The sequence below is a fragment of the Methylomonas sp. LWB genome, assembly GCF_001856095.1.
Taxonomy (GTDB): Bacteria; Pseudomonadota; Gammaproteobacteria; order Methylococcales; family Methylomonadaceae; genus Methylomonas; species Methylomonas koyamae_A.
Window position 1 is genome coordinate 1 of record NZ_MKMC01000045.1, and the last position, 115,343, is coordinate 115,343.

General features: G+C 53.8%; 103 protein-coding genes, 2 tRNA genes, 1 pseudogene and 1 riboswitch (1 of these 107 running past the window's edge). Of the genes and pseudogenes, 50 read left to right on the forward strand and 56 right to left on the reverse strand.

What is annotated here, in order from left to right:
* The 15 genes and pseudogenes from BJL95_RS16275 to rlmE all read right to left on the reverse strand — a co-directional run.
* Window positions 1-323 (reverse strand): hypothetical protein (locus BJL95_RS16275; protein ID WP_071160365.1); only part of this gene is annotated, 323 nt, incomplete at its 3' end.
* Window positions 323-601: a YceK/YidQ family lipoprotein gene (locus BJL95_RS24115; RefSeq protein WP_083385911.1), complete on the reverse strand. Its 279-nt coding sequence runs from the start codon at window positions 599-601 to the stop codon at window positions 323-325. The genes BJL95_RS24115 and BJL95_RS16275, both read right to left, overlap by 1 nt.
* A gap of 58 nt (window positions 602-659) precedes the next feature.
* Window positions 660-1,193, reverse strand: coding sequence for an excalibur calcium-binding domain-containing protein (locus BJL95_RS24120; RefSeq protein ID WP_254786840.1), 534 nt, complete (start codon window positions 1,191-1,193; stop codon window positions 660-662).
* Window positions 1,194-1,271: 78 nt separating this feature from the next.
* Window positions 1,272-4,562 (reverse strand): type I restriction endonuclease subunit R, encoded by a 3,291-nt coding sequence (locus BJL95_RS16285; RefSeq protein WP_071159422.1) that lies wholly within the window; start codon window positions 4,560-4,562, stop codon window positions 1,272-1,274.
* The gene (locus BJL95_RS16290) at window positions 4,555-5,088 is read right to left on the reverse strand and encodes a transposase (RefSeq protein WP_139306307.1); all 534 of its coding nucleotides are present in this window, start codon (window positions 5,086-5,088) and stop codon (window positions 4,555-4,557) included. Before BJL95_RS16290 ends, BJL95_RS16285 begins: the two co-directional genes overlap by 8 nt.
* A 61-nt stretch (window positions 5,089-5,149) precedes the next feature.
* Entirely contained in the window at window positions 5,150-5,395 is a 246-nt protein-coding gene (locus BJL95_RS16295; RefSeq protein WP_071159426.1) for a hypothetical protein, read from the reverse strand.
* A gap of 10 nt (window positions 5,396-5,405) precedes the next feature.
* Window positions 5,406-6,626, reverse strand: coding sequence for a restriction endonuclease subunit S (locus BJL95_RS16300; RefSeq protein ID WP_071159428.1), 1,221 nt, complete (start codon window positions 6,624-6,626; stop codon window positions 5,406-5,408).
* Window positions 6,623-7,804 (reverse strand): annotated as a pseudogene (locus BJL95_RS25500) (N-6 DNA methylase). Before BJL95_RS25500 ends, BJL95_RS16300 begins: the two are co-directional and overlap by 4 nt.
* A gap of 44 nt (window positions 7,805-7,848) precedes the next feature.
* Complete coding sequence (locus BJL95_RS25790; protein ID WP_083386107.1) at window positions 7,849-8,277, reverse strand: type I restriction-modification system subunit M N-terminal domain-containing protein; 429 nt, start codon at window positions 8,275-8,277, stop codon at window positions 7,849-7,851.
* Window positions 8,278-9,003: 726 nt separating this feature from the next.
* Window positions 9,004-9,088, reverse strand: a tRNA-Leu gene (locus tag BJL95_RS16315).
* A 23-nt stretch (window positions 9,089-9,111) separates the two neighbouring features.
* Entirely contained in the window at window positions 9,112-9,516 is a 405-nt protein-coding gene (secG, locus tag BJL95_RS16320; protein WP_071159431.1) for a preprotein translocase subunit SecG, read from the reverse strand.
* A gap of 21 nt (window positions 9,517-9,537) precedes the next feature.
* On the reverse strand, window positions 9,538-10,284 hold the full coding sequence (gene tpiA, locus BJL95_RS16325; RefSeq protein WP_071159433.1) for a triose-phosphate isomerase: 747 nt from the start codon (window positions 10,282-10,284) through the stop codon (window positions 9,538-9,540).
* Window positions 10,285-10,338: 54 nt separating this feature from the next.
* On the reverse strand, window positions 10,339-11,679 hold the full coding sequence (gene glmM, locus BJL95_RS16330; protein WP_071159435.1) for a phosphoglucosamine mutase: 1,341 nt from the start codon (window positions 11,677-11,679) through the stop codon (window positions 10,339-10,341).
* A 73-nt stretch (window positions 11,680-11,752) separates the two neighbouring features.
* Window positions 11,753-13,669 (reverse strand): ATP-dependent zinc metalloprotease FtsH, encoded by a 1,917-nt coding sequence (gene ftsH / locus BJL95_RS16335; protein WP_175463748.1) that lies wholly within the window; start codon window positions 13,667-13,669, stop codon window positions 11,753-11,755.
* A 117-nt stretch (window positions 13,670-13,786) separates the two neighbouring features.
* Window positions 13,787-14,407 (reverse strand): 23S rRNA (uridine(2552)-2'-O)-methyltransferase RlmE, encoded by a 621-nt coding sequence (gene rlmE, locus BJL95_RS16340; protein WP_071159437.1) that lies wholly within the window; start codon window positions 14,405-14,407, stop codon window positions 13,787-13,789.
* A gap of 48 nt (window positions 14,408-14,455) precedes the next feature.
* Here rlmE and yhbY point away from each other — a divergent pair, with 48 nt between their 5' ends.
* The gene (yhbY, locus tag BJL95_RS16345) at window positions 14,456-14,722 is read left to right on the forward strand and encodes a ribosome assembly RNA-binding protein YhbY (protein ID WP_175463738.1); all 267 of its coding nucleotides are present in this window, start codon (window positions 14,456-14,458) and stop codon (window positions 14,720-14,722) included.
* A 54-nt stretch (window positions 14,723-14,776) separates the two neighbouring features.
* Here the strand turns inward: yhbY and greA are convergent, their stop codons facing one another.
* The 4 genes from greA to BJL95_RS16365 all read right to left on the reverse strand — a co-directional run bounded on the left by greA (window position 14,777) and on the right by BJL95_RS16365 (window position 20,372).
* Window positions 14,777-15,253, reverse strand: a complete 477-nt coding sequence (greA, locus tag BJL95_RS16350) for a transcription elongation factor GreA (RefSeq protein WP_064025414.1) — start codon at window positions 15,251-15,253, stop codon at window positions 14,777-14,779.
* 20 nt (window positions 15,254-15,273) lie between these two features.
* A complete protein-coding gene (gene carB / locus BJL95_RS16355) occupies window positions 15,274-18,495 on the reverse strand; it encodes a carbamoyl-phosphate synthase large subunit (RefSeq protein ID WP_064025417.1) in 3,222 nt (1,073 codons plus the stop codon).
* An 18-nt stretch (window positions 18,496-18,513) separates the two neighbouring features.
* Window positions 18,514-19,647 (reverse strand): glutamine-hydrolyzing carbamoyl-phosphate synthase small subunit, encoded by a 1,134-nt coding sequence (gene carA / locus BJL95_RS16360; RefSeq protein ID WP_071159439.1) that lies wholly within the window; start codon window positions 19,645-19,647, stop codon window positions 18,514-18,516.
* 221 nt (window positions 19,648-19,868) lie between these two features.
* A complete protein-coding gene (locus BJL95_RS16365) occupies window positions 19,869-20,372 on the reverse strand; it encodes a Spy/CpxP family protein refolding chaperone (RefSeq protein ID WP_083386110.1) in 504 nt (167 codons plus the stop codon).
* Window positions 20,373-20,558: 186 nt separating this feature from the next.
* On the opposite strand from BJL95_RS16365, the gene BJL95_RS16370 reads away from it, so the two are divergent.
* Together BJL95_RS16370 and BJL95_RS16375 are read left to right on the forward strand one after the other, a co-directional pair.
* The gene (locus BJL95_RS16370; protein WP_071159443.1) at window positions 20,559-21,242 is read left to right on the forward strand and encodes a response regulator transcription factor; all 684 of its coding nucleotides are present in this window, start codon (window positions 20,559-20,561) and stop codon (window positions 21,240-21,242) included.
* Between the two features lie 4 nt (window positions 21,243-21,246).
* Complete coding sequence (locus BJL95_RS16375; protein ID WP_071159445.1) at window positions 21,247-22,794, forward strand: cell wall metabolism sensor histidine kinase WalK; 1,548 nt, start codon at window positions 21,247-21,249, stop codon at window positions 22,792-22,794.
* Between the two features lie 136 nt (window positions 22,795-22,930).
* Here BJL95_RS16375 and BJL95_RS16380 read toward each other — a convergent pair whose 3' ends face one another.
* Window positions 22,931-23,644 carry an EF-hand domain-containing protein gene (locus tag BJL95_RS16380; RefSeq protein ID WP_217631699.1) on the reverse strand — a complete coding sequence of 238 codons (714 nt, stop codon included), beginning with the start codon at window positions 23,642-23,644 and terminating at the stop codon, window positions 22,931-22,933.
* A gap of 293 nt (window positions 23,645-23,937) precedes the next feature.
* Window positions 23,938-24,504 (reverse strand): cytochrome c, encoded by a 567-nt coding sequence (locus BJL95_RS16390; protein WP_064025431.1) that lies wholly within the window; start codon window positions 24,502-24,504, stop codon window positions 23,938-23,940.
* Between the two features lie 208 nt (window positions 24,505-24,712).
* Between BJL95_RS16390 and BJL95_RS16395 the strand changes: the two genes are divergently transcribed.
* Entirely contained in the window at window positions 24,713-26,371 is a 1,659-nt protein-coding gene (locus tag BJL95_RS16395; protein WP_071159449.1) for a putative transporter, read from the forward strand.
* On the forward strand, window positions 26,368-26,994 hold the full coding sequence (locus tag BJL95_RS16400) for an alpha-ketoglutarate-dependent dioxygenase AlkB (protein ID WP_071159451.1): 627 nt from the start codon (window positions 26,368-26,370) through the stop codon (window positions 26,992-26,994). Before BJL95_RS16395 ends, BJL95_RS16400 begins: the two co-directional genes overlap by 4 nt.
* On the opposite strand, the gene BJL95_RS16405 is transcribed toward BJL95_RS16400, so the two are convergent.
* The 3 genes from BJL95_RS16405 to BJL95_RS16415 form a co-directional block, all read right to left on the reverse strand.
* Entirely contained in the window at window positions 26,930-28,672 is a 1,743-nt protein-coding gene (locus tag BJL95_RS16405; protein WP_175463739.1) for an LTA synthase family protein, read from the reverse strand. The two genes, BJL95_RS16400 and BJL95_RS16405, sit on opposite strands and share 65 nt — an antisense overlap.
* Before the next feature lie 392 nt (window positions 28,673-29,064).
* Entirely contained in the window at window positions 29,065-29,466 is a 402-nt protein-coding gene (locus BJL95_RS16410; RefSeq protein WP_071159455.1) for a hypothetical protein, read from the reverse strand.
* Window positions 29,467-29,494: 28 nt separating this feature from the next.
* Window positions 29,495-29,953 carry a DUF302 domain-containing protein gene (locus BJL95_RS16415; RefSeq protein WP_071159457.1) on the reverse strand — a complete coding sequence of 153 codons (459 nt, stop codon included), beginning with the start codon at window positions 29,951-29,953 and terminating at the stop codon, window positions 29,495-29,497.
* 17 nt (window positions 29,954-29,970) lie between these two features.
* Here BJL95_RS16415 and mobA point away from each other — a divergent pair, with 17 nt between their 5' ends.
* The 9 genes from mobA to BJL95_RS16455 all read left to right on the forward strand — a co-directional run bounded on the left by mobA (window position 29,971) and on the right by BJL95_RS16455 (window position 37,185).
* Complete coding sequence (gene mobA, locus BJL95_RS16420) at window positions 29,971-30,558, forward strand: molybdenum cofactor guanylyltransferase MobA (protein WP_071159459.1); 588 nt, start codon at window positions 29,971-29,973, stop codon at window positions 30,556-30,558.
* A gap of 75 nt (window positions 30,559-30,633) precedes the next feature.
* Window positions 30,634-31,917, forward strand: a complete 1,284-nt coding sequence (locus BJL95_RS16425) for a DUF2130 domain-containing protein (protein ID WP_071159461.1) — start codon at window positions 30,634-30,636, stop codon at window positions 31,915-31,917.
* A gap of 159 nt (window positions 31,918-32,076) precedes the next feature.
* Window positions 32,077-32,322: a type II toxin-antitoxin system ParD family antitoxin gene (locus BJL95_RS16430; RefSeq protein WP_071159463.1), complete on the forward strand. Its 246-nt coding sequence runs from the start codon at window positions 32,077-32,079 to the stop codon at window positions 32,320-32,322.
* The gene (locus tag BJL95_RS16435; protein WP_071159466.1) at window positions 32,319-32,615 is read left to right on the forward strand and encodes a type II toxin-antitoxin system RelE/ParE family toxin; all 297 of its coding nucleotides are present in this window, start codon (window positions 32,319-32,321) and stop codon (window positions 32,613-32,615) included. The genes BJL95_RS16430 and BJL95_RS16435 overlap by 4 nt, the downstream gene beginning before the upstream one ends.
* Window positions 32,616-32,790: 175 nt before the next feature.
* Window positions 32,791-34,137, forward strand: a complete 1,347-nt coding sequence (locus BJL95_RS16440) for a hypothetical protein (RefSeq protein WP_175463740.1) — start codon at window positions 32,791-32,793, stop codon at window positions 34,135-34,137.
* Between the two features lie 72 nt (window positions 34,138-34,209).
* Window positions 34,210-34,377, forward strand: coding sequence for a hypothetical protein (locus tag BJL95_RS26090; protein ID WP_368086609.1), 168 nt, complete (start codon window positions 34,210-34,212; stop codon window positions 34,375-34,377).
* 122 nt (window positions 34,378-34,499) lie between these two features.
* On the forward strand, window positions 34,500-34,811 hold the full coding sequence (locus BJL95_RS26095) for a hypothetical protein (RefSeq protein WP_071159470.1): 312 nt from the start codon (window positions 34,500-34,502) through the stop codon (window positions 34,809-34,811).
* 894 nt (window positions 34,812-35,705) lie between these two features.
* The gene (locus BJL95_RS16450) at window positions 35,706-35,963 is read left to right on the forward strand and encodes a hypothetical protein (RefSeq protein WP_071159472.1); all 258 of its coding nucleotides are present in this window, start codon (window positions 35,706-35,708) and stop codon (window positions 35,961-35,963) included.
* Window positions 35,964-36,315: 352 nt separating this feature from the next.
* Entirely contained in the window at window positions 36,316-37,185 is an 870-nt protein-coding gene (locus tag BJL95_RS16455) for a GyrI-like domain-containing protein (protein ID WP_071159474.1), read from the forward strand.
* Window positions 37,186-37,329: 144 nt separating this feature from the next.
* Here BJL95_RS16455 and BJL95_RS16460 read toward each other — a convergent pair whose 3' ends face one another.
* Entirely contained in the window at window positions 37,330-38,349 is a 1,020-nt protein-coding gene (locus tag BJL95_RS16460) for an SPFH domain-containing protein (protein WP_071159476.1), read from the reverse strand.
* A gap of 59 nt (window positions 38,350-38,408) precedes the next feature.
* Between BJL95_RS16460 and BJL95_RS16465 the strand changes: the two genes are divergently transcribed.
* From BJL95_RS16465 to BJL95_RS16485, 5 genes are all read left to right on the forward strand, one after another.
* Window positions 38,409-39,032 (forward strand): TPM domain-containing protein, encoded by a 624-nt coding sequence (locus BJL95_RS16465; protein WP_071159478.1) that lies wholly within the window; start codon window positions 38,409-38,411, stop codon window positions 39,030-39,032.
* Window positions 39,029-40,537, forward strand: a complete 1,509-nt coding sequence (locus tag BJL95_RS16470) for a TIM44-like domain-containing protein (protein ID WP_071159480.1) — start codon at window positions 39,029-39,031, stop codon at window positions 40,535-40,537. The genes BJL95_RS16465 and BJL95_RS16470 overlap by 4 nt, the downstream gene beginning before the upstream one ends.
* A 325-nt stretch (window positions 40,538-40,862) precedes the next feature.
* Complete coding sequence (locus BJL95_RS16475) at window positions 40,863-42,275, forward strand: CHASE2 domain-containing protein (RefSeq protein WP_071159483.1); 1,413 nt, start codon at window positions 40,863-40,865, stop codon at window positions 42,273-42,275.
* Window positions 42,272-42,712: a hypothetical protein gene (locus tag BJL95_RS16480; protein WP_071159485.1), complete on the forward strand. Its 441-nt coding sequence runs from the start codon at window positions 42,272-42,274 to the stop codon at window positions 42,710-42,712. Before BJL95_RS16475 ends, BJL95_RS16480 begins: the two co-directional genes overlap by 4 nt.
* Window positions 42,696-44,240, forward strand: a complete 1,545-nt coding sequence (locus BJL95_RS16485) for a M48 family metallopeptidase (RefSeq protein ID WP_071159487.1) — start codon at window positions 42,696-42,698, stop codon at window positions 44,238-44,240. Before BJL95_RS16480 ends, BJL95_RS16485 begins: the two co-directional genes overlap by 17 nt.
* 273 nt (window positions 44,241-44,513) lie before the next feature.
* Here BJL95_RS16485 and BJL95_RS16490 read toward each other — a convergent pair whose 3' ends face one another.
* On the reverse strand, window positions 44,514-45,089 hold the full coding sequence (locus BJL95_RS16490; RefSeq protein ID WP_254786832.1) for a TVP38/TMEM64 family protein: 576 nt from the start codon (window positions 45,087-45,089) through the stop codon (window positions 44,514-44,516).
* 654 nt (window positions 45,090-45,743) lie between these two features.
* Between BJL95_RS16490 and queF the strand changes: the two genes are divergently transcribed.
* The 14 genes from queF to BJL95_RS16565 all read left to right on the forward strand — a co-directional run bounded on the left by queF (window position 45,744) and on the right by BJL95_RS16565 (window position 58,008).
* The gene (gene queF, locus BJL95_RS16500) at window positions 45,744-46,133 is read left to right on the forward strand and encodes a preQ(1) synthase (RefSeq protein WP_064025988.1); all 390 of its coding nucleotides are present in this window, start codon (window positions 45,744-45,746) and stop codon (window positions 46,131-46,133) included.
* A 16-nt stretch (window positions 46,134-46,149) separates the two neighbouring features.
* Window positions 46,150-46,428, forward strand: coding sequence for an EscU/YscU/HrcU family type III secretion system export apparatus switch protein (locus tag BJL95_RS16505; RefSeq protein ID WP_064026042.1), 279 nt, complete (start codon window positions 46,150-46,152; stop codon window positions 46,426-46,428).
* A gap of 3 nt (window positions 46,429-46,431) precedes the next feature.
* On the forward strand, window positions 46,432-47,292 hold the full coding sequence (gene asd / locus BJL95_RS16510; RefSeq protein WP_071159491.1) for an archaetidylserine decarboxylase: 861 nt from the start codon (window positions 46,432-46,434) through the stop codon (window positions 47,290-47,292).
* A gap of 96 nt (window positions 47,293-47,388) precedes the next feature.
* Entirely contained in the window at window positions 47,389-47,730 is a 342-nt protein-coding gene (gene yajC, locus BJL95_RS16515) for a preprotein translocase subunit YajC (RefSeq protein ID WP_064025993.1), read from the forward strand.
* 75 nt (window positions 47,731-47,805) lie between these two features.
* Window positions 47,806-49,653: a protein translocase subunit SecD gene (secD, locus tag BJL95_RS16520; RefSeq protein ID WP_071159494.1), complete on the forward strand. Its 1,848-nt coding sequence runs from the start codon at window positions 47,806-47,808 to the stop codon at window positions 49,651-49,653.
* 153 nt (window positions 49,654-49,806) lie between these two features.
* The gene (gene ndk, locus BJL95_RS16525) at window positions 49,807-50,238 is read left to right on the forward strand and encodes a nucleoside-diphosphate kinase (protein ID WP_064026003.1); all 432 of its coding nucleotides are present in this window, start codon (window positions 49,807-49,809) and stop codon (window positions 50,236-50,238) included.
* A complete protein-coding gene (rlmN, locus tag BJL95_RS16530) occupies window positions 50,213-51,334 on the forward strand; it encodes a 23S rRNA (adenine(2503)-C(2))-methyltransferase RlmN (RefSeq protein ID WP_071159496.1) in 1,122 nt (373 codons plus the stop codon). Before ndk ends, rlmN begins: the two co-directional genes overlap by 26 nt.
* Window positions 51,324-52,091: a type IV pilus biogenesis/stability protein PilW gene (gene pilW, locus BJL95_RS16535; RefSeq protein ID WP_064026007.1), complete on the forward strand. Its 768-nt coding sequence runs from the start codon at window positions 51,324-51,326 to the stop codon at window positions 52,089-52,091. Before rlmN ends, pilW begins: the two co-directional genes overlap by 11 nt.
* Before the next feature lie 7 nt (window positions 52,092-52,098).
* Entirely contained in the window at window positions 52,099-53,406 is a 1,308-nt protein-coding gene (gene hisS / locus BJL95_RS16540; protein ID WP_071159498.1) for a histidine--tRNA ligase, read from the forward strand.
* A 13-nt stretch (window positions 53,407-53,419) separates the two neighbouring features.
* Window positions 53,420-54,076, forward strand: coding sequence for a tetratricopeptide repeat protein (locus BJL95_RS16545; RefSeq protein WP_071159500.1), 657 nt, complete (start codon window positions 53,420-53,422; stop codon window positions 54,074-54,076).
* A 16-nt stretch (window positions 54,077-54,092) separates the two neighbouring features.
* Window positions 54,093-55,304: an outer membrane protein assembly factor BamB gene (gene bamB, locus BJL95_RS16550; RefSeq protein WP_064026013.1), complete on the forward strand. Its 1,212-nt coding sequence runs from the start codon at window positions 54,093-54,095 to the stop codon at window positions 55,302-55,304.
* Window positions 55,305-55,307: 3 nt separating this feature from the next.
* Window positions 55,308-56,699: a ribosome biogenesis GTPase Der gene (gene der / locus BJL95_RS16555; protein WP_064026015.1), complete on the forward strand. Its 1,392-nt coding sequence runs from the start codon at window positions 55,308-55,310 to the stop codon at window positions 56,697-56,699.
* A 66-nt stretch (window positions 56,700-56,765) separates the two neighbouring features.
* Window positions 56,766-57,269: a thiol peroxidase gene (tpx, locus tag BJL95_RS16560; protein WP_071159502.1), complete on the forward strand. Its 504-nt coding sequence runs from the start codon at window positions 56,766-56,768 to the stop codon at window positions 57,267-57,269.
* A 433-nt stretch (window positions 57,270-57,702) separates the two neighbouring features.
* On the forward strand, window positions 57,703-58,008 hold the full coding sequence (locus BJL95_RS16565; RefSeq protein ID WP_071159504.1) for a hypothetical protein: 306 nt from the start codon (window positions 57,703-57,705) through the stop codon (window positions 58,006-58,008).
* Here BJL95_RS16565 and BJL95_RS16570 read toward each other — a convergent pair.
* Complete coding sequence (locus tag BJL95_RS16570) at window positions 58,005-58,796, reverse strand: thermonuclease family protein (RefSeq protein ID WP_254786833.1); 792 nt, start codon at window positions 58,794-58,796, stop codon at window positions 58,005-58,007. The genes BJL95_RS16565 and BJL95_RS16570 overlap by 4 nt on opposite strands.
* A 48-nt stretch (window positions 58,797-58,844) precedes the next feature.
* Between BJL95_RS16570 and BJL95_RS16575 the strand changes: the two genes are divergently transcribed.
* On the forward strand, window positions 58,845-59,396 hold the full coding sequence (locus tag BJL95_RS16575; protein WP_064026023.1) for a DUF1415 domain-containing protein: 552 nt from the start codon (window positions 58,845-58,847) through the stop codon (window positions 59,394-59,396).
* Here BJL95_RS16575 and BJL95_RS16580 read toward each other — a convergent pair.
* Entirely contained in the window at window positions 59,381-60,088 is a 708-nt protein-coding gene (locus BJL95_RS16580) for a hypothetical protein (protein ID WP_064026025.1), read from the reverse strand. The genes BJL95_RS16575 and BJL95_RS16580 overlap by 16 nt on opposite strands.
* An 87-nt stretch (window positions 60,089-60,175) precedes the next feature.
* Here BJL95_RS16580 and BJL95_RS16585 point away from each other — a divergent pair, with 87 nt between their 5' ends.
* Window positions 60,176-60,475 carry a DUF2288 domain-containing protein gene (locus BJL95_RS16585; protein WP_064026028.1) on the forward strand — a complete coding sequence of 100 codons (300 nt, stop codon included), beginning with the start codon at window positions 60,176-60,178 and terminating at the stop codon, window positions 60,473-60,475.
* Between the two features lie 4 nt (window positions 60,476-60,479).
* Here BJL95_RS16585 and BJL95_RS16590 read toward each other — a convergent pair whose 3' ends face one another.
* On the reverse strand, window positions 60,480-61,124 hold the full coding sequence (locus BJL95_RS16590; protein WP_083386115.1) for a DoxX family protein: 645 nt from the start codon (window positions 61,122-61,124) through the stop codon (window positions 60,480-60,482).
* A gap of 30 nt (window positions 61,125-61,154) precedes the next feature.
* Here BJL95_RS16590 and BJL95_RS16595 point away from each other — a divergent pair, with 30 nt between their 5' ends.
* From BJL95_RS16595 to BJL95_RS16620, 6 genes are all read left to right on the forward strand, one after another.
* Window positions 61,155-61,496: a cupin domain-containing protein gene (locus BJL95_RS16595; protein WP_071159890.1), complete on the forward strand. Its 342-nt coding sequence runs from the start codon at window positions 61,155-61,157 to the stop codon at window positions 61,494-61,496.
* Window positions 61,497-61,899: 403 nt separating this feature from the next.
* Complete coding sequence (locus BJL95_RS16600) at window positions 61,900-63,354, forward strand: alginate export family protein (protein WP_254786841.1); 1,455 nt, start codon at window positions 61,900-61,902, stop codon at window positions 63,352-63,354.
* 313 nt (window positions 63,355-63,667) lie between these two features.
* On the forward strand, window positions 63,668-64,438 hold the full coding sequence (modA, locus tag BJL95_RS16605; protein ID WP_071159508.1) for a molybdate ABC transporter substrate-binding protein: 771 nt from the start codon (window positions 63,668-63,670) through the stop codon (window positions 64,436-64,438).
* Window positions 64,439-64,440: 2 nt separating this feature from the next.
* The gene (modB, locus tag BJL95_RS16610) at window positions 64,441-65,127 is read left to right on the forward strand and encodes a molybdate ABC transporter permease subunit (protein WP_071159510.1); all 687 of its coding nucleotides are present in this window, start codon (window positions 64,441-64,443) and stop codon (window positions 65,125-65,127) included.
* A complete protein-coding gene (gene modC / locus BJL95_RS16615) occupies window positions 65,124-66,197 on the forward strand; it encodes a molybdenum ABC transporter ATP-binding protein (protein ID WP_071159512.1) in 1,074 nt (357 codons plus the stop codon). Before modB ends, modC begins: the two co-directional genes overlap by 4 nt.
* A 131-nt stretch (window positions 66,198-66,328) precedes the next feature.
* Window positions 66,329-67,678, forward strand: a complete 1,350-nt coding sequence (locus BJL95_RS16620) for an autotransporter outer membrane beta-barrel domain-containing protein (RefSeq protein WP_071159514.1) — start codon at window positions 66,329-66,331, stop codon at window positions 67,676-67,678.
* Between the two features lie 470 nt (window positions 67,679-68,148).
* On the opposite strand, the gene BJL95_RS24790 is transcribed toward BJL95_RS16620, so the two are convergent.
* On the reverse strand, window positions 68,149-68,412 hold the full coding sequence (locus BJL95_RS24790; RefSeq protein WP_139306293.1) for a hypothetical protein: 264 nt from the start codon (window positions 68,410-68,412) through the stop codon (window positions 68,149-68,151).
* Window positions 68,413-68,975: 563 nt separating this feature from the next.
* Between BJL95_RS24790 and BJL95_RS16630 the strand changes: the two genes are divergently transcribed.
* From BJL95_RS16630 to BJL95_RS16640, 3 genes are read left to right on the forward strand one after another with little or no spacing between them, the layout of a single operon-like run.
* On the forward strand, window positions 68,976-69,671 hold the full coding sequence (locus tag BJL95_RS16630; RefSeq protein WP_139306294.1) for a hypothetical protein: 696 nt from the start codon (window positions 68,976-68,978) through the stop codon (window positions 69,669-69,671).
* Window positions 69,668-70,171, forward strand: coding sequence for a hypothetical protein (locus tag BJL95_RS16635; protein WP_071159521.1), 504 nt, complete (start codon window positions 69,668-69,670; stop codon window positions 70,169-70,171). The genes BJL95_RS16630 and BJL95_RS16635 overlap by 4 nt, the downstream gene beginning before the upstream one ends.
* Window positions 70,172-70,223: 52 nt before the next feature.
* The gene (locus BJL95_RS16640) at window positions 70,224-71,270 is read left to right on the forward strand and encodes an MBL fold metallo-hydrolase (protein ID WP_302848353.1); all 1,047 of its coding nucleotides are present in this window, start codon (window positions 70,224-70,226) and stop codon (window positions 71,268-71,270) included.
* Between the two features lie 503 nt (window positions 71,271-71,773).
* Here the strand turns inward: BJL95_RS16640 and pnp are convergent.
* The 8 genes from pnp to BJL95_RS16680 all read right to left on the reverse strand — a co-directional run bounded on the left by pnp (window position 71,774) and on the right by BJL95_RS16680 (window position 80,511).
* Entirely contained in the window at window positions 71,774-73,855 is a 2,082-nt protein-coding gene (gene pnp, locus BJL95_RS16645; RefSeq protein WP_254786843.1) for a polyribonucleotide nucleotidyltransferase, read from the reverse strand.
* An 81-nt stretch (window positions 73,856-73,936) separates the two neighbouring features.
* Entirely contained in the window at window positions 73,937-74,206 is a 270-nt protein-coding gene (rpsO, locus tag BJL95_RS16650) for a 30S ribosomal protein S15 (RefSeq protein WP_064031750.1), read from the reverse strand.
* 105 nt (window positions 74,207-74,311) lie between these two features.
* Complete coding sequence (truB, locus tag BJL95_RS16655; protein ID WP_071159527.1) at window positions 74,312-75,223, reverse strand: tRNA pseudouridine(55) synthase TruB; 912 nt, start codon at window positions 75,221-75,223, stop codon at window positions 74,312-74,314.
* Window positions 75,223-75,621 (reverse strand): 30S ribosome-binding factor RbfA, encoded by a 399-nt coding sequence (rbfA, locus tag BJL95_RS16660; protein WP_064031752.1) that lies wholly within the window; start codon window positions 75,619-75,621, stop codon window positions 75,223-75,225. Before rbfA ends, truB begins: the two co-directional genes overlap by 1 nt.
* A complete protein-coding gene (infB, locus tag BJL95_RS16665; protein ID WP_071159529.1) occupies window positions 75,622-78,291 on the reverse strand; it encodes a translation initiation factor IF-2 in 2,670 nt (889 codons plus the stop codon).
* A 14-nt stretch (window positions 78,292-78,305) separates the two neighbouring features.
* Window positions 78,306-79,817 carry a transcription termination factor NusA gene (gene nusA / locus BJL95_RS16670; RefSeq protein ID WP_064031754.1) on the reverse strand — a complete coding sequence of 504 codons (1,512 nt, stop codon included), beginning with the start codon at window positions 79,815-79,817 and terminating at the stop codon, window positions 78,306-78,308.
* Window positions 79,807-80,292, reverse strand: a complete 486-nt coding sequence (gene rimP / locus BJL95_RS16675; protein WP_064031755.1) for a ribosome maturation factor RimP — start codon at window positions 80,290-80,292, stop codon at window positions 79,807-79,809. Before rimP ends, nusA begins: the two co-directional genes overlap by 11 nt.
* A gap of 143 nt (window positions 80,293-80,435) precedes the next feature.
* Window positions 80,436-80,511 (reverse strand) — tRNA-Phe (locus tag BJL95_RS16680).
* A 585-nt stretch (window positions 80,512-81,096) separates the two neighbouring features.
* On the opposite strand from BJL95_RS16680, the gene BJL95_RS25960 reads away from it, so the two are divergent.
* Window positions 81,097-81,231 (forward strand): hypothetical protein, encoded by a 135-nt coding sequence (locus tag BJL95_RS25960; RefSeq protein WP_281023020.1) that lies wholly within the window; start codon window positions 81,097-81,099, stop codon window positions 81,229-81,231.
* Between the two features lie 121 nt (window positions 81,232-81,352).
* On the opposite strand, the gene BJL95_RS25250 is transcribed toward BJL95_RS25960, so the two are convergent.
* Complete coding sequence (locus tag BJL95_RS25250; RefSeq protein ID WP_157198016.1) at window positions 81,353-81,526, reverse strand: hypothetical protein; 174 nt, start codon at window positions 81,524-81,526, stop codon at window positions 81,353-81,355.
* Window positions 81,527-81,958: 432 nt separating this feature from the next.
* Here BJL95_RS25250 and BJL95_RS16690 point away from each other — a divergent pair, with 432 nt between their 5' ends.
* Window positions 81,959-83,266, forward strand: a complete 1,308-nt coding sequence (locus BJL95_RS16690; protein ID WP_071159533.1) for a DUF3422 family protein — start codon at window positions 81,959-81,961, stop codon at window positions 83,264-83,266.
* Between the two features lie 92 nt (window positions 83,267-83,358).
* Here the strand turns inward: BJL95_RS16690 and BJL95_RS16695 are convergent, their stop codons facing one another.
* Window positions 83,359-84,069, reverse strand: a complete 711-nt coding sequence (locus BJL95_RS16695; RefSeq protein WP_071159535.1) for a (5-formylfuran-3-yl)methyl phosphate synthase — start codon at window positions 84,067-84,069, stop codon at window positions 83,359-83,361.
* Window positions 84,066-84,629 carry a DUF447 domain-containing protein gene (locus tag BJL95_RS16700; protein WP_071159537.1) on the reverse strand — a complete coding sequence of 188 codons (564 nt, stop codon included), beginning with the start codon at window positions 84,627-84,629 and terminating at the stop codon, window positions 84,066-84,068. Before BJL95_RS16700 ends, BJL95_RS16695 begins: the two co-directional genes overlap by 4 nt.
* Before the next feature lie 140 nt (window positions 84,630-84,769).
* On the opposite strand from BJL95_RS16700, the gene BJL95_RS16705 reads away from it, so the two are divergent.
* A complete protein-coding gene (locus tag BJL95_RS16705; RefSeq protein WP_064031760.1) occupies window positions 84,770-85,579 on the forward strand; it encodes a response regulator in 810 nt (269 codons plus the stop codon).
* Window positions 85,580-85,657: 78 nt separating this feature from the next.
* Here the strand turns inward: BJL95_RS16705 and BJL95_RS16710 are convergent, their stop codons facing one another.
* From BJL95_RS16710 to BJL95_RS16740, 7 genes are all read right to left on the reverse strand, one after another.
* Window positions 85,658-88,261 carry an ATP-binding protein gene (locus tag BJL95_RS16710; protein WP_083386117.1) on the reverse strand — a complete coding sequence of 868 codons (2,604 nt, stop codon included), beginning with the start codon at window positions 88,259-88,261 and terminating at the stop codon, window positions 85,658-85,660.
* Between the two features lie 17 nt (window positions 88,262-88,278).
* On the reverse strand, window positions 88,279-89,187 hold the full coding sequence (locus BJL95_RS16715) for a phosphate/phosphite/phosphonate ABC transporter substrate-binding protein (RefSeq protein WP_064031762.1): 909 nt from the start codon (window positions 89,185-89,187) through the stop codon (window positions 88,279-88,281).
* 143 nt (window positions 89,188-89,330) lie between these two features.
* Window positions 89,331-92,435, reverse strand: coding sequence for an efflux RND transporter permease subunit (locus tag BJL95_RS16720; RefSeq protein ID WP_071159544.1), 3,105 nt, complete (start codon window positions 92,433-92,435; stop codon window positions 89,331-89,333).
* Between the two features lie 151 nt (window positions 92,436-92,586).
* Window positions 92,587-93,714, reverse strand: a complete 1,128-nt coding sequence (locus BJL95_RS16725; protein ID WP_071159546.1) for an efflux RND transporter periplasmic adaptor subunit — start codon at window positions 93,712-93,714, stop codon at window positions 92,587-92,589.
* The gene (locus tag BJL95_RS16730) at window positions 93,711-95,177 is read right to left on the reverse strand and encodes an efflux transporter outer membrane subunit (RefSeq protein ID WP_071159548.1); all 1,467 of its coding nucleotides are present in this window, start codon (window positions 95,175-95,177) and stop codon (window positions 93,711-93,713) included. Before BJL95_RS16730 ends, BJL95_RS16725 begins: the two co-directional genes overlap by 4 nt.
* Window positions 95,174-95,827, reverse strand: coding sequence for a TetR/AcrR family transcriptional regulator C-terminal domain-containing protein (locus tag BJL95_RS16735; protein ID WP_217631700.1), 654 nt, complete (start codon window positions 95,825-95,827; stop codon window positions 95,174-95,176). Before BJL95_RS16735 ends, BJL95_RS16730 begins: the two co-directional genes overlap by 4 nt.
* A 211-nt stretch (window positions 95,828-96,038) precedes the next feature.
* Window positions 96,039-96,800, reverse strand: a complete 762-nt coding sequence (locus BJL95_RS16740; protein ID WP_254786834.1) for a VacJ family lipoprotein — start codon at window positions 96,798-96,800, stop codon at window positions 96,039-96,041.
* A 162-nt stretch (window positions 96,801-96,962) separates the two neighbouring features.
* Between BJL95_RS16740 and BJL95_RS16745 the strand changes: the two genes are divergently transcribed.
* Window positions 96,963-97,637, forward strand: coding sequence for a TetR/AcrR family transcriptional regulator (locus BJL95_RS16745; RefSeq protein WP_071159550.1), 675 nt, complete (start codon window positions 96,963-96,965; stop codon window positions 97,635-97,637).
* A 551-nt stretch (window positions 97,638-98,188) separates the two neighbouring features.
* Here the strand turns inward: BJL95_RS16745 and BJL95_RS16750 are convergent.
* Window positions 98,189-98,968 (reverse strand): hypothetical protein, encoded by a 780-nt coding sequence (locus BJL95_RS16750; protein WP_175463741.1) that lies wholly within the window; start codon window positions 98,966-98,968, stop codon window positions 98,189-98,191.
* A gap of 119 nt (window positions 98,969-99,087) precedes the next feature.
* Window positions 99,088-99,165: riboswitch (cyclic di-GMP riboswitch) on the reverse strand.
* A 1,135-nt stretch (window positions 99,166-100,300) separates the two neighbouring features.
* Here BJL95_RS16750 and BJL95_RS16760 point away from each other — a divergent pair.
* Entirely contained in the window at window positions 100,301-103,984 is a 3,684-nt protein-coding gene (locus tag BJL95_RS16760) for a PAS domain-containing protein (protein ID WP_083386119.1), read from the forward strand.
* Between the two features lie 612 nt (window positions 103,985-104,596).
* On the opposite strand, the gene BJL95_RS16770 is transcribed toward BJL95_RS16760, so the two are convergent.
* The 5 genes from BJL95_RS16770 to BJL95_RS16795 form a co-directional block, all read right to left on the reverse strand.
* Window positions 104,597-105,058 carry a hypothetical protein gene (locus tag BJL95_RS16770; RefSeq protein ID WP_071159558.1) on the reverse strand — a complete coding sequence of 154 codons (462 nt, stop codon included), beginning with the start codon at window positions 105,056-105,058 and terminating at the stop codon, window positions 104,597-104,599.
* Window positions 105,059-106,365: 1,307 nt separating this feature from the next.
* Window positions 106,366-107,601: a restriction endonuclease gene (locus BJL95_RS16775; protein ID WP_139306295.1), complete on the reverse strand. Its 1,236-nt coding sequence runs from the start codon at window positions 107,599-107,601 to the stop codon at window positions 106,366-106,368.
* Between the two features lie 529 nt (window positions 107,602-108,130).
* Complete coding sequence (locus tag BJL95_RS16780) at window positions 108,131-108,751, reverse strand: hypothetical protein (protein ID WP_139306296.1); 621 nt, start codon at window positions 108,749-108,751, stop codon at window positions 108,131-108,133.
* Window positions 108,751-110,079 carry a hypothetical protein gene (locus BJL95_RS16785; RefSeq protein WP_139306297.1) on the reverse strand — a complete coding sequence of 443 codons (1,329 nt, stop codon included), beginning with the start codon at window positions 110,077-110,079 and terminating at the stop codon, window positions 108,751-108,753. The genes BJL95_RS16780 and BJL95_RS16785 overlap by 1 nt, the downstream gene beginning before the upstream one ends.
* A 1,110-nt stretch (window positions 110,080-111,189) precedes the next feature.
* Entirely contained in the window at window positions 111,190-111,939 is a 750-nt protein-coding gene (locus BJL95_RS16795) for an IS5 family transposase (RefSeq protein WP_071159566.1), read from the reverse strand.
* A gap of 513 nt (window positions 111,940-112,452) precedes the next feature.
* Between BJL95_RS16795 and BJL95_RS16800 the strand changes: the two genes are divergently transcribed.
* The gene (locus BJL95_RS16800; RefSeq protein ID WP_071159900.1) at window positions 112,453-114,534 is read left to right on the forward strand and encodes a carbon starvation CstA family protein; all 2,082 of its coding nucleotides are present in this window, start codon (window positions 112,453-112,455) and stop codon (window positions 114,532-114,534) included.
* Window positions 114,535-114,544: 10 nt separating this feature from the next.
* On the opposite strand, the gene BJL95_RS16805 is transcribed toward BJL95_RS16800, so the two are convergent.
* Both BJL95_RS16805 and BJL95_RS16810 read right to left on the reverse strand, forming a co-directional pair.
* The gene (locus BJL95_RS16805; RefSeq protein ID WP_064026596.1) at window positions 114,545-115,078 is read right to left on the reverse strand and encodes a hypothetical protein; all 534 of its coding nucleotides are present in this window, start codon (window positions 115,076-115,078) and stop codon (window positions 114,545-114,547) included.
* Window positions 115,079-115,196: 118 nt separating this feature from the next.
* On the reverse strand, window positions 115,197-115,343 hold the final stretch of the coding sequence (locus tag BJL95_RS16810) for a hypothetical protein (RefSeq protein WP_071159568.1). The gene runs 606 nt beyond the window's last position; the window shows 147 of its 753 coding nt (coding positions 607-753); its start codon lies off the right edge, out of view; the stop codon is at window positions 115,197-115,199.

Here is a 115,343-nt window from a genome sequence, read left to right on the forward strand (position 1 = left end):
GTAGCCGCTTTCGGTTTAGCGCCGCGATTAAAACGGACCGACATTGCTTGCCGCAGCGTTTCCAACGCGGCGCCCTTGCCGGCAATCTTTAACGAGGCATAGGCATCCAAACTAAAATTGTAAATATCGCTGCCCAGGGCCATGTCGGTATCCTCGCCGCGACTCAACAAATCCCGCAAGCGATGCAGGCGCGGGCGTAATTGATCCAGCGCGGTAAAATCGGCCACGGCTTCGTTGACATCCAGGCTGGGCGGCAGCGCTTGCGGATTTTGACCGGAGACGATTAGCGTCTGCCGACAAAACGCTTCAGTCTTATCGCCCATCAGTGAAAAATCTCCGCACTGATCGCTAACGGTAAAAACACTGAATCCATTGCAAAGCTAAAAGGCAGATCAACGAGCGGATAGCTTGGTGGTTCAGCCTTTAATTTTCGGATAGTCGCATTGTCGTTTTCTAACGCTGCCCAATTCAGCCGAGTGCCGCAGTAGATGAATACGCGCTCATACAACGGAACTTCGGCATTTAAGCTCTTGAACGTTGCGCAGCCGGACAGTCCCACACTGCAAAAAACACAGATGACGATATTCTCGAATGTTTTCAACTTATTCCTGTCATATGATTGCCTTCAACCTGCCATTCAGCTTATCACGTCAAATAAGCTAAAACTGTTGCTCACAAGGAATGCCGTCATTGTCACCGTCCATCTTCGTACCAGGGCAATTCCGGAGATAAAAAACAGCTTCCTCATACGACCCCATTTCCAAACAATACACCTTACCTTGACACTGAAAATGTTGAATGGGTTTTTCGGGTTCAGCAATTGGCAATACCGGCTGACCACTAGAGCCATTTTGATTCGCAAACTTGCTGAAGATTGCAACGGCTGCGAGTACAAATAGAACTGGAATAAATCTATATCCTGATTTCTTATAAGGTGGTCTATAGGTGTTGCGGCTTCCGTGAGGTCTTTGTTCTGGTAAAGTGGATTTCGGTGTTTTACGCTTTCTGTCAATTGGAGCGACTGTTAAAACCGGAGACACACCTTCTATTTTTGCGTTGATCGCGCGTAGCTTGCCTTTATCATCAAGATTTGTTTCGTAATAAATAACGTCTCCAACAACTGGAGAACGGCTCATACTTTTCAAAGCCGATATGTGGATAAAAATATCGACGCCGCCTGACTCCGGTTTTATGAAACCGAAGCCTCTTTCTTCTACCCAACCAGTTTGCCCTTTTCCGTTTCCATCGCTTAGTTATTTGTCATTTTAGGATTAAGCAGCCAACTCACTTGCAATTATCTCAGCCTGTTTCAACACTGTTTCTGTAGCCAACAATTGCATATCCGGCGGATAGCCGTAAAGCCGTAAAGTACGCCTGATGATGACCTTTAATTTAGCTTTAACACTTTCTTTAATCGTCCAGTCAATAGAAGCGTTTTCTCGCACTTTCTGAGTCAAAACGACTGCTAATTCCCGCAACTGCTCATGTTGCATCAGTTCTCTAGCGCTATCGTTATTCGCAACAGCGGTATAAAAGGCATATTCAAAATCCGTCAGGCCCATTTCTTTGGCATTGTCGTCGGAGGCGACAATTTCCTTACTGATCTTGATCAGCTCTTCAATGACTTCGGCAGCAGTAAGAATTTTGTTTTGATATTTCTTGATGGACGTTTCCAGCATTTCCATCAGTGACCGGCTTTGGATCAAGTTCTTTTTTGCACGGGCTTTAATTTCGTCGTTCAGCAGTTTTTTCAATACTTCCAGTGCGACGTTTTTATGCTGGTGATTTTTTAGCTCTTCCAAAAACTCATCAGACAAAATGGATATGTCCGGCTTCTTAATGCCTGCCGCATCAAAAATGTCTACAACGTGTTCGGAAACTAACGCTTGATCTATGACTTGGCGGATGGTGGTTTCAATTTCATCGTTACTGAGACCTTCACCTGTGCCATCAAACTTGGCTAGTCTGGCTTTAACGGCTTGAAAAAATGCCACTTCATCTTTAACGTCCATTGCTTGTTCATGCGGAATAGCAATAGCGAACGCTTGCGACAGCGCAGTCACTTCGTTGATATAGCGTTTACGGCCATCATCCAAACCCAGCACATGCTCTTCAGCAGCCAGTATCAGCGAGAGTTTTTGCGAGGTATCCGCATCAAAGTAATGCTCGTAAGCAAAACCATGATACATGCCGGACACCACTTCCAATTTCTCCAACATCAGATGAACAGCTTGCTCTTGCGCTAAGGTCGGATCACCTTTACCACCGGCATCAGAATAAAACGACAAGGCTTCTTTTAGATCAGCGGCGATACCCAAATAATCAACGATCAAGCCGCCTGGTTTATCTTTGTACACCCGATTGACCCGCGCAATCGCTTGCATCAAATTGTGGCCTTTCATCGGTTTGTCTATGTACAGCGTATGCAGACTAGGTGCGTCAAAGCCTGTCAGCCACATATCGCGGACGATGACGAGTTTTAATTCATCGTCATCATCTTTCATGCGTTCCGCTAATTGTTTACGCTGCTGTTTGGTGGTGTGATGTTTCGCTAATTCGGGGCCATCACTGGACGCAGCCGTCATGACGACTTTAATCACGCCCTTGTTCAAATCATCGCTATGCCATTCCGGTTTAAGCAGGATGATTTCTTGATAGAGTTCCGCTGCAATCCGCCGCGACATGGAAACGATCATACCTTTACCGGCAAACACTTCCTGCCGTGCTTCAAAATGACTGACAATATCCTTCGCTAAATTTTTGATACGTTGACTACTGCCAATCAAAGCCTCCATCTTGGTCCATTTCGCTTTGGCTTTTTCCATGTCCGGTAGGGGCGCATTGCATGCGCCCTCAGAATCAACCTCATCAGGGCGGATGCAATCCGCCCCTACGTTATCGAATTCCGCGATCAGTTTTTTGCCTTCCTCACTCAGTCCCACTTTTGCTAAACGGCTTTCGTAATAAATCCGCACCGTGGAACCATCTTCAACCGCCTGAGCAATATCGTAAATATCGACATAGTTGCCAAACACAGCCGGGGTATTGACATCGGTTTTTTCAATCGGTGTACCGGTAAAACCTAGATACGTGGCATTTGGTAACGCATCACGCAAATATTTGGCAAAGCCATACACCACCTTGCTGCCAATTTCGTTACCGTCTTTATCTTTCTCAGCGATGGTTTTGGCGCTAAAACCGTATTGTGTGCGATGCGCTTCATCCGCAATCACCACGATATTGCGTCTGTCCGATAACTGTTCGTAGACATTACCTTCATCCGGTTGGAATTTTTGGATAGTGGAAAACACCACGCCACCAGAACCGACGCGCAATAACTCTTTTAATTGCTGACGACTCTCCGCTTGTATCGGGTCTTGCCGTAATAACTGACTGGACGACGCAAAGGTATCAAACAACTGGTCGTCCAAATCGTTACGATCAGTAATGACCAGCACCGTTGGATTATCCATCGTCAACACGATTTTGCCGGTATAAAACACCATAGACAGCGATTTACCGGAACCTTGCGTATGCCAGACCACACCGGCTTTTTTATCGCCGCGCGGTTGTTGCGTGACACCGGGTAAACCATAGCTGGCGGGATTTTCCTGAACCAGTAACGCTTCTCCCATATCCGCAGCGCGTAAGGTAGAGGCGACAGCGGCATTCACCGCGTAATACTGATGATAGGCAGCCACTTTTTTGACGGTGTGAATACTGATGATGCCGGTATCGGGACACCCCAGGGTGCCTTCTCTGGCTGCGCCATTCACCTTGTCTTCCCGTATGCTCTTTTCAAAGACGATAAAGTGACGCACCAAATCCAGCAGCGTCGTTTTATTCAACATGCCTTTAATCAGCGTTTCCAACTGACTGACTAAATGCGACGCTTCCACTTTGCCATCCGCAGTTTTCCAGGCCATGAAGCGCGAATAGCCTGCTGACAAGGAACCGGCTTTAGCTTCCAGGCCATCAGTAATGACTAACAGCGCATTGGAGGTGAATAGACAGGGAATGGTGTGCTTATAGGTCTCCAGCTGCTTATACGCAGATTTGATCGTAGCGTTTTCGTCGGTCGCGTTTTTTAACTCAATGATGACCAGAGGAATACCGTTTACAAACAGTATCAAATCCGGGCGTTTGTTCTGATGGTTCTCAATAACCGTAAACTGATTGACGACGACAAAATCATTATTGGCTGGATTGGCATAATCTATCAACGACACCAAGCCGCCGCGCTCTGCGCCGTCATGCTGATAACTGACTTTGACGCCTTCGGTCAGCAAACGATGAAAGGGTTCATTATTCGCCAACAAATCGGGTGAGTGGACGCGTTGCACATCTTTTAACGCAGCTTGTAGTACGTCGTGCGAGACAGTCGGATTTATCCGCTTTAACGCCGCCTCCAAACGACCAACTAACAATACTTCATCGTAATGCTGCCGTTCTTGATGCTCACCATCAGGTGCAATATCAGGGCCATAATGATAGCTGTAGCCAAGCTGTTGAAACAGATCAAGGGCAAACGCTTCAATGGCGGATTCGGTGAGCTTAGACATAATAAGTATCTTCCAGCCATCGCTGCGGATTGGTTTGAATATATTCAGCGATTTTTAAATACGCGGTTTCATTACGAATAATATGTTCATAATAATTGCGCTGCCAAATTTTAAAATCGGGTAAGCCATTCAAGTTCCGCACCCTCTTGGTCACCGCCGATTTATACCCGCGCACTACATCCCCCAGCGTAGGGGCGCGTTGCACGCGCCCTTGTTTTGTTTGTTCAATATCTGGCGAATCAGGGCGCATGCAATGCGCCCCTACAGTTTCAACGATGGCGTGAAAATGATTGGGCATGATGACAAATTCATGTAAAACGATATGGGAGCGAATAGTTTTTGTTTTTTGCCATTCTTCCTGAGCGATTTTTCCAACCTCGCTAAAAATCATGGCTCTCTCAATAATTGAACCAAATAAAGGCAAACGGTCATGGGTGCAAAGCGTAATAAAATATAAACCTGCCTGGGAATAATCATATCCCAGTAAACGAATAGATTTTCGATGATGATTTTTTAGATTGTTCATCATTAACCCGTTGTAACCGGCGGATTGCCAAAGCCTGTCTGGCAATTATGTCATTGCCATGTTAATCGTCCCAGTTGTTGCGTTCTTGATCAACAAAGGCTTGAATCTCGTCACGGCTTAAACCCGCGGCGGGATTATCCGGCAAAGTGTTTAAAAACGAGGCCATTTGCATTTGATTGCCACCTGTCTCATTCACTTCGTAAATCACTGTCACTTTGGCGCGACCTGCCGGAATATTATCGGGTAAGCGGATACTTAGTTGATGGTTGAGCGGAATCTCAGTTTCAATTTCGTAATAAGTTTGCATAATTAAATTCCTATGTCGTGAGTTTGACGCGGACTTCGCCACTCATTAGTTTGGGTAATAGAGTGTCACGAAGTTTTTCTAGGGTGCGTGTTTGTGTAATATTCTCGTATTTTTTAGCTAACACATGCTTTGTCAACTTAGTAAATTCTTTTATTTTTTCTTGAGGCGGTAATAAAAACTCATAAGTGGGAATAGCATTTTTACTCAGGTGCAAAACTGTTGAACCATTTGAAAATCCCAAACAGTGCTGTTTAAACTCTCTTGTTCTCATCATTCGGTAAAGAAATTCGTTAGAAAGCCATTCATATTTTGACGTGACTTTGACCAGATCCATTGAAATTACTAAAGTTTCATATAATGGATCAGATATTACTAGCACCGGATTTCCAATTACTTCAGCATTTTGAGTTATATCTGTATGAGCGACTATTAAATCACCCTGAATTACCACATGCTGGTCTTTATATCTACCTGTAAACTCTTTAAATCCATCAAGCCTAAAACCGCCGCCTCGGTCAAAACTTTTCAAAGTTACCATTGCTGTCGTTGATGCGTTCAAATCATCACTTTTATAAGAAACTCCATTAACGCAATTTACATAATTACCAAGCTCAACGAATTGCCAATCCTCCTGCGCCTCTTCGATAAACCACTGCCGAAACAACGTTTCCGCCATGGCTTCAAGGGTTTTATTTTGCCGGTGCAATAGGTCAATTTTGTCATCAAGACTGCTGAGTACGGCGGCGATAGCTTTTTGTTCGTTTAGTGTAGGAAGCGTTAAAGGTAAACGACTTAATATAGTGGTGTTCAGGTTTGGCATGGTTGTACCAACGGCATTACCACTTACCCAGCCTTTAATTTCATCTGTTGACAGATAGTAAGCGTAAAACTGCGGCAACACGCTATCAGTGTTAAATCTGATTCTTAAGCAACCCGTACCACAAAGCCAACCAGATTCATATTTCGTTATGAAAGCACATTTTTCTACATCACCTCTTCGGCTGTAGACAATATCACCCTCTTTAACTAAATATTTGTTTAATCGTTGCGCATCATCATCAGAAATACAGGCGATATTGTTTCTGACAATTTCTAAGCGTGAGCCAATATTGGTTGGCATTATTGAAGGAATACCAATTTGCACATAATCAGCTGAATGTAACTGGCTACCAAATGGTCCAGTTTGTACATTTGCAATGTCGCCTAATTTGCATTGCTTCCATTCACTCATATTTGAATCCGTGCCAAATTCTCAGCAATTGCCTGATTGAGTTGAGATTCCTCCAGGCACTGCGCTTCAAACTCCGCTTTCAAAGCGGCAAAGCGTTCTGCAAACACAAATCCATCTTCTTCATCCGGCAAACCAACATAGCGACCGGGCGTTAAAACGTAATCCAGCTCCGCGACACGTTCCAACGGCACTGATTTACAAAATCCGGGTATATCTTCGTAGGGGCGCATTGCATGCGCCCTTGTTGCATCGGCGGTATCATCAGGGCGCGTGCAACGCGCCCCTACGGATTGAACCGACTGGCAAGAATCGTCGCCGGTTCGCCAGGCATGATAAGTATCCGCAATTTGCCGAATGTCCTCATGCGATAGCTCACGAGTACGACGGTTGATCAAATGGCCCAAGTTTCGCGCGTCTATAAACAGAATTTCGTTTTTGCGCGGATATTCACCCTCACCCTGCCCTCTCCCTGAGGGAGAGGGTTGTTGTCGAGCGCGGTTCATAAACCATAAGGCCGCTGGAATTTGCGTGTTCAAAAACAGCTTGGCCGGAAGATTAACAACGCAATCTATCAAGTTGCCTTCTGCAATCAGATTTTTACGAATCTCGCCTTCGCCGCTGGTTTTACTGGTCAATGCGCCTTTGGCTAACACCACTCCGGCTTTACCCACCGGTGACAAGTGATAGATAAAATGTTGTAGCCAAGCAAAGTTGGCATTGCCGGCTGGCGGTGTGCCGTATTGCTAGCGGCCATCAGTACGCAACAGTTCGCCGCTCCAATCGCTGACGTTAAACGGTGGATTGGCAATAATGAAATCGGCTTTTAGGTCTTTATGCGCGTCATTCAGAAACGAGCCTTCGTTGTTCCATTTGACTTGCGAACTGTCTATACCGCGAATTGCCAGATTCATTTTGGCCAGTCGCCAAGTGGTTTGGTTGCTCTCCTGCCCGTAGATGGAAATGTCGTTGATACGGCCTTGATGCTCTTCAACGAATTTTTCCGATTGCACGAACATACCGCCGGAACCGCAACAAGGATCAAACACGCGACCTTTATACGGTTCTAGCATCGCGACTAATAATTCCACGATACTGCGCGGTGTATAGAACTGGCCGCCTTGTTTGCCTTCCGCCAGTGCGAATTCACCGAGAAAATATTCAAACACATGGCCTAACACATCCGCACTACGGGCTTTCGCATCGCCCAGGGCAATGTTACCAACTAATCGATTAAGCCGCCCAAACTGGTCGGATCAAGATTTTGTCGCGCAAAGACTTTGGGTAATACGCCTTTTAACGAGGGATTTTCTTTTTCAATTGCATCCATCGCACCGTCAACAAAGGTGCCAATATCCGGTTGTTTGGCTTTGGCTAATAAAAACGACCAACGCGCTTCAGCAGGCACAAAGAAAATGTTTTCCGCTTGGTACTCGTCTTTATCTTCCGGATCAGCACCGGCGTATTCGCCTTCGCCTGCTTGCAGTTTGGCAAAATGTTCTTCAAACGCATCGGAAATGTATTTGAGAAAAATCAGCCCGAGAACGACGTGCTTGTATTCTGCGGCGTCTATGTTTTTACGGAGCTTATCGGCGGCTTTCCAGAGTTGGGTTTCCAGCGGTTCTTCTTTGACGACTTTTGGGGCTTTGGCCATGCGGGTTCCTTATTATTTCTAACGCTTGCTGCCTGCAAGTAATATTTAGTTTAGTCAATCGTATACCGATCTCCGCCAGTTACGCTAAACGATAATAATGCAACGTTGATCATCATGCTGCGTATTGTTGGCGTGGTCGCTAATCGGCGTGGTGGTCATGTCTGCGTAAGCGGCATTATCCGATAAATGGGCGATGCCATCTTGAGCGGTTTCTTGAGAGCAATGTCGAAGCATGGACGGCCACAACATGCTCACCGGTCGCAGTACGAACAAACCCAGCATCTTCAGCGCATGGATACCGACCAGCGAGACGGGTCGCCTGTTTCTCCATGGCCGTCGTCGGACTGGTAATATCCGAACGACTCCTGATCCGAAAGCGACTTAAGCATCAGTTTACGCGGCGCTCAGGAATGCAAGGATACAGTCGATGTACGAAGTTGGCTGAGCAGAGTCGAAATAAGGCGTTGGCTGCGCGGAGCCGAAGCCAGCGCTTTCGCTTCGACTCCGCTCTGCGAACGGCTTAGCCGAAATTGAGGTGTTCATTCCCCTGCTCTGTCGGGAGAAAGCGTTTTTACTTCGCGCTGAATATCTTGAGGTGGCTCTCAGCGTGGCGTATTTGCTCGGATTTAGGCGAACCCACCCGAATTGCTTCGGACAATAAAAAACCCGCTAAGCCTTATAACTTGCGGGTTTCTGTACTTCTTTGGGCTTCTTCAAACCCTAATTTGGTACCGACGGCCGGACTTGAACCGGCACGACTTGCGTCACCACCCCCTCAAGATGGCGTGTCTACCAATTTCACCACGTCGGCATAACTTTAAGTATCCAAGCCGCTTATTGAGCGGCCCCGGCCGGTTTCTCAACCTCTTTGATTGCCGGCGCTTCCGGCAATTTGCCATCGACGACAGGAGCACTATCGGAGCCAGGGGCGACTTGCGACAGAGGCACGTCCGATTTAACCGGCGCTGCGACAGGCGCTACGTCCATCACGTCGGTTTTTTTGCCTTGATAACCGCTTAACGCGGCCAAACCCAAACTGGTAATGAAAAACAAGGTCGCGAATATCGCGGTGGTCCTGGATAAAAACGATGCGGAGCCTTGAGCACCGAAGACAGAGCCCGATGCGCCGCTACCGAAGGCGGCACCGGCATCGGCACCTTTACCGTGCTGCATCAGCACCAAACCGACGATGCCTATTCCCAGAAATATATGAATAATTATTATAATTTGGTACAACATAAAAACCTTTAAAGGGTTGGACTAGACCGAATGGCAGATTTGCAGGAAGCCTTTGGCATCCAGCGATGCGCCGCCCACCAAACCGCCGTCGATGTCGGGCATTGCAAATAAGCCTTTCGCGTTGTCCGGCTTAACACTGCCGCCGTACAGAATTTGCACTTTCTCGGCAATGGCCGGGCTTCTATCGGCAATCCGTTTCCGAATATATTGGTGAACTTCCTGCGCTTGCTCGTCGCTAGCGACTTTACCGGTACCGATGGCCCAAACCGGCTCATATGCGATAACGGCTCGCTCGAATGCTTCGATGCCGGCGGCGGCGATGACGGCATCAAGCTGCTCGTCGACGACTTGGAAGGTTCTGTCTTGCTCGCGCTCTTCCAGCGTTTCGCCAACGCAGAGTACCGGTAGAACGTTTTGGCTCAGCGCCTGACAAAAACGCTTGGCAACCGACTCGTTGCTGTCGCCGTAATAACTACGCCGTTCGGAGTGGCCAACCAGCGCGTATTTAACGCCGCATTCGGCCAGCATCGCCGCCGATACTTCGCCGGTGTAGGCGCCGGAGGCTTGGTCGGCAACGTTTTGGGCACCCAGAGCGATGGGTGAACCTGCCAAAGTTGCGCGGATATCGGATAAGTAAACGAACGGGACGCAGACCGCGACTTCCTGCGCGACATCGCCCAAACCGTCGGCCAAGGCTTTCGCGAGTTTTTGGCCGTCTTCCCTAGTGCCGTTCATTTTCCAATTTCCCATAATCAAAGACCGACGCATTACTTCCTCCGAGCTAAATAAGACCGCATATCATATCGACTAACGTGTTTTTGTTCAAGCCGGGATGGCTTTCTTGACGTCGCTCGCCAATTGATTGGCATATTTATTGACGTCGTCTTCGTCCACGCCTTCGACCATCACGCGAATTAGCGGCTCCGTTCCCGAAGATCGCAGCAATACCCGGCCTTTTTCCCCGAGCTTCTTTTCCACGTTTTCGACGGCCTGTTTCAGGCTGGCAATTTCATCGATTTTGACTTTTTTATCGGTTTTGACATTGATCAAAACCTGCGGGTACTTTTTCATGCCGGATTTGAGTTCATGCAAGTTCTGGCCCGACTTCTGCATTTCCGCCAGTACTTGCAACGCCGAGACGATACCGTCGCCGGTCGTGGTCTTATCCAGACAAATGATGTGGCCGGAACCTTCTCCCCCCAGCATACCCTTATTTTCGGTCAGCATTTCCATCACGTAGCGGTCGCCGACTTTGGCGCGGAGCAGCGGCACGCCCACGGATTTTAGCGCGTGCTCCATGCCAAGATTGGACATCAGGGTACCTACCACTGGACCGACCAATTTACCTTCAGCCTGACGGGAACGGGCGATGATATAAATTAATTCGTCGCCATCGACGATTTCGCCCTTGTGGTCGACCATGATGATGCGATCGCCGTCGCCGTCCAAGGCAATTCCGACATCGGCGCGAAACTCCATGACTTTGGCGGCCAACAGTTCCGGCTTGGTGGCGCCGCATTCGTCGTTGATGTTCAAGCCGTCCGGCTCGGCGGCGATCGTTACGACTTCCGCACCCAACTCGCTGAAAACATGCGGCGCGATGTGATAGGTGGCGCCGTTCGCGCAGTCGATCACGATACGAATGCCCTTGAAGTCCAAATGCGCCGGCACCGAGGCCTTGCAAAACTCGATATACCGGCCGGCCGCGTCGTTGACCCGCTTGGCCTTACCTAATCTAGACGACTCCACGGTTGTCATCGGCATGTCGAGATATTGCTCAATCTGCTGCTCGACTTCGTCCGGCAACTTGGTACCGTCAACCGAGAAGAATTTAATACCGTTATCGTAGTAAGGATTGTGCGAGGCGCTAATAACGATGCCGGCGCTGGCACGAAAGGTTCGAGTCAGGTAAGCGATTCCCGGCGTAGGCATGGGTCCTAATAAGCGAGTATCGACGCCCGCCGCGGACAAACCGGCTTCCAGCGCCGATTCGAACATATAACCCGAGATCCGGGTATCTTTACCCACCAATACGAATCCATTGCTCTCCTTGGCAAACACCTTACCGGCGGCCCAACCTAACTTGAGTAAAAAATCCGCGGTAATCGGCGGCTCGCCCACCTTGCCCCTGATGCCATCGGTTCCGAAATATTTTTTTGCCATAGTGCTATGTTCTACCTTGATATGACCAAAAAAAAGAGAGGCCGAAGCCTCTCTTGGTTTTGCCGAAAATTACTTAGCCTTGTTCCGCAGCTCCGCCGATCGAAGAATCGGGTGTTTTTTGATCCCAAGGACCGGTTTGCGCGTCGGTGTTGGAGGACGGAGTATCATCCCAACCCTTTGGCTCCCGTACCGGCCGTCTTTCCATCAAGTCGTCGATTTGATATTTGTCGATCGTTTCGTATTTCATCAACGCGTCGGCCATCGCGTGCAGGATATCCATATTATCCTTCAAGATCTTCTCGGCACGCTCGTAATTGCGGTCGATGATGGAGCGAATTTCCTCGTCTATCGTATGGGAGGTTTCTTCCGCGACGGACTTATGTTGAGTCACCGAACGACCCAGAAAAATCTCGCCTTCTTCCTCGCTGTAGGCCAGCGGACCCAAACGCTGAGACAAGCCCCATTTGGTGACCATGTTACGGGCAAGTTCGGTTGCTCTCTCAATGTCGTTGGACGCGCCGGTCGACACCTGTTCCCAGCCAAAAATCAACTCTTCGGCAATCCGACCGCCATATAAGCTGGAGATCATGCTGTCCAACTTGCATTTGCTGGCACTGTATTGGTCGCGCTCCGGCAAGAACATCGTCACGCCCAATGCCCGTCCGCGCGGCATGATACTGACTTTGTAAACCGGGTCGTGCTCCGGAACCAAGCGGCCGACAATCGCATGACCGGCTTCGTGATAGGCAGTCATTTTCTTTTCTTTCTCGTCCATCACCATCGAGCGCCGCTCGGCGCCCATGATCAATTTGTCCTTGGCTTTTTCCAGGTCCATCATGCTGACCAGACGCTTGTTCAAACGCGCCGCGAACAAAGCCGCTTCGTTAACCAAGTTAGCCAAATCAGCCCCGGAGAATCCGGGAGTGCCTTGCGCGATGTATTTGATCTTGACATCTTCGGCGGCCGGCACCTTCTTCAAATGCACGTTCAGTATCTGTTCGCGACCTTTGACATCGGGCAAACCCACGACCACTTGACGGTCGAAACGACCGGGACGCAACAATGCTTTATCGAGGACGTCGGCACGGTTGGTGGCCGCGATGACAATAATACCCTCGTGCCCCTCGAAACCGTCCATTTCGACCAGCAACTGGTTCAAGGTTTGTTCGCGCTCGTCGTTACCGCCACCCAAACCGGCACCGCGGGAACGACCAACCGCATCGATCTCATCAATGAAAATGATGCAAGGCGCATGTTTCTTGGCTTGATCGAACATATCCCTGACCCGAGAAGCACCGACACCGACAAACATCTCAACGAAATCCGAACCGGAAATCGTGAAGAACGGTACTTTGGCTTCGCCGGCGATCGCACGAGCCAGCAAGGTCTTACCGGTACCCGGAGGTCCGACCATCAATGCGCCGCGCGGTACTTTACCGCCGAGACGTTGATATTTGGCGGGATCTTTCAAGAAGTCGACCATTTCCTGAACTTCTTCCTTGGCCTCGTCGCACCCGGCAACATCGGCGAAGGTCACTTTGTTCTGGTCTTGATCCAGCATGCGGGCCTTGCTCTTACCAAAGCCCATCGCACCGCCGCGGCCACCGACTCCGCCGCCTTGCATTTGGCGCATGAAGAATACCCAAACCGCAATCAACAGCAGGATCGGTCCAAACGACACGAACACCTGCATCAGCATCGAGGGTTCTTCGGGGGGCTGCACATTGATTTCGACGCCGTTGCCCAACAGATCATCGATCAAATGCGGATCGTTGGGCATATAAGTCTTGAACTTATCGCCGGTCTGCATCCGTCCCTTAACCGTGTTGTCGGCTATCACTACTTGCTGGACTTGTCCGGCTTTTACCGCATCAATCAGCTGCGAATACGACAAGTTCGAATCGCTACGCGCCGAGCGCGCGCCGAAATTGTTGAATACGGCCATCAATACAACGGCGATAACCACCCACAAAACCAAATTTTTAATCATATCGCTCAAAGTACGCGCTCCGGCCAGGAATGGCTCCAAACGTTTATAAACCGAGTAATTGTATCAGGTATACTCGTAGCTCGCCGCCCATCATAGCTCGATCAGCGGGGACTTTCCTTATTTTTTAAATCCTTTCGCCAGGATATAGACTTCGTTACTCCTGGGTCGCGACGCTTTCGGCTTACGGATTGCCACGCTGTTGAAGCGTAGCCGCACCTGATTATAGTACTCGTCGAAACCAGCGCCTTGAAACATTTTTATTAAAAAGGTCCCGCCTTGGATTAGAAACTGCTCGGCGGCATCCAATGCCAGCTCGCCTAAATAGATGGCCCGCGGTTGGTCGGTCTCCCGGCTACCACTCATATTGGGGGCCATGTCCGACAATAACAAGTGTACCGGTCGACCGTCCAGCACTTGGTAAAGCTGTTGCAACACGTCATCCTCGCGAAAATCGCCTTCGATAAAGTCAACGCCGGCAATCGGCTCGATGGCCAGTAAATCCAGCGCGACCACTTTGTCGCTTTTCGCCAGCATCTTGCGAGCGTACTCCGACCAACCGCCGGGAGCGGCGCCCAAATCGACGACATTCATTCCCGGCCGTAAAATCTTGTCCTTTTCTTGAATTTCAATCAGTTTGAAGACGGCACGGGAACGATATCCCAAAGCTTGGGCCTTCTTGACATACTCGTCTTGAAAATGTTCCTGCATCCATTGATGACTACTTTTGCTGCGTGCCATATGCCCGATTCATGTAAAATTTGCGGAAATACCACAGAAGGAAACAGAGTGAATCCGATCCAAAAAAAACAACTGAAAGCCCAGGCGCACGCCCTCAACCCGGTAGTGATGGTCGGACAAGCCGGCTTGACGCCCGCCGTAGTGAAAGAAGTCGATCAAGCGCTACTCGCCCACGAACTGATTAAAGTCAAAATCCGCGCCGAAAGAGACGATCGCGCCGCGATCAGCGAACAAATCTGTGGGGAAACCGGTGCCGAACTGGTGCAATCGATAGGCCAAATCGCGGTGTTGTTCAGGCCCAACCCTAAGAAGTAACACCGGCCTAGCAGCCGTTGAGAAAGCCAGCCCCCTCTCAACGGCGAACGCCGGCTAAATATATTTTACTGAAATAATTTCGTACTCGATATCGCCGCCCGGCGCCTTGACGACTACTACATCCTCGACTTCCTTGCCGATCAAAGCTCTGGCTATCGGCGAGCCGACCGAAATTCTCCCTTCCTTAATATTGGCTTCGTCCTCACCAACGATTTGATAGACAACCACCTTACCGGAACCGGTATCCTCGATTTCGACGGTAGCGCCGAACACCACCTTACCGTTGGCATCGGTTTTAGTCACATCGATAATATTGGCATTCGACAACTTGCCTTCGATCTCGGCGATTCGACCCTCGGCAAAACTTTGCTGTTCGCGCGCGGCATGATATTCGGCGTTCTCCTTCAAATCGCCGTGCTCGCGCGCTTCGGCGATCGCCTGAATAATGCGCGGTCGAACCACGGTTTTCAACTCTTCCAGTTCGGCGCGCAATTTATTGGCGCCGACCACGGTCAACGGAAATTTCTGCATTTCCTCTTCCCCTCTTCAATTCATCCGTTAAAGGTTTGATGTAAATCCCGCAGGCAATTGACATCGCCGGCTTCGAGTTCGCCCAAGGCGTAGCACGCGGCGCGAGCGCCGGCCATCGTCGTGTAATAGGTGACCCTGCGCTGCAAGGCCTCACGGCGCATCGTGAACGAATCCGCCACCGCCTTGACCCCTTCGGTGGTATTGACGACTAATTGGATTTCTCCGTTTTTAATCATATCCACGGTATGCGGCCGGCCTTCGTTCACCTTGAACACTTCCTGGCAGGCGATGCCCGCTTCCCTCAGAACCCGCGCGGTACCGCGCGTCGCGACGATCTCGTAGTTCTTGGCGATCAACATGCGCGCCAATTCCGGCAATTTTGCCTTGTCGGCGTCGCGGATACTGATCAGCACCTTACCACTATGGCTCAAATCCACGCCCGAAGCCCTTTGCGACTTGGCGAAGGCTTCTCCAAAGGTCTTGCCGACGCCCATTACCTCGCCGGTAGATTTCATCTCCGGCCCCAACAACGGGTCGACGCCGGGGAATTTAATGAAAGGAAACACGGCTTCCTTGACCGAGAAATATTCGGGAATACGCTCTTCGGTAACCCCTTGCTCTTTCAAGGATTTACCGGCCATGCAGCGCGCGGCGATTTTCGCCAATGGATAGCCGGTCGCCTTGGACACGAACGGCGCGGTCCGCGAAGCTCGCGGATTGACCTCCAGCACAAAGATTGTCTCGCCTTGAATCGCAAACTGGGTATTCATCAAGCCGCGAACGCCTAACGCTTCGGCCATTTTCGCAACCTGCGCCCGCAACTGATCCTGGATATGCAGCGGCAAATCGTAAGGCGGCAAAGAACAGGCCGAATCGCCGGAATGCACGCCCGCTTGCTCGATATGCTCCATCAAGCCGCCGATCAGAACGGTTTCGCCGTCGTAAATCGCGTCGACATCCATTTCCACGGCATCGTCCAAAAATCTATCCAGCAATACTGGCGAATCGTTGGAAACGCTAACCGCTTCCTTCATGTAACGGCGCAGGCCTTCCTCGTTGAACACGATTTCCATCGCCCGACCGCCCAATACGTAGGACGGCCTTACCACCAACGGGTAGCCGATTTCCTTCGCCGACGCGACGGCCTGTTCGACCGAACGGGCGGTGGCATTCGGTGGCTGCAGCAAATTCAAGCGTTCCAGCAATTTCTGAAAGCGTTCGCGATCTTCGGCCAAGTCAATTGAATCAGGCGAAGTACCGATAATCGGCGCGCCGGCCGCTTCCAACGCTCGCGCTAGTTTCAGCGGGGTTTGCCCGCCATATTGGACGATGACACCCTTGGGTTTTTCCAGATCGATGATTTCCAGCACGTCCTCCAGCGTTAGCGGCTCGAAATACAAGCGATCCGACGTATCGAAGTCGGTGGATACCGTCTCCGGATTGCAGTTGATCATGATGGTTTCGTAACCGTCTTCCCGCAGGGCCAGCGCCGCATGTACACAACAATAGTCGAATTCAATACCCTGCCCGATCCGGTTAGGACCGCCGCCCAAAATAACGATTTTTTCCCTGGAGGATGGATTCGCCTCGCACTCTTGTTCGTAAGTCGAATACAGGTAGGCGGTATCCGATGCAAATTCAGCCGCGCAGGAATCGATGCGCTTGTAGACCGGACGCACCCCTTTCTTGTGACGCACGTTGCGCACTTCCGATTCCTTGGTTTCCAGCAGCTTCGCCAATCGTTTGTCGGAAAACCCCTTGCGTTTGAGCCGTAGCAATTCGCCGGGCTCCAAAGTCGCCAGGGTTTTGGTGGCCAAGGTTTTTTCGGTATTGATCAAATCCTCGACTTGCGCCAGGAACCAAGGGTCGATTTTCGATGCTTGATGAATTTCTTGGAAGCTCAAACCGCTCCGAAAAGCGTCGGCCAAATACCATAAGCGTTGCGGGCCGGGATAGCGCAATTCCCGCAGGATGATGTCTTCGCTGTTAGCGTCGCCAAGATCGGCAATTTCGTCGAGACCGTCAACTCCGACTTCCAAGCCGCGCAAGGCTTTTTGCAGCGATTCCTGAAAGGTGCGGCCTATCGCCATCACCTCGCCGACCGATTTCATCTGAGTGGTCAACCGATCGTTGGCTTGCGGAAACTTTTCGAACGCAAAGCGAGGTACTTTCGTGACGACGTAGTCGATGGTCGGCTCGAACGACGCCGGCGTCTTACCGCCGGTGATCTCGTTTTTGAGTTCGTCCAACGTAAAACCGACCGCCAATTTGGCGGCAACCTTGGCAATCGGAAAGCCGGTGGCTTTGGAAGCCAATGCCGACGAGCGCGACACGCGCGGATTCATCTCGATGACAATCAAACGACCATTGTCGGGGTTGATCGCGAACTGCACGTTGGAACCGCCGGTATCGACCCCGATCTCCCGCAATACCGCCAGCGAAGCGTTACGCAGAATCTGATATTCCTTGTCGGTCAGGGTTTGCGCCGGCGCGACGGTAATCGAATCGCCGGTATGCACGCCCATCGGGTCGAAATTCTCGATAGAGCAAATGATGATGCAGTTATCCTTGGAATCGCGGACCACCTCCATCTCGAACTCTTTCCAGCCCAAAACCGATTCTTCGATCAATAGTTCGTTGGTCGGCGACAAATACAAGCCGCGCTCGCAAATCTCAATGAATTCCTCGCGATTGTAGGCAATACCGCCACCGCTACCGCCCATCGTAAACGACGGCCGGATGATGGTCGGATAGCCGACTTTTTCCTGAGCCGCGAAAGCTTCCTCCATGCTATGGGCGACTTGCGAGCGCGCTACTTCCAGGCCGATCTTACGCATGGCCTGGTTGAACAGATCGCGATCCTCGGCCTTGTTGATGGCTTCCTTGGTGGCGCCGATCATTTCGACGCCGTATTTGGCCAGAACGCCATGCTTGTCCAAGGCCAACGCGCAATTCAGCGCGGTTTGGCCGCCCATCGTCGGCAGCACCGCGTCGGGACGCTCTTTTTCGATGATTTTCTCGACGGTTTGCCAGTCGATAGGCTCGATGTAAATCGCGTCGGCCATGTCCGGATCGGTCATGATCGTCGCCGGATTGGAGTTGACCAGAATCACTCGGTAGCCTTCTTCGCGCAAGGCTTTGCAGGCCTGGGTACCCGAGTAGTCGAACTCGCAGGCCTGACCGATCACGATCGGTCCGGCGCCCAATAACAAAATCGATTTTATGTCGGTTCTTTTTGGCATATCACTCTAGGGAAATCTTTAAGCGGAACGAGGCTGGTTCATCATTTCCAGAAAAACGTCGAACAAGGACTCGACATCGTGCGGGCCGGGACTGGCTTCCGGATGACCTTGAAAACTAAAGGCCGGCACGTCGGTGCGGGCGATGCCTTGCAAACTGCCGTCGAACAACGACACATAGGTAGGCTTTAAGTTAGCCGGCAGGCTGTCGGCGCTGACCGCGAAACCGTGGTTTTGACTGCTGATCATGACCCGACCGCTCGCCAACTCCTGCACCGGATGGTTGGCGCCGTGATGACCAAATTTCATCTTCTCGGTTTTAGCGCCGCTGGCCAAAGCCAGCAATTGGTGTCCCAGGCAGATGCCGAACACCGGCAATTTTTTCTCGATGATGGCTCGGATCGCGGCGATTGCGTAATCGCACGGCTCCGGATCGCCAGGGCCGTTCGACAAGAACACGCCGTCGGGATTCATCGCCAACACCTGCTCGGCCGGCGTTTGGGCCGGAACGACGGTGACCCGGCATCCGCGACTGGCCAACAAGCGGAGAATGTTGCGTTTGACGCCGAAATCGTAAGCCACCACGTGCTTGGTTAAATTCGACGCTTGCGCGTGGCCTTCGCCCAATTTCCAGACCGTCTCGGTCCATTCGTAGGCTCGCGCGGTCGTGACTTCCTTAGCCAGATCCATACCCTGCAAGCCTGGAAAACCGTCGATGGCGGCCTTGGCAACCTCGACGTCGACGGCATCGCCGGCCATGATGCAGCCGCGTTGCGCGCCTTTATCTCGCAGTAGACGGGTCAATTGCCGGGTATCGATGTCGGCGATCGCGACAACGTTTTGTTCGCGCAAGTATTGCGGCAAGGTTTTTTCGATACGCCAGTTGCTGGCCAATTGCGGCAAATCGCGCACGACCAGACCGCTGGCGTAGACCTTGGCCGATTCGTCGTCTTCGGCGTTGGTGCCGACGTTACCGATATGCGGATAGGTCAAAGTGACGATCTGTTTGGCGTAGGACGGATCACTGAGTATTTCCTGATAACCGGTCAGTGCCGTGTTAAATACCACTTCCCCCACGGAACAACCGTCGGCGCCGATCGACGCCCCGTGAAACACCGTCCCGTCTTCCAATACCAGTAATGCAGGTTTATTCAAGATTGGCCACCTTAGATGTAGAAAACGGGATAAGTCTTGCGACTCATCCCGTTCCAGAGAGATAAAAACAGGCCAATTTTACGAAATTATGCCAGTTTGGTCATTAATAATTTTCTATTTTGGTGCATTGAGGAAAATCCCGATGCGGCGGACGGTCAATCGAATTCGATCGCCGTAGCGCCAATCCAGAGGGTTGGGCTATGAGCGATCAGCAGATCTGTTCAATGATCGCGCTTGGCCATGTCGGCCAACATCGCTTGCTGTTGTTCGCTGGTCAACAGCTTGAAAACACCGTTGTCCAACTTGGCTTTTTGCAGCATGGCGCGACGTTGTTCGGCCAATTGATTGTCGATTAACTTCGCGGCGGCGTCCTCGGAAAATTCGCTGGAAAACGACAGTTTATGCTGTTCGCGCACCGCGTCCCGAAATTCGTCGCGCTTGGCGCCGGGTTCGCCGAGCGTAGTCTTGATCAGCGCCTTAATCGCGGTTTTCTGCTGCTCGGACAGCTCCAACTTGGCCAAATAAGGCGGCAACTCACCACCGGGATGTTTACCCTGATGATGCGGCGGCCGCCCGCCGTGCGCGGGCCCCTCCAATTCAGGATCAACATCGTTATTGGCGTACATGACCGCCCAGTCGCGCGGCGCGGAGCCGAACGTCGGTTGAGCCTGGGCGGCGACCGGTAGCGCCAACATCAGTACTAAATAAGAAAATGGTTTATTCATAGAGTTTCCTCGAAGTCGATTAAGAATTCGACATCGCCTAGCGGGCGGCGTCGGAATCCAGTATGCCAATCGCTAAGTTAAGTGGCGTTAGAGCGATGTAAATTCAGGTAAATGCGGCGATCCGACGCTGGCGCGCGCCGACGCCGGCCGTTATCATGAACCGGTCTAGCTTAGAGATTCCCCGTTATGAACACTGTACTGATTATCGACGACGACACCGAACTGGCCGCGCTGTTCGGCGAATACCTGCAACAGGAAGGGTTTGGCGTGGACATTGCCAACGACGGCGCCACCGGCCTGGCAAAAGCCCTGTCCGGCGGGTATCAACTGGCGATCTTGGACATCATGCTCCCCGACATCAAAGGCACCGAAGTCCTCGCAAAAATTCGCGCCGAAAGCCGTTTGCCGATTCTGATGTTTACCGCCAAGGGCGACGACGTCGACCGAATCATCGGCCTGGAGTCCGGTGCCGACGACTACGTCCCCAAACCGTGTACGCCCCGCGAATTGGTGGCGCGGATACGTGCGATTTTGCGGCGGGTTCAGCGCGATACCGCGACCTCATCCGGCCCTATCGTTGCCGGACCGCTGAAGATCTGGAGCGAGAAACGCAAAGCGCTGTGGTTCGAGCGCGACTTGGAACTGACCAGCACCGAGTTCAATTTGCTGGAAACCCTAGCCAGCCACGTCGGCCATATCGTCAGCAAGAACGAGTTGTCGGAGAAAGCCCTGGGCCGGCCGCTGGCGCGCTTCGACCGCAGCATCGACGTACACATGAGCAGTATTCGCCAGAAACTCGGCACTCAACAGGACGGCCGCTCCTATATCCAGACCGTGCGCGGCCAGGGCTATCAAATGATTAAAGCCTGACCCAATGGACCGTTTGTTCTGGAAGTTTTTTTTCGCCTTCTGGCTCGCCTTGCTGACCGCCGGCTTCGGTGTCGGCAGCGTGGTCTGGTTGCGCCATAACGCCCAACACGCGGCCGAGAATCAAGCGCGCAACCAAACGATCGACGTCCGCCGCGCGGCGTTGATCGAAGTCGCCGCGCGGATTCTGACTCACGGCGGCTCCGACGCGTTACGCGAGTTTCTCGGCGCCTTGAGCCAAACCCGATTTCCGGCAATTTTCGCGGTGGATAACGACGGCCGCGACGTGTTGAATCGCGAGCTGTCACCGGAGGTCTTGAAGCAAGCGCGCGAATTGCACGACAAAGGCACTTATCCCGACGCGTTGCGAGAAATTTCCGCCGGGGATGGTCGGCAATATCTGCTGTTTATTCCGGCGCGTGAATTCGGTCTGACAGACGTCCTGAAACCGTTGCTACGCGCCGGCGAACCGCATTTTTTCGACGATCCGCCGCCGCGCCCTCCCGACTTCGATCGTCATGACGGTCGCGGACCAAAACCCGACTTCGCCGATTCAGGCCCGCCGCCGCGCGACGGTCTACTACATCGAGGCGGTCCGCCGCCGGAATTCGGCGACGGCGGACCGCCGTCTCGCGAGCCCCCACCCCCGGTGTTGCCTATCGCCGCCGGCACCCTGGCCGGCCTGCTGTTCAGCAGTCTGTTGGCTTGGTACTTCGCCAAACCGATCCGCACCTTGCGCACGGCGTTCGCCGCGCTGGCCCAAGGCAAGCTGGACACCCGCATCGCCGATCGCATGGGACATCGCCACGACGAATTATCCGATCTGGGCCGCGACTTCGATCACATGGCCGGACAAATCGGCGACTTGGTCCACGCTCAACAGCGCTTGTTGCACGACGTCTCCCATGAGCTGCGCTCGCCGCTGGCCCGCATCCAGGCCGCGATCGGTCTGGTACAGCAAATGCCCGCCAAATTGCCGGCCACATTGGAGCGCATCGAACGCGAATCGCAGCGCATGAGCGATTTGATCGGCGAGCTATTGATGCTATCGCGCTTGGAAAGCGGCGTGTCGGCGAAACCGACCGAAACCGTCGACCTCGACGAATTGCTGGGCGACATCGTCGCCGACGCCGAACTGGAAGCGGCCGGCCGCATCCGTCTAGTCTACCGGGCAGGCGGCGAAATCCTGTTGCGCGGCGACGCCGAGTTGCTGCACCGCGCCTTCGAGAACGTCATCCGCAACGCGGTTCAGCATTGTCGTACCGACGGCGCGGTCGCGATCGCGCTCAACTCGGACGGCAAGCTCGCCACCGTCTCGGTCGAAGACGACGGCCCCGGCGTGCCGGAAGCCGAACTGGAAATGATATTTCAGCCATTTTTCCGTAGCCGCAATCACAACAAGGCAGGCAGTACCGGCCTGGGTTTGACGATTGCATTACGGGCCGTGGCGGCCCACCGCGGCAGCATCCATGCGGTCAACCGGCCGCGCGGCGGCTTGAAAATCATCCTGGAATTTCCGCTCGGCGCCCCAAGCCCGGCAAGCCCCCACACTTGACCCACCGACCAAACCGGCCTCGGTCGGGAGCACGACCGAACAGTCTGCGTGCCCATCAACCATGCGATTGGCGGCACGCGGCGTAAAGACCGGCGCGTGCCGACCAAGCCGCTTACCGCCTGCACGGCGGATTGCCTCAAGCGGTCGTCGAAATCCCGGCGCCATTGCGGTCTCTATCGCCTCCACCGCCATAGGCATGAATCAGTTGCATCATTTGTTTCATGAATTGTTGGTCGAGGCTGGAAGTGCCGGCGGACGCTGTTGTCGTGGCCGAATCGGCCGAAGCGCTATCCGACCCAGACGTGTTTTTGGCGTCTTCGTAAGCCTTGGCCTCGCTGGCGCTGACCTTGCCGTCGCCGTTGCTGTCGGCGGCGTCAAAGTTGGCGGCGATATCGCTTAGCGTTTGCGAACCTTCGCTGTCGGTGGCACTCAATTTCTCCGACATACTGGATAATTGATCCTTGGTCAAACCTGAATCGTCCTCGCCGCCCGGCGGTGGCGGCGGCATGTCGCCCTGCCCTTGCATCCGCATCCTCGGAAACGGGCCGTCTAACTCCGATGCCAATTTTTCCAGGGTTGCCTGCATTTCCGATTGGGTTACCTTGCCGTCGCCATCGCCATCCAACTTAGCAAACAGGTCGTCGGCGCTGCTATTCGAGCTCGAATCCGAACCGGACACATTGCTCAACGCTGCTTGTAAATCGCTCTTTTCGATATAGCCCTGGCCCTTGGTGTCCAGCTTGGAAAACAAATCCTCGGCCATTTTGGCGGTATCGGGTTTTTGCAAGGCTTTCATGCCGCCGTACATCGCTCCCGCGCCGGAACCGTTAATGCTGCTGATGCTACTCATCGCTGTATCCTCATCTTTACTAGGTAGTGACCGGGCAACCTGCCAAGGTTGCCGCCGATTAACGCGGAAATCGGCCTGTCTGGCCGCGCCGCACTAGAGCTAGTGCAAACTATCGGCCTAAATCCGCCGTTCTGGACGACAGTTTTGGTAAAGATGAGTAAAAGCTGGTTAAGAAATGTCGAGGAAGAAGCCTCGAAATCGAATGAATTCGCCGATTTGCAACAAAAAACCGGCCGGTGGCAAGTCGGTTTGCCGCCGGCCGGCAAGTCTTTGCCACCCCGCGCGGACCTAGCTTACAAGGACGCCAAATAGGCCGCCAGCGCTTTGATGTCATCGTCTGAAAGCGACTGAGCCATCGCATTCATTTGCGGTGCTTTACGGGCGCCTTTCTTGAAATCGGTCAATTGTTTGGCTAAGTATTTGGGTAGCTGGCCGGCCAGTTTCGGCGCCATGCCGACGCCCTGAGCGTTATTGCCGTGGCAACCCAGGCACATGCCGGCCTTATCCTTGCCAAGTTTGGCCAATGCCGGATCGCCGCCGGCCGATTTGCCTTGCAAGCTGGAAAAATAGGCGGCCAAATTTTGCATATCGGCATCGCTAAGTTCCTCGGCAATCGGCCGCATGACCGGGTCATCGCGCATGCCGGAGCGAAATTTGACCAGCTGACCTTCAATATAACCGGCATTCAGACCGGCCAAGCTCGGCCACAACGGCCCGCTACTCACGCCAACCGGCCCGTGACACGCTTGGCAGGCGGCCGACTTCGCCTTGCCGGCCCCAACATCGGCGGCCTGCGCGGCCCCCGCGAACAAGGCGAATAACGCCAGCCATTGAATTTTGATATTGTAAGATCGCTTCATAGACTTCTCCCGGTTTGGATAATGGACTCGCGAATTAAATGATGGTGTCCCAATTGGTTTTTGACGTTGCCGCTACCCTGCGCGCGACCATCATAGTCAGCCTCGGCCGGCTAGGCAAACCCGCCCGCATGGCGCGGCCGCGCCGCTTAGGCAACAGGTATCGATTTGCCCGACAAACCGGCCGAATCCAGATTGGAGCAGAGCGCCGATGAACTGGCTGCTGACTCTGATCGAACAAGATTCGGTGCCGCATACGCTGCTGATCATCGCGCTGGTCGTCGCCAGCGGGTTGATACTCGGCCGGCTGTCGTTGGCGGGCATTCAGCTCGGTATCGCCGGCGTGCTGTTCTCCGGCTTGCTGTTCGGTCATTACCGATTAACGATCAATCCGGAAGTGATGCACTTTTTACGCGATTTCGGCCTGGTTTTGTTCGTGTATGCGATCGGCCTGCAAGTCGGGCCCGGCTTTGCCAACTCGTTCATGCGTTACGGCTTGCGGTTGAACGGTCTGGCCGCCGCCATCGTCGGCTTGGGCGCGCTGTTGGTGGTGGCGATCGCGCACTTCGGCGAGATTCCGATGCCGGTCGCGGTCGGCCTGTTTTCCGGCGCCACCACCAATACGCCGTCGCTGGCGGCGGCTCAGCAAGTGCTCGGCGGCACGCCGGGCATCAACCCGGAAACCTTGAAAATGCCCGGTCTGGGTTACGCGGTGGCCTACCCGTTCGGCATCATCGGCATCATCCTGACCATGCTGATCTATCGAAAACTCTGCCAGGTGGACATCGACGCCGAAACCCAACAGTACGCCGAAAGCCAACAAAAAAACGATGTGCCGATCTGGAAGGACTTGCGCGTCGAAAACCTGAATTTGCACGGCAAGACGCTGGAAGAGATTCCGTTTATTCACGAGCATAACGTGGTGACCACCCGGATTCTGCACGAAGGCCAAGTGCAGTTGGCCAAGCGCCAAAGCCAACTGGCGGTCGGCGACATCCTACGCCTGGTCGGTCCGCGCGAGCCGTTGGAACAGCTCAAAATGCTAATCGGACCGGAATCCGACGTCGACCTGAAACAAATCCCCAGCCATCTGGACAGCAAGCGCATGGTCGTGACCGACCGCTCGGCGATCGGCGTTACCATCGGCGAGCTTTGCCTGCTCTACGGCGTGACGATCTCCAGGGTACATCGCCCAGACGTGGAATTCTCGCCGGCCAGCAACGTGCAGGTGCAATACGGCGACGAGTTGCACGTGGTTGGCAGTAAACAGGCGCTGACGAACATCGCGGCGGCCTTGGGCAATTCGCTGGAGACGCTGGACCACCCGCAAATCATCCCGATCTTTATCGGCCTGACTCTGGGTATTTTGCTGGGCAGCATTCCATTGTACGTGCCCGGCGTGCCGTCGGCGATCAAACTCGGCATGGCCGGCGGGCCGCTGTTGGTCGCCATCGTGTTGAGCCGCATCGGCAATTGGGGCACGGTCACCTGGCACTTGCCGAAAAGCTCGAACATCATTTTGAAGGACATCGGCATCGTGCTGTTCCTGGCCTGCGTCGGCCTGAACTCCGGCGACCAATTCGTCGCCACGCTGGTGCACGGCGACGGCGTTTACTGGATGGCCTGCGCGGCGGCGATTACCTTGTTGCCGCTGTTAATCGTCGCCGGCATCGCGAGGCTGGTGTATCGGATGAACTTTCTGTCGCTATGCGGTTTGTTGGCCGGCAGCATGACCGATCCGCCGGCGCTGGCCTTCGCCAACAGCTTCAGCCCGTCGCCGGCGGTCTCGGTGGCCTACGCCAGCGTGTATCCGCTAGTCATGATCCTGCGCATCGTCGCGGCGCAAATGTTGGTCCTGCTGGTCCATTGAATCAGGCGATCGCCGACAATCTGGCGCCGTTTGACGGCGAACTGTATTGGCTACGCGGTTTTTATCCGACCGCATCGGCCGACGACCATTTCGAGCGCTTGTTAACCGAACTGGCCTGGCAATCCGAACAAATCCACCTGTTCGGCCGCTGGGTGACCGTGCCGCGCTTGATGGCCTGGTACGGCGACGCCGACGCCCATTACCGCTATTCCGGCGTCGATCACGCACCGCTGCCGTGGACCGCCCACTTGCAAGCCCTGCACGGCGAGCTGGAGACGGCTTGCGAGCATCCCTTCAATAGCGTGTTGGCCAATCTGTACCGCGACGGCCGCGACTCGATGGGCCTCCACGCCGACGACGAACCCGAATTGGGCCGCAATCCGCTGATCGCTTCGTTGAGTTTCGGCGACAGCCGGCTATTACGTTTTAGACACAAGCGCGGCCGCGAAACCCTGGATATCGATTTGGCGCACGGCGACTTGCTGATCATGGCCGGCAGCCTGCAACACCACTGGCGTCACGAATTGCCGAAAACCCGTCTAGCCAAGCAAGCGCGCATCAATTTGACCTTTCGGCGGATTGCCGCGCCGCCCAGTCCGCTCGGGCAATCCGCGCCGAATTGACCTTGTCCAGCCACTCGCGCGCCAAATTCGGATCGGCCGGCGCCTTGCCGGCCAAGCGGGTCGCATCGCCGTCCAGCTTGATCAGATAATCGGCGTCCTCGCTAAACAAACTGACCATATCGCGATTGTCGCCGCGCCGATGCAAAATGAAACGCGGCGGCGCGCCGGCCAGCAAATCGCCGATCCAATCGCCGTGGCATTGCCGGCCTTCGATCAGGCCGCGAAGGCTGTGATACACGTCGATCTGTTGAAACGGCCGAGCTTCCACACCGGGCGGGATGCCGCGGCCGGCCAGTACCAACGGCACTCTGGCCGAAGCCTTGAACGGCCCGAAGCGCTCGCCCTCGGCTTTTTTCAGCGGCGTCATCGAATGATGATCGCCGACAATGACCAACACCCCGTTGTCGAAAAATCCCGAGGCCCGCAATTGCCGGTAAAACCGGCCCAATTGTTGGTCGGTATAACGAATCGCCGCCGACTCGGATTTTTCCTTGGTCTCTGGGTTGATATAGGGATGGTGGCTGCTGACGGTCTTGGCGAACAGTAAATACGGTCCGCGTTGCGCCGCGACGCGATCCATAAGCCGCCGGTACAAGGCTTCGTCCGGCGCGGCCTGAAAGTGAAAACGCTCCCAGCGGTCGTATTCCGGATGATCGTGACCTTCGACACCATCGAAACCGGCGCGCCGCGCCCAATCGCCGGTATTGCCGAACTCCAGATCGGCGGTGGTCAGGAACTCGCTACGGTAACCGAGCGGTTTTAACACACGCGGCAAGGCCGGCAAATCGTAAAAACTATGGAATGACGTGCCGCCGTCGTCGCTGTAGCTGGACGGCGGATACAGCGGCAAAATCCCGGTCAATAACGCAATTTCGCCGTCCTCGGTAATAAAGCCGTTGGCGTAAAACTGGGTGTAGGCCCGTTGTTCGGCGGCAATCGCGTCCAAATTCGGCGTCCAGTCCTCGATACCGGAAAAGAATCGACTCTGGTAGGCCGACAGCGACTCGACCATCAGGACAATGACGTTGGGCGCGACCGGCACCGCCGTTTGACAACTCAAGGTTTCGCGATACCGCAGCGCATGCCGGAAAGCCGGACTGTAAGGCGAGGCTTCCGACAGGATCGTCAGGTTGTAGTCGATGACGTTTTTGTAAATCCAGGCGTGGGCGTAGCGCTCGTTTTCCGCGAAGGCGGTAGCCAGCGGCAGACTGCAAATCAGTGCCAGCGGCCACTTCCGGCGGGTCGCGACGGCCGGAAACCGCGCCAGAACCCAGTAAGCCGGCAATATCGCCAGCGCCGCGCCCAGCAAGGCCAGCCCGGCATCGCTCAACCCGTAAATTTGCCGAATGTATTTCAGCGAATAATCGGTGTATTTAATAGCATCGCCGAGCGCTAGATGGGTATTGAAATTAACGATGATCGCGTAATCGATCCAATACACCGCCCAGATCGCCAAGGCCGTCAGGCGTAACAGCGCTACCGCCGGACGCGGCAAGCGTGGCGACAGCGACACATATCCCAATAACAAGATCGCGAAAAACAGTACCGCGTCGTTGGCAATCACCTGCCCCAGACCCAGCCAGCGGGTGCCGGTGTAGTCGTAAATAAAGCGATCGACGTACAGCCCTTTCAATGCCAGCGGCGCGGCCAACAACAGCCAGCCCAGTAATTTAAGCATTTTGGCCTTCAACGGCGTTTGAGACGGAGAAATCGACACCATCCACGACAAAAAGCGATCCGCAATAGCGCGCCGTCAGCGGTGACCGGCGATCAAACACCGCATCATCGGAACAAGACGGAACTATTAACCCGGCCCTATTGATCACAGGTATTTCATTTGGGCTGAGCTCGTCGAAGCCTAGGCTGGTGGGTGCTTCGACGGTCGGGCGAACGATATTCAAGGGGCCAGGTCAATAAGTGATGAGGGCGGACTGTCCGGGTTTCCGGTATTCAATTCAGCGACGCCGGCAAACCGGCCGATAGCCCTTTTGCCGGCGTCGCGACCACCGAGCGGAACGCGGAACCGCCGCTGAACGCAAGCCCGTCCACGTATCGGTTGGCGACAACAGCTTATTTCACGAAGCAGGCTTTTTCGGCCTCGGCATCGGCTTCCTTCAATTTGGCGCGCAAGTCCTTGCTCTGTTTGGCATCGCGGAAGGCCGCGCCGGATTCGCCGGGAGCTTTCTGCATTTGCGTATAGGTGCGCGCCGCCTCGTATTCGGCAAAAGTCAGTTTCTCGGCGATCTTATCCACCTTGCAGCCGCAGGCGTATTGGGTGATGTAACTACCGCTGCCGCCGCGCTTGGCCATGCATTCCAACACGTACTCCACCCGGTCGCGGGTCGGAAAGTCGTTGACCCTGGTCAGTTGTGTTTCGGCGGCCGGCGCCTCGGCCTGGGTATTTTCCTGCTGAGCGGCGCAGCCGGTTAGCAACGCGAACATGACAACGGTCGAAAACAAGGTTTTTTTCATGGTGTATTTCGGATGGGGTTAAGTGAAATCAGGGTTGGGCGGCGAAATCGACGATTTGCCGCAATTGCGGATTCATTTCCTTGGCAAACGCGTTCAAGGCCGAATTATCGGTGTCCTCGGGCAGTAAATGGGTTTTGATCCGGGTCTTGCCTTCGAACTGGTAGGTCACAACGTTGCACGGCATGAAACCAATCGCGTGCGGCGTAATCTCCAACACCACCTTCGCCAGCGTCAGATTGCAAAACTGGACCGTGTCGTACTCGGGAAAGCCGATCGCGCCGCGATCGCGAATCACCTTGCCGACCCGGCTGTGACCTGTGATGCGGAAATTGTGTTCGGCTATCGCCACCTCCAGTTCGGCCAGCACCTCATCGTAGGGCTTGACGGTTTCGACTTGGTAATACGGCACCAACTCGGTATTCGGCGGCAGCCCCGCGCAGCTTGCAAACAGCGGCAGGCTTGCGACAATGACGGCTCTCTTCAACATCGGCAAAGTTTATCATCATGAACGGGCAAAACACAGTCGCCGGCTTGGTCCTGGCGGGCGGCCGCGCCAGACGCATGGACGGCCGCGACAAAGGCTTGCTGCCCTTCCGAGGCTTGCCGCTGGCCGCTTACGGTTTAGCCGCGTTGCAACCCTTGGTGGGCGCTACCTGGATCAGCGCCAACCGCAATCGCGACGCCTACCGTCAACTCGGCTATCCGGTAATTGCCGACGCCAACACCGACTTCGACGGCCCGCTGGCCGGTATTCTGGCCGGCATGCGAGCCTGCGATAGCGAGATTCTGCTGATCTTACCCTGCGATACGCCGTTGATCGAAACCGCCGATTTACAGCGACTGCTAACCGCGTTAAGCGACGAGCCAGCGATTGCCGCCGCCCACGACGGCGAACGCTGGCATCCGACCGTCGCCGCGTTGCGCACCCACCTTGCCGCCGATCTGCAAGCCTATCTGGACCGCGGCGAACGCAAATTGCAACTGTGGTTTGCCGAGCACAACCCAGTCCTAGTAGATTTCTCGGATCGGCCTGGCATCTTCGCCAACGTGAATACCGCACTGGACCTGGCCGAGCTGGACCGGCACACCTAAGTAGTGTTCCCGTTAGACGAAACCAATCCGTGCCGGTATCATGCCGCTCCCAAATCCGCCGACTTTCCAACCCACATGACCGAAGCCACCATCACCTGCCCCAATTGCAGCACGCAAGTACCGTTGACCGAATCGCTGGCCGCGCCGCTGCTCGCCGCCACCCGCAAACAGTTCGAGCAGCAGTTACAGCAAAAAGACCAAGCCATCGCCCTGCGCGAACAAGGCATCAAGGACCAGGAGAAACAACTGGCCGAAGCCAAGCGCGGCCTGGACGATCAAGTCGCGCAGCAAGTCGCCAAACAATTACAAGCCGAACGCCAGCGGGTGATCGAGGAAGAAACCCGCAAAGCCAAACAAGCTGCCGCCGCCGAACTGGAGCACAAAAGCCGGGAGCTGGCCGAACTGAACGAAGTCTTGAAAGTCCGCGACGCCAAACTCGCCGAAGCCCAGCAAACCCAAGCCGAGCTGATCAAAAAACAACGCGAACTGGACGATGCCAAGCGCGAGCTGGAACTGACCATCGAAAAACGCGTGCAAACCAATCTGGCCGAAGTGCGCAACCAGGCCAAACGCGAAGCCGAGGAAGGCCTGAAACTGCGGGTAATGGAAAAAGACCAGACCATCGCCTCCATGCAGCAAAAAATCGAAGAGCTGAAACAAAAAGCCGAACAAGGCTCACAGCAATTGCAAGGTGAAGTACAGGAACTGGAGCTGGAAACCCTGCTGCGCGCCAAGTTTCCGTTCGACAACATCGAACCGGTCGCCAAGGGCGAATTCGGCGGCGACCTGCTGCAACGCGTGGTCGGTGGATCCGGTCAGTCAGCAGGCAGCATCCTCTGGGAAGCCAAGCGTACCAAAAACTGGAGCGACGGCTGGTTGGTGAAACTGCGCGAAGACCAGCGCAACGCCAAGGCCGACATCGCCGTGCTGGTCAGCCACGCCCTGCCCAAAGGCGTGGACAGCTTCGAAGTGATCGACGGCATCTGGGTCACAGCCCCGCGCGCCGCTTTGCCGGTTGCCACCGTGCTGCGCCACACCCTACTGGAAGTCGGCATGGCCCGCCTCGCCGCCGAAGGCCAACACGGCAAAACCGAGATGGTCTACCAATACCTGACCGGTCCCCGCTTCCGTCACCGCGTAGAAGCCATCGTCGAAGCCTTCTCCACCATGCAGGAAGACCTGGACAAGGAACGCAAAGCCATTACCAAGCAATGGGCCAAACGCGAAGCGCAAATCGAACGGGTCATGAACGCCACGGTGGGTATGTACGGCGACTTGCAAGGCATCGCCGGCAAGTCTTTACAGGAGATTGATGGCCTGGAAATGCGGGCGTTGGGGATGGATGATCAGTTGGACTGAGCTATCGGCCAGACGGTCGATCTGGTTCCCAAGCTCCGGCTTGGGAACCCACGCCATGGAAGCTCCAGCTTCCAATTCGGATGTGGATAGGAAAAACAAGCGTTTGGCGCAAGCCCCGTTGTATATTAATATCTAATACACATTATCGGGAGCGAGATCATGGCTAGAAATACTTCCGTCACTTTAGGTGACCACTTTGATAACTTCGTGCAGGAAAAAATACAGCAAGGCCGTTTCTTGTCGGTTAGCGAGGCCGTTCGCGCCGGTTTGCGTAAACTGGAAGAAGAGGAACTTAAGCTGCAAAGCCTAAGAGCCAAGCTGCAAGCCGGCGAAGACAGCCCGCTACAGGAGGATTTCGACGAAGAACAATTTTTGGCCTCGATGCGAAAAAATCACAACCAATGAAGCCAAGCTATCGCATCAGGCAACTGGCGGCGGAGGATTTGGAGCAGATTTGGCTTTATACGTTTCAACAATGGGGTCCCGAGCAAGCCGACCAATACCTACGCGCACTGTTCGAGCGTTTCAACTGGCTTGCGGAACACCCCAAGCTAGGTAAGGCGCGCGACGATATAAAACCCGGTTATTTTTGCTTCCCCGAAGGCCGGCATTTAGTTTTTTACATCACTACCAATACCGGCATAGAAATAATCGGCATTCCCCACCAGAGCATGGATGTAGTTAATCATATTGGATGAGTTGAATAATGGCATCCGAGGCGTTTTGATCTGGTCGGTCTGGTTCCCAAGCTCCGGCTTGGGAACCCCGGTCTTGGAAGCTCCAGCTTCCAGACTGGTTGTGGATGGGAAGCTAGAGCTTCCGAGATTGCATTCCCAAGCTGGAGCTTGGGAACTAGTGAAGAGTAAATATCGTATGGAAATATCAAATAATCCAGAAGTGCAACGTGTCCTAGATTGGCTGTTTAGTTTTATCGAACCAGTTGAATGGCGTTCTCGCAAGAAAAAAATAGAGCAACACCTTGGTGACCTCCATAAGCCTAAAAAATCACGTCAAGAGGCAATAAACCACGAATCTCTTTCTGTTCAATCGGACAAAATGGGTTGGTATTTGTATTTGGCAGAAATGATATTAACTGAGTCAACAAAATATGAACCCATTCAAGGCGCAAGAGTTATTCCAATCTTTGAGCGATTAGGTACTGACTTTGAGTTACTTCGTCAAATTGGAGGAATTGAACAGAAATTAATAAATCTTTTAAAGTTTGGCAAAAGGAATATACCTGAACCTGATTCTGCATTGTTTGAAATCTTAGTTGCGCTTTTATGGAAAAGAAATGGTTGGAAGGATGTATCGTTTATACCAGAGTCACCACTAGAAAAAAGACCTGATATAAAGGCGGCTTCAGAAAACACGGAATGGTTTATTGAATGTAAACGATTGAATGGGGCTTCAGAATACAGTAAGGAAGAGCGCCAGAAATGGATAAAAATGTGGCGGCATCTTAGAGATTATCTTGTTGCCAAGCAGATACCCGCAGTTTTTGAAATTGTATTTCATGTTGAACTTGATACGCTTCCTGATGATTTTTTAGTGCGACAGCTTGCAGGTAAATTACCGTTGTTGTCATCGTCATGTCTAGTAATCTCTAACGAACAGTGGCAAGTTAGTTTTGATACGGTTAATTTTGAAAAGGCAAAAGCGCATCTTGAACAATTCTCCGTCAAAATGCCCTCGACTCAATTGCAAGAGCTGATTGCCGGTTATCGAGACCCAAATCGAGGCTTTACACATGTTGTATGTGGGAAAACAGAATATTTTGGGGAAGGACATGTAAACAACAAATATTTAACATCAATGGATTTTGCTGCTGGCGCATTCTGGCATTGCGATGCTGGACGTTCTGTTGATAAGAAAGCACGCGATATGAAAAAACGATTAGGGGAGGCTGTAGATCAGTTGCCAGAAAATAAAAACAGCGTAGTTCACGTTGGGCTAGAAACGCTTGACGGTGTGCTTGTTGAAGAGGAGATTTTCAACACAGCTCAAAATTTTGATAACTCTGGGAAGGATTTACATTGGATATATTGTCATCTGTTCCAATCTTATGCGCCACCCGACCAAGATTGGGTTTTTGATGAAACTGTCCATTATTTTTCTCATAAAGATTGCCGACATGAACAACCATTGACTCACCATCTGGTTATGACAGATGTAGGTGCTTCCAATGATGGCGTTCATTGGCTTAGAAACGCGCCATAAAATAAAATCACATTTTGCTGAGTTACGAATTCCCAATCTCCAGCTTCCGTTCCACCTAACTGACCATTGCCCATGACCCGCAGCCGCTACCGAGTCCTGCAAAACCCCAGCCCGCATTTTCTGACCGCGACGATCAATCAGTGGCTGCCGCTGTTTACCCGCCCGGCGACGGTAAATATCGTGCTGGATTCCTGGCCGTTTTTTAGCGCGACAGCGGGTTTTAACTGTGCGGTTACGTGATCCTGGAAAATCACTTGCACCTGATCGCCGCTTCGCCGGATTTGTGCCGGGATATTCAGAGTTTTAAGACTTACACCGCCAAGCAAATCGTCGGTCATTTGCAATAAAGCGGTTCGGCGCGGGTGCTGGAATTCTTGGCGCTGTTGAAGCGGCCGCATAAGATCGAGAACGAATATCGGGTTTGGGAGGAAGGTAGTCATCCGCGGCGGATCGAATCCGAGACGGCGAGGCGGCGGAAGCCGGTTTACATCCACCTTGATCCGGCCAAACGCGGCTATGTGGGTTTGCCGGAGCATTGGCGTTATTCCGGTTCGCGGCATTATGCGGGCGCGGAGGGATTGATCGAAGCGGTCAAAGACTGGCGAGAATTTGGGAAGCTGGCGCTTCCGGACCTGGTTCGAAAGGCAGCCTACATCGGTTTAGCGAAAACGTGATCCGGCGCCATCGCCCCGGATTTGTTCAAGGCCGTCATGCGCGCCGGGAATCGGGCATCCAGTACCATGGATGGTATGGCTTAAATCCGTCCATGGCGTCCGGATTCGCTCCGAGCTCTAACGGGTCCGCCCTTCCCTGCCGGAATGACGATGCTTATTGAGTCATCTGACAAAGTTGAATGAAACCCACACCGGATTCCGGCGAAAGCCTCAGCACCGCGTATGGCTGGGTTCGGCCTAGCAAAAAAGACTCGACTCCGCATATCACCGGCTCGACGCCGAGCAAAAAAACTCGGCGTCGAGTATCGCCGGTGTTCGGGCCGGATTTGCCGACGGCATTTGCCTCCGCGCGGCGCGCTCCGGCGGACGCCCGTTCAAACCGAGCGTTTCAGCGGCATTCAGGACAGGATTGGCGGCACTGGGGTTGGCGACTCCCTCTAAGGACGCGCCGGTAGAAAAGGATCGAGTGGTTAACCCGGCCCCGTGTATCGCCGGCATTTCGTTCGGACTGGGCTCGTCTAAGCGCAGGCTGGCGCGCTCTTCGCCAGGCAAACGGCATTGAAGGGCCGAGTTCGTCGGCTGGCTGGTCGGGCCGATGGTTTAATACCCTCGTGGTTCAGATCTTTAACCGTCTTTGCCCTGGAAATCCAAGCTCGACGCTTGGCCCAAGGCTGGAATCCGCATCGTTAAACAAAGCGCCGCGCCGGTCTGGCCCCGGTCCGCTCGCGCTTTATATGCCGCCACGATTTGCATTGCCGTGGGTCGTGTGATAGAAATTTTTTCGCAATCGGAAAAAATCCGACTGCGCTCGGTGTCCGTCCGTCGAGAAGATTCGATTGGAACGAACGCCGATTCTCAACTCAATAATTACTATAAAACCGAGGAGTCCGAGTTATGAAGAAAGCTCTAATCACCACTATCGCATCGCTGTTTCTTGCCTGGCTACCGTCGTTGTCGCACGCCGGCGACGCCGATACTTGCAAGGGTTGCCACAACGGTTCGGTAGCGCCCAGCTTCGAAACCTTGAAAGGCAAGTTCAAAACGGCCGACGAGTTGGTCGCCGGGGCGAAAGCCTCGAAAAACGACATGATGAAACCGATGCAGGCCGACACCGCCAAGTTGAAAGCGGCGGCCGCTGAAATCGTGAAATAAGCGCCCAGTCGGCCGGGTAACCGGCCACGGACCGTTAAGAGGAGCCCCGAGCGCCACCCGGCGTTCGGGGCTTTTTTATTTAGGCAGCGGTTCACAGGCTGGCGGCCGAATACCCCCTACCCTCCCTTGACCTATCGGGTTCCGACCGGAACCGGCCCTATTGGCCAGGCAGAGCGAGTCATCGGCACAATCAGGGATTCCCGATGATTGAATTAGGAAGCTGGAACTTCTCAGGTTTGTGCTCCCAAGCCGGAGCTTGGGAGCCAGCGTAAATCCACTCAACTCCGCACGTTCGGTCAGGCGGCGGGATTCGGCGCTTGTTACAGTAAGCCTCGAATCAGGAGGTATTACCGTGACAGACACAGTAGCGAACGCGGCCTATGCGGCGCGCTTCGATCGGGTTTTCGAGTACATCGACCGGCACTTGTTCGAGCCGCTGTCGGTTGACGAATTGAGCCGGCAGGCACATTTTTCCCGCTTCCACTTTCAACGGCAGTTTTCCGCTTATACCGGGCTGAGCACGACCCGCTACGTGCAGCTATTGCGCTTGCGCAAAGCCTCGTATCAACTGGTGTTTCAGGAACGGCGGCCGATTACCGATATTGCGTTGGAAACCGGATTCGGTAACGCGGAATCGTTCTCTCGCGCCTTCAAAAAATGCTTCGGACAAACGCCGACTCAATTCAGAACCCAACCCGCATGGCAGCCGTGGAACCAGCGCATGCGCTTACCCCAACGTATCAGGAGTCACTTTATGCAAGTCAACATCGTCGAATTTTCCGAAACTCTGATTGCCGTGCTGGAGCACCGCGCCGCGCCCAGCCTAGTGATGGACACGGTTCGAACCTTCATCGATTGGCGCAAGCAGAGCGGCCTGTCGCCGATTGCCACGAGCCGGACCTTCGGTATCGCCTATGACGACCCGGCCGTCACACCGCCGGACGAGTTTCGCTTCGATGTCTGCGGCGAGGTCGAGCAAGCCGTGCCGGCAAACCCGCAAGGCGTCGTCAACAAACGGATTCCGGAAGGACGTTGCGCCGTGGTGCGCCATATCGGCTCGACCGACCGCATCAGCGATAGCGTGTACTACCTGTTCCGCGACTGGCTGCCCGGCAGCGGCGAGGAATTGCGGGACTTTCCGCTGTTTTTTCACTATATCAAGCGCGTGCCGGAAACCCCGGAACACGAACAGATCACGGATATCTACCTGCCATTGGCCTAAACGCCAGCACTCGAGCGGCCGTGTTAGCGCGATTCGCGGCCTCTTGCGTCCAATGCGTCCAGCATCGCGCTCGGTTCCGGCCGAACTGCCCGCCCCGCAATCATCCGGTCGAGCTTAAACGACCGGCGACAGCGCCGCGCGCCGTTACATCCCGTCCAAAATGCTTTTCTTCTTTTCCGCGTACTCCTCGGCGGTGATTAACTCGGCTTCGAACATTTTTTTCAGTTGCGCGAGTTTTTCCATCGGATCGGCGGCGACCGGCGCGGGCGCAGCGCCGCCGGCCGCGGGATTGTTCATCGCTTGCGCGATGTTCTGACCGAAACTGATGCCGGCGCCCAAGCCCATGCCCATCCCGGCACCGCCGCCTTCGTTGCGGGCGGCTTCGCGCATCGCCTCCAATTGCTGAATGCGGGCGTAGTCCAGACCGACTTCCTTGGCGGCCTGGGCTTCGGCGGTCATGTCGGCGATGCGGTTGATGCGTTTCAGGGTGTCTTCGTCGAAGTCGGTACCTTCGATTCTGAAGTCGGTGATCGCGAAGCCCAGTTCCGCAAACATCGGCAGCAACTTTTGCAGCACGCCGGCGGCGATTTCTTCGCGATTGGTATCGATATCCAGATAACCGAAGCGGCTGGTGGCCAGAAAATCGGCCAGCGGCTGGCCGAGCCGCGCGACGATCACGGTACGCAATTGATCGGTGGTAAAGGCCTTTTGCTCGCCGACCACGTTGACGAAAAACTCGGCGGGTTCGGCCAGACGGTAACTATAATTGCCGTAGGCGCGCAGACCGACCGGAAATTTATAGGTTGGGTCCAGATATTTGATCATTGAAGTGGTACCCCACTTCTGATCCAAGATCACGGTCTTGCGGTAGAAATAAATGCCGACCTTGTATTGGCTTTCGAAGAACTGCATGAAGCTGGCAATCGTGGTCCAGAACGGAATGTTGTCGGTCTGCAGGTTGTAGGAGCCTTCGGTGTCGAACACCGCCTGCACTTTGCCGCGATAGACGAAGATGCAACCCTGGCCGGGGCCGACGATCAAGGTCGAAGCGTTTTTGATTTCGTCACCGTTGTCGGTCCATTGTTCGAACAAGGCGTTCGGCGCCGGCTGTTGCCATTCGATAACCGAGCGCAGTTGGCGTTGCAAACCGTCGAAAAGTCCCATGATTGTCCCCTGAGAATAAAACTTGGAAACCAACTATAGAGCACGGCGGTGAAAAAGCGATGAAACGATATTTGGCGGCAGACTATCAGGCCCGGTTATGGGAGGCGATCAAGCATATCGAACGCGGTTCGCAAGCCGAAGTCGTGGTGGTGTTCCGGGCGCGCTCGGCCGAATACGGCTCGGTTCCGTTGGTCTGGGGATTGGCTGCGGCCTGGCTGTGTTTTACGCTGCTGATGTACGCGCCGGTCGAGTTCGAAAACTGGCTAATCTACTACGCCCCGCTGCTGGCTTTCGCTTTTGCTTACGCCGTCGCCACGTTGCCGATCATCAAGCGCTTTAGCGTACGCCGGGCGCGTCTGGACAAGGCGGTGGAAATCCTGGCTCGGGCGATCTTTCAAAAAGCCGGCATTCAGCATACGAGCGGCAAGACCGGCTTGCTAGTGTATTGCTCGCTGTTGGAGCGGCGAGTGTTTCTGTTGGCGGATCGGGGACTGGAGCAGGCGATTCCGCAACCGGTTTGGCGGACGCTGCAAGCCGAGTTCGACGCGGTCTTCGCCGCCGGCCGGCCGGAACAAGCCTTGCTGCAGGCCTTGGCGAACACCGCCGACGCCTGCGCCCGCTACCTGCCGGTGCGCGCCGGCGACCTCAACGAATTGCCGGACCGGCTGGACGTCGATTTATGAAAAAGTGGCTTGCGATCGTAACGTTGGTCGGTTTGACCGTTTCCCAAGCGCTGCCGGCCCGGCCGGGCGGCGGGCATTCCAGCAGTTCGCACAGCTCATCGAGTTCGCACAGTTTTAGCGGCGGCTCGCATTCGAGTTCCGGTTGGAGCACCCACAGCGGCGGATCGTCGGCCGCTCATCCGATGTCGACGCTGGAAGCGTTGGTCCTATTTTTAATTATCGCCGCGATCGTCATTTACATCATCCACCAACAATCCCAAACCCGCGCCATCCCCGCCACCCCGCCGCCGGAAGTCCGCGTCCGCCGACAAAACGGCATTGCCGAGCAGGTCGCCGCGCTGAAGCGGCTGGACCGCAACTTTTCGGCGATCGTGTTTCTGGAATTCGTGCATTCCCTGTATTGCAAATTTTACGAATACTCAACCAAGCCGGAATTCGAGTACTTGTCGCCATTCTTAAGCGCCGAGCTACAAGGCCATTTCAGCAAAGCCCAACCCTGGACCGTCAGCGAAATCGTCGTCAACGGCATGCGCTGGCTCGCGGTCGACACGACCGGCGCCGACGGCGACAGTATCGACATCGACATCGAGATCGACGCCAACTACAGCTTGGACCTGCAAGACGCGCATTCGCGCTACGCCGTCGTCGAGCGTTGGCGGCTATACCGCCGCAAGGGCTTACTGTTGGCGGAACCTGAAAAAATGCAGACCCTGAGCTGCCCGCAATGCGGCGGCCCCGCGCATTTTACCGATACCGGCGTGTGCGGCTATTGCGGCGCGACCGTGCAAAAAGGCGGCGAGCAATGGTGTCTGGGCAAGCGCATCGTGGTCGGTACCCACGCGGTACCGGTGGACGAAGGCTTGGCGGCCTACGCCGAAGAGCAAGGCACGCAAGCCGTCACGATCAAACAAAGCGATCTGATCGAACAAATCAATGCTTGGCAGCAACGATACGGCCTCGCCGATTGGACGCCGTTCTGGGCGCCGTTCGAGAAAGACGTCGTTCGTCAATATTTCTTGACCATTTACGGCTGCTGGAGCCGGCGCGAATGGCAAGCGGCCCGGCATTTGCTGTCGGACCGGCTCTACGAAACCAACGCCTTTTGGCAAAAAATGTACGTCGCGCGCGGCTGGTTCAACCGGTTGGACAATCTGCGGATCGAACAAGTGGTGTTGGCGAAAATTGACAGCGATCTGTTTTACGAAGCCGTCACCGTACGCATCTTCGCCGCCTGCAACGATTACACCGAAGACGGTAACGGCAAACTGGTCGGCGGCTCCAAATCCAAGTTACGGCGCTATTCCGAATACTGGACCTTCGTCCGCCGCACCGCCACCGAACGCCGCGACCAGCCCTACGCGCTAAGCCAATGCCCCAGTTGCGGCGCCCCGGCCGACAACATGGGCCAAAGCGGCGAATGCGGTTATTGCGGCAGCAAGATCAGCACCGGCCAGTTTTCCTGGGTGCTGTTTTTGATCGAGCAGGACGAGGTGTATGCGGGTTGAGTCTCGCAAATCACCGAATCTGGGTAGTTAATCGCACCAACCAGACGACCACTCTAAACTTCCGGCGCTTCGGTTTCGTTGCCGGCATTCTGGCGGCCCTTCTCAGCACATCTAAAATTTGGAGCGATTGACTCGCTTGATATAGAATCCAGTCAACTGAACTTAAAAGTCCGAACCAACGACAACCCGGGAGCTATGTGTCGTGTTCTTAAACTGGATAAAGTCGCAAATATCTTATGCAATAAACGGTTTGATTGGTTTTGTCAGTTCGAACGCCCTTCTAATCGAAAGGTCGATTCTGACTGGGATTTTGGGATGTCTGCTTATGCAAATCGACCCTTTCGGGTTGGAATCCGCAACCCAGAATCAATCAGAAAAATTTTTCAACAAGTACATATCGAGCTTCTTCTACCCAGAAGATAATCAAAACAAGATTACAGTTGTACTGATCGACGAAAAAAGACAATCGGGGCCGCCTAGTTATAACAGACAAGCCAGATTAATCAAAACCGTTCTCGATCATCAGCCCAAAGCAATATTTATAGATCTTGACTACAAACTCCCTCATCCATCGCCCGATGGGCCATCAAAGCTTATTGAAACACTTGAGCAAGCTAAGGTCCCTGTCTATTTAGCCGTGACCGCTGAGCCGAGCGAGGTTAGTTGCATGCACGATAATAAAGAGGTCAATAATCTAAACGAGCATAAGGAATCTAAAGACTTTACTAACCTTGTTTATAAGGGTGTTAGAGTTGATGGTAAAGAAAGTAATGACAAAATACAACGCACCATTACAAATTGGTCTAAATGTAAAAACAAATATCCTTTACGATTCAAAACGAAAGAAGTTTCGGAAAATGATGGTTACATTTCAACACCTGCTTTTGCAATGTTTGAGAAATACTGCGAAGCTCCAGAAAACAATGAGAGATGTAAGGAAGTCGCCAAAATAAAAAATTCAAAAAATGATATTCCACCATCGTTTCTTGTAACATGGGGAAGAGATACGAGTGACTATAGTGCCGAGCTACTAAATAGCTTCACAACACCCGATGGAACTGACGCAACGCAGTCGAAGTGCTCCAATTATGATTTGATTGAACACTTTATTGCTTGGTTAAAATACGTGGTCAAAATAGATTCTGTACAGGCCCCGCGCAGCATTTGTCCATATACCAATACCATTGTATCTAATATGTTTAATGGGTCGCCAAAAGATGTAGACTGTTGGATGCGTATTTTATTGAGAGATAAATATGTTTTTATCGGTGCGGCGATGGACTACGATAATGACTCCATCCCTAACCCTATTAACGGAAAAGTGCCTGGGGTATATCTTCATGCTATGGCATTCGATAATTTATTGACCCTGGGCTATGAATATTATATTGACGTCAATGATAGTCAAATATTCAACTTTGTTGCGTTGTCTTTAATGTCTTTTTTTATAGCAAAAAGAGAGCGACTACTAGAGGATAGATTTCCAGAATTTCTAGTTGTTATATTAACGATCGTCCTGATTACGCTGCCAATGTCACTTTTGCTGATGGCGTTTGTATTTTTATTTCATATCACTCCTTCTAATTTTGTTGCCTTGGCAGTGATGCCATTCAACATAAAATATATCTCTGACAATGTCGTATCCGAAATCAATGAATTAACAAAAAAAACAGCTGGAAAAGCATCTACAAAGACCTTGGGTTTTATTAACAAACTGCGGAAGAATAAAAAACCATGAAAAACATAAAATTAAGAAATTTATTAGCTGCTTCACTGTTCTTTCAAGCTGTTGCGGTCTACGGAGAAGCAGAAATAATAACAGATAACACGGTAGCAGACATTAAAGCTCAAGAAGTTGAAATATTAAATGACAAAGGTGAACCGTTAACGACATGTAAGGACAAGAACAACAATAAAATTGATACTCAATCTCTAAAATCTTCCATGCCGCGCGGTGAGTTAATTGGTAAAAAGATTACTAAATATAATGAAGACGAAGCGATTATAAACATTGAAACCGATGTCTGGGCCGATTGTGTTTGGGTAAATGCGGGCGACGTAATTGCCTCGAAACCGCTAATAAAATGCAAAGACGCAATAACAATCACCAAAGATGATGTCACTAGTCCTGTGTCGTCGGGCTTGGGAGGAGCGTGCAATGTACAAAAGAAATAGCTATTTATCTTTATTTTTTATTACTTCGATTCTAACCGCCTGTCAATCGACACCAACACACGTAGCAAAAGTTGAAAACGACAAAATCGACTGTGGCAACTCTCTAGGGTTTAACAATCTCAGCTTCTTAAACGAAGATAAGCTAGTCGAATATAAAGGTATTGTAAAACCCGCAGTTGCAGTCTGGTTAGAAAAGGATACGCAGTTAATTGAGGATAAGGAAACCGTGGAAAAGATAAAAACAATAGCCTCTAGGCTGCAACTTAACTGGCCATGCGATGCACCAAAAGATATAGAAATATTTATTAAGCTATCGGATAGCTTTGATGCCTTTACGGATCAATATAATCAAATTTTTATAACAACCGGGTTATTAAAAGAGGTATCCAACGACGACCAATTGGCAGCAATTTTAGCGCATGAGCTATCGCACATTTTGTTAAAACACAATCAAAGTAAAAGCGTTTATCAATCGATGCCTTGGTCGTTTGAAAAGGCCGGAGCACTTGCTGTCATCATTGAAAACAAGATGGCACCTGATGAAAAAAACAAAACGACGCTTATGACGCAAGGCCTTAGTACAGCATGGTCGGATATTAGCTCTCCCGCATGGACGAGGGAAAACGAGCGCGATGCGGATAAATTAGGCTTAGATTTATTAATTAAAGGTGGTTACAACCAAAATGCATTTTTCGTCATTCTTGAAAAAATGCAGCAGGTTCAAATGAATCAGGGCGAACGTTTAAAAAATATTGCATTACTAGCCAAAAATAGTATTAATTTATTGGCATCTAGCTCTATCTCAGAAGTACCAGTCGATCATATACGCACACCATTAACCGAATTCATGAGCACCATGATCAACAGCACAGTTGATCAGATTCATAAAATGTTTGCCGAAAAAAATGTAGATTACGATTTACCTCAGGAGAGAATTAATGTTCTCAAAACCTATTACGCCGAACGTTATCCAAATCATAAATCGGAAAGAATGAAAAAAGAAATTAAACAGTCCATAGATAGTGCTTGGTGGAATAAAAAACCTTTGCCGAAAACTGACGATACAAACGAGAATAAAAAACTGAAAATAAAGAAGCCGAAAAAACAGAAGCAGGCTGTTAAAAAAACCATTACCCAAACACCCAATGAAAATGAAGCCAGTAAATTTAGCTACGACGATATAATCAAATCAAATTACATGCCAGCGATAGCTTATATCGAAGTTTCTCAGCAATATTTAATCAAAAGCGACCCCAGATATCAGACATTAGCTTACGAGATATTGCAATTAGGAGTTAAAAGAATTGGAAGAGCCTATCGATTTTATCCTTATCTAATTCCAGCGGCTAAAGCGAATGGAGATATTAGATTGGCCGAGCAATTTGCACAAGAGTGCTCGAGAAATCAAGATAGAGACTGGTTGCAAATTGTTACGGATACCTTAACTAAAGAGACAACAAAAAACCTGATGTATCCAGAATGCGTAAAAGCGTTAGGCTATGATCCACTACACAAAAAACTCAATTAATTCTTGAAATGAGAATACACTATATCGTGATTGCCGTTAATCTGATGGCTTCTTGGGGCAGATTGATTGTGTTTTCTGCTAATGGCGTACGAGTCGACCGAATTTAGTGTAGCCCCGTTGTTCGGACAATTATATCTGTGTTAGGTGATAGCGTTGGTCATACCACGCTTGAATAGCGCTTTCCCAATTTTCCAAATCGGATTAACCGATTCCACCGCCGCTTTAAAATTCTCCGCTCTCTTGCCCCCTGTTTCAAAACCCTCGCCACTCTCCTTAATTCCGCCAGTATAGCTTTAACAACACCGGCACCAGCGAAACGACCGCCACTAATACAATAGCCGCAATCACCGGCGGCTCCAACAACTGGTTAAACGACGCGATCCGCTCCAGTTTTTCGCCGCCGTTGGCGTAAATCAACGAAGTCGGCAACACACCCAATATCGTACTCAGACAATATTGCCGAAACGATACTCTGGAAATCCCGGCGGTGATATTGATGATAAAATACGGCACCACCATGACCAGTCGTAAACTCAGGAAATAATAAAAGCCATTATGTTCCAACTCGGTATCGATATTTTTTATTCGATCGTAATAGCTTTTTTCAAACCACCCTTTTAACGCATAGCGGCTAATGGCGAACCCGACCAAACAGGCTAAAATAGTCGCCCCGACATTATAGATAGCTCCCAGATAAAACCCGAAACAATAGCCGCCCAACACTTTGATCGCCGCGGCGGCCGGTACCGGGGAGTTGACGAAAACGACACAAGCCAGAAAAAACAAGACCACCGAAAACGAGTAATGATCTTGAATAAACCGACTTAACCAAACTTTATTAGTTTTCACCGTTTCCAGCGTCAAATTGTCGGCATAATAGATTGAAACTGCCAAAAACAAAATAAATAACAACGCCAAAGCATATTTTTTTATTATCACAAAACCGCCATCTTCGAATAAATCCCTAGCCGTATTACTCAGAAAACACATGCGGGCACGACCAGGTTTTCGCCACCAAGCAAGTCCTGACATCAACGCAACCTGGAATCCACATCCAACCAGAAACAATCGACATCATCGGACCCAGCCTCTTGAAACCCGCTCGCGGGTCGGACCATGCCGACTAACGCCACTTTATCGCTTTCATTTTTCGCAACTATTCCCCCTTTTTTCAAAGCGGAAAAACTGGAATAAGGCCGCTTTTGCAGCCTCTGCCGAATAGTTAGCCTTTTCCAGGCAATAAGCCTCACGGGATCGTTCGGCGGCTGATCCGCCCAAGGGCCAACGCTTTCCGCACAGCCGCCCGCGAGGAATCCTCGAATTGATACCATGCCCGGATGACCGCAATAAGACAACGCCGTTCGACCTTAGTCATTTAAACTGAAACTTGCGAAGATCGCCCGCCCGCGACAATCGGCCGTCATTGCGAACCGATAGCTGGTAAAATTGTCGGATCGCCGACATTCGGCGGCATTTCGAGCGATCAATTCTAATAAGTCCATCATGAGTACCCAACCCAGTTCCGACCTGACCACTTTCGAAAATCCCAGACCGGCGCGCGATTTCACGATCCGTATCGACATTCCGGAGTTCACCTGTTTGTGCCCGATGACCGGCCAGCCGGATTTCGCCAAATTGACGCTCGAATACGTGCCGGATCGGCTGTGCGTCGAATTGAAATCGCTAAAACTGTATATGTGGACCTTCCGCGAGCGCGGCGCCTTCCACGAAGCGGTCACCAACGAAATTCTCGACCACATCGCCGCGGCGACCCAACCGAATTTCATGCGCTTGCGCGCCGACTTCAATGTGCGCGGCGGGATCTATACGACGGTGGTCGTCGAACATCGCAACCCGGCTTGGCAAGCGCCGACGCCGGTCCAGTTGCCCTGATCCGATCCGTCCGATGATGAGCGGTAGAACCTTCTACAACGCCGACATCGCCGTCGCTCTGAAATACGACGGCAAGAACGCGCCCAAGGTCACCGCCAAGGGCGAAGGTTTTACCGCTCAACAAATTCTGGCGATTGCCGAAAAACACGACATTCCGCTACAAAATCAACCCGAACTGGCACGCATTCTGGCCCAGGTGCCGCTCGGCGACGAGATACCCGAACAACTCTACGTCGCCGTCGCCGAAGTCATCGCCTTCGCCTATCTGATCGCCGGCAAAACGCCCGACCTGTAATCCATGAATTTAAAAGAATTGTTGACCGTCCTGCCGCAATACGGCTTGCCCCATCACGCGCTGTCGAATCTGATGGCCAAGCTGACCCATTGCCGAAACCCGATCTGGAAAAACCTGTTCATCAAGACCATCGTCCGCCTGTACGGCGTGAACATGGCGGAAGCCAAATATCCCGACCCGGACAGTTACGCCAGTTTCAACGAATTCTTCACCCGCGAATTGCAAGACGGCGCCCGCACTTTTGCGTCGGGCCGCAACGAGCTGGCTTGCCCGGCGGACGGCGAAGTCAGTCAAGCCGGCACGATCGAGGCCGGGCGGATTTTCCAAGCCAAAGGCCACGACTACAGCGTGCTGGAGTTACTGGGAGGAGACGCGGAGCGCGCAGCTGCTTTCAGTGACGGTCGGTTTGCCACGATTTATTTGTCGCCCAAGGATTACCACCGCCTGCACATGCCGTTGGCCGGCACGCTGAAGGAGATGATCCACGTACCCGGCCGGCTGTTCAGCGTCAATAACACCACGGTCGGCGCGGTACCGAATCTGTTCGCCCGCAACGAACGGGTGGTGTGCATTTTCGACACCGAAGCCGGACCGATGGCCTTGATTTTGGTCGGCGCCATCTTCGTGTCCAGCGTCGAAACGGTCTGGCACGGCGTCGTCACGCCACCGACCGTCAGCCAAGCGCGGGTTTGGCAATACGGCGCCGACGCACCGACGCTAGTTAAAGGCGCCGAGATGGGCCGCTTCAACATGGGTTCGACGATCATCGTCCTGTTCGGCCCCGAGCAAGTCGCCTGGCATGCCGATCTGACCGCCGGCCGGCCGGTCCGGCTGGGCGAAAGCATCGGTAGGCATCTGGTTTAACACCCTTAAAATGCGATCGGCGGCGGGCTATGGCATAATGCGCGCCTGTCCGCCCGGCCGGACCGCTAACAAAACGATAACAATTAGAGGACAACAATGAGTTTCTTGATTTCAGACGCGATTGCGCAAACCGCACCCGCCGCCCAACAACCCGGCATCGAAGGCATGCTGTTTCCGCTTGGCATCCTGATCTTTTTCTACTTCCTGTTCATTCGCCCGCAATCCAAGCGCAACAAGGAGCAAAAACAAATGCTGGCCGCGCTTGGCAAGGGTTCGGAAGTGGTCACCAGCGGCGGGATACTGGGTAAAGTCGTCGATCTGGACGACAACTTCGTCAAATTGGAAGTCTCGGACAACACCTTCATCCAAGTCCAACGCCACGCCGTCGCGACAATGATGCCAAAAGGCACGTACAAAACCCTGAACAAAAAAGCCTAACGACTGCTCACAACGCCGCCCTCAATCCGCTCGCCCCTCCGGCGGCCTAGCTCGCGCAGCTATTAACGGAAACCTATGCAAAATCATTTTCCAGTCTGGAAGAACCTGATGGTTCTGACCCTTTTGGTGATCGGCACGCTCTACTCATTGCCGAATCTGTACGGCAACGATCCGGCGGTGCAAGTGGCTTCGTCCTCCGCCACGCCGTTGCAACAACGCCAAGCGGACGATGTCGCCGCCAGCATCCGCGACGCCGGTTTCACGACCAAGGCCTTCGAATTTACCGACGGCAAGGTGCTGGCCCGTTTCAACAATACCGACGAACAAATGAAAGTCGCCGACCTGTTGCGCGACAAGCTGGCCGAGCAAGCCACGGTCGCGCTCAATCTGGCGCCGGCCACGCCGGATTGGTTGCGCATGATCGGCGCGGAGCCGATGCATCTGGGTCTGGACTTGCGGGGCGGCGTGCATTTCCTGCTGGAAGTCGACATGGACTCCGCGTTGAAGCAAACCGAAGAACGCTATAACAACGACATCCGCACCGCCTTCCGCGACGCCAAGGTCCGTTATCAGTCGGTCAGCAAGGAAGCGAACGGCATCAAGGTGGTGTTGCCGAACGAAGAGGCCAGGGTCGCGGCGGCGGCGGTATTGAACAAGGATTTCCGCAATCTGGACCTGAAGGAAACCGGCCCCAACGAATTCACGTTGTCGATCACCGAGCGCGAATTGCGCGACATTAAAAAATCGGCGCTGGGCCAAAACATCACGACGTTGCGTAACCGGGTCAACGAGCTGGGCGTGGCCGAACCGATTATCCAGCAGCAAGGCGACAGCCGTATCGTCGTCCAACTGCCCGGCGTACAGGACACGACTCGCGCCAAGGAACTGCTCGGCACCACCGCGACGCTGGAATACCGCTTGGTCGACGTCGAACACGACGTGCAATCGGCCCTGTCCGGACACGAACCGGCCGGCGCGCGCCTTTACAAAGACAAAAACGGCAATCCGATTTTGTTGAAACGCTCGGTCATCGTCACCGGCGACCAAATTACCGACGCGTCGTCCGGCATGGACCAGGACGGCCAATCGGCGGTCTTCATCACCTTGGACGGCGCCGGCGCCAAAAAAATGGGCAAATTGACCCAGGAAAATATCGGCAAGCCGATGGCGGTCGTCTTCATCGAATACAAATCCGAGACCCGCGTCGTCAACGGCGAGAAAGTTCAACACAAGGAAAAAGTCGAAAAAGTCATCAGCGTCGCGACCATTCGCGACAGTTTCAGCAAACGCTTCCAAACCACCGGCCTGGACAGCCCCGAGGAAGCCCGTACCTTGGCCTTGTTGCTGCGCGCCGGCGCCCTGGCCGCGCCGGTCGAAATCGTCGAGGAACGCACGGTCGGTCCCAGCCTGGGTCAGGAAAACATCGACCAGGGCATGAACTCCATCGTCGCCGGCTTCTTGCTGGTCGTGGTCTTCATGGTGATTTACTACCGAGCCTTCGGCCTAATCGCCAACTTTGCGCTGCTGTTCAACGTGGTACTGCTGATTTCGATTATGTCGGTGCTACAAGCGACGCTGACTCTGCCGGGCATGGCCGGTATCGTGTTGACGGTGGGCATGGCGGTGGACGCCAACGTTTTGATCAACGAACGGATCCGCGAGGAACTGCGTCACGGCAACAGCTTGCAAACCAGCATTTACATGGGCTACGAAAAAGCCTTCGCGACGATTTTGGACTCCAACGTGACCCACTTCATCGTCGCGATCCTGCTGTTCGGTTTCGGTACCGGCCCTGTCAAGGGCTTCGCGCTGGTTCTGGTAATCGGGATCGCCACTTCGGTGTTTACCGCGGTCACCAGCACCCGGATGCTGGTCAATTGGTTCTACGGCAGCAACAGCGACCCCAGCAGGCTGTCGATCTAATCCGCCCGCGCCGCTGTCCGGAAGCCCGGCCGATACGCTGGGCTACTCCGGCACAGGCGCTCCATATGCTTGGCCGGGTTTCTCTTCACCCCGGCGAACGGGTTATAATGCCCTATTCTATTTTTTAATCATAAACCTACGGGAGTTAAATCAATGGCCATCGAACGTACTTTCTCCATCATCAAGCCCGACGCCGTCGCAAAAAACGTGATTGGAGAAATCGTCAGCCGCTTCGAAAAAAACGGACTACGCGTCGTTGCATCGAAAATGCTGCAATTGACCCAAGACCAAGCCGAAGGCTTTTACGCGGAACACAAGGAACGCGGCTTTTTTAAAGACTTGGTCAGCTTCATGACTTCCGGTCCGGTCGTCGTACAAGTGTTGGAAGGTGAAAACGCCGTTCTGAAAAATCGCGAACTGATGGGCGCGACCAACCCTAAAGAAGCCGCGCCGGGCACGATCCGCGCCGATTTCGCGGTCAGCATCGACGAAAACGCCGTCCATGGCTCCGACGCTCCGGAATCGGCCGCCAGAGAAATCGCTTACTTCTTCAGCGCGAATGAACTCTGCGACCGCATCCGCTAAACCGGCATTGGTCAATTTGCTGGATTTCGACAGAAAAGGTCTGCAAGCCTTTTTTGTCGAACTCGGCGAAAAGCCGTTTCGCGCCACCCAATTACTGAAGTGGATTTATCAGGAAGGCGTTGCCGATTTCGAGCAAATGACCAACCTGAGCAAATCGTTGCGCCAGTACTTGCGGGAACATTGCGAAGTCAGGGCGCCGGACATTGTCACGGAACAATTGGCAAGCGACGGCACCTGCAAATGGGCGATGCAAATGCGCTGCGGCAATCGGGTCGAGACGGTCTATATTCCGGAAGATCGGCGCGCGACCTTGTGCGTGTCGTCGCAAGTCGGCTGCGCGCTGGCCTGCAGTTTCTGCTCGACCGCCCAGCAAGGCTTCAACCGCAATTTAAGTACCGCCGAGATCGTCGGCCAGCTTTATCTGGCCCAACAACGCCTCGGGCCCGAGCGCCGCATCACCAATGTCGTGATGATGGGCATGGGCGAACCGCTGTTGAACTTCGATAATGTCGTCGCGGCGATGAATCTGATGATGGACGACTTCGCCTACGGCTTGTCGAAACGCCGGGTCACCGTCAGCACCTCCGGCGTCGTGCCGGCGATGAAAAGACTGGGCGACGTCTGCGACGTCAGCATGGCGGTATCGTTGCACGCGCCGTACGACGAACTGCGCGACCAATTGGTGCCGATCAACGTCAAATACCCGCTCGCCGAACTGATGGACGCTTGCCGCGACTACGCCAAGACCGGTCCGCGCAAGCACATTACCTTCGAATACGTGATGCTGGACGGCATCAACGACGGCGCCGAACACGCGCGCGCCCTGGTCAAACTGTTGAAGAACGTCCCGTCCAAGCTCAACCTGATTCCGTTCAATCCGTTCCCGCAGTCGTCGTATCGTTGCTCCAGCAGCGCCAATATCCTGCGCTTTCGCGACATTCTGCAGGACGCGGGACTAGTCACCACGATACGCAAAACGCGCGGCGAAGATATCGACGCCGCCTGCGGCCAACTGGTCGGCCAAGTCCAGGATAAAAGCCGCCGCCATCTAAAACTCCAAGCGACGCAGGCGCACGGCAGCGGCAATGTCGCGTAAACCGATACGATACTGGGCTATCTGCGGCATCGCCGGTCTTCTGACCGGCGGGTGCGGCTTGCTGCCCGACATCAAGCCGTCGATGAGCAATGCCGAAAAGGCCACGCTCAATCTGCAAATGGGCGCTCGCTATCTGGACATGGGCATGTTGGATGCCGCCCGCGAAAAATTGCAAACCGCGCTCAGCCTGGACTCCGGCAATGCCGAAATCCATAACACATTGGCGGTGTTTTACGAGCGGGTCAAGGACTACGACGCCGCCGACGACAGCTACCGTAGCGCCTTAAGCCGCGACCCCGCCAATTTCAGCACCTTGAACAATTACGGCCGCTTTCAATGCGAACGCGACCGGGTCGACCAAGGCGTGGAACTATTGAAGCAAGCGCTGGACTCGGCAATGAACACCCGGCCGTGGTTCGCACTGACCAATCTCGGCGCTTGCGCGCTCAAGCAAAACGACGCGCAGCAGGCCGAAGGCTATTTCCGCCAAGCCTTGCAAGCCCAAAGCGAATACGCTCCGGCCTTGCTGGAGATGCAGAAAATCAGTTATCAGAACCGCCAATATCTGTCGGCGCGCGGCTTCCTGGAACGCTATCTGGCCGTCGCCAATCACACCCCGGAAACCCTGTGGCTGGCTTTTCAAACCGAACGCTCACTGGGCAACGGCAAACTGGCCGAAGAGTACCGCGACAAACTCCTATCCGCTTTCCCGGCTTCGAAGGAAGCTCAACTCGTTAAATCCGCGATTAGCAAGTAAACCCAACATGGCAAAACAACAGCAGGCCATACAGGCCATCCGAGGCATGCACGATATTCTTCCCGAGCAATCGCCGCACTGGCAATGGCTGGAAGGTCATGCCCGCGACGTGCTCGGCGCCTACGGTTATCAGGAAATTCGGCTGCCCATCGTCGAAAAAACCGAGCTGTTCAAACGTTCGATCGGCGAAGTCACCGATATTGTCGAGAAGGAAATGTACACCTTCGACGACCGCAACGGCGACTCGCTGACCTTGCGTCCGGAAGGCACCGCCGGCTGTCTGCGCGCCTGTCTGGAACACGGTTTGTTGCACAATCAAAGCCATCGGCTCTGGTATTACGGACCGATGTTCCGCCATGAACGTCCGCAAAAAGGCCGTTACCGCCAGTTTTACCAGTTGGGCGTCGAAACCTACGGCATGGCTGGCCCCGACATCGATGCGGAAATGATTTTGTTAACCGATCGGCTTTGGAAACGCCTCGGTATCCGCGACATGGTCGAACTGCAAATCAACTCGCTGGGTACCGCCGAAGAACGGCTGGCCTACCGCGGCACGCTGGTCGAATACTTCAATCAACACCTGGATTACTTGGACGAAGACAGTCGCCGCCGCCTGGATACCAATCCGCTGCGTATTCTGGACAGCAAAAACCCCGACATGCAGGCGATGCTGCGCGGCGCGCCGGTTCTGCTCGATCATCTGGGCACAGACAGCCTGGCGCATTTCGACCGTCTGAAAGGCACGTTGGACGTCTTGGGGCTGAAGTACGCGATCAACACCCGTCTGGTACGCGGCCTGGATTACTACGGCAAAACCGTGTTCGAATGGGTCACCGAACGCCTAGGTTCGCAAGGCACGATTTGCGCCGGCGGCCGTTACGACGGCCTGATCGAGCAACTCGGCGGCAAGGCCAACCATGCGATCGGCTTCGCGATGGGCATGGAACGTATTCTGGCGCTGATCGAACAATTGGAACACGTCGACATTCCGGCCGGCGTCGACGTTTATCTGATCCGGGTCGGCGAACAGGCCGAAACCGTCGGCATGCGATTGGCGGAGCAGCTGAGAGATGCCCTGCCCGGCTTAAAAATCCAGGTCAATTGCGGCGGCGGCAGCTTCAAGAGCCAATTCAAAAAGGCCGACAAATCCGGCGCCGAATACGCGATTATCATCGGCGACGACGAAGCCCAAAACCAGGTCGCGGCGCTAAAGCCGTTGCGCCTTGAACAGGAACAAACCACGCTGGATCATCAGGCGCTCATCGAAACCTTGCGCGCCTGGCAACAGCAACGATTTCACACAACCGCAAACTAAGTAGAGAATTACCGTGGCAATTTACGATACCGAAGAAGAACAACTGGAACAGTTGAAAAAATGGTGGGAAGCCAATCAAACCGCCGTGATTGCCGGCGTCGTCACCGCGCTGGTCCTGGTGACCGGTTGGAATCTGTGGCAAAACCATCAAACCGATAAAAACAGCCAAGCTTCCCTGATGTTTCAGCAGATGCTGGAAAGCGCGAATTCCGGCAACCGCGAATCGACCGAAAAACTGGCCGAGCGCCTGCCTAGCGAGTTTCCGTCAACCGCTTACGCCGAGTTCGCCGGCCTGGAATTGGCGAAATCCAAGGTCGAACAAGGCGATCTGGAAGGCGCGAAAACCCTGTTGAAAAAAACCGTCGAAACCACCGCCAGCGACGAACTGCGCCACGTCGCTCGTCTGCGTTTGCTGCAATTGTTGTTGGCGAGCCGCGAGTTCGAACAAGGCCTGCAACTGATCGCGTCGGTGGATCCCGCCAAATCGGAAGGCTTCGCCGCCGCCTACGACGAACTGCAAGGCGACTTTTACGTCGCCCTGGAGCGGCCGGACGAGGCCCGCAACGCTTATCAAAGCGCGATCCGCACCGGGCAAGCCACGCCGCTGACTCAATTCAAGCTGGACGATCTGAGCACCGAAACGCCGTTAGCGCCGCCAGCCGCCAACTAACCCTCATTCAATGCACATGCCGACCAGGATTTATCGACTTCACCCGCTGGCCGCTCTGATCGCCTGCCTGCCGTTACTCGGCGGTTGCGCCGGTCTGGATGCCGGCCGCGACTTCATCTCCGGCATCACCGAATACATTACCGGCGACGACGATAACGCCGACCCGCCGGCGACGTTGCAAGAATATACGATGGAAGTCCAGCCCGAAATCGTCTGGAAGGAATCGATCGGTAGCGGCGCCGACGAAAAATATCTGAAACTGATCCCGGCCGCCGCGGAGGGCAGCGTCTACGTCGGCGACCACAAGGGCCATTTGCAAGCGCGCGGCGCCGGCAACGGCAGTTTGACCTGGGAAAACAATAGCGAGTACAGCTTTTCGGCCGGCCCCGGTCTGGGGCCGCACAGCGTCATCATGGGCACTAGCACCGGCGAAGTGGTAGCCTTCGACAAGGGCACCGGCGAGCAACGTTGGAGAACCGACGTTCCCAGCGAAGTACTGGCGACGCCGGTGGTCAGCCACGGCATCGTCCTGGTCCGCACCACCGACGGCAAGGTCCTCGGCTTGCAGGAAAACGGCGGCGGCGTGTTGTGGTCGTTCGAGCACAGCGTGCCGGCCCTGAGCATACGCGGTACCGGCGCCCCTATCGTCATCGACGACAGCGTCGTCATCGGCTCGGCCAACGGTAAATTGCAGGCATTGCAGTTAAAAGACGGCAAGGCCTTGTGGGAAGCGACGATCGCGATTCCGAGCGGACGTTCCGAAGTCGAACGCTTGGTCGATCTGGACGTCGATCCGGTCGCCGCCCGCGGGGCGATTTATATCGCCAGCTTTCAAGGCGGCACCTCGTCGGTGTCGGAAGTCGACGGCGATGTGCTGTGGCGCAACGAAGCCGTGTCGTCGTATAGCGGCTTGAGTCTGGATTACCGTTATCTCTACGTCAGCGATACCAAAAGCGAGGTCTGGCAGTTGGATCAACGCAGCGGCGCGTCGCTGTGGAAACAAAAGGATTTGCACAATCGGCAATTGACCGCCGCGGTTGCCTACCAAAACTATGTGGTGGTCGGCGATTACGAGGGCTATGTGCACTGGCTGTCGATTACCGACGGCCGCCAGCTGGGCCGCATTCAGGTCGGCAAGGCCGCGATAGAGGCCAAGCCGGTCGTCGTGGACGATACCGTTTACGTTTACGCTAAAGACGGCACCTTGGCCGCGTTGAGAGTCCACTAAATCATGCTACCCGTCATCGCCCTGGTCGGCCGCCCCAATGTCGGCAAATCCACGCTGTTCAATTATCTGACCCGCAGCCGCGAAGCGCTGGTCGCCGACTATCCCGGCCTGACCCGCGACCGCCAGTACGGCCGAGTCAAGCGCGGCGAGCGCGACTGCCTGGTCGTCGATACCGGCGGTATTACCGACGAGCGCGACGGCATTGACGTGTTCGCCAAGAAGCAGGTCGAAATCGCGCTGCAAGAAGCCGACGTGGTGTTCTTTTTAGTGGACGCCCGCGACGGCGTCAACGCGTCGGACGAAGCCATCGCCGACATGCTGCGCAAGTTGGGCAAACCGGTGGTGCTGGTCGTCAACAAAATCGACGGCATCGACAGCAACACCGTCGCCAACGATTTCTACGGCTTGGGTCTGGGCGAACCGGTGGCGATCGCCGCCGCCCACGGCCGCAACGTTCACGAATTGCTGGGCCAAATCGATACTTTGCTCCCGCCTCAGGCCGATGAGTTTCAGGAAGTCGATCCCGGCATTGCCATTGCGGTCGTCGGTCGGCCCAACGTCGGCAAGTCCACGCTGGTCAATCGCCTGCTCGGCGAGGAACGGGTCGTGGTGTTCGACGAAGCCGGCACCACCCGCGACAGCATTTACATTCCGTTCGAACGCGACGGCAAAAAATTCACGCTGATCGATACCGCCGGCATGCGTCGCCGCTCGCGGGTATCGCTGACCGTCGAGAAGTTCAGCATCATCAAGTCGCTGCAAGCCATCGAAAAAGCCCACGTGGTGATTTATCTGATCGACGCCCGCGAAGGCATCACCGATCAGGACGCCCACATTTTGGGCTTGGTATTGGAAGCCGGCCGGGCACTGATTATCGGCTTGAACAAATGGGACGGCCTGAACGCCGAACACAAGGACTTCGTCAAGAAGCAGATCGAGATGAAATTGTCCTTCCTCGATTTCGCCGAAAAACATCCGATTTCAGCGCTACACGGCAGCGGCGTCGGCAAACTGTTCGACGTGGTACATACCTTGTACGACTCGGCGATGGTGGACATGTCCACGCCGCTGTTAACTCGCATTCTAAGCGACGCGGTTGCAGCCCACCAACCGCCGCTGGTCGGCGGCCGACGCATCAAGCTCAAATACGCACACCAAGGCGGACGCAATCCGCCTGTCGTCGTGATTCACGGCGTGCAAACCGACGTGCTGCCCGGCGCCTACAAGCGCTATCTGATGAACTATTTCCGCGAGCAATTGCGCTTGGCCGGCACACCGGTCAGGCTGGTGTTCAAATCGCCGGAGAATCCGTTCCACGGCCAGAAAAACCAGCTGAGCGACCGCCAAGTCAAGAAACGCAAGCGGCTGATCGATTTCAGCAAGCGTCACAAATAGCAAACCCGCGAACAGAGCCGAGGTACGACGCCCGGCTATTGTGTTCAGCCATTCCCGGAGAACTTCATGGCCACCATCACCTTCCAAGGCAAACCGATCAATACCTGCGGCGAATTGCCGGCTATCGGCTCCCAAGCCCCGGATTTCAAGCTGACCAACCGAAAGATGCAAGATGTCGGTCTGACCAACTTTGCCGGCAAGCGCAAATTACTGAATATCGTCCCCAGTTTGGATACCCCAACCTGCGCCACCTCGACCCGTAAGTTCAACGAGAAGGCGGCCCATCTGCACAATACCGAAGTCTTGGTGATCTCGGCCGACCTGCCGTTCGCCCAGGTGCGCTTCTGCGAAATCGAAGGTATCAAACATGTCGGTGCGCTTTCGACATTCCGCTCCAGCTTCGCGCAAGATTACGGCGTCGAATTGCTGGACAGCATCCTGGCCGGCCTGACCGCACGCGCGGTCTTGGTACTCGATGAAACCGATACCGTGATTCATGCCGAACTGGTCGCCGAAATTGCCGACGAACCCGATTACGCGGCAGCGCTGGCAGCTCTCTCCACAGCTTGATCAGCCGAATTCGCAACGCTTTCTTAAGGACCAACCACGATTTCAACCGCTTTCACGGTCGAAATCGTGGTGCTTTGGCGGAATTTACCAAATTTTGCATTTTAAAGGCAGTACAACTCGAACGCGCGACCAACCCACAAATAATGGCCTAGGAACATAATCTTGCGCCCTTACTGGATAACTTTCCAGTTCCGCCGCCAAGCGACTCGGGGCGTTCCTCCTCAAAACGCCGAGACCGAAGGTCTCGCCCGCTAGTCGATTTCCAGATAAAATCAAGGTGCCCGTTGCTTTTTTAGGCGAAAAAACCTCTATTTACTATGGTAATCGCGCTAAAAAGCAGCATTCGAAACCAATTGCCTACCCATCCGGTCGTTCCTTAATCGGCCGGATCAAATAGCAAGCAGGGTAGGAGCAGCCCGGAAAACCGCCATTAATGGATAGCAAGCTCTCGGCGCGCCGTAGCGTCGTACGTCGCCAAGCAGAACGCAGAACCAATCCCTACGCTTTCAACAGCGAGGAATGGATTGCGATGATGCGGGAACAATATCTGCTCTGGCCGAAATTCGACCGGCGAGCGGGCGACCGGCGTCAGTCCGAACGCCGTGCGATGGATAGGCGCGCCTCGTTGCGCTCCGTCGCCACCGAACACGCTTTCCGCCGGGTTCGCCTGCTGTCCGCCGACGATCTGCTCAACGACGACGAAAAACAGATGATCCGCGAGCTGTTCGCGGACGATTAGTCGCCGAGCAGGATGTCGCCGCCGTGGCGCGCTTGCAACGCGAATTTGTCCTTGCTGCGCCGGACCCAACCTCTGGCCTCGACTTGCCGGCCGACATAGGACGCAAGCGGCGGAAACAAAGACGCATAGCGATTTTCCACCGCGACGGCCACCTCGTCGGAAAATTGCAGATAGCTATATTTCGCGGTGCGTTTGATACCGCTAATTCGGCCCGTCAACCGCTTCCAACCGTGATAATTTTCGGCGTTCAAGCTGGCATAGGGTTGCGCCGCGTACTCGGACCGGCCCCAAATACCCAAACCGGCTCGTTCGGCGTCGCGCTGAGCCGCCAACAAGCTATCGACATATTTCAGATTCGGCGGGAATATGTTGACCATCGCCAAGCCAGCCCGAACCAACTCCAGATTGACGAATTCACGCGACTCGGTAAACACGTAAGCCAATCGGCGTTGATATTTGTCCTGTTTCTCGACGTCGCCTTCCAAATACACTTTTCGGCGCTCCAATTTGGCGCGCAGCCAAGCCTTGGCTTGTTCTCCACCCGCTTCGGCGGACTTGTTGCGACCGGCAACTTCCGGGGTATTCACTCCCAGAAATCGGATTTTTTCACCGTTTGCCAATAAAATAGTGTCGCCGTCGTAGACCCTCTCGACTTCGACCAGCGCGATGCCGGGATCGACACTCAAAACCTCGGCGCTTTCGGTACCCCGATCCGAATAATGCCGCCGTCCTTGCGCATCGGTCCAACGATAAACGTCGCCGCCCTGAGCCACGGAGACAAGCAGCATGCCCAACGCGCATAATACCCACCGCTTCGTCATTACCAACCACTAACCATGACTGAACACCCCGCGATTACCGCCACCCGCCGTTGGCTGGAACACTTTGTGATTGCCTACGACATCTGCCCTTTCGCCCGGCGCGAGCATCAACGCGGCAGTATCCGATACCGGCTCGTCGCCGGCAACAGCCTGGAATTCGCGTTGGAAACCTTGATTAGCGAGTGCCTGCATCTGGACGCCGAACCGGAAACCGAAACCACCTTGTTGATTTTTAACGAGGACTTTCAGAATTTCGACGATTTCCTGGACCTGTTGGCGATTGCCGAACAGTTGCTGAGCGATCAGGACTACGAAGGTATTTACCAGCTGGCCAGCTTTCATCCCGACTATTGCTTCGACCGCGTCGATGCCGAGGATGCCGCCAATTACACCAATCGCGCGCCGTTCCCGATGCTGCATCTGATCCGAGAAGCCAGCATCGCGGCGGCCCTGGCCCATTACGCCCATCCCGAAACGATCCCGGAACGCAATATTGCGTTGACCCGGCGAATGGGGGTGGAGAAATTACGCGACATCCTTGCCGGTTGCTTTCAGGATTTGGAGTAGTAGTCGAAATCTTCGGTCTTTTTCAACTTAAAATTCGGCTCGACATCGATTTGAACGTCTTTAAGCTTTTCCTTGGGTTCGGCTACCTTGGCTCGGACTTCTTCCAGAAAATCCTTGAACCAAGCCTGGTCGATCACTTCCGCCATGTCCTCGTCTTGCAGTATGTTGGGCTCGTCAGGCAGGCTGCCGTAATCGCGTGCCGTCCGCAAAGCCCCCAAGCAAGCCTCTTGGTCGCCTCGTAACGCAAAAATGCAAGCCAAGTTATAAGCTGCGCTACCTGTTTGAATGTCGCACGCTTTTTCGAAAAAACTCTCGGCCAATTGATACAAGCCCGGTTTGCTCTCGTCCGGACTGATCCGGGCCAATTCCATAAATGCCACGCCGCCGTCGATGGCGGCCCCCAGATAATTGGTCGCGATCAACAGACAAAACGAAAACTTGGAAATCGCGTCCTCGTAGATTTCGACCGCCTCCTGACCTTGCTTGGTCTTGGCTTCGTGCAATAACGCAAAACCCCAATGATACAAGCCGTCCGCCACCAGGGGCTGGTCGGATACCACGCTGGCGAAACCTTGATAAGCGCCCTTGAACAATTGCTCGGCCCTACCGCCGTCGGCTTTGCGGGCTTGGGCAACTTGCTTGATCGCCGCATCCAACGTCGAACGTTTTTTAATGGAACTCAATAACGACATCTAAAATCCTCGCTGATGGTTAACCGATCGGGTTGCGTTAAAATAGCCGTGCATACTACACCATCGCCCAGCCGCCGGAAAATGTTAATGACCGACACCGCCAACCCTACCGAATTCGCCAAAATCAATCTGGAAACCTCCGCCATCGCCTGGCGGGAATTGCAACGTTTCTTCGCGGCCGGACTGGCGATTGCCGTCGCCGCCGATTTGGATTTAGTAGACGTGGCTTGGCAATTCTCCCAAGACAACAAGGCCCAAGTCGAGCAATGGCTGAATAGCGGCCGTATCGGCCATGTTAGCGACGAGCAAGCCGGACGCTGGTATGCCGACGACAGCCTGGTTTGGGCCGTCGTCGTCAAACCGTGGGTGCTGGTACAAGCGCGCTGAGTGCTCAATCGATCAGGTATTTGCGTTTAAGCCAGTAATCGGCGCTGACGTAACGGCCGCCGCCCAGAAAAAACAACGCAACCAATAGCACGAAATAGGTCGCCGCGAATTCGATCCCGTTGTTCAGCATCGCCAGACTGCCGAATTCGGTCAAATAGGCGTAATCGCCCTGAGCCTGCAAAATCTCCTTGGCCTTGTCCAATCGTTCGATCGCCGCCACGGTGCGATCGGTCGCGAATAGGCCGCTACCGGTGGCGATGGCCAGCCAACCGTTTTGCCAATGCGCGGTCACGGCCGCCACCACCATGATGACCGACAACGGCAGGCTGATCACCCGCGTTGCAAAACCGAACACTAAAAACAAGGCGCCGAAGGTCTCGACGAAGGCCACCAGAAACACCAGCACATACGGTGCTGGCAAGCCCAAGCCCCATTCCGCATTGCCGAACCATGCGGCGGTGTCGGTAAAATTGGCGAATTTCTTGGTTCCGGCCATCCAAAATACCGGCGCCAAATACAGCCGGATCAGCAGCGGCGCCAGAAAATCCAGACACCTAGCGGCATCGCAAGCCCTTCGGCACCAACGCGCCGCGACCGGCACCTTTTCGGCCGCGATGTTCATTAACGTGGCAAACGTCGTATTATTCATGCTCTCCCCCTCGAAATGTTCGTTTTTATCATGACTGGCTGTTCTTCGATCTTCGCCGACATTCCCAGCCGATTGCCGGCCGAATTATGCCAAACCTTGCATGCCGCGCCTACCGCCCGCATCGAGCGCATCGTCTCGCGGGGCCATGCCAGCGCTCCAGACGATTGGTACGATCAAGCCGAGGACGAATGGGTCATCGTTCTGCAAGGTAGGGCCAGACTCGCGTTCGCGGACCGGGCGGTATTGGAGATGCGGGCCGGCGACTATTTGCTGCTTCCGGCGCATTGCCGGCATCGGGTCGATTGGACCGATCCCGACACAGAAACCGTCTGGCTGGCCATTCATCTAGAATCCAAATCGACTAGCGTCTAAATCCAGCTCTCGGTCACGCAACCTTTCCGAACTTCTCGACAGGCGCCAGCCATCTTACTCCGCCTCGTCAGTTCCGGCGACGTTTTGGAAACGACGCTCCCAATCGAGGTCGCCGCTACGCCCGGAATACGGTTCCAACGCCTGAAAATCCTAGCAACGCGCCCTAGTCAGCCATTTGCGCAGCCTCGACTAAAATTAACTGACCGGCAATAGTGTATTTGCTCTACGTTATTATCAATGATACATAACGGCTGATATACTTTGAGCCCAGTCTTTGCCGGCTAACCACGAGACTCCGAAACCGGACCGCCGGAAGGAGCCGTCGTCCGACAAACTAACCAGGGATACCGTGATGATTAATTGCCCATTCTCCACCCCCACTTCCGGCCGCTACCTGATTGCGATGGCGCTGGCTGGAGTTAACGCAAATCCGGCAGACTGCGCCGAAGCAAAAACCTACACCAAACCCGCCGTCACAGCCTTCTCCAGTCAAATGGACGATGCGTTGTTGGGCGGCGGTAAATTCGAAAAGCCGGTCTGGAATCTGCACGATGCGTTGCAGTTACCCAAATGGTTGGACATATCGATTGAACAGCGCACCCGCTACGAAAGCCTGGATGGACGCTTCACAGCAAACGCCAAGGGAGGCGACCAACAAATTCCATTGCAAACCGACTTGTGGTTGCAAGCGCACCTCGGTCAATTCCGTTTCGCGACCGAATTCGTGGATTCGCGGGCCTTAGGCGCCGACAGCGGCTCCGGCGTTAACAACACTCACGCCGACACCGCGGATTTTCTACAAGGTTATATCGCCTGGGCGGACCAAAACGTATTTTACAGTGGCTTAGGCACCGAAGTGGTCGCCGGCCGGCAAACCCTGAATTTGGGGAGCCGCCGCCTGGTCGCCCGTAACGCGATGCGCAACACCATGAACACCTTCACCGGGGTAAAACTGCGGGTTCTGGATTACGACAAATGGCAATTCACCAGTTTTGTGACGATGCCGGTGCTTCGCTACCCGAACACTGCCGTCGATATCCTCGACGAGACCCACGAATTCGATGAGGAAGACACCCATACTTGGTTTTCCGGCGGCTTTTTAGAGGTTTTCGACATCGGCTGGGGCGTCAACAGCGAGGTATACCTGTACAACCTCGACGAGGGCGACAGCATTCGCAATCAAACTCGCAATCGCCGTTATTTTACGCCGGGCATGCGTTTTTACCGAAAACCCGGCAAGGACAAATTCGACTTCCAAACCGAAACCATCGGCCAATTCGGGACGGTTCGCGCATCGACCGCCGCCTCCGCCAGCCTCGATCAGGAACACTCCGCCTGGTTCCAACATCTGGATGTCGGCTATACCCTGGGAATCCCTTGGTCTCCGCGACTGGGTTTGGAATACGATTACGCCAGCGGCGACCACGACCCCAACGACAACAAAGATCAACGCTTCGATACCTTATACGGCGTCAGACGGGGAGACTTCGGCGCGACCGGCATCTATGGCGCCTTCGCTCGCAGCAATATCAACTCGCCGGGCTACCGCATCAATCTTGCACCGACGTCGGCAGTCCAGCTCGGCCTGAGCCACCGTTTTTTCTGGCTGGCCGAGGACAAGGACGGCTGGACAACTTCCGGCACCGCGACCACCATGCTGCGCGACAGAACCGGGAAGACCAAAAATTTCATCGGCCAGCAACTCGAATTGACCGCGCGCTGGGACTTTAACAGCAGTCTGAATTTCGAAACCGGCTGGACCCACTTATTTAAAGGAACGTTTGCCAAAACGGCGACCAACGCACCCGCACCTCAGGACATCGATTACTTCTATGTGCAAAGTTTGTTTCGGTTTTAACGCGCCACCTCACGTCGCGACTGATCCGATAGGTCAAGGGTTTTTAGAAGGCCAGTTAGTAAGATGACCGGTAACGGATTCCTGATTCGGGTGGCGGTGGCGGCAGACCCGAAATTGCTCGGCATGAAATGATTCGGCAGTCACGAACTCCGGTAGCCATTAATGATCGGTAGGCTCGACTTTGTACCAAGCACGTTGATGACCGAAACCCTATCCCTGATCGGCGAGGCTTTCGCCTTGCCGATTCGTGCCGGCACCCATTTGCGTCAGTTTGAATTTTGAACCTGCTGTTTTAAACCTTTAGGAGAACCCTATGATACATCGCCTTACCCTTCGCGCCATCGTTCTGGCGGCCTCGCTATTGCCCGCGTCGTCGGCCTGGGCTGCAACCACGCTGGTCGCGGTCGCCGCCAACTTCACCAAACCAATGGAACAAATCGCCGCCGAATTCCAGAAGGCCACCGGTCACGAGGCCAAGCTGTCGTTCGGCTCCTCGGGCAAATTCGTGTCGCAGATCGAAAACGGCGCGCCGTTCGAAGTCTTCTTGGCCGCCGATCAGGAAAGCGCGGTCAAATTGGTCAACGCCGAGTTGGCGGTCGCCGACACTCGTTTTACTTATGCATTGGGCAAGCTGGTGTTGTGGTCGGCAACGCCGGGCTTGGTCGACGAGCAAGGCGAAATCCTCGCCAAGGGCGGTTTCAAACATCTAGCGCTGGCCGATCCCAAACTGGCACCGTACGGTGCCGCAGCGATTGACGTTTTGAAAAAACTCGGCTTGCGGGAGAAATTGCAGCCGCTAATCGTTCAAGGCGAAAATATCTCGCAAACCCATCAATTCGTCAGTACCGGCAATGCCGAACTGGGCTTCGTCGCCTTGTCTCAAGTCATCGATAACGGCAAGATCGGCAGCGGCTCGGGCTGGATCGTGCCCAGCGATAGCTACAACCCTATCCGGCAAGATGCAATCCTGCTTAACAAGGGAGACGAGAATCCCGCCGCGCAAGCATTGCTGGAATTCCTAAAAGGGCCAGCGGCCTCGACCATCATTTTGAAATACGGCTACAGCCTGCCCAGCCAACCCTAAGCATGCTCAACTCCGCCGATATCGCCACCTTGTGGCTGACGTTTAAAGTCGCTTGCCTGGCCACCCTGATCATGCTGATTCTGGGTACCCCGCTGGCGTGGTGGCTGGCGCGCACCCATTCCCGTTTCAAAGGATTCTGCAACGCGTTGGTGGCCTTGCCGCTGGTATTGCCGCCGTCGGTGTTGGGCTTCTATTTGTTGGTGACGCTGGGGCCCAAAGGCCCCATCGGCAAACTGACCGGCGAATTAGGGCTGGGTACCTTGCCTTTCACCTTCCCTGGTTTGGTCGTGGCCTCGGTGTTTTATTCGCTGCCCTTCGTCGTTCAACCCCTGCAAGCCTCGTTTGCCGCGATCGGACGGCAACCCTTGGAAGCCGCCGCGACGCTACGGGCCGGACCCTTGGATACCTTTTTCAGCGTCGTGCTGCCTTTGGCGAAACCCGGATTCATGACCGCGACGATTTTAGGTTTCGCGCATACCGTCGGCGAATTCGGCGTGGTGTTGATGGTCGGCGGTAATATCCCGGACCGGACCCGAGTAGTATCGGTACAGATTTATAACCACGTCGAGGCCATGGAGTACGAACAAGCCCACTGGTTAGCCGGCGGCCTGCTATTGTTTTCCTTTACCGTTCTAATGGCGTTGTACAGCGCGTTGAAAACCCACCCCGTCGCCCATCAACTTAAATGACCGCACCCATCCGCGCCGAATTCGACCTCGACTACGGCGAATTTCGACTCAATGTAGATTTGGTGTTGCCCGGCAGCGGCGTCTCGGTGCTGTTTGGACATTCCGGCTCCGGTAAGACCACGCTGCTGCGCTGCATCGCCGGTTTGCAAAAATCCAGCAGCGGCTTTTTGCAGATCAACGGCGAAGTCTGGCAGGACAGCGAACGCGGGCTGTTTTTACCAACCCATCAACGTTCGTTGGGCTACGTATTTCAGGAAGCCAATCTATTTCCGCACCTGTCGGTCAAGGGTAATCTGCAATTCGGTTTGAAACGCACCGGCCAAGCCAGCGTCGACCTGACCCACATTCTGGAACTGCTGGGCATAGACCATTTGTTGGCACGCATGCCGGACGCGCTGTCCGGCGGCGAGCGCCAACGGGTCGCCATAGCGCGGGCATTGGCCCTGAACCCTAAAGTACTGCTGATGGACGAGCCGCTGGCGGCGCTGGATTTCAAACGCAAGCAGGAAATCCTACCCTATTTGTCCCGCCTGCACCGGGAACTGAAAATCCCGGTGGTCTACGTCACGCATTCGCAACAGGAAGTCGCTCAACTCGCCGACCATCTGGTAATAATCGCCAACGGCCGCGTTTTAGCCGCTGGCCCGCTCGCCGAAACCCAGAGCCGACTGGACATGCCGCTAGCTCAGGACCGCGAAGCAGCCACGGTTTGGCAAGGTCTAATTCAGAGTCATGAATCCGATTACCATCTAACCCGCGTGGAAACCGCCGCCGGCTCGCTGAGCTTGGCGGCTTTACCCGCCGCCGCGGGCACGCCGCTACGCCTGCAAATTCAGGCGCGGGATGTCAGCATCGCGCTGGAAAAACCGGCGGCGACCAGCATCCTCAACGTATTGCCGGCAACGGTCACAGGGCTTGCCGCCGAGTGCGACGGCCTATGCGTGGTCGGCTTGCAAGTCGGCCCGTTGCCGCTACTGGCGCACGTCAGTCAAAAATCCGCCGTCGTGTTGGGCTTAAAAACCGGCATGCTGGTCTACGCACAAATCAAGGGCACTTCCATCCTGAACTAAGTCGCTTGGGGAGACGTGCCCAAACCGGGCATCCAGAGCCCGCGCGGTTTCAAGGCGACTAAACCGTGACAAAGTCACGCGAGACCTTATAATCCCGAGGGTTTACCATCTCAACACCATGGAGTTGAACCGTGAAAGCACTATTGGCCCTGGCCGGTTTAGGATTGAGTATGTCCGCCCACGCGACGGTCACCGGCAGTCTGATTAGTTCCGATTCGCTGCAAAGCTACTCGATTAACGACTTTTCGTCGGCTTCGCTGATCGAAACCGCCTACACTCAGTTACTGAACTACGAAACCAGCAACAATCTAGACTTGTCTACCGCAAAAATCGTCGTCACCGACGATGTCTTTACCCTGGAAGCCACGCTGGGCGGTTTACTGACTTGTTACTACCAAGGCCGTACCGCCACTTCAATCGAGGACTGTGCCAGTCTTACAGCCTATGCGACCGGCAATTTCGCGACCGGCACCACGCCTCAAGAGCAGAAGAGCCTAAACGCCGTCAACGACGCCACCACGATCGGTTTGCAACTCAACCGCAGCACCACCCAGATTTCCAGCTCGTTACAGTCGCTCCGTCATCTGCGCATCGATCATTCCACCGCGAAAGGCGGCGGTGCCGGCGACGACCTGTACAGCATGGTCGGGCCGTTCGGATTTTTCGTCAATGCCGGCGGTTCCTGGGGCCACGTGGACGGCAACACCGGCAGTGCCGGCTTTGCGTTGTACAACCGCAATTTCAACGCCGCGCTCGATTTCAAAATCAGCGAGCGTTTCGCGACCGGCATTCTGTTCGGCTATACCAGTTCCGCCGCCGAGCTGGACCGCGGGCAAGGCCGTTTCGATGCGAACATCTTTCGATTCTCGCCCTTCGCAACCTTAACGCCCACCGAAAACACGTATATCGATCTGGCGGCCGGTTACGCCAAACACGATAACGCGGCAAACCGGCAATGCCTGACTTGCGGCGGCGGCGCCAAAGCCCAGTTCGAAACCGACGAATTCAACATTTTGGCCGGCACCGGCTATACCCACAACATCGGCGCCTGGAGCCTGCGCGGCTACGGTCAAGCCTCGACGATTTACATGAATATCGGCGGCTACCGCGAACAGGGCCTGCTGGGTGCAGGCAGCGGCCTGCTGACGGTACCGGAGCAATACGTAGTCTCGGTCACCAGCACCTTCGGCGTCGAATTGACCTATGCGTGGAGCCTGCCATTCGGCGTGCTGACGCCGCGCGTCAACGGCGAGTGGGTGCGCGAATACGCCAACGATCCGCGAGTCACCCGCGCCTTTACCCGCTCCGGCTTGGCGGCAAGCATCGTCTCTAGCGCCGCCGAACGCGATTGGGGCAACATGGGCGCCGGCCTGCAACTCAATCTGCCGAACGGCTTGGCCGCGAATTTGGGCTATCAGGCCTTGATTATGTCCGGCTCCTACAATCACGCGCTGGAAGGCGGATTACGCTGGGAGTTTTAAGCGGCCTGGTCCGAGGCAAGTCAAACGAATCCGAACGAATCGGATCGCTGCTAAGACTCAAGTCCGTATTTCGACCAAAATCAGCCAGCCATTCCGCTTGAAAATCGCCACCAGTTCCGATGTAAACCCAGCCATCGATTCCTAAATGATTACGCCAGCGTTGAATGACAGCTTTTGGAAGTGATGAATTGGCGCAATTGTCCCCTTCCCGCCAGATAAGGTTTAAGTTACGGTGGACGAAAATGGCAGAAGCTGTCATTCAAAATGTCATTGCGCTCCGTGGATTGCGGGCTGAATAGGATGGGAAAATAAATCCGGCCTCGCATGATCTTCATTGACAGTGCCGCCGATCAGTCGCACCGATCCCATCGAAACCGGCCGCGGTGCGGTTTGAACAGTCAGGTGTCCGCGTTCGACCGGCAGCGGTGTCGTCGCGACAGGCTAGGTTGCCGTTGATACCGGCAGCGTTCTTACCTCAACACGCGGTATCGCCACAGAAACATCCAGGCTTGCTTGCCGAACAGGCAGACCTTCACGCTGAACACGCAGCCTTTTAATATGAACAGCCAGCGCCGCTTGTTTAACACGCAAGCGCCGCTGTTGATCGGACACGCGTCGCTGTTCGGCAGAGACGGCTGCCTGTCAATCAGCGGCGGCTCGGTGTTTAGTCGAGATCGTCGCCTGTTCATCGGCGGATGCCCGGCGTCGAGTTGCGGAGCGCCGCTGTTAAACACGCACCCCTCGGTGTTTGCATTAGAAGCTTGCCTGTTGATCAGACGTCGCTCGATGTTCAACAGAGGATGGTGGGTGTTTATCTAACATCGGTCCGTGTCCGCAACGGATTGTCGGTGTTGTATTGGCAACTCGTCGAGTGATAAAGACCCAGGACAGCTTCGATTTGCCCGAACCGCGAAGGATCGAGCAAGAACCCGCCAGACCGGAGGCAACCTTCCGTCTCTGCAAACAGTGTAACTCCTGGTCCGTCGCACCAACGCTCGCCTTGCCAAGCGCCGCGATCGACAAGTTACGGTGCCGGTAAGGTTCGTCGAAGTTTTGGTGGATAGCGTTGGCGCTCCGACGGAGCAAAGGCGCGGGCGCAATGAGCGAGATCGACCCGTTGCAGACCTCGGTCCTCATGCACTAATGATCGCGGTAAACTTCATACCGGCCGTTCGCCAGCGTCAAATCACTTGATTGCAGTACACAGTCCCCATATACTTCAAAGCATTTTTACGCCTTTTCATCATCTACAATTTGTGCTTGATTGGGCATCAAAGCTTACGGGATCTGGACGAATATGAGCGACTGGGAAATCATCAGAGAAGAAGCAAGCATCGTTCTGATTGGGAGCATGAATCCTAAAATATTTCATCCGGAATGGTTTATCCGAAAAGAAATTGTTGAAGAATGGGATTACAGCCAAGACGAAGTTATCAGTTTGCCTGATTTAGCCCAAGTTGAATTGCCCAACGAACGTAAGCTAACGGTATTATTAAATAAATTTTCAATCCTTTCACCACTCGCTACCGAATATCAATCAATAAAGGATTTGGTAATTCATACCTTTTCGTTATTAAGCGAAACGCCCATTGTACAAATTGGTATGAACTTTAGTTCTGTTATCAAAATACGGGATAAAGATAAGTGGAAGCAATTTGGGCAGAAACTAGCGCCTCAAGAATATTGGAAACAAGCGGCGACCTTCATAAGTGATCTCGATGAACAGCAACAAAAAACGCTTGGATTGTGGGAATTAACAATGAATCTTCCTAGGCCAGATGACTTAGAAGGCTACATTCGACCCAAAATTAACGTGTTTCCGCAAGCAGGACCTTACGTACTACAATTCAGCATTAACAATCATGTTGATTTAAAAGATTCAAATGCAACATCCATGATAAGGGTTCTTGAAGATCGTTGGGATCATTCACTAAGTTTTGCCAAGCAACTGACAGAGAACATCATGGAATCACAACTGAGTCACGCAGTATGAGTACAGCTACAGCAAGCTTATTAAAAGAAAAAGATACCACTAATAATTATCAACCAGAACCAACCGAATACAGGTATGGTAAAGATGGTACCGATATCTTTTCTACAAAAGAACCAGAAATTCGGCCTCGTAGCAAAAAACTCCCTTTTGATGTAATTGACCTCACGATGCCAAGAGAAGAAATCAGGCAACGATGGCGTGGAGTCATAGTCAGTTCCAACGAGGAAGAATTAACCGTTCAACTAGAAGATCTCACCAATTCTGAAAATCCGAACGAATTGGTTGTTTTATCAAGGGACGAAGTTGACGCTAAAGATCAACCCCTTATCGAACCAGGTGCATTGTTCGATTGGTACATGGGCTATAGACAAGGGCAAAAATACAGTAGGGAAAGGTTTTCAACTATCCGTTTTCGCCGTCTACCACCATGGACAGCGGCAGAAATTCAAAATGCTGAAAAATTAGCCGAGGAGTACGCTGATTTTTTTCTCGTCGATTGAAAATACAATACCGGATATCGCTTGCGCTGAAATATCTCTTTTCGGCCCCGGAATTGGTGAATGTATAGTACTTCACGTTGGAGAAGGCCGCTGGTTTATCATTGACAGTTGCCTTTGCCCGAGTACCAAACAACCAATCGCCCTTAATTACTTACAGTCTATTGGGGTGGACCTAAGTGAACAAGTGGTTGGCATCTTAATCACACATTGGCATTCAGACCATATCGAAGGGGCATCAACCTTGTTAAAGGCTTGTCATAACGCAAAGTTGTATTGCTCCATCGCTCTATTAAAAAAAGAAGCCTTACAACTAGCAGCACTATATAAAAAAGATATCTTCGCCGATACTGATAAAGAAATTAGGGAATTCAGGGAAATTATCGAGTTTCTCAGCGAGACAAAAGATAGAAATCGCTTCGCACCCGTCAAAAACAGACATACCTTTTTCGATTACAGAAATACGGTACCAACACGTCTAGTTGCCTTATCGCCTAGCGACGTTGCAGTCACCCAATCTATGGCATCCTTAGCTGAATTGGCAGAGAAACAAGGTAAACGCCGCACTAGAAATGTTGTACCGACAAGTGAAAATCTCAATGCCGTGGCACTGCATTTTTCTTTCGGTAACTTTTCGGTTCTGTTGGGCTCTGACCTGGAAGAAACCGGCAATCCACAGACAGGTTGGTCTGCTATTTTTAATGACCAGATCATTAACGAATTAAGTCTACCGATTGCTTCATTATTTAAGGTTTCTCACCATGGCAGTGAAACCGGGTATCACGATAAGATTTGGCAGGAGCTCTTAATTGAATCGCCTTTATCGATGACAACTCCCTACACTCGAAGCAGTTTACCAACAGCCGATAACATTAATAAGCTACAAAACCTATCCTTCCATTTTTTAATTACCAAAGATCCTCAAGCAAATAAAAGGATTAAACGAGAAAATATGGTGGAAAGGGAGCTCCGATCCATCGCTAAAGATAGAAGAACTATTAATGAAAAAATGGGCCATATACAAATACGCTATACGAGTGATGGTGCTTTGAATATTTCCGGAAATGAGCATGCCGTTAAATTTACAACCGAAGTTCTTTAGCGACGGCAGCTATCTGGCTTGTAGCCGTCACTTACTAAAATACTTGAATGTCGCAATTTGGCCGATCCAAGGCATTCAAAATCTGTTCGGGTATAAATCGGAACCGGTGGCGACATCGCGAACGGAACCACTGGCGGTTTTCAACTCGGATTCAGCGGCGGTTTTAATGGGAATACTCACTCAAGGCCTACCGACTAGCGCTATCGCGGTTAACACAGTAACACTATCTAGCGTGCCGCGCATCGCAGGATAATCCGGAATAACGCGTTCCAACGACGCTAGGACCCGAAGCGTTCAGTTTACCGGCTACGCGGCGCCCCGGTCATTCGCCGCCTTAGGAGCGGTGCGGCCAGCATGTTCGACAGTTCTAAACCTGAACGGTCAATCTGAACGCCGCCATCGCCGAGTAAGCTTTAGTGTCCGAATACAGGTGAACGCACGCCGGTCTCGGAGAACAAAAAAAGGGCCTCGCGGCCCTTTTCTTATCGTTTAACGCGTGGAGATCAAGCGTTATCGACTTCTTTCATGCTCAAACGCACCCGGCCTTGGCGGTCGATTTCCAGCACTTTGACTTTTACCACATCGCCTTCCGACAGTTTGTCGCTGACTTTTTCGACACGTTCTTCCGAAATTTGCGAGATGTGTACCAAGCCGTCCTTACCGGGCAATATCGTCACGAATGCGCCGAAATCCATCAACCGAACGACTTTGCCTTCGTAAGTCTTACCGACTTCGACCTCGGCGGTGATTTCCTCGATCATGCGTTTGGCTTCTTCACCGGCGGCTTTATCGACCGAAGCGATATTCACGGTACCGTCGTCGGTCAAATCGACGCTAGCGCCGGTTTGCTCGGTGATCGCCCGAATCGTCACGCCGCCCTTACCGATCACTTCGCGAATTTTGGACGGATCGATCTTGAAGGTGATGATGCGTGGCGCGAAGTCCGACATTTGGGTGCGCGATGTAGACAAGGCTTTGTTCATTTCGCCCAAGATGTGCAGGCGGCCTTGCTTGGCTTGATCCAGCGCGGCTTTCATGATTTCCGGGGTGATGCCGTCGATCTTTATGTCCATTTGCAGCGCGGTAATACCGGTTTCGGAGCCGGCCACTTTAAAATCCATGTCGCCCAAATGATCTTCGTCGCCCAGAATATCCGACAACACGGCGAATTGATCGCCTTCCTTGATCAAACCCATCGCGATACCGGCGACCGGCGCTTTCAATGGGACGCCCGCGTCCATCAGCGCCAAACTGCTACCGCACACCGACGCCATTGAGCTGGAGCCGTTTGATTCGGTGATTTCCGACACGACTCGAATCACGTAGGGGAATTCGCCGATCGTGGGCGTCACGGCTTGCACGCCGCGCTTGGCTAGGCGGCCGTGACCGATTTCGCGGCGTTTGGGAGAACCGGTGCGGCCGGTCTCGCCAACGCTGAACGGCGGAAAGTTGTAGTGGAACAGGAAGGTATCCTTGTATTCGCCCGCCAGTGCGTCGATGATTTGCGCGTCGCGCTCGGTACCCAGGGTCGCGACGACCAAGGCTTGAGTTTCGCCGCGGGTGAACAGCGCCGAACCGTGGGTTCTCGGCAATACGCTGGTACGAATCGTGATCGGTCTGACCGTGGTCAAATCGCGGCCGTCGATACGGGTGCGGTCGTTCAGAATCGCTCCGCGAACGACGTTGTATTCCAAGGTCTCGATAACGTCGCGTATGTCTTTTTCGGCAAACAGACCGTCCGCGGTCAATTTTTCGACGACGGCCGCACGGATCGCGCTCAAGGCGTCTTGTCTGACCAGTTTCTCGGGAATTTGGTAGGCGGCTTTGATTTGCGCTTCGGCTTCGGCGGCAACGGCGGCTTTCAAGGCCTCGTTGTCGGCGGGCGCCGCCCAGTTCATGGCCGGCGTAGCGACTTCGGCGGCCAGTTCGTTGATCGCATTAATCGCGACCTGCATTTGCTCATGACCGAACAATACCGCGCCCAGCATCACGTCTTCCGGCAACAGATCGGCTTCCGATTCGACCATCAATACAGCTTTCTGAGTGCCGGCGACCATCAAGCGCAAGCGCGATTCCTTCAATTGCGGCAAGGTCGGGTTCAACACGTATTGACCGTCGATATAACCAATGGTCGCGGCGCCCAGCGGGCCGTTGAACGGCAGGCCCGAAACCGCCAACGCGGCGGATGCGCCGATAATGGCCGGCGCTTCGGTGTCTATCTCCGGGTTCAACGACAATACCGTCGCGATGATTTGTACTTCGTTAGTAAAGCCTTCGGGAAACAATGGGCGAATCGGGCGATCGATCAAGCGCGAAATCAGGGTTTCGTTTTCGCTGGGACGGCCTTCGCGTTTGAAAAAACCGCCGGGAATTTTACCCGCGGCAAAGGCTTTCTCTTGGTAGTCCACCGTCAATGGAAAAAAGTCGCCGCCGCTGCTTTCTTTTTTACCGACCACAGTCACCAGCAGGGTGGTGCCCTCTACATCAATGATCACCGCGCCGTTGGCTTGGCGGGCGATTTCGCCGGTTTCTAGCGTGACGAGACGATCCCCGTACTGAAATTGTTTCCTGATAGGATTCACTATAAGGTTCCTTTTTTTAAAGGTTGTGCTGAAATGTGCCTAAAAAAGAAACGGCGTTCGACACGCCGTTTCTTCCGGGCGGTATTACTTACGAATGCCCAGACGCTCGATCAAGGAGCGGTAGCGGGCCACATCGGTTTCTTTCAGATAATCCAGCAATTTGCGGCGTTGGTTAACCATGCGCAACAGACCGCGACGCGAATGGTTGTCTTTTTTGTGAGCGGCAAAGTGCGGTGTCAACTGGTTGATGTTCGCGGTCAACAAAGCCACCTGAACTTCGGTGGAACCGGTGTCGGAATCCGACAAACGGTATTCTTCGACGACTGCTTTCTTTTGTTCTGCGGTTAATGCCATTTTAATCCCTATCGATTAATCAATTAAAAGAATGCCATCGGACGATGGCGAAGATGCGCCGCTTCCACAATAGGGTGTAGGAGCGTACGCGGTTTTCCAGGATAATCAAGCATTTCGATCATCCATCAGAAACAGTTTTCTAGGCGCTAGTTTACCATTCAATAGAATTTCGCCCAACCCCAAAAAGGTTTCGGGACCGTAGATTCTCACCGGCCCCGGCCGGCCGCCGCCGACTTCTATTTGTTGTCCCTGCCGTATCCGACCAGCCTCCTCAGCGGCCAAGGCTAGCGCCGGCACGCCGCGCAACGGTTCGTCCGGCGCGATCAAAACCGCTTGAAGCTGTTCGCTGCTCATGGCCTGCAATTGCTCAAACGTGTGGGCTTGCGCCAAGCGGAACAACCCCGCTTCAGTTCGGCGCAATGCAATCACGGTCGCGCAGCTGCCTAACGCTTGCCCCAGATCCTCGACCAAGGAACGAATGTAAGTTCCCTTCGAGCAAACCACGTCCAATGTCAATTCCCGATCGCTAGCCGCCAATAGTGTCAGCGCATAAATCGAGACCGGCCGCGCCTTGCGCTCGATCGTCAAGCCTTCGCGCGCCAGTTCGTAAAGCTTCCTACCGTTATGTTTCAACGCCGAATACATCGGCGGGACCTGGTCTATCGCACCGGTAAAGCGGAGTAAGGCGGCTTGTAACACCGCTTCGCTAAACACCGGAACCGGCATTTCGGCAACGATGTTACCGTCGCTGTCGCCGGTGTCGGTCATGACGCCCAGCCGCATCGATACCGTATAGCGTTTGTCGTCGTCCAGCAGCATGCCGGACACCTTGGTGGCTTCGCCGAAACAAAGCGGCAACAATCCGGTCGCCAACGGGTCCAGCGCGCCGGTGTGGCCGGCCTTGTTGGCGTTAAATAAATGCCGGACTTCCTGCAAGGCCTTATTCGACGACACGCCTTGACGTTTATCGAGCAAGACGATGCCATGCACGTCGCGCCCGGACTTGCGCTTTGCCATTACTCGTCCTCGGACTTGCCGTTGTCGGACGCGTCGCTCTGATCTTGCCGCCCTTCCAGATCATGCAGCAATTCCGCGACGCGCATACCGGTGTCGAAGGAATGATCGTAATAAAAATGCAGCTCGGATATATGCCTGAGCCGCATCCGCTTCGCCAACTCGTGGCGAATGAACGGCGAGATTTCATTCAATACCTTGACGTTGGCGAGCTTGGCCGCGTCGTCGCCGTTCAACACCGTAATGTACACTTTGGCCACCGCCAGATCCTTGGACAGCTCGACATCGTTGATCGTCACGAAACCCAGGCGAGTGTCCTTGACGTCGCGCTGCAAAATAGCCGCCAATTCCTTCTGCATTTCCGAGGCAACCCGCTGGCTGCGGCCGTATTCTCTCGCCATTTAGATTTCCCGTCTGACTTCGATACGCTCGAACACTTCGATCTGATCGCCGTTTTGCACATCGTTGTAGTTTTTCACGCCGATGCCGCACTCCATGCCCATCTTGACTTCAGTGACGTCGTCCTTGAAGCGGCGCAAGGATTCCAACTGGCCTTCGTAAATCACCACGTTGTTCCGCAACACCCGAATTGGCAGATTGCGCTTGACGAAACCGTCGATGACCATGCATCCGGCGACCGCGCCGAACTTCGGCGAGCGGAACACGTCGCGCACTTCGGCCAAGCCGACGATTTTCTCTTGAATGTCCGGCGCCAGCATGCCGCTGATCGCGCGTTTCACTTCGTCGATCGCTTCGTAAATGATGCTGTAGTAATGCAGATCGATGTCTTTTTCTTCGATCAGCTTACGCGCCACCGCATCCGCCCGCACGTTGAAACCGATCAGAATCGCATTGGACGCCAGCGCCAAATTGGCATCGCCCTCGTTGATGCCGCCAACGCCGCCGAAGATGCATTTGACTTGAACTTCGTCGGTCGACAAACCTACCAACGATTCGCGCAACGCTTCCAAACTGCCCTGCACGTCGGTTTTGATCACCACGTTCAATGTCGACGTTTCGCCGGCGGTCATCCGTGAGAATACGTCGTCCAGCTTGGAAGCACCCATCGCCGCGTGGCGGCTGGATTTCTTGCGTTCCTCGCGGTGCGCCGCCAATTCGCGGGCCACCCGTTCGTTTTGCACAACCAGCAACTCGTCGCCGGCATCCGGCGTTCCGGAAAGACCCAGAATCTCAACCGGCGTACTCGGTCCGGCGGTTTTGATGGCGTGGGCGTTTTCGTCGAACATGGCCCGAATCCGGCCGTATTCGTGACCGCACAGCACGAAGTCGCCTTTATTCAGCGTACCTTTCTGGATCAGCACCGTCGCCACCGCGCCGCGCCCCTTATCCAGCCGCGATTCGATACAAACCCCGGAGGCAACGCCTTCTTTAGGCGCCGTTAATTCCAGCACCTCGGCTTGCACGATTAAGGCTTCGATCAAATCGTCGATACCGACCCCGGTTTTTGCCGATACTTTCAGGAACTGCACGTCGCCGCCCCACTCTTCCGGCACCACGTTCAGCGTCGCCAACTCTTGCATGACCCGATCCGGGTTGGCTTCGTTTTTATCGATCTTATTCAGTGCCACGATAATAGGCACGTTAGCGGCGCGAGCATGCTCGATCGCTTCCTTGGTTTGCGGCATCACGCCGTCGTCGGCGGCCACCACCACGATCACGATGTCGGTGACTTCGGCGCCGCGCGCCCGCATCGCGGTGAACGCGGCATGGCCCGGCGTATCCAGGAAGGTGACCGCGCCGTGATCGGTTCTAACCTGATAAGCACCGATATGCTGAGTGATACCGCCCGCTTCGCCGGCGGCGACGCGGGTTTTCCGAATGTAATCGAGCAACGACGTTTTACCGTGGTCTACGTGGCCCATGATGGTAACGATGGGCGCCCTGCCGACCACTTTGACTTCGTCGGACTCGGCCATCACTTCCGCGAGCATTTCTTTCTCGAAATCGTCCTCGCTTTGCATGATCGGCTTATGCCCCATTTCCTCAACCAAGATCACCGCCGTTTCCTGATCGATGGTTTGGTTGATCGTGGTCATGATGCCCAATTTCATCAAATGCTTGATGACTTCGGCCGCCTTGACGTTCATCTTTTGCGCCAGATCGGACACGATGATAGTCTCGGGAATTGTCACTTCGTAGACCGTCGGCGCCACCGGTTTTTCGAACTTATGGCGAGCCTGAATATCCGGCTCGAAATCGGATTTGTCGCGCTTGGGTTGCGGCTTGGCCTTTTTACCCTTGCCGCGTCGCGGATCGCCGCTACGCGCGCTATCGACATCGACTTCGGGAACGGTGCCGCGGGTCGGCTTGAATTCGGCCTTTTTCTTGTGCAGTGTTTGTTGCTGCTTGGCTTCGGCCTTTTTCTTGACCTTTTCGGCGTTGCGCTGCACCGCCGCTTCGAGACGCTCTTTCTTCTCTTTTTCCAGACGCTGTTCCTCGGTCAATTCAACGACCGGGCTTTCGGCTTTCTGTTGAACAGGCTCGACGACGATTTCGGCTTCCGGTTTTTCGGCGGACACCTCGATGGCGGGCGAGACGGCAACCACCGGAGCGGCTTCCTCGACGATAGTCGGCGCGACTTCTACCGGCTGACTGTCGTCGCCGGCCGGTTGGGCTTTTAGGGCCTGCTGCTGGCGACGACGCTCTTCTTCTTCCGCCAAGCGCTTTTTCTGCTCATCCAACGCCAGCTTGGCGCGTTCGGCCTCTTTTTGGTCATCGCTGACATGCGCTTCGCTGCGCTTAATGTAAGTTTTTTGCTTACGGACCTCCACGCTGACGGTCTTTACGGCACTGCCCGGCGGCGAAGCCTGCTTCAATTCGGTTTTGGTGCTGCGCTTCAGGGTGATGCGCTTAGGCGCGGCGGCCTCCGGATCGGTTTCCGCTTTACCGTGGCGTTTGCGTAAATGAGCCAGCAACTTGAATTTTTCCTGGTCGTCTATCACGTCGTCGGGATCACTGGCGCTCAATCCGGCTTCCTTAAGCTGTTCCAAGAAACGCTCCAGAGGTATGCCGACAACCTCCGCCAACTCTCTAACTGTTTTATCGCTCATAGTGTCCTCCCGTCTCAGCCCTTGTCCTCTGCGAACCAAGATTCGCGGGCCTTCATGATTAGTTTACCAGCACGTTCTTCGTCCATGCCGGCAAAGCCGATGATATCGTCGATGGCCTGTTCGGCCAGATCGTCCAACGTGACAATGCCCTTGGCCGCCATTTCGCGAGCCAACTCTTCGTCCATGCCCTCCATCGCCAGCAATTCCTCGCTAGGCTCGGCGGTTTCGATTTTTTCTTCCGACGCGATCGCGCTGATCAACAAGGCGTCCTTGGCCCGACTGCGCAGCGCCTCGACCAATTCTTCGTCGAAACCGTCGATTTCCAGCATTTCCTCGACCGGGATGTAGGCAATCTCTTCGATGTTGTTCAAACCGACTTCGACCAAAACCGTGGCGATCTCTTCGTCCACATCCAGTTGCTCCATAAACAATTGCTTGGATTTGGCCGCCTCTTCGTCGTGGCTTTTGCCGAACTGAGCGGCATCGATAATGTTCAGCTCCCAACCGGTCAACTCGGAGGCCAAGCGCACATTCTGGCCGCCGCGCCCGATGGCCTGCGACAGGCTGTCGGTGGCGACCGCGACGTCCATGCTGTGTTTGTCCTCGTCGACGACGATCGATTGAATCTCGGCCGGTGCCATGGCGTTGATGACGAATTGAGCCTCGTTGGCGTTCCAGAGAATGATATCGACCCGTTCGCCGGCCAATTCGTTGGAAATAGCCTGTACCCGAGAGCCTCGCATGCCGACGCAGGCACCAACCGGGTCCAGCCGCGGGTCGTTGGCGCGGACCGCGATTTTGGCCCGCGATCCCGGATCGCGGGCGGCCGCCAAAATGTCGATCAAGCCTTCGCTGACTTCCGGCACTTCCAGCCGGAATAGCGCAATCAACAACTCCGGCGCGGTACGGCTAACAAACAATTGCGGACCGCGCTGTTCGGAACGAACGGCCTTCAAGTAGCCGCGCACCCGGTCGCCCATTCGGACCGGTTCCTTGGGAATCATGTCCTCGCGGGCAATATAGGCTTCGACGTGGCCGCCCAAGTCCAAGTAAACGCTGCCTTTTTCGACGCGTTTGACAATGCCGGTCACCAATTCCCCAACCCGGTCTTCGTAAGCTTCGACGATCTTGCGGCGCTCGGCTTCGCGAACTTTTTGAATAATGACCTGTTTGGCGGTCTGCGCGGCGATCCGGCAGAACTCCACCGATTCGACTTCTTCCTCGACGTAGTCGCCAATTTGTATATTCGGCTCTTCGATCTGAGCGGCTTCCAACAGGATTTGCCAGCCCGGATGCTCGACATCGCCGTTAATATCCGGGTTCGCCTCGACCACCTGCCAACGCCGGTAAGTCGTATAGTCGCCGGTGTGGCGATTGATTTCCACCCGCGCCTTGACCGGGTTTTCGTAACGTTTGACGGTCGCCGCTTCCAGAGCGGATTCAATGGCTTGAAAGATCAACTCCTTGTCTATGTCTTTTTCGTTAGCGAAAACATCCGCCACCAGTAAAATTTCTTTATTTGCCATTGCGACCTCCTTTATTCAGTAAATATTCGGGTACCAAGCGCGCCTTACTCATCGTGTGAAACGGAATGGCGATTAAACGTTCGCCTTCCCGTAACACGACAGCGTCGCCCTCGACCGCCTTGATTTCCCCGGTGATCCGGCGGCGTTTGTCTATCGGCTTGAACAATGCGACCTGAACGCTGCTGCCGATGTAGCGCTCGAATTGATTTAGCTTGAAAAACGGCCGATCCGCGCCGGGCGACGAAACTTCCAATTGATAATTGCCTTGTATCGGGTCCTCGACATCCAATGCGCCGCTGACCTGATGACTGACTTTGCTGCAATCGTCCAATAAAATCCCGTTTTCGCTATCAATGTAGATGCGCAGCATGCCGTGCTGAGGATGCGGATTGTATTCGATGCCCACGCACTCGTAGCCAAGACCTTCGACAATCGGCTCTATCAACTCGACCAAATGTTCGGGAGCTTGCTTCATGACCGCCTAACCTTTTCAAACCCAAAAAAAAAGAGCCTCAGGCTCTTCCATAAACAACCAAGAACTTGCGGGCTTCGCCATTTCGAAGACCCACAAAACAAAAAACCCCTAAAAGGGGCTTTCGAGATCCACCAACCGGAACGTGGTGCCCAGGGACAGAATCGAACTGTCGACACGAGGATTTTCAGTCCTCTGCTCTACCGACTGAGCTACCTGGGCAATGTTTTCGGCCATAAGATTTGAGATACGTAAGAACCAGCCGAACTTTCGAATCTGATTAACCGCAGCCAAACTTAAAGCGCCCATTCTACCCAAATCGGACGACCTTGCCTAGCGTTTTTTAGATAAGCAATACAAACACATCGCTAGGATCTCGACGACGCGTCGAATTGGCGAGAGATAAAGCTATCTTAAATTTCAAGAATTTAATCCTGGCGTAGCGAGCCGAGTGCCCCCGGATATAGGCTCGGTGGTTAGGTTGAGCCGAATCGCGGGCCCGCAAGCAAAACCAGGAGGATTCGGTATTTTTGACTCCCTTAAAAATCCGAGTACAGGCCTAAAATCCCTTTTAATACGAACGGCCAACGCCTCCCAATCTGTTGCCGGCATGGCCGCCAACTAGATGCTAAAAGGTATCGTCGGATTAGCCGAATTCAAGCTCGATTTAGTTGGCGGAACAATCCGCCTTAAGAAGCGCCCATATGGCGAAAAAGACTCGCTTGAGCTGTGTCTGGAGGATTTTGCAGTATTTCATGACGGAGAGTCTTACCGCTTCATTATTTGCCACGCGTGCTCGGACTAACGGTGGCTGCGCAATTTGCTAGCCAAATTGATCAGTACGACCTGGAAAGTCCCGGCGATGCCGCAATTAAGCGCTCAACTGATATTGATTGCGGAGGTATTCAAAACGACGCGCCAGCATTGGAATTGGCCGATTGACTTTTCGAAATCGTTCCAAAGGTAAAACTCGGAACGCAAACTTACGGCGTTTTACAGCGGATCAACCGAATCCGCTGTAAAACAAGAACTAACCCAATTGGATTTGAGCCGATAACGCTCGTTAGGTGTTCGGGTCGCCTTGAATCGCCCGATCGATCATGTAGACGCTACCGCGAATAACCGCGGCAAATAACAACGCGGACACGACGAACTCTAAAGGTAAACCCGCTAATACGCCTGCCGATGCCAACAGTCCGATAGCCGGGCCGGGTTTTCCAATTTTCGGAATTGTCATTTTGCCTCCTAAACCGTATTTCGGTCGATGAGTGAATACGATTCCACTATATCGCCGATAGAAAATTACACAATACCGCTGGATATTGATTAATTGTTTCCGCAAAAATAACAATAAGCAGTATAGGCTTAATATTAGGGCATGCTTGTTCCGGCATCCGAGCTTTGCTTCACGCAATCAATCGATGTGCGCGTGAAATTTGGCTGGCTTCTCCCGGCTGCCATTCGGCAAAACCGACACCGAACTACAACGGCTCGCTTGCATGTACTGAGAATATTCAGCTCAAGCAAATTGCCAGCGCCAGATTGCTTGTTGACGCAGCTCAGTTCCCGCAAAGGGCCAGCCGGTTAGGCTGAACGCATTGAGCCGGCGAATTCCGAGTAAAATGGCTACCAACCTTGCCTAAACACTTCGACTTTTATTTCAGATCTCGTGGCCAAGCTATTTCAAATCCCGCAAAACCATCCGCAACGCTTCGTGCTGCACAACGAAGTCCATGCCCGGGCATCGTCGATTCCGCGCCTGCCGGTGAGGGCCAGTTACCTAGCGCTGACTTTGTCGAACGACGAAAAAATCCTGGAACGCCCGCACCTAAAAGCGCTGTGCGAACGTTTCGGCGTCATTCCGCCAGGCAACGACGCCGATCATTTCAGCGCCAACTTCGATGCTTTTCAGATGAGTTGGGAGCAGCACGGCGAATTCAGCACGTATACGTTTTACGCCTACGATGCCACCGATGAACCCTTCGAGGACCCGGCCTTGAGCAAAGTGCCGGTGGACTGGCTAGCCCGAATCGGCGGCCAAACCATCGTCGCCGCGCACGCCGCCGTGGTCTCGGCGGAAGAAATTCGGTATCAAGACGAAACGGACTTATCGCCACTGACAGCTTACTTCGTCGGCAATGCCGTCGCCGGATCGAAAGTGACAGGCGGTGCCGCGTCGGTATTTACCGACTTTAGAATTCACGTCGACGGCTTCAGCCGCTTTTTGGTGGTCAACCACGAATTGAAGACCGCGCAGGCCGGTCGCTTACTGCACCGCTTGTTCGATATTGAAGTGTATCGGGTCCTCGCCTTGTTGGCTTTCCCGATAGCCCGCAAGCAATACCCGGAACTTAAAAAGGCCGATCGCCAGCTCTACGCGATCACCAACTCAATGACCCAGCCGGACGCCGACGACGCGAAACTGTTGGACGAACTGACCGAATTGGCGGCGGAGGTCGAAAACCAAATTTCCAGCCACCAGTTCCGCTTCGCCGCCGCCAGCGCTTATCACCAGCTAGTCGGCCAACGCCTGACCGACCTGCGCGAAGTACGAATTCAAGGCATTCAAACCTTGGGAGAATTTTTAAAGCGCCGACTCGATCCGGCGATGACAACCTGCAACTCGCTCTCGCACCGCTTCAACCTGGTCTCGGAGCGCGTCAGCAACGCCAGCCAATTGTTGCGCACCAAGGTCGACATTATCATCGAGCGGCAAAATCAAGGATTGCTGTCGTCGATGGCCCTACGCGCCAAAATGCAATTGCGCTTACAACAAACGGTCGAAAGCATTTCCATCGTCGCGATCGCCTACTACGCCGCCAGCCTGACCGGCAAAATCGCCGAAGGTTTGCACGCCGCCGGCTGGCCTATCGACCCGGCGCTGGTCGAAGCGGCCGCCATTCCGTTTATTCTGGTGATCATCGCGATCGGCACCAAACTCATCCATAAAAACATCGCCGATACGACCGACCTGTAAACGCAACTCCGATCCGCGAAATAGCGTCTTGGTGGTTGATTACACCAGCAAAAACGTTCGTCTAGGATTCACGGTACACCGATAACGACCACTCAAGCCGGACCGCAATCGACGCATCCGCCAACCTCGACTTCGGAAAATAGCGCGCGTATTGCATCAATACGAGCCGGATCCAACGCCGCCACCCGGTTGTGTTGCCGGCATAAGGCGCCGCGGAAGCCCAGATAGTCCGCCGCCAACGGCAATAAACCGGGCACGTCCGCCAATCGCAACGATCCGGCCAAGCCCGTCAGCAGCGCGTGCTCGCGCGCCAAGCTCAAAAACCGCTCGAGTCGCTCGAGGCTCTGCCAATCGGTCAGCGAACCGGCGCTCTTATCCATCGTGTCCAGCATCACCCCACGAAAGCCGGCGCGCGCCAGCAGCGGAACCACCGAAAAATCCGGCCGAGTGTCGGCAAACAACACCGCTATCAGGGATTGCTTATCGGCGAATCGACCGGCGGCGGCAATGCTACCCGACCAGTCGCCGCCCGGAAACAGGCCGATCTTGACGTAATCGACGCCGGTGGCCGCCATCCCGGCCACCGCCGCGCCGACCAGATCCGGCTGCATCGGCAAATCGCCGATTGTCGCACTGACCACGGTGCCCGGTCGTAGCGCGGCAACGATCGCCGCCACGTCGGCCACGTCCAATGCACCCAATGCCCCCCTGGCCGGTTGCTTCAAATCGATGATATCGACATCCAGCGCTTCAATCAGCAACGCTTCGTCCAAGCAATCGACGCTAGCCAACATCCCGGTCATGAAGCCTCCTTGCCGCGAAAATCGGCTATCGCCGCCATCAACCAAGCCCAGGCTTCGCGCTCGACCGGGCCGGCAGTCTTATCGAGACCTATCCGCAAATAACCGAGCTCCGCGTCGATTTTATCCCACGGAAGCATACCCAGACGGCTAATCAAAATCGCCGCTTCCAACACCGCATATTGCGCCCGGTTAAAGCCGCGAAACGGTTTGTGATTGGCGGTGTATATCGCCTCGCAAAACAGCTTTGGGCGATGTTCATCCTCTTCCAGACGGCTCAAGCGCACTTCGCTATGCGCCAGCGCGTCGGTCAAATACATGCCCGCGACTTGCTCGGCCGGTGTTAGCGGCCAATCGCGGCGACCGGTAACGCAGCCGGCGAAAATCCGTACGTCGTCGCAATAATTGACGACGGCCACCCCGGTTTCCAGGATGTTGTCCAGTGTCGTCGACGGCTTGAACGGCAGAATCGCCAAGCCGCCTTCCGCGACGTGAATACCCATCGGCGCGATATGCGGACGACCCTGGCGGTTGACCGTCGTCACCACGGTTTCTTGAATCATAGGGAATAAGGTCTATTCTGAATCGGGAAATAATCACCAGTCCATCGGCCGGCGAGCGCGCAATTCTAATCGCGACGCCCACTCTTGGGGGTAATTTATTTATCGCCGTCGCCTCGCGTCACTATTCAAGCAATGACATCATGCATGCGATCAACATAGCCGACTTATCGATTCTACTCATTGAGCCCTCCACGACTCAACTGAAAGTCATCGTCCAGCATTTACGCGGCGAGGGCGTCAGCACCATCGAAGGCGTCGGAAGCGCCGCCGACGCGTTGAAACTGCTGCAAACCGGCAGTCCGCCGGATTTAATCATCAGCAGTCTGTATTTACCCGATATGACGGCGGTCGAACTGGTCGAACAACTCCGTCACGATCCTAAACTACACACCATTCCGTTTATGCTGATCTCCAGCGAATCGAGTTTCTCGGTCCTGGACGCTATCCGCCAAGCCGGCGTGGTCGCGATTCTGCCCAAACCTTTCGCCCACGAGGACTTAAAAAATGCGCTACGGGCGACGATAGAATTCATCGATCCGCAGGAAATTAGCCTGGAGCATTACGACATCGAGAATGTCCGGGTCTTGGTCGTCGACGACAGCAATTTGGCCCGTAAGCATATTTGCCGGGTATTGAACAACATGGGCATCGTAAAAATCACCGAAGCCCGAGACGGCAAGGAAGGCGTCGAACTGTTCGAGCAAAATCAGGATGGTTTCGAATTGATCGTCACCGACTACAACATGCCGATCATGGATGGTCAGCAGTTGATCAAACACATCCGTCAGGTCCTGGGCAATTCCATCGTGCCGATTCTGATGGTCACCAGCGAAGATAACCAAACCCGCCTCAGCAACGTCCACAAGGCCGGCGTGTCGGCGATTTGCGACAAACCCTTCGATCCGCACACGGTCAAGGAAATGCTCTACCGGGTACTGGAGCCGGATTGAGCGTTGGCGGCTCGGATTCTCAAACTTGGATCAACCCAGCCCGCCGCCGGCCAAATTCCCGCGAACAGCGGCCGCCGTTTAATTCAAGGCCTGCAAGGCTTTCAAAATGGCTGGATAGTCGAAATCCTCTGCGAATTGAGTCAAGGTTTTACCCAAACCCGGATCGCTCGCGGTGATGCGGCCGATCACATCGGCGATCCGTTCCGCCTCCAGACTCTCCAAGGCTTGTGCCAACTCTTCGCGTAGCGGCGCCGGCAACACCAGTAAACTGCCGGGCGTCAAAACGGCGGTTTGCTGTTCCGGCCGGAACGAACCCTCGTAAATAAACCGGATGCCTAATTGCCGAGACAAACAATCGTAAATTTCGCTGAACCGGTAGGGCTTGCGGACAAAGTCGTCCATTCCCGATCGCAATAACTCCTCGCGCTGTTCGACGAATACCGACGCGGTGACTGCCACTATTTTGACAAGCTCGCCGCCCGGCAGGCCGCGAATGATTCGGGTCGCTTCCTGACCGTCCATGACCGGCATACGCCGGTCCATCCAGATCAAATCCGGCCGCCATTCGCGAAATAGCGCTACCCCGCGCTCGCCGTTCTCGGCGACCCTGACCGGCAAACCGACCGACTCCATGAGCTTGCTCAACAACAATTGATTTTCGATCTGGTCCTCGACGATCAAGATACGATAATTCGGCTGTCCGGGTGCCAAGCCGACCACGTTGGCCGGCTCTCGGCGCGGCGAACTGACTACGTCGGCTTCGTCCGCCTCGATCAGCGGCAGATCGACTACGAAAATAGAACCCACCCCAGGGCTGCTGCGCAATTCCAATTTGCCGCCCATCAAGCGCACGAACTGACGGGTGATCGTCAAGCCCAATCCCGTGCCCTTGTTGGCGCCCTGCTCGCCCAATTGTTCGAACGGCTCGAACACCCGTTGCTGGTCGCGCGGCTCGATACCGGGACCGGTGTCTTCGATTTCGATCAGTAGGTGCGAGGTACTGTTCTCCCGCACACCCAAGCGCAAGATCACCCCGCCTTGCTCGGTGAATTTAACCGCATTCCCGACCAAGTTAATCAACACTTGGCGCAAATGCGCCTGATCGCCAACCACGTAACGCGGAAACCGCGACGACTGATCGACCAACAAGCGCAAGCCCTTTTCCTTGGCGCGAATGTCCAGCATCTCAGTGATATCGCGAATCAAACCACCCAAATCGAAAGCGACGTTTTCCAATTGAAACCGACCGGCCTCGATCTTAGCCATTTCCAGTACGTCGTTGATTAGATTTAGCAAATGTTCGCCGCTGCGGTTAATAATGTCCAAGTTCATACGCTGATCGTCGCGCAATTGCGGATCGCCGCGCATCACATTGGAAAAGCCCATAATGGCGTTCAGCGGCGTGCGCAACTCGTGGCTCATATTTGCCAGAAAAGTGCTCTTGGCCTTGTTGGCGGTTTCGGCGGCATTGCGGGCCAACACCAAATCCGCGGTGCGCTGCTGCACTTCGTCCTCGAGATGGTCTTTATAACGCCGGAGTTGCTCGGCATTCCGCATCCGCTCGGTCATGTCGATGAAGATCGCCAACACGTCATCGCCCAATACCACGCCGGCAATATCCATGACCCGCACGTCACCGTTTTTGCAAGTCACCCGGTATTCGCGCGGACGAATACTCTCGCCGCTCTCGATGGCTTCTTGAACGGCCGCATCCCAAGTAGCGATAGCCCAGATTCGGTAGTCCGGATCCGGGTAGGCCTTTTGGAACCAATCATCCAGCGTCGGAATGTCGGCGCGCGAGTATCCGAACAATTCCGCGAAGCAATCGTTGAACTCCCGGATCACACCGTCCTTGTCGGCCGAACCCAATGGTATCGGCATGACTTGCACCAATCGGCGAAAACGCGCCTCGCTGGCGAATTTGGCGGCTTTTTCGGACTCGATCGCATCCAGCATTCGATAGAGATGGCGTGCCAAAACGCCAACCTCGTCTCGACGGGTCAGCGCCTCGCGCCGAAAGGTCCGACCATGTTCGGCATCGATCGCGACGGTCATCAAGTGATTCAGGCCGCGGGTCAATCCCCTCGACAGCGCGGTTGCAATCACGACGATGCTCAGCAACAACAATCCGGCAATCCCCAAGCCGGCAAAGGCCAACGAGCGCAGTTCACGGATTTTACCGACCCGGCTCAATTCGACTCTCAGCCAACCGATCGGTGCGTTGTTGGCCTTGATCGGGACCGCGACATCGATCAAGTCATCCCGATTCAAGAGGACTTGCGGCTCCGCGGACCGGCCTAACAAACTCAGACTGATCGGATCGGTGAAATATCGGCCGATATACTCAGGCCGAGTGGAGGCCAAGACTTCTCCGCGCGGCGAAATGACGACGGCAAAACTCAAATCGGTGGTTTCCGCCGCCCCTTTCAAGACTTCTTGCAAGCCGGCCAGGTCGTTGGCCAACACCCACGAAGCGCTACCGAAGGCCAGCGTCCTGGCCAACTCGAACGCGCTTCGCTGACCTTGCTCATATAAAAATTCGCGTTGCGCCGATAACAGTAATATTCCGGCACCGGCGACTGTCGCCAAAGCCGCTAGCGAAAACGACCAAACCATCTGGCGACGGATAGAACGCCCCCAAAAGCTGTACGCGCCGGACAGCAACTCGCGTAGCCCTTTCATCGAAATTTGTCGTTCATTCAGTCTAACGGCCTCACCGCGCTCGAAAATTTCACCAGAAAATCGCGAACCGGCCGGTAGGTCTCGGCGTCGGCCGCTTCGAAACGCGATACCGGCAAACCAGCCAGAATCGCTCTGCCCTCCTCGCTATCCTGCAATGCCAGCAATTCCTCGGCGAAGCGTCCGGCCAGCCCACCCGGAATATCCGCGCGAACGACCCAGGCGTTATTCGGTAGCGTATCCGTCCGCCATTTCACTTCCAATTCGGCGGCCTGCTCCGGACGCTGTTTGGAAAAGCTGGCCCAAGGCACCGGCCAAGTCGCGCCGGCGGCGACGTGGCCGAGCAATACGTTGATAATCACCGACTCTTGCGATCCGACGTAGCGATTCTCGATGTCGCGGTTAACGTCGATACCGTGGGTCTGCAAAAAATATTGCGGTAACATCGTCGCCGCCAACGCCGTCGGAGCGGGATAAGCCACCGCCTTGCCTTTCAAATCGCTTAGATCCCGGATCCCGCCATCCTTGCGCACCAGGATGATGCCGCGAAAATTCTCGTCGTCGGCCATTTTGGCGAAGATTCGATAGCCGTGTTGCAGGGCCTCGACCGATTGATAGGGGTTAGGCATCGCGAACGCAAAATGGCCCGCATACAGTTTTTTGTCGAATTCTTCGTAATTGCGCGAAGCTTCCAGCTTGAAGCGGGCGTCGGGCAGGTACCGGTTCATATGATCTACGATGGGGCCGTATATTTCCATCAAGCGTTGCGGATTATGCAAGGGATGGATGCCGACGACATATTCGACGATTTCCGTCGGCACATCGCTCAGACTAGGACTATAAGCCGGTTCTTCAGCGCGCTGACAAGCCATCGCCGTTAACGACAGCAATAGCCACGATCTACCGCGCCTTAACATGCGACTTAGCATGATTGGCATCCCCGATCCCCCCAAGAGTTTCAATTCACGCCGGTCTTCCATACCCTACCTTTACTAAGGATAGTCTAAGCGGCCACCAACGACGCCACGCGGACTTCGCCGATAGCCGCCGCCCGCGCACCGTTGGCGAGACGTCAACGCGCCGGCGATCCCCGCCAAACCGGCCGGAGCCGTAACCGCGCCAACCAAACCAAGCCGCGACGTAGCGTGCTCATCAAATCGTCGATCGCGGTATACGTCACCGGAATCACCACCAGACTCAACGCGGTCGACGTCAGCAAGCCGCCGATCACGGTAATCGCCATCGGCGCCCGGAAACTCGGGTCGGCGCCCAGCCCCATCGCAATCGGCAGCATGCCGGCACCCATCGCGATCGTCGTCATCAAAATCGGTTGCACCCGCTTGCGGCAACTGTCGATTACCGCGTCCAGCCGGCTCATGCCGCGCTCGCGGCGGGCAATCATCGCGTATTCGACCAGTAGGATAGAGTTTTTGGTGACGACGCCCATCAACATCAACAGCCCGATCACGCTCGGCATCGCGAAGCTGCCGCCAGTCATCAGCAAGGCCAGGAAGGCGCCGCCCAGCGACAACGGCAATGCGCCGAGTATCGTCACCGGTTGGCTGAAGTCGCCGAACAACAGCACTAAAACCACGTAAATGCACAACACGCCAATCGCCATCGCCCCGCCGAAACTGCCGAACAACTCGTTCATCCGTTGCGCGTCGCCGGACTCAATCGTGCGCACCCCGGCCGGCAGATTTTGCATGGTCGGTAATTGCATGACTTCGGCCAACACGTCGCCGACCACGCGCTCGCCCAACTCGATTTCGAAGGTGGTGTTGCGCATCCGGTCCAAGCGATCGATCTGCTGCAAGCCGCCGGCCAGACGAATGTCGGCCAAGGTCGCCAAACTGACGCTGCCGGCGCGTCCGGCCACCCGCAGTTGGCCGATTTCGTCGAGACTGTGGCGCACGGACTCGGCCAGCCGCACCCGAATCGGGATTTGCCGTTGCGGCAGATTCAGCTTGGCCATCACGTTGGCATAGTCGCCGTAACTGGCGACCCTAACCACTTCGGCCAAGGCCTCGACCGTGACGCCCAATTCGGCGGCCTTGTTGAAATCCGGGGTAATCTGAATCTCCGGGCGTTGCAAACTAGCGCTCGACGTAATGTTGCCCAGGCCGCGCACTTGCCTCAGTTCGAGTTCGACCGCGTCGGCGGCCCGGCGCAAGGCTTGCGGATCGTCGCTAGCCAGCGTTAGTTGCAGCTTTTCGCCGCTACCGCCACTGCCGACGGCCACGCGCACGCCGGGCAAATCGGCCAGTTTGTCGCGTATCGCCGCCTCGATCGTGGTTTGAGTATACGGGCGTTCGGTACGGTCGCGCAGGCTTAGGGTTAAGGTGGCCTTGCGCACTTCGTAGTTGGTGCTGGCGGCATCCGGACCACCACCGCCACTGCTGGAAACACCGTCCGCCGTAAAGACTTGGGTGACGTCCGGCAACTCGCGTAAACGGCGTTCGGCCTCGGCGGCGATGTTGCGGGTTTGCGCCAGCGTGCTGCCCGGCGGCAATTCCAGCGAAACCTTGGTTTGACTGTTGTCGGAAGCCGGTACGAAACCCTTGGGTAATAAGGGCATCAGGCTCAGCGAACCGGCCACGAACGCCACCACGCCGACGCCAACCAGCCAGCGATGGCCTAGGCACCAGTCCACCACCTTCAGATAGGCCCGCATAGCCGGATTATCGCCGCTGTCGCGTTCCGGATGCGGTTTCAACCAATAGGCCGCCATCATCGGCGTCAGCAAGCGCGCCACCAACAACGAGGCCAATACCGCCGCCGCCGCGGTCATGCCGAATTGACGAAAGAATTTGCCGGGTACCCCGCCCATGAACGCGGTCGGCAAGAACACCGCCACCAAGGTAAAGGTGGTGGCGATCACCGCGAAGCCGATTTCGTCGGCGGCGTCCATTGCCGCCTGTAGCGGCGTCTTACCCATCCGTAAATGACGCACGATGTTTTCGATTTCGACGATGGCATCGTCCACCAAAATCCCCACCACCAGCGCCAAGGCCAGCAACGACAGAATGTTCAGACTAAAACCGAAATACCACATCGCCGCGAAAGTCGGCAGGATGGACAAGGGCAACGCGACCGCCGCGACCAGCGTCGCCCGCCAGTCCCGCAAAAACCACCAAACCACGACCACGGCCAGGAAGGCCCCTTCGTACAGCAAATGCATCGAGCCGGTATAGTTGTCCTCGACCGGCTGGACGGTGTCGAAGGCCTCGCGGATGCTCACTTGCGGATGATCGGCGCCAAACTCGGCCAGTGCCGCGCGCACCGCTTCCGCCACGGTCACTTCGCTAGTGCCTTTATTGCGGACGATATCGAAGCCGATGACCGGCTGGCCGTCCAGCGTCGCGTAAGTGGAACGTTCGGCGATGGTATCGCTGATGTCGGCAATTTGATCCAGCTTGATGTGGCTGCCGTTGGCGAGCGGTATATCGAGGTTGCGCAGCTCGCCGGCCGTCGCGACCCGGCCCAAGGTACGCACGGCCTGCACGCCGCCGCCGATGTCGCCGCGACCGCCGGACGCATCCTGCTGGACTTTTTTCAGCTGCGTCGCCACTTCGCTAACCTGCGCGCCCAAGCCGGCCATCCGTACCGGATCGAGATCGACGTGGACCTCGCGATCGACCCCGCCGGTACGCGTCACCCTGCCGACGCCGTTGACCGCTAGTAAACGCTTGCTGACATCGTTATCGACGAACCAGGACAATGCCGCTTCATCCATATTCTCGGCGCTGACCACATAAGTCAGAATGGCGTTACCGGCCGTCGTGGTCTTGGAGATAATGGGCGCGGCCATCGCCGACGGCAATTCGGCGCGGACGCCGTCCACCGCGTTGCGCACTTGGTTCAACGCTTCCTCGGAGTTCTTGTCGATGTTGAACTCGACCTTGATCGCCACCGAGCCGTCGGTGATCGTGGTGCGCACGTGCTCAACGCCGCCGATGGCGGCGATCTTGTCCTCGATCTTGCGCGCCACTTCGGTTTCCAATTGCGCCGGCGCCGCACCTTCCAGCGTGGCGGCGACAGTGATGATAGGCACTTCGATGTCCGGGAAGTTTTGTTTGCCTAATTGCTTGAGACCCATGCCGCCCAGGATGGACAGCACCGCGAACAACAATAGACTGGGTACCGGCTTGCGGATGGCCCATGCGGAAAAGTTCATGATTTTGCTCCCACGCCCAAGACCGCGATGCGGTGCTTGGACATTGATAAATAGCGATGCGCTCGGCATCGCGGCTGAAAAAGTCGCCGTTGGCAGGCGGACGGTCCGGCGTCAGGCCGGCGCGCTACCGGGCGGACTGCTTCCGCGCGGTTCAGATCTTGGGCGTTACGTTGACGATGTCGCCATCCTTCAAAAACGCCCCGCCACCGGCGATCAAACTGGCATCGCCGGAGATGCCTTCGCGAATTTCCACCCAGTCGCCGAGTCGGCGGCCGGTGACGACGCTACGTTGAATCACCGACCTGGCGGTTTGGTCCGCCGAGCCGGAGGGCTTGGCGATTTCGAACAGGTAATCGCGGCCGTCCCGCAAGACCAACGCGGTCTGCGGCACGACCAAGGCGGTTTGCGCGCCGACGACGATGCTGCCTTGCAAATACATGCCCGGCTTGGCCCCGGCGTTGGGAATATCGACGTAAACCAGCGCGTTGCGGGTGGTATCGTTCACGGTCGGCGCGGTCATCCGCACATTGCCGATCACGCTGCCGCCGTCGGGCAAGCTCAATTCCACCGCTTGGCCGACGCGGATTTGCGCAAGCTGTTGGGCATTGACCTCGGCTCGCCACTCCACCCGCCCCTGGCGCACCAGCCGGAACAACTCGGTCCCGGCCGCGACCACGTCGCCCAGGCCGGCGCCGCGCGCTGAAATCACGCCGTCGTCCGGCGCGACGATATGAGTCTGGCTCAAGCGGATCCGCTGGTTTTCCAGCTCCGCTTGCGCCAAGGCCAGATCGGCGCGGGCGGTTTGCTCGGCAATCACGTACTCGTCGATTTTTTGCGACGACAAGGCGCCGCTGTCTTGAATTTCGCGGGCGCGGGCGGCGTCGGCCTGGGCCTTGGCCAGATTGGCCCGACTCTTGTCGACGCTCGCTTGTTGTTTGTGCAATTCGGCGAGGACGGTGTCGTCGGCCAACACCGCCAAGTCCTGACCGCGCTTAACCCGGCTGCCGACGTCGACCAAAATTTGCTTGATGCGCAGACTGCCGATTTCGGCGCCGATTTTGGCTTCTTGCCAAGCCGCCACAGCGCCGTTGACCTTAATAGCCACCGGCCACTCCTGTCTAGTCGGCACCAGCGTTTCGACCGCCAGCACCGCCTTGGATTTAGCGGAGACCGCCGCCGGCGCCGGCGCGCTGGTCAGAGCCGGTAACGCAATGCTTAGACCGGCCAAGGTTAACCCGGCAATCCAGGTCGGTATCGAAAATGTTTGGCTGATATTCATAATGACTCCTCGCGCTGGGTGTCGCCGGCGCTCAATTGCGTGTCCTGGGCGCGCCAACCGCCGCCCAGCGCCTTGTACAACGCGATCCAGTACTGCACGCGATTTTGTTGTTGGGTGATGTGACTGATTTCTTGGGTGATCATCTGGCCGCGCGCGTCCTCCAGCGACAGCAGACTAAGACCGCCTGACCGCCAGTTGAGCTCGGCCGCGCGAAAATACTGGCGATATTGCTCGGCGCTACGGCCTTCCACGCGTTCCCGTTGCTCGGCACCGCTCAGATTGACCAGGGCTTGCTCGACTTCCTTGACCGCGCTGCGAATGTCGCTCCGGTAGGTAGCCAGCGCGCTGGCGTAAGCCGCTTCAGCGCTATCGACCTTGGAGCGCAATTCGCCGCCGTCGAAGATCGGCAAGGTAACGGTCGGTCCGATCGACCAGGTGTTGCTGCTCAAGGTCAATCCGGTGGTTTCGGTTTTGCGCTTGCCGATAGAACCAGTCAGGCTGACGCTAGGATAGCGTTTGGCGACCGCGTTGCCGATGTCGGCGCTGGCCGCCGCCAACTTACGCTCATCGGCGGCCAAATCCGGCCGCTGGGTCAGCAAATCGGCCGGCACACTATCCACTTGAAATTGCGCGGGTACCGGTATGCCGCCGCCAGCCGCCAGCCAAGCGCGTAAATCGGCTTCGGCCAGACCGGTCAATGCCACCAGGGCCTTGACGGTGTTGTCGCACTCCGTGCGTTGAGCGATCAGACTGGATTCGCTGGCATGCAAGCTGGCCTCCGCCAATACCGCGTCGGCCGGCGACGAAAATCCCGCACCAGCCAGCACGCCGGTCAAGCGCGCGGTGTCTTGTTTGGAAGCGATCGCGTTTTGATAGGCGGTCGCCGTCAGTTGACAGGCCCGGTAACTGACGTAATCGCTCGCTACCTCGGCCGCCAAACTCACTTTAGCGTTGTGCAGCGTCAATTCGGCCGCCGCCAGTCGGGCCTGCTCGGCCTGCCGGTTGAAGGCGAACTTGCCGAATAAATCCAACTCCCAACTGGCATCGAGACTACCGGACAAAATTTGGGTAATGCCGGTATTGAAACTCGAGCCGCTAGTGCTGGTGGTTTGCGCGCCGGTGCCGGTGGAGGTGCCACCCTTGGAGCGAGTGAAAGCCCCTTTGGTGGTCAGGCTGGGCATGCCGCCCGACTCCGCGCCGGCCAGGCTGGCGCGCGCCGACGCTATATTCGCCACGGCTTGCTCCAGCGTCGGATTATCCTGTTCGGCGGCCTGGAGCAAACGGCTCAACACCGGATCGTTGAACTGGCGCCACCAGTCCAGCCGCTCCGCCGCGCCGGCGGCTTCGGTCCTTTGGGCTTGCCATTGGGCAGGCGTGTCGATGCTCGGCCGGACATAGTCGGGAAACACGCTGCATCCGGCTAACGCGCCGCCGGCCAGAATAGTCAATAAGGTCGCTCTCACGCAGACCTCCCGTCGGCAATGCCGAACAAAAACACCTTAACGACAAATTCGACGTGGGCGCGGGCATCCCAGTCGGCAGCCAGGCAACCGAATAGCGCCTTGTTTCTCGGCTCGGCGACCAACATTTCCAAGAATAGGGCCGCCGCGCGCTGACGCTCTGAAGCGGATAACCCGCTTATCTCGTCGTGGCCGCGCAAATATTCGGCAATCATCTGGTAAATCCGTTGAGGACCGCTGGTTTCGATCAAATCGCTCAGCTCCGGAAATTGCCGCGCCTCGGCAACGCCCATGCGGTAAAACGAGATCATGTCGGGCTGCATGACTTTAGCCAGCAATGTTTCGCCGAGCGCGGTCAAACCCTCGCTGCAAGACATCGTCGCCAAGCCATCGATACGCTGCAGTTCGGAAATATCGGTTTCGACCAAGCGGTCCACCGAAGCCAGCATCAATTCGGCTTTGTTTTTATAGCGTTCGTAAATAGTTCGGGTCGAAGCCCCGGCCGCCGCCGCAATTTTAGCGATACTGGTGTTGGCATAGCCCTCGCGCATGAACAGCGCCAGAGCCTGATCCAGCAGATAGTCGTTCCGCTCGGTTTCGGTACCGGCTCTCGGCCGCCCTACTTTGGGTTTGTTCATCGTTTCCGCTGCCATAATTTGCTCCGGGAAAATAAAAATAAAATGTTTCGTTTTTATTATTCCCGAAGAATCGCCTCCCGACAAGTACCAATGCAAAAAATATTGGCGTTTTTCGCAAAAACCCGCTGATCTAGGCATCCGACCCGCCGGCGGCTTGCCGACGGCCTCACGTCGCCGCGCTGAACCGCACCGACTTGACGAGCCTCTCGATGCCTACGCGCGGCCATTAATTTCCGGCCTCCTTTGTTTGACTATCGTCCGAATCGGCGGACTCGAGCGGATCGTCTTCCCGCAAGTCGCCCACTTCGACCGCATAACGCCGATGCGATAGGAAGGCGTTCTTGAAAAAGTCGTACCGGTCGATTGCCGCTTCACTGGCGATTTTTTCGATCGCTAAGTGATCGGCGCGTTTGTCGACCGCGCTTAAGGCACCGGAACCCATCGACGCGGCCACCGGCAGGCCGAGATAGGTGACCGGATTCAGCGCCGCGTCGCCGACCGCGCTACCCAAGCCTCGAACCGAACTCGGCCCCAGCACCGGCAACACCAAATACGGTCCGGTTTCGACACCCCAAATCGCCAGCGTCTTGTCAAAACTTTCCTCATGCTTGGGAAAATCCAGCATCGTGGCGACATCCACAAATCCCGCCAGCCCCACCGTGGAATTGATCAGCAATCTGGCGCCGTCCAGGCCGGATTGCGAAAAACTCCCTTGTAAGGCCTCGTTAGCGATCACGCCAATATCGTCCACGTTGCTAAAGAAATTGCTGATGCCGCGGTTAGCGAAGTCCGGCGTCACCGACCGGTACGCCTCCGCCGCCGGTTTCATCAAGTAATCGTCCAGTCCGTCGTTGAACGACTGGACTTTTCGATTGTAGTTTTCGTAAGGATCTCTCGGATCCGTCGCTGGCGTGGCGGCGCAGGCGCTCAACAAGGCGAACGTGCCGTTCAAGATCAGTGTTCTAGCAAACTCAACTCGCATATTCATATAAGCCTGTGTAATAGTTGGTAAAAACCCCGCTTAAGAGCTACAACCGTTTACCAGCGATTTTGAATAATAACTAAACTAAACGGTATAGTTAAGATTAGGCTTGACCCCGCGCGCTTGTCAAACAAAAATATACCGATTGGTCTAGTTAAGGAGTCGAACTTGAGAAAGAAAAGCCCGGCGCGTCGCCAAGCGATTTTGGATGCGGCAAAAACCACCTTCGAGAAATTGGGATTCGAACGGGCCACGATGGCGGACATTGCCGCTCTGGCGGGCGTATCGAAAGCAACTTTGTATAGCTACTTCAGTGCCAAAAACGAATTATTCGTGGAATTGATAGAAGCGTCCGCAGATCAACATTTGGATCAGATGCACTCGATCTACGTCGGCGAACAAACCAATTTCGATCCCGACGAAATTCGCTCGACCCTCGCCCTGCTTCAACCGTCGGAAGATGTAGCCTTCACCTTAAAGCGGCTTGGCGAGCGAATATTGAGCGTGTTTTTCACGCCGCAACGGCTAGCGTTAAAACGCATGATTGTTGCCGAATCCGGCAAGGGCCAAATCGGTCGTCTGTATTACGAACGCGGGCCGGGATTAGGCATGAAATATTTAGAGCAGTATTTTGGCGAAGTCATCGCGGCGGGTCGACTGCGCCCGGCCGATCCGAAGCTGGTGGCCGCGCATTTTCACGGTTTGCTGGAGTCGGAGATCTTCGAACCCTGGTTGCTGAATATCCTGCACGAACTGACGCCGGATTTGATCGAAGGCGTGGTCGAACGCGCCGTCGACGTTTTCATGAGAGCGTACGGCCCGGAGCGCGACCAAAATAACTAAGCATAGGGTCTCGGCGATTGGCACGGCCGCTTGTTGGTGGATGTAACGCGGGCGCTAAACATTCTTACGCTCCCAACCATAAATTCGCCTAGAGGCACTATCCGTCGGGCCGTCCGGCATTACCCGAGTCGTCTGGTTGTAGACCATTTTGGCGATATACGTCCTTTTGGATATAAACGCCTTGGCAATGGCGGCACGATCTTGCGTCGGGCGCCGTGGAAAGCCTCTCCGCTAACACCGCGCGAGACCCTTAAAATTTGGGTTAAGTTGGTTTGATTTGACAGGGTTGTGACATTTAGTTGAAGCAGGGGCCCATCAAATCAGAAATCTTCGAAAAGGTTTAAACGGAGGATAGCGCTAAAAAACAACCCCCTGGCCCAAATCCTGCTCAGGGGGAAGCATGGACGTGCTCTCGCAACGTTTACGCCGCTACTACAACAGTGGTCAATGTATGAATTTCAAGAACGATAGGAATAATTCTAATCTTGAATACCGCAAGCCTCATCGTGCGGCAATCTAGCGCTAAATCCACGCCGTATTCCATGAACGACTTAGGCGCTGATGCTGTTTTTGCGGCGGTTGATACCGAACAAACTCAACAAAGCGGTGCCAAACAACCATGCCGCGGCTGGCAGAGGTACCGCCGCGACCGGCGCGATGCTCAGATGACCTATAGTCGTGCTGAGTTTTGCTCCGGTAGCACCCAAAAAGCCCGAGTAGGAAAAGCCACCCGCTTGATGGGCCGGATCCGGCAAGAACTGCAGGTCGCCGTCAAGCATACCGGTCGTCGCCAGATTATCGACGACGTTTACCAGTTGGAATAAGGTGTTGTCCGGAAAGCCGGGTGAGTGGTCCACTAGGTTCCACGTACCGCCGATTTTTTGCAACGTCCAATCCTCGGACGACAGATAGGTTGACAGCGAAGGAGCGGTAAACCGGAAGGCGCCGCTAAGGCCGATAACCCCGACCGAGGAATTGCTGGTATCCATCGTCGTCGCCTGAATGGTGCCGGCGGTACCGAAACCACCGATGACGATCGTCGTCGTATTGGTGTTAATCGGTGCCTCGAAAGCACCGGTAAAGCCGCTAATCGCGGTTCCGCCGGCGAGAGAGCCGCTTATCATCGTGTTATTAAAGGACGAATCGAAAAAAGTCGTCGGAGCCCATCCTGAAGCGAGAAACGCCGAGTTCCAAACACCGTTTAGCGAGATGGTCGCTGTTCCTGAGACTAGGGCCGCGCTAGCGGTTTGCGGGGCCAGAGTCGCGGCGGCCAACATCATAGCCAATCCCGCGAGTTTAGTTTTGCGTATTGCGTTAATTTCCAAATTCATTTAATTACCTTGTTTCAAAAAAGAAGGGTTGAATGGATAAACTTCTCAACTGTGTGTGCGTCACTTGCTTTAACCCTCTTCAAGGCAAAAGCAGTCTTTCCCGGCATCCCTACCCGTGACACAGCAACCCGGCTATCTTGCCTACAAGACCCGTGGCTTTCCGGCCCTGCCTCGCGACAGGTTTGGCTAGCGCTCAAAATAGAGCACTTACTGGAAAGCAATAAAAAGACCAAAGAACAATCACTATAAATTTCATATACTTATTAAAAACCAAAAACCCCTGTTAATTCATTCGACCGTCGGCTCTACGGGATTTGACACAGTTCTAATTAATTGTTGCGGCATATGCCATAGTCCAAGCTGATTATCGATGAGCCTCAACAACTTAGAAGCCTCCGATAAGTCCGATGAAAGTATTAGTCCGACTGCAGGATCCTGACATTAAGAAGAACCCGATCCAATTTCAAAAAGGCTTCGATTTGATGGATTTTCTGAAGCTGTAAACTACCGATGCCCAGTACGCCGAAACCCTATTTCAGGCACGATGACCGCCGGTTTTCAATACCCAAGTTATGGTGGTTTGTAGTGGTCAAGACCCGCAAACTTTGTCAATGTACGGCCTGTCATCACCCAGCGCCACTGACCAACAGGGACGCTGTTTGAAGGTACCAAACGGCCTCTGACGGTGTGGCTTCTGGCGATCCAAGCCCAAAGATTCGCCGTGCCATCTAGCCGAGTGTTGGCATCGATTCAACCACCTATTCGATCTGCAAAGACTATGATGATCAGGTTTTTTTATCGCGGAGGCCAATACTCCGCCATGGCAGTCAGGGCGTTTGTTCAAATTGACCGAGGCTTATGAGTAATCAGAACGATATATATAGGACAATTACCATTGGCTCCTTGAACCGTACTGGTCATGGCCAGCTTCAAACCGACGGCGTTAAAAACGGAATTCACCTCGTATTCCTCGTTGGCCTTGGTGGGACATGCCTGGACATCATCAACATCAAAGCGGTGGTCGATGGGCGGATAAGCGCGACGAACGCGACGCGATCAAAGCACTCGCCTTCCCTGCCGATCTGCGGTTCCCGATTAGCGGCCAAATAGCTAGAACATGCGACGGTGAACCGAAATGCCGGGGTTTTTGAGGAAAATTCGACAGTAGACCGCGCAAAATAATGAGCTCACGGCCCGGACGACCGATAAAAAGCGCTTATGCGCAATCGGTGGCGTTTAGACGACTGGGAGCACGAATTCCGGTTAAATTTTTACTAGACGCTTATAAACATATTCAATTTCCTTGAGCTCTCGTATACCTATAAACAGAATATGTCGGCAAAAGTCATTTCATTTTTTTTCATACTGCTTTTTTGCACCGCTATTTCGGCAGAAGAGCTTGTAACCATCGGGATGTTATCCCCTCGGCCCATCCCACAGGAACAAGCGAGATGGAATAACTTGGCCGAATATTTGACAAAATCGCTTCCACGTTATCATTTTGAGGTAAAAGTACTCGATTATCCGGGACTTGTACGGGCGATAGGAGAAAACCGTTTTGAGTTTGTGTTGACCAACCCTTCGCATTATGTATTGCTTTCGCATAAATTCAACTTAACTCAGCCGCTGGCAACTTTAATTAATCGCGAAGCTAGTTACAGTTTAAGTAGTTTTGGCGGCATCATATTCACGACTCAGGATCATACGGATATTAACTCTTTAGCCGACATTAAAAACCGCAAAATAGCAGCCGTTTTTGAAGATTCGCTGGGGGGTTACCAGGCGCAGCTATACCTGTTTAAGGCGGAGGGCTTAGATTTACCTAATCCGAAAGATATCGTTTTTACCGGCATGCCGCAGGATAAAGTCGTTGAAGAAGTGCTCGCCGGCAGAGCGGAGGTTGGGTTTATCCGCTCCGGTATTTTGGAGCATATGGCCGAGGAGAATAAAGTCGATCTCAATCGCGTTAAAATCATTCATGCCATGAATTCTCCCGGCTACCCTTATCGACATTCGACGATATTGTACCCGGAGTGGCCGCTAGTGTCCGTCAGCAATATCGACCCACAGTTAAAACGCGATTTGGTGAGCACGCTGCTCTCCATGAACAACAACCGGGAGTTAATCGATAAGCTAACTATTGGCGGCTTTGATCTGCCTGCCAATTATTCCCCGGTGTACGAACTTTTACATGCAATACACGCCCCTCCGTACGATCGCGTCGATCGAATCACCCTGCTGGATTTTTTGAAGCAATATTCTTGGCAAATTATTGTATTCGGCGCCATTGTACTGGCATTGCTGGTAACGACTGTTAGAATAAAAATACTGAACATTAAGTTAAAAAATGAGAAAGTTTCGACTTTTCACCTTTTGCAAATCGTTAAATCCAATGAAGAGCAACTGCGTTCCATTGGTAACAACTTACCCAATGGCTATATTTTTCAATATACAATCTCCACGGATGGCGAGCATGAATTTAAATTTATCAGCGCCGGCGTTGAAAAGGCGCATGGACTAAAAGCGGAACAAGTTCTGAAGCATTCCGCATTGCTATTAACTCAATTAGACCCGCAATATAAGGTTTTGCTTGAGGAAGCGGAAGCAGACAGCGCCAGGAGATTAAGCGATTTCTCAATCGAACTGCCGTTTTTGCATGCTAATGGAACAAACCGTTGGTTTCAGATAAATTCCCGACCCAGATTGGTCAATGATCTAACGGTGTGGGATGGCGTGGCGATAGACATCACCGAGCGTAAGCTGGCCGACGAAGCTTTGAGTCTTTCGTCCGAGCGCTTGCAACTGGCCACACGCGTCGCCAAGATCGGCATATGGGACTGGGATATCGTCAAGAACGAGTTGGTGTGGGATGACTCAATGTACCAACTCTACGGTATTCAACGAGGCGGCTTCAGTGGCGATTACGACGCTTGGATACGGACCATTCATCCGGAGGACAAGGCGTATATAGACGGAGAAATTCAGGCCGCCCTGCGGGGCGAGCGCGAGTACTCGCCTGAATTCCGCATCATTCATCCGGATGGCTCCTGCCGCTATATCAAGGCGGACTCGCAGACGATACAGAATAGCGAAGGCAAGCCTCTGCGCATGATTGGCACCAACATGGACATTACCGAGCGCAAGCGGATCCAGGAAGCGATGCAACGTAGTCAGTCGGCGCTGGAAGAGGCGCAACGTATTGGCCACATTGGTAGCTGGGATGTGGATATGATCAACGATGTGTTGATTTGGAGCGACGAAATATTCCGTATTTGGGAGATCGACAAGACGCAATTTGAAGCGACGTTTGCCGCATTCTTAGCGACGGTGCACCCCGAAGACCGAGACAAGGTGACATTAGCCTATAACCAGGCGATCATCGATAAGAGCGTGTATCAGGTCGAGCACAGACTGCTATTCCCGGATGGCCGCGTGAAACACATCCATGAACGCGGCGAGCCTTATTTCGACGAGGATGGGCGACCGGTGCGTTTTATCGGCACCTCATTGGATATTACCGAGCGCAAACAGGCAGAGACTGAGTTGTTGAGCTACAAGGACCGGTTGGAGGATACCGTTCGGCAACGGACCTCGGAACTGTTGTTAGCACGAGATGCCGCCGAAGCCGCTAACAAGGCCAAAAGCATATTCCTGGCCAATATGAGCCATGAACTACGCACACCGATGAATGCCATACTCGGATTCTCCAATATCATGCGCCGCGATCCGCATCTAACCGAACACCAGCGCGAAAACCTCGATATCGTCAACCGCAGCGGCGAACATCTCTTGACCCTGATCAACGACGTACTGGAAGTCGCCAAGATCGAAGCCGGACGGCTGCAACTGGAAACCACCGCCTTCGATTTAGGCGGGCTAGTGCGGGAAGTCACTGAAATGATGCAACTCCGCGCTCGGGAAAAAGGCTTGTCGCTGACCCTGGATCAGTCATCCGAGTTCCCGCGCTATATCAAGGCCGATGAAGCCCGCATTCGTCAAATCATCATTAATTTGATCAATAACGCCGTGAAATTCACCGAGCAGGGCGGCGTAACGCTGCGTTTGGGCGTCAAGAACAACGCCCGCCAGCACATATTGATCGAAGTCGAGGACACCGGACCCGGCATCGCGCCTGAAGATCATCAGCGCCTATTCGAGCCTTTCGTACAGCTGACGGAAGGAGGCGGACAACGCGGCACCGGCTTGGGGCTGACCATCACCCGCCAGTTTGTGCGGATGATGGGCGGTAGCATCGCCGTCGAGAGCACCCCGGGTAAGGGATCGCTGTTCCGGGTGGATTTGCCACTGGAACTGGCAAGCCCTGCCGATATTCACGGACCGGAAATTCGAACACCTGGCGAAGTGGTGAGTCCGATACCAGGAACGCCTCGGTATCGAATCCTGATTGTCGAGGATCAGCGCGAGAATCAGTTGCTGCTCCGCCGCCTGATGACAGACCTCGGCTTCGTCGTGAAAATAGTAGAGAACGGCCGACAATGTTTGGACGTGTTCCAAGAATGGCGCCCCGACTTGATCTGGATGGATAGGCGCATGCCGGTCATGGACGGCATAGAAGCCACCAAACGCCTGCGTCAATTGCAAGATGGTCAAACGGTAAAGATCGTCGCCGTCACCGCCTCGGCCTTCAAGGAACAGCAGCAAGAAATGCAGGATGCGGGGATGGACGACTTCGTGCGCAAACCCTACCGCTTTAACGAAATCTACGAATGTCTGACCAGACAATTAGGCGTGCAATATATTTATACCGACTCGCAGCCGACCGAACCGGATACCCTGCAATTGACGACTGAAAGACTATCCGTATTGCCCCAAGAATTACGCAACGAACTCATCCAGGCGTTAAAAAGCCTGGAACAAGAACATATCGACACGGTGATCGAGCAAGTTCTCCCTTACGATTTAGTCCTCTACAAAAACCTGTCGAAGTTGGCGGAAAATTTCGACTACCCAAGCATTCTCAACGCATTGCAGGCAACCACACTCCAACTGCCGTGAATACCTCCGTTTACACAAAATTTGGGACACACCCCAATTTCGGACTGGATTAATCGTTTTATACCCTGCCGGCGATTCTAGTTCGCTTGCTCGAAAGACTTTTAGCCTAGCGATTGGGATTCCGAGACTTGCGCGAATAGCTTTTTGCCTTGCGCGCAAGGCTAGTAGCCTTGCGATTGGGACTCGGAGACTTATGCGAATGGCTTTTTGCCTTGCGCGCAAGGCTTTTAGAGTTGCGTTCAAGGCTCGGAGCCTTGCGATTGGGATTCCGAGCCTTGCGAGAATGGCTTTTTGCCTTGTACGCAAGGCTTTTAGCGTTGCGTGCAAGGCGAGTAGCCTTGCGATTGGGATTCGGAGGCTTGCGCGAATGGCTTTTTGCCTTGCGCGCAAGGCGAGATGCCTTTCGATTGGGTCCGGGCATCCGGCGGCAATCGTCTACTAGCGAGCAACACGGCCCGCCAAGCTCGCGAACCGAGCGCTAAGCCCGATAAACCTGGCGCCGGACACCGTGCCGATAGCCGAAACACACTTAAGATAAAATCGGCGCCGATCGCGGCGAGCCGGGCCGGCCGGCGCACCGCAGGGCAAGGGAATGGGGACGGTTGGCGGGGCTTAGCTGGCCGCTTTGGCTTTAGCGCCGCGATTAAAACGCACCGACATGGCTTCGCGCAAGGTTTCCAGCGCGGCGCCCTTGCCGGCGATCTTTAACGAGGCATAGGCGTCCAAGCAGAAACTGTAAATATCGCTACCCAGCGCCATGTCGGTATCGTCGCCGCGAGTCATTAACTCTCGCAAACGGTGCAGGCGCGGACGCAATTGATCCAGCGCGGTCAAGTCGGCCACGGCTTCCCCCATATCCAGACTCGGCGGCAAGGCTTGCCGATTTTGACTGGAGACGATCAACGTCTGCCGGCAAAAGGCTTCGGTCTTATCGCCCATCTTGGCCAGATTGCGCCGCTCGTCGGGCGACAGGCTAAGAAAACCGGAGAAGTGGTTTTCCAAAACACTCAGCGCCGTATCGATTTCAGCGAGCGCGCTGTCGGTAAAATTGATCGAAATTAAATTTTGAGTCATCGAAATCTCCTTAAACCTAAAAAGGGCAGTTGGCGTGTATTGCGGGCCGTTCGTGCTGAGCAACGTCGAAGCATGGACGGCTCGCAATACACTCACCAAACGGGTGAATGAAAAATCCCGCGCGCCCTTCGACAGGCTCAGGACGAACGGGATTTTTCATCGCCAAACTGCTCTTTTTAGGTTAAAACGGATTGCCGGACACTCGGAACGACAGCTCATTCCGAGTGTTAAAGCGCAGACAGTTTTTAGAGAAAATGAATGAATTTTTTTGCTAGTCTAAATTTATACCGAATTGCTTTAAAAACTGACGATTCGGAAAATAGCGAACTACGGATAAGCCAAGCCGCCTACACCTATCGATCTTCTGGCAATCCGGCAGGAACGGCACGCGGCGCAATCGAAGTGGCGCCGGATGACAACAATGGTCTAAATTTTCGAGAATATGTAGGGCACGCATCGCGTACCATTGAGAGGGCATCTTGACAACGAACGCCAAAAGCTACGCGGTGCGTACTACCGGACTTTGGCCAGATTAATCAAGGTAGGATGGGTAGAGCGACAGCGAAACCCATCAAATGATTTAAGGCCTTCGTGATGGGTTTCGGCTTTGCCTCTACCCATCCTACCGAGCTGACCAAATTAAAGCTTACGAAGACGAGCATGTTGTTATACCCGAAACCGAGCCGAAGGAAGTGCTACGTTTTTTGGTGGAACAGCGAGGATTAAAACAAGAGGATTTATCCGATTGCGCTCCTCAAGGACGTATATCGGACATATTGGCTGGAAAGAGGTCGATTAGCAAAGACCTGGCGAAACGCTTTGCACAGCGTTTTCATGTTAGGGCTGATGTGTTTTTATAATGAAATTCAGGCTTCGTTGATACACGCGGAATGACAGCTCATTCCGCGTGTTAAAGCGTAGACAGAAAAAATGCCTGAGGATTCGGAAAATAGCGAACTACGGATAAACCAAGCCGCCAATGTCAATCGATCTGCACCCAGGCGGAAATGGCATGCGGCGCAATCGAAGTAGAGCAGGAAGACAACGATGGAAAAAGTGTACGCGAACGGTTGGCTTGATGTTTCTGGTACGACACCGGCCGCTGAGGATGTTGGCGAAATTTTCCATTCCTAAGTTCAGCGAATGGCAACTTTTCGGGAAGCAACCTTTTGTCCTCTTTGGCTCGACCCGGTCAAAAGTAGCCTGACGGATTAGAAGTATCAATGACAAATGTCCAGTCCAAAGCAGGCGTAGGGTGTGGTGAGTTTACGAACCGCACCAATTGCGAACGATGCGCTTCACGCTGTTCAGCACATCCTACGGCCCTGTGTTTCTAAATTGTTTTCAATAATCCTAGTATTGTAGTCATCTAAGTATCTTTGTAACTCATCCCTATCAACTAGTTTAATTTTTGCGCTCAAGGCAAGTTCTTTAGCTGATGGCGTAAAATATCTGTTTGTGATAACCATGCCATCACTACAAGAATAAAATTGTTTAGCAGCTATAACTTCTTGAACGGCCTTGTTTCCAATGTTTCCCTGATAATTTTTCGCTTGAACAACTATTCTTTGGCCAAACGATTCAATAAACAAATCCGCTCCTTGATCTTTACCTTTAGGCGTACTTTTTACTTCACAACCTTTTTTCTTAAATAACTCAACCAGAAAATCCTCAAATTCGTAACCATCCATCCCATCAACAGCATAAATTGTTATATATTGATCAGGATTAAAATTTTCAAGCGTATGCTGAAATCTTTTCACCCTTACCTTTAAGTAGATATTCTCACAAATATCGTAGACATCTTGATGACTCCGAGTTGCATAGTCAATATTCGTTACATCTCCATATGGATCAACGTTTCGCGAATACAAGACGCTTTCTTTAAATAAGGTGTTATCATAAATATAATGAATTAACAATGGAAGCTCATATCTAAAAAGATCGCCTTTTTCCTCTATCCAGGAGACTAAGGTTTCCTCTAGCGAGTCTTTTATGTGATGTAAAGTTTTATCAATAAAATTATTAAAGCTAAAATTAAAATCCGTTGATATAACGAGCTTTTCAAGCAACCCTGGGTATTCGCTAATTTCATCGAAACCCAAGTTAAGTAGCACCTGCTTAAAAAGATCAAAATCATTAAATTCTACTGAAGATGCAGTATTTCTTAACGCATTTTTGGATGATAAAAAGCAATAGTTTATAAAATACGGACTCTTAAAAGAGTTATATTTTGATAAAACAGCATCTAATTTGCCATCTATTTTTTTTTGCTCTTTCTTTTTGAATAGAATGTCACCAATAATTCCTTTTGATTTATACTCAAACTCAGGATAATATTCAGGTTTTAGTGGAATATTACTGTCAATACCTCCACACTGCGGGCAGCTCTTGTGGAAATTATAGGAGTTGCATTTATAGCATTGATAAATCATACTTAATTCCATCAAAATAAATAAAACCTCAGGCTTGTTAACCCTTAGCAGGCTGTTGAAATTTAAAAATCTGCTCCAATTTTGCCCCCAAAAACGTATTTCCCGCAAAATAAAATTTTGTAAGTCCTTGATTGTTCATTGCAGCCAAATGCCTTTTAGTGACAAATTGGAGAATTTTGTAAGATTTTTTCCACCGAGTTTCTTTTTTCAACAACCTGTTAGTGCTGATTTACATTCGATTAAAAAACTAAATTCAGGCTCCTATTACGCTTGCAGGTTGGAGCTTGCGAAAGTTGGAGTTCCCAATCACGAGCTTGAAAGCAAGCGAATCGACCCATCGGACAATATTGTGGCACCAACCATCTCCAGTACTAGGGAGTGACAGAGGGGCTTCGCGTTGCTCATTCCAGCTTACGCATTTCTTTTTGAAATCGCGTTCATATTGCCAAAGCTGCTGGGTTGTGGAATGCGTGGAGCAACGCGAAATCCATTGATAAATATAACGATACACCGATATCTTATGCTTACGCTTGTAATTTCAGTATATTTAACTAGTTATATTTACGACTAATGCAATGGGTTTTTCTGGCTGCACTTCAAGAAGTTACAACATAATTTTGTATGAAATCCCATTATTTCAATTAATAATAAAATCAATAAAATCTCGAAACACGAGTTCATTTCCTTTCAAAGTCTCATTAGATTTGACAGCATCTTCAACAATATGTTGTAATCGAGACTTAAGATCAAGCATCTTCAATCCATTTAAATCCGCTCGCTCATTAAGCAATTTTATAATTGTTGCATCAAACTCTGCTTCATCTAGCCGCTTAAAAATAAAGCATTGATTGTGCTTTTTGCTCTCGTAAATTAAGGTTGGCAATTCATCAATTCTGGTTGGAAAATTGCATTTTGTGTTATTAAGATATTCATAGTATTGCCTGTCTTTATTTTGTATGACAAATTTATCTTTAATATTTATTATCACGGCGCCGTTGGTATCACCGATCTGCTCAGCATACCCTTTAAATGCATATAATAGCTTTCTATTCGGTGTTGATTGGGTTATATAATATGTTACGGTTCTCATTTTATCTATATCTTTTGCCCTGCTAAGATAAAGGTTATCTGGCGGCGCATCTGCTACAGACTCAACAAGCATATCTCTATCTATATCACCAAATACTAAGAGAGGGTAATAGCATAATATAATTGAAATGCATGTGTCCCGTAGGATAGAAAAAGTGCATTTTTTCATCAAAACTCTCCGTCATTTCCGTGGTTGTTTAGTTCGTCAAGTGCAATTGCCATGTACTCTTTATAGTTATCGATTTTTCCATTTACAGCGTGGGGCCTTAAATTGTATTTCGGCCTATAAGCTTCTTCCATCATCTTTTCCATTTGGAGTTCGATTTTTTCTTTTTCCAACTGAGATATATTTCGATTATTTATAAGCTTACCCTGTAACACCGAGAATTCAGGGGGAATAGATGGTGGTTTTGATGCTAGCTCAAGCGCTGAATTCATAAACTCTGCTTGGATGTTTACTAAATTATTCTCTAGAGTAGAGGTATCGTGTTCATCATTAATATAATTATCTAAAAAGTAAGCCGCAGCCAATCTGGCTGAGTCTTTTTTAAGCACTGAAGAAAGAACTGCTAAATATTTTTTTCGCATAAAGTTGTTTTCTCGCAAATTCAGCATAACTAACTTATCTATTTCAAGTTCACTTACACGAAATTTTTGATCTTTAAGCCATTTGCGCATATGTAATTTGGCATCCTTTCTAGTAATAGGCTTTCCGTTTTTATCATGACTTAAATGGTTAAAAACAAGTGCCGATAATACTCCTTCTATCGTTTGAGCATGTTCAACATCTGGTCTATTGAGCGTATGAAATGCTTCATGGAGCAAAATTGTATTTAGTGAAATATCGTCATTTATATATCTTGTATACATTCCTTCCGTGATATAAACATCTCCGTATTTGCTGCATGGAGAAGGGTCAAAAATATAAACATTGGAATATTCTTCTTGATTACGACAAAGTGGGCCTTCGGACTCGGCTCTGGTTAAAAACACCTTTCTGGGATGAGATATTATATGTGTACGGTAAGCCTCTAATAATGCTGTTGCCTCTATTTCAGATGCAGATGCTATTTCTAAAGAATTAAATTGGTTAAAGAAGCCTGGATAGGATTTGCGGGCTCTTGCATCCAGCTTCAGGAGTTCAGATCCTGGAGTAATAGCACTAAAAGCCTTCCTTAGTTCATCATTTTTATTTAACACTTCTATTGATAATTTTTCATAACGCTGCAAATCATTAAATGCACTTTGTAATAATAAGTTATATGCTTTTGTAAGCTGTTCATTCTCTACAATGCTAAGTAACGAGTCTTGTAGCTTGATGTATTTTTGGCGCTGAATAGTATCAATATCTTTTATTACATTATTTATTTCGTTGCCATCTACGTCGACCAAATTTTTAACGCTCTGCCTTGACCTATGAGTAGTATTTTCGGCGTTGACAAAATTACTGAAAGTCATTAACACAGCTAAAAATGGAAATAAATATTTTTTTTTCATTCTCATTACCTAAAATAGTATAGAAACAGCAATCTATATTTAAAATAATAACATTAAGAAATCAATGCTAACAATTGGGTCAGCATATAACTGTGAATTTTGATTTGAATGACTCAAGAAGCTCCTGGTTATAAAAGCTATGACGAGTAAATCAAGGATGCGGTGAACGAAGTGAACCGCATAGCTCGTGTCATTCTCTCGCCACTATCTTCGATAAGTCGATTTCATCACCCCAATTCTCGGGATAGACACCCATTTTCACGCAGGGGGCGTAGCGATGAAAGCTTGAATGTGGCTAGTCTTTGACCGCCCGCACCCAACCATGCTTCACGGGGTTCCAGTGAATATAATCGATATGTTGCCTATAGTCGACCTCATCTCGAATAAGAAGCTCCTAGAATCGTCTCTGCCAGATACCTCGCTCGCCTCGTTTTTCTCGACTCTTTGAAATTCTCTCGCCTCTATCAATTTGCCGGGAAAAATAAGCTTTGATCAAACCCCAGCGGTAGAAAAATCGGAATCGCCAACTGGCAAGGTCAAAATACAATGCAAATGCTCGGGCAACACAACCATCGCGTCAATTTCAAAAACGTGACGGCCTTTAACCTGCGTAATAGCCATTCGTAATATAGTCATCGCACTTCAAATTTCGGTTTTTTGATCCCCTCACCCCAGCCCTCTCCCGGAAGGCGAGGGAGCGGATGCGTCGAAATTTGAAGTGCGAAAGGTATAGATCGATCTTGTCCGTCAACAATCGATTGCCGTGACGCTCCGCCAAATTAACCGTAAAAAACCACGTGGCTCCGGGATATTGAAAACGGCGGTAGTTTGTCATTTTTTATGGCGTTCTTTTCTCGATCGATGCGGTTCGTGTCTCACCGCATCCTACATGAGTGTCAGCTTCAAAGTGAGGGTTTGCCATTTCGCAATAAAGCGACTAAATAATTCTACTTTGTCAGATTTAAGCAATGCCGTCATGTCCGCTGGGATGCAGGCATCCAGTGCCATGTATGGCAAGCTTAGCTCCGTCCGTGGAGTCTGGATTTCGGCTATCCCTGCCGAAATGACGAGCACTACCGAGAGTCTGGCAAAGTAGGGGCTGTTGCCGTTTTACATGGGTAACCAAATAAAAGCGCAGGCCAAAGCGACGAGGCTTTCAAAATTGCGTTTCAATTTGTCATATCGCGTCGCGATGGCTCTGAAATGTTTCAGTCGCGCAAAGACATTTTCAACGAGGTGGCGATATTTGTAGAGGCACCAATCCATTCCGTCATTCCCGATGGTTGAATTCTGTTTTCTAGGAATGATGGGCACACTCCCTTTCTCTCGAATTTGAGTCCGTAAGGGTTCACTGTCATAACCTTTGTCAGCAACCGTGTAGTTAGCCAAAGGCAGTTTAGCCACTAATTTCGGTGCCTCTTTGCAGTCATGGACTTCACCACCGGTGACCGAGAAATGAATAGGAAGCCCGCAGGCATCAACGGCCATATGGATTTTCGTAGTGTTACCCGCGACTGATTTCCCAATCGCGGCATCCTGTTCATGGGCCGCGCCACTACTATGCTGATGCGCTTTCACGATACTGCCGTCAATAAAGGTCCATTCCAAATCCGGTTCCACAATCAGTCCCCGAAAGATGCCCATCAGTTTTTCTTGAAGCGACCAAGCATTGAATCGTTTGTAAACGGCATTCCACTTGCCAAACGTTGCAGGCAGGTCTCTCCAGGGACAACCGACTCGCATGCGATAAAAAATCCCTTCTACCGTTTGCCGGAGCGATGGCTTGTCATAAATCCCTAGGCTTAACATGATGGCTTTGAGTTTATTCCAGTATTCATCCGTAAATAGCTGTCGGGGCATCGGTTGCTTGTCTTTTGATTGAAAAATCAATCTAATGAGGCAGAGCCGCTCAATTTCAAGGCTATTGTTTCAAAATGGCAACAGCCCCTAGAAATAAGTTATAGTCATCGCACTTCAAATTTCGGTTATTTGATCCCCTCACCCCAGCCCTCTCCCGGAGGGCGAGGGGGCGGATGCGTCGAAATTTGAAGTGCGAAAGGTATAGGTGGCGTTACCGGTCTCGTCATGAACAAACAACAGACCAAGCCGCAAGCCAGCGAAGGGAAGACCGTTTGCGCTCAAATATTCTACACAAGCGCCTGAAATGCGCCGGACTCTATCATAATCGGCCAGCAAGGTCGTTTCCAGTTTCGCGGTGAGAGCCGATCGAGACCGCACCGCGGTTCCCTCCATTATTGCACCGCCCTCCCCGCACGATGCCCATCCGGAAAGCTGCATGGCTTCTGAGGTTTCCGCCGCCGTGATACCATGATTGCCCTCACATTTTTCATTTGCACCATCAAGGATTTGGTCATGCCGAGCTCAAGCTCACGCTTACCCGTTCATTTACTGTGGATAGTCATCGCCGCGATCGGCGCTTTTACCGTAGCCGGCATTGCCCTGCAACGCGGCGAAACCATTAATAGCTTGTGGATCATCGTCGCCGCGATCTGCGTTTACGCCTTGGGCTACCGTTTTTACAGCGCCTTCATCGCCGCGAAGGTGTTGATGCTGGATGCCGGCCGGGCCACGCCGGCCGAGCGTTTCGACGACGGCCGCGACTTCATGCCGACTCACAAATGGGTGGTGTTCGGCCATCATTTCGCGGCGATTGCCGGCCCCGGCCCGTTGATCGGCCCGACCTTGGCGGCGCAATTCGGCTATTTGCCCGGCACGCTGTGGATTTTGATCGGCGCGGTATTGGGCGGCTGCGTGCAGGACTTCGTCACCTTGTTTTTTTCGGTGCGGCGCGACGGCCGATCGCTGGGCCAGATGGCAAAGGACGAACTCGGCGCGATCGGCGGCGGCGCGGCGATGATAGGCGTGATGATGATCATGGTGATCTTGATCGCGGTGCTGGGCCTGGTGGTGGTCAACGCGATGAAGCACAGTCCGTGGGCGACATCCACGGTGGCGGCGACGATTCCGATCGCGGTATTGATGGGGCTGTATTTGCATAATCTGCGGCCCGGCCGGGTCGCCGAGGCGACCTTGATCGGCGTGTCGTTGTTGATCTTCGCGGTAGTCGGCGGCGGCTGGATAGACGAGAATCCGACCTTGCGCGCTTGGTTCGATTACGACGCGCCGCAATTGGCGGTGATGGTGATCTTGTACGGCTTCGCGGCGGCGGTGTTGCCGGTCTGGCTGTTATTGGCGCCGCGCGATTATTTGTCCACCTTCATGAAACTGGGCACGATCGCGGCGCTGGCGGTGGCTATCGTCGTGTTGCGCCCGGATTTGAAGATGCCGGCCTTGACCCAGTTCGTGGACGGCAGCGGGCCGATTTTCGGCGGTAAGTTATTTCCGTTTGTGTTTATTACGATAGCCTGCGGCGCGATTTCCGGCTTTCATTCGTTGATCGCTTCCGGCACCACGCCCAAGCTGCTGGCTAACGAAACCGATGCCCGCTTTATCGGCTACGGGGCGATGATGATGGAATCCTTTGTCGCGATCATGGCGATGATCGCGGCCAGCGTGCTTGAACCCGGCGTGTATTTCGCGATCAATAGCCCGGCGGGCATCGTCGGTGCGAATGCGGCCGATGCGGTCGCCAAAATCAGCAGTTGGGGCTTTCCGGTCGGTGTCGAGCAAATGCAGCGATTGGCGCAAACCATGGGCGAATCGACGCTGTTTGCCCGGACCGGCGGTGCGCCGTCGTTGGCGGTCGGCATGGCCAATTTGTTTGCGCAAGTTTTCGGCGCAAACATGCTGGCGGCCTGGTACCACTTCGCGATCATGTTCGAAGCCTTGTTCATTCTGACCACGTTGGACGCCGGCACCCGAGTGGCCCGCTTTATGTTGCAGGACATGTTGGGCAATTTCGGTATCGGCGCCGGCCAAAGCAATCATTACGCTAGCATCATTTTGACCAGCGGCGCGGTGGTCGCGGCCTGGGGTTATTTCCTGTACATGGGTACCATCGATCCGTTAGGCGGCATCAATAGCTTGTGGCCCTTGTTCGGCATCGCCAATCAAATGCTGGCGGCGATCGCGCTGTGCGTCGGCACCACGATTTTGGTGAAATCCGATAAATTAAAATACGTTTGGGTCACCGCCCTGCCCTTATTCTGGCTGATCGTGGTCACCAGCAGCGCGGCGTGGGAGAAACTATTTTCGGCGGATTTACGAATCGGTTTTTTAAGCCACGCCGAAGACCTATCGGCCAAACTGCAGGCCGGGACGCTCAGCGCGGACATGGCCGGCAAAGCGCCGCATCTGATTTTCAACGATTACCTGAACGCCGGCTTGACCGGCTTGTTCATGCTGATCACCTGGCTGCTATTGGGCGATACCTTGCGGGTGGTGTACTGCGTGATTGCCGGCAAGGATTATCCCCGTTCCAGTGAGTCGGCACATATTCCCAGCCGACTGGTGGAGAACTGGGTCAGGGATTGAAACCGGTCGATCAGCGGGCGCGCTTGTCGCGCTCGGCTTCCAGAGCTTTATGGCGCACATCGACATAATTGCTCCCGACTTGTTGCCAGAAGGTGGCGGCCGCCTCGGGGTCCTGACTGAGCAATTTGACGGCAATGGCGCCGTTGGCGCTGATGTCGGTGATCTGGGCATCGATATCGACGACGGCCCGACTCTTGACGATACGCTTATCGGCTTCGAAGCGTAGCGTCACCGCTTCGCCGGTCCGAAACACGATGTCTTTTTTGAAGCCGCCCAAAAATTTCAGCCGATATTCCGGCACCGATTGGAAAGGCAATACGAATTCGGCATGCCACCGAAATGGCGGACATTGGATAGGGCCGGCGTTCTTCGGGAAATGTACCGTATAGCCGTCATCGACCTTGGCCTTGATGACGCCCTTGGTATAGATGTCGCGGCAGTTGGTTAGGACGGTGTCGCCGGGCGCCAGTTCATATTTGGCCCAGGCCGGATTTGCGGCGGTCAACGCGGCTATGAATAGCCAAGCGGCGGTTAGTACCTTCATCGTAGGCTCCCGATTGTCGTTTTTGATAGTCCCTGAATTGGCCCCGATATTACCTATACCGGGGCTGACAAGTCTGGCGCTAGCCTATCGGGAAGTCAAGCCGGAGCCGGCCGAGCGGCTAACGACCGACGGCGTTGGGTTGCGGTGTAATCCCGGTGCCGCGAAACGGCCCCAATAAACTGCCGACTAAGGGATCGGATTCGTCGATGTCGACCGTGACCATATGGCCGGTGTTGGTGCCGAGATAAGGTTGCATTGCCGCGGC

Excerpts from the sequence above, each read along its gene's own strand:
- BJL95_RS16450 (WP_071159472.1), top strand. The coding sequence starts at position 35,706 with ATGAAGAAAGCTCTAATCACCACTATCGCATCGCTGTTTCTTGCCTGG.
- BJL95_RS16710 (WP_083386117.1), bottom strand. The coding sequence starts at position 88,261 with ATGAAAGGGCTACGCGAGTTGCTGTCCGGCGCGTACAGCTTTTGGGGG.
- BJL95_RS16760 (WP_083386119.1), top strand. The coding sequence starts at position 100,301 with ATGTCGGCAAAAGTCATTTCATTTTTTTTCATACTGCTTTTTTGCACC.
- BJL95_RS16380 (WP_217631699.1), bottom strand. The coding sequence starts at position 23,644 with ATGAGTAGCATCAGCAGCATTAACGGTTCCGGCGCGGGAGCGATGTAC.
- secG (WP_071159431.1), bottom strand. The coding sequence starts at position 9,516 with ATGTTGTACCAAATTATAATAATTATTCATATATTTCTGGGAATAGGC.
- BJL95_RS16415 (WP_071159457.1), bottom strand. The coding sequence starts at position 29,953 with ATGTTGAAGAGAGCCGTCATTGTCGCAAGCCTGCCGCTGTTTGCAAGC.
- BJL95_RS16395 (WP_071159449.1), top strand. The coding sequence starts at position 24,713 with ATGAACTGGCTGCTGACTCTGATCGAACAAGATTCGGTGCCGCATACG.
- rbfA (WP_064031752.1), bottom strand. The coding sequence starts at position 75,621 with ATGGCGAGAGAATACGGCCGCAGCCAGCGGGTTGCCTCGGAAATGCAG.
- queF (WP_064025988.1), top strand. The coding sequence starts at position 45,744 with ATGAGTACCCAACCCAGTTCCGACCTGACCACTTTCGAAAATCCCAGA.
- BJL95_RS16285 (WP_071159422.1), bottom strand. The coding sequence starts at position 4,562 with ATGTCTAAGCTCACCGAATCCGCCATTGAAGCGTTTGCCCTTGATCTG.
- BJL95_RS16590 (WP_083386115.1), bottom strand. The coding sequence starts at position 61,124 with ATGAATAATACGACGTTTGCCACGTTAATGAACATCGCGGCCGAAAAG.
- bamB (WP_064026013.1), top strand. The coding sequence starts at position 54,093 with ATGCCGACCAGGATTTATCGACTTCACCCGCTGGCCGCTCTGATCGCC.
- BJL95_RS16430 (WP_071159463.1), top strand. The coding sequence starts at position 32,077 with ATGGCTAGAAATACTTCCGTCACTTTAGGTGACCACTTTGATAACTTC.
- modB (WP_071159510.1), top strand. The coding sequence starts at position 64,441 with ATGCTCAACTCCGCCGATATCGCCACCTTGTGGCTGACGTTTAAAGTC.
- BJL95_RS16800 (WP_071159900.1), top strand. The coding sequence starts at position 112,453 with ATGCCGAGCTCAAGCTCACGCTTACCCGTTCATTTACTGTGGATAGTC.
- tpx (WP_071159502.1), top strand. The coding sequence starts at position 56,766 with ATGGCCACCATCACCTTCCAAGGCAAACCGATCAATACCTGCGGCGAA.
- BJL95_RS25790 (WP_083386107.1), bottom strand. The coding sequence starts at position 8,277 with ATGGCCAAAGCCCCAAAAGTCGTCAAAGAAGAACCGCTGGAAACCCAA.
- BJL95_RS16570 (WP_254786833.1), bottom strand. The coding sequence starts at position 58,796 with ATGCTGCTTGTCTCCGTGGCTCAGGGCGGCGACGTTTATCGTTGGACC.
- infB (WP_071159529.1), bottom strand. The coding sequence starts at position 78,291 with ATGAGCGATAAAACAGTTAGAGAGTTGGCGGAGGTTGTCGGCATACCT.
- yajC (WP_064025993.1), top strand. The coding sequence starts at position 47,389 with ATGAGTTTCTTGATTTCAGACGCGATTGCGCAAACCGCACCCGCCGCC.
- BJL95_RS16365 (WP_083386110.1), bottom strand. The coding sequence starts at position 20,372 with ATGAATAAACCATTTTCTTATTTAGTACTGATGTTGGCGCTACCGGTC.
- truB (WP_071159527.1), bottom strand. The coding sequence starts at position 75,223 with ATGGCAAAGCGCAAGTCCGGGCGCGACGTGCATGGCATCGTCTTGCTC.
- BJL95_RS16375 (WP_071159445.1), top strand. The coding sequence starts at position 21,247 with ATGGACCGTTTGTTCTGGAAGTTTTTTTTCGCCTTCTGGCTCGCCTTG.
- BJL95_RS16770 (WP_071159558.1), bottom strand. The coding sequence starts at position 105,058 with ATGACTCAAAATTTAATTTCGATCAATTTTACCGACAGCGCGCTCGCT.
- BJL95_RS16725 (WP_071159546.1), bottom strand. The coding sequence starts at position 93,714 with ATGAATATCAGCCAAACATTTTCGATACCGACCTGGATTGCCGGGTTA.
- BJL95_RS16390 (WP_064025431.1), bottom strand. The coding sequence starts at position 24,504 with ATGAAGCGATCTTACAATATCAAAATTCAATGGCTGGCGTTATTCGCC.
- BJL95_RS16580 (WP_064026025.1), bottom strand. The coding sequence starts at position 60,088 with ATGTCGTTATTGAGTTCCATTAAAAAACGTTCGACGTTGGATGCGGCG.
- greA (WP_064025414.1), bottom strand. The coding sequence starts at position 15,253 with ATGCAGAAATTTCCGTTGACCGTGGTCGGCGCCAATAAATTGCGCGCC.
- BJL95_RS16630 (WP_139306294.1), top strand. The coding sequence starts at position 68,976 with ATGAGCGACTGGGAAATCATCAGAGAAGAAGCAAGCATCGTTCTGATT.
- BJL95_RS16480 (WP_071159485.1), top strand. The coding sequence starts at position 42,272 with ATGAAAAACATAAAATTAAGAAATTTATTAGCTGCTTCACTGTTCTTT.
- BJL95_RS16585 (WP_064026028.1), top strand. The coding sequence starts at position 60,176 with ATGACCGACACCGCCAACCCTACCGAATTCGCCAAAATCAATCTGGAA.
- BJL95_RS16575 (WP_064026023.1), top strand. The coding sequence starts at position 58,845 with ATGACTGAACACCCCGCGATTACCGCCACCCGCCGTTGGCTGGAACAC.
- hisS (WP_071159498.1), top strand. The coding sequence starts at position 52,099 with ATGGCAAAACAACAGCAGGCCATACAGGCCATCCGAGGCATGCACGAT.
- carB (WP_064025417.1), bottom strand. The coding sequence starts at position 18,495 with ATGCCAAAAAGAACCGACATAAAATCGATTTTGTTATTGGGCGCCGGA.
- BJL95_RS16475 (WP_071159483.1), top strand. The coding sequence starts at position 40,863 with ATGCAAATCGACCCTTTCGGGTTGGAATCCGCAACCCAGAATCAATCA.
- BJL95_RS16705 (WP_064031760.1), top strand. The coding sequence starts at position 84,770 with ATGCATGCGATCAACATAGCCGACTTATCGATTCTACTCATTGAGCCC.
- rlmN (WP_071159496.1), top strand. The coding sequence starts at position 50,213 with ATGAACTCTGCGACCGCATCCGCTAAACCGGCATTGGTCAATTTGCTG.
- BJL95_RS16440 (WP_175463740.1), top strand. The coding sequence starts at position 32,791 with ATGGAAATATCAAATAATCCAGAAGTGCAACGTGTCCTAGATTGGCTG.
- BJL95_RS16695 (WP_071159535.1), bottom strand. The coding sequence starts at position 84,069 with ATGACCGGGATGTTGGCTAGCGTCGATTGCTTGGACGAAGCGTTGCTG.
- rpsO (WP_064031750.1), bottom strand. The coding sequence starts at position 74,206 with ATGGCATTAACCGCAGAACAAAAGAAAGCAGTCGTCGAAGAATACCGT.
- BJL95_RS16405 (WP_175463739.1), bottom strand. The coding sequence starts at position 28,672 with ATGCTTAAATTACTGGGCTGGCTGTTGTTGGCCGCGCCGCTGGCATTG.
- tpiA (WP_071159433.1), bottom strand. The coding sequence starts at position 10,284 with ATGCGTCGGTCTTTGATTATGGGAAATTGGAAAATGAACGGCACTAGG.
- modC (WP_071159512.1), top strand. The coding sequence starts at position 65,124 with ATGACCGCACCCATCCGCGCCGAATTCGACCTCGACTACGGCGAATTT.
- BJL95_RS16470 (WP_071159480.1), top strand. The coding sequence starts at position 39,029 with ATGAAAAAGTGGCTTGCGATCGTAACGTTGGTCGGTTTGACCGTTTCC.
- ftsH (WP_175463748.1), bottom strand. The coding sequence starts at position 13,669 with ATGATTAAAAATTTGGTTTTGTGGGTGGTTATCGCCGTTGTATTGATG.
- BJL95_RS16565 (WP_071159504.1), top strand. The coding sequence starts at position 57,703 with ATGGATAGCAAGCTCTCGGCGCGCCGTAGCGTCGTACGTCGCCAAGCA.
- ndk (WP_064026003.1), top strand. The coding sequence starts at position 49,807 with ATGGCCATCGAACGTACTTTCTCCATCATCAAGCCCGACGCCGTCGCA.
- rimP (WP_064031755.1), bottom strand. The coding sequence starts at position 80,292 with ATGAAGCAAGCTCCCGAACATTTGGTCGAGTTGATAGAGCCGATTGTC.
- BJL95_RS16300 (WP_071159428.1), bottom strand. The coding sequence starts at position 6,626 with ATGAGTGAATGGAAGCAATGCAAATTAGGCGACATTGCAAATGTACAA.
- BJL95_RS26090 (WP_368086609.1), top strand. The coding sequence starts at position 34,210 with ATGACCCGCAGCCGCTACCGAGTCCTGCAAAACCCCAGCCCGCATTTT.
- mobA (WP_071159459.1), top strand. The coding sequence starts at position 29,971 with ATGAACGGGCAAAACACAGTCGCCGGCTTGGTCCTGGCGGGCGGCCGC.
- BJL95_RS16735 (WP_217631700.1), bottom strand. The coding sequence starts at position 95,827 with ATGGCAGCGGAAACGATGAACAAACCCAAAGTAGGGCGGCCGAGAGCC.
- BJL95_RS16750 (WP_175463741.1), bottom strand. The coding sequence starts at position 98,968 with ATGAATTTGGAAATTAACGCAATACGCAAAACTAAACTCGCGGGATTG.
- BJL95_RS16435 (WP_071159466.1), top strand. The coding sequence starts at position 32,319 with ATGAAGCCAAGCTATCGCATCAGGCAACTGGCGGCGGAGGATTTGGAG.
- asd (WP_071159491.1), top strand. The coding sequence starts at position 46,432 with ATGAATTTAAAAGAATTGTTGACCGTCCTGCCGCAATACGGCTTGCCC.
- BJL95_RS16370 (WP_071159443.1), top strand. The coding sequence starts at position 20,559 with ATGAACACTGTACTGATTATCGACGACGACACCGAACTGGCCGCGCTG.
- BJL95_RS16425 (WP_071159461.1), top strand. The coding sequence starts at position 30,634 with ATGACCGAAGCCACCATCACCTGCCCCAATTGCAGCACGCAAGTACCG.
- rlmE (WP_071159437.1), bottom strand. The coding sequence starts at position 14,407 with ATGGCACGCAGCAAAAGTAGTCATCAATGGATGCAGGAACATTTTCAA.
- pilW (WP_064026007.1), top strand. The coding sequence starts at position 51,324 with ATGTCGCGTAAACCGATACGATACTGGGCTATCTGCGGCATCGCCGGT.
- BJL95_RS16635 (WP_071159521.1), top strand. The coding sequence starts at position 69,668 with ATGAGTACAGCTACAGCAAGCTTATTAAAAGAAAAAGATACCACTAAT.
- BJL95_RS16780 (WP_139306296.1), bottom strand. The coding sequence starts at position 108,751 with ATGAAAAAATGCACTTTTTCTATCCTACGGGACACATGCATTTCAATT.
- nusA (WP_064031754.1), bottom strand. The coding sequence starts at position 79,817 with ATGGCAAATAAAGAAATTTTACTGGTGGCGGATGTTTTCGCTAACGAA.
- BJL95_RS16595 (WP_071159890.1), top strand. The coding sequence starts at position 61,155 with ATGACTGGCTGTTCTTCGATCTTCGCCGACATTCCCAGCCGATTGCCG.
- BJL95_RS16290 (WP_139306307.1), bottom strand. The coding sequence starts at position 5,088 with ATGAACAATCTAAAAAATCATCATCGAAAATCTATTCGTTTACTGGGA.
- BJL95_RS16465 (WP_071159478.1), top strand. The coding sequence starts at position 38,409 with ATGAAACGATATTTGGCGGCAGACTATCAGGCCCGGTTATGGGAGGCG.
- BJL95_RS16295 (WP_071159426.1), bottom strand. The coding sequence starts at position 5,395 with ATGCAAACTTATTACGAAATTGAAACTGAGATTCCGCTCAACCATCAA.
- BJL95_RS16805 (WP_064026596.1), bottom strand. The coding sequence starts at position 115,078 with ATGAAGGTACTAACCGCCGCTTGGCTATTCATAGCCGCGTTGACCGCC.
- BJL95_RS16410 (WP_071159455.1), bottom strand. The coding sequence starts at position 29,466 with ATGAAAAAAACCTTGTTTTCGACCGTTGTCATGTTCGCGTTGCTAACC.
- BJL95_RS16785 (WP_139306297.1), bottom strand. The coding sequence starts at position 110,079 with ATGAAAAAAAAATATTTATTTCCATTTTTAGCTGTGTTAATGACTTTC.
- BJL95_RS16715 (WP_064031762.1), bottom strand. The coding sequence starts at position 89,187 with ATGCTAAGTCGCATGTTAAGGCGCGGTAGATCGTGGCTATTGCTGTCG.
- modA (WP_071159508.1), top strand. The coding sequence starts at position 63,668 with ATGATACATCGCCTTACCCTTCGCGCCATCGTTCTGGCGGCCTCGCTA.
- der (WP_064026015.1), top strand. The coding sequence starts at position 55,308 with ATGCTACCCGTCATCGCCCTGGTCGGCCGCCCCAATGTCGGCAAATCC.
- BJL95_RS16485 (WP_071159487.1), top strand. The coding sequence starts at position 42,696 with ATGTACAAAAGAAATAGCTATTTATCTTTATTTTTTATTACTTCGATT.
- BJL95_RS25250 (WP_157198016.1), bottom strand. The coding sequence starts at position 81,526 with ATGACAATTCCGAAAATTGGAAAACCCGGCCCGGCTATCGGACTGTTG.
- BJL95_RS16700 (WP_071159537.1), bottom strand. The coding sequence starts at position 84,629 with ATGATTCAAGAAACCGTGGTGACGACGGTCAACCGCCAGGGTCGTCCG.
- BJL95_RS16600 (WP_254786841.1), top strand. The coding sequence starts at position 61,900 with ATGGCGCTGGCTGGAGTTAACGCAAATCCGGCAGACTGCGCCGAAGCA.
- BJL95_RS16460 (WP_071159476.1), bottom strand. The coding sequence starts at position 38,349 with ATGGGACTTTTCGACGGTTTGCAACGCCAACTGCGCTCGGTTATCGAA.
- secD (WP_071159494.1), top strand. The coding sequence starts at position 47,806 with ATGCAAAATCATTTTCCAGTCTGGAAGAACCTGATGGTTCTGACCCTT.
- BJL95_RS16795 (WP_071159566.1), bottom strand. The coding sequence starts at position 111,939 with ATGCCCCGACAGCTATTTACGGATGAATACTGGAATAAACTCAAAGCC.
- BJL95_RS16720 (WP_071159544.1), bottom strand. The coding sequence starts at position 92,435 with ATGAACTTTTCCGCATGGGCCATCCGCAAGCCGGTACCCAGTCTATTG.
- BJL95_RS16740 (WP_254786834.1), bottom strand. The coding sequence starts at position 96,800 with ATGAATATGCGAGTTGAGTTTGCTAGAACACTGATCTTGAACGGCACG.
- BJL95_RS16505 (WP_064026042.1), top strand. The coding sequence starts at position 46,150 with ATGAGCGGTAGAACCTTCTACAACGCCGACATCGCCGTCGCTCTGAAA.
- glmM (WP_071159435.1), bottom strand. The coding sequence starts at position 11,679 with ATGGCAAAAAAATATTTCGGAACCGATGGCATCAGGGGCAAGGTGGGC.